The 115,343-nt window shown below is 58.9% G+C and carries 93 protein-coding genes, 5 pseudogenes and 1 riboswitch (1 of these 99 running past the window's edge); of the genes and pseudogenes, 40 read left to right on the top strand and 58 right to left on the bottom strand.

The features are described 5' to 3' along the window. Positions 1-15: 15 nt before the first annotated feature. The 3 genes from ACCO56_RS08025 to ACCO56_RS08015 form a co-directional block, all read right to left on the bottom strand. Complete coding sequence (locus ACCO56_RS08025; protein WP_433639369.1) at positions 16-2,343, bottom strand: molybdopterin guanine dinucleotide-containing S/N-oxide reductase; 2,328 nt, start codon at positions 2,341-2,343, stop codon at positions 16-18. Between the two features lie 74 nt (positions 2,344-2,417). Next, positions 2,418-3,392 carry a quinone oxidoreductase family protein gene (locus tag ACCO56_RS08020; RefSeq protein WP_433639367.1) on the bottom strand — a complete coding sequence of 325 codons (975 nt, stop codon included), beginning with the start codon at positions 3,390-3,392 and terminating at the stop codon, positions 2,418-2,420. A 45-nt stretch (positions 3,393-3,437) separates the two neighbouring features. Continuing rightward, positions 3,438-4,139, bottom strand: a complete 702-nt coding sequence (locus ACCO56_RS08015) for a GntR family transcriptional regulator (RefSeq protein WP_433639365.1) — start codon at positions 4,137-4,139, stop codon at positions 3,438-3,440. Between the two features lie 196 nt (positions 4,140-4,335). Between ACCO56_RS08015 and metC the strand changes: the two genes are divergently transcribed. The 8 genes from metC (at position 4,336) to ACCO56_RS07975 (ending at position 12,477) form a co-directional block, all read left to right on the top strand. After that, positions 4,336-5,481, top strand: coding sequence for a cystathionine beta-lyase (gene metC / locus ACCO56_RS08010; RefSeq protein WP_433639363.1), 1,146 nt, complete (start codon positions 4,336-4,338; stop codon positions 5,479-5,481). Between the two features lie 83 nt (positions 5,482-5,564). Then, positions 5,565-6,563, top strand: coding sequence for a TAXI family TRAP transporter solute-binding subunit (locus tag ACCO56_RS08005; RefSeq protein ID WP_433639360.1), 999 nt, complete (start codon positions 5,565-5,567; stop codon positions 6,561-6,563). Positions 6,564-6,621: 58 nt separating this feature from the next. Further along, positions 6,622-8,535, top strand: coding sequence for a TRAP transporter permease (locus tag ACCO56_RS08000; protein ID WP_433639357.1), 1,914 nt, complete (start codon positions 6,622-6,624; stop codon positions 8,533-8,535). 14 nt (positions 8,536-8,549) lie between these two features. Further along, positions 8,550-9,263 (top strand): aspartate/glutamate racemase family protein, encoded by a 714-nt coding sequence (locus ACCO56_RS07995; RefSeq protein ID WP_433639355.1) that lies wholly within the window; start codon positions 8,550-8,552, stop codon positions 9,261-9,263. A gap of 8 nt (positions 9,264-9,271) precedes the next feature. After that, positions 9,272-10,399, top strand: a complete 1,128-nt coding sequence (locus ACCO56_RS07990; RefSeq protein WP_433639354.1) for an NAD(P)/FAD-dependent oxidoreductase — start codon at positions 9,272-9,274, stop codon at positions 10,397-10,399. Beyond that, the gene (locus ACCO56_RS07985; RefSeq protein ID WP_433639351.1) at positions 10,383-10,685 is read left to right on the top strand and encodes a (2Fe-2S)-binding protein; all 303 of its coding nucleotides are present in this window, start codon (positions 10,383-10,385) and stop codon (positions 10,683-10,685) included. Before ACCO56_RS07990 ends, ACCO56_RS07985 begins: the two co-directional genes overlap by 17 nt. Continuing rightward, positions 10,682-12,085: an NAD(P)/FAD-dependent oxidoreductase gene (locus ACCO56_RS07980; protein ID WP_433639350.1), complete on the top strand. Its 1,404-nt coding sequence runs from the start codon at positions 10,682-10,684 to the stop codon at positions 12,083-12,085. The genes ACCO56_RS07985 and ACCO56_RS07980 overlap by 4 nt, the downstream gene beginning before the upstream one ends. Next, a complete protein-coding gene (locus ACCO56_RS07975; protein ID WP_433639348.1) occupies positions 12,082-12,477 on the top strand; it encodes a carboxymuconolactone decarboxylase family protein in 396 nt (131 codons plus the stop codon). Before ACCO56_RS07980 ends, ACCO56_RS07975 begins: the two co-directional genes overlap by 4 nt. Positions 12,478-12,762: 285 nt before the next feature. Here ACCO56_RS07975 and ACCO56_RS07970 read toward each other — a convergent pair whose 3' ends face one another. The 4 genes from ACCO56_RS07970 to ACCO56_RS07955 all read right to left on the bottom strand — a co-directional run bounded on the left by ACCO56_RS07970 (position 12,763) and on the right by ACCO56_RS07955 (position 18,978). Next, complete coding sequence (locus ACCO56_RS07970; RefSeq protein ID WP_433639346.1) at positions 12,763-14,265, bottom strand: hypothetical protein; 1,503 nt, start codon at positions 14,263-14,265, stop codon at positions 12,763-12,765. A 555-nt stretch (positions 14,266-14,820) separates the two neighbouring features. After that, positions 14,821-15,798: an ATP-binding protein gene (locus tag ACCO56_RS07965; RefSeq protein ID WP_433639343.1), complete on the bottom strand. Its 978-nt coding sequence runs from the start codon at positions 15,796-15,798 to the stop codon at positions 14,821-14,823. Between the two features lie 9 nt (positions 15,799-15,807). Further along, positions 15,808-18,174 (bottom strand): hypothetical protein, encoded by a 2,367-nt coding sequence (locus ACCO56_RS07960; protein WP_433639342.1) that lies wholly within the window; start codon positions 18,172-18,174, stop codon positions 15,808-15,810. Between the two features lie 12 nt (positions 18,175-18,186). Beyond that, positions 18,187-18,978, bottom strand: coding sequence for a hypothetical protein (locus ACCO56_RS07955; protein ID WP_433639340.1), 792 nt, complete (start codon positions 18,976-18,978; stop codon positions 18,187-18,189). Positions 18,979-20,752: 1,774 nt separating this feature from the next. Here ACCO56_RS07955 and tnpB point away from each other — a divergent pair. Then, complete coding sequence (gene tnpB / locus ACCO56_RS07950) at positions 20,753-21,109, top strand: IS66 family insertion sequence element accessory protein TnpB (RefSeq protein ID WP_433639338.1); 357 nt, start codon at positions 20,753-20,755, stop codon at positions 21,107-21,109. Between the two features lie 68 nt (positions 21,110-21,177). After that, positions 21,178-22,708: pseudogene (gene tnpC, locus ACCO56_RS07945) on the top strand (IS66 family transposase). A gap of 26 nt (positions 22,709-22,734) precedes the next feature. Here tnpC and ACCO56_RS07940 read toward each other — a convergent pair. The 8 genes from ACCO56_RS07940 to ACCO56_RS07905 all read right to left on the bottom strand — a co-directional run bounded on the left by ACCO56_RS07940 (position 22,735) and on the right by ACCO56_RS07905 (position 31,643). Beyond that, the gene (locus ACCO56_RS07940) at positions 22,735-23,025 is read right to left on the bottom strand and encodes a gamma carbonic anhydrase family protein (protein WP_433639824.1); all 291 of its coding nucleotides are present in this window, start codon (positions 23,023-23,025) and stop codon (positions 22,735-22,737) included. A 452-nt stretch (positions 23,026-23,477) separates the two neighbouring features. After that, on the bottom strand, positions 23,478-24,635 hold the full coding sequence (locus tag ACCO56_RS07935) for an alpha/beta hydrolase family protein (RefSeq protein ID WP_433639337.1): 1,158 nt from the start codon (positions 24,633-24,635) through the stop codon (positions 23,478-23,480). A gap of 64 nt (positions 24,636-24,699) precedes the next feature. After that, positions 24,700-25,680 (bottom strand): cyclase family protein, encoded by a 981-nt coding sequence (locus ACCO56_RS07930; protein ID WP_433639335.1) that lies wholly within the window; start codon positions 25,678-25,680, stop codon positions 24,700-24,702. Positions 25,681-25,790: 110 nt separating this feature from the next. Further along, on the bottom strand, positions 25,791-27,557 hold the full coding sequence (locus ACCO56_RS07925; protein ID WP_433639334.1) for a CocE/NonD family hydrolase: 1,767 nt from the start codon (positions 27,555-27,557) through the stop codon (positions 25,791-25,793). A gap of 38 nt (positions 27,558-27,595) precedes the next feature. Beyond that, the gene (locus ACCO56_RS07920) at positions 27,596-28,900 is read right to left on the bottom strand and encodes a TRAP transporter large permease (protein ID WP_433639331.1); all 1,305 of its coding nucleotides are present in this window, start codon (positions 28,898-28,900) and stop codon (positions 27,596-27,598) included. A gap of 2 nt (positions 28,901-28,902) precedes the next feature. Beyond that, on the bottom strand, positions 28,903-29,418 hold the full coding sequence (locus tag ACCO56_RS07915) for a TRAP transporter small permease (RefSeq protein WP_433639330.1): 516 nt from the start codon (positions 29,416-29,418) through the stop codon (positions 28,903-28,905). 74 nt (positions 29,419-29,492) lie between these two features. After that, positions 29,493-30,686: a TRAP transporter substrate-binding protein gene (locus ACCO56_RS07910; protein WP_433639327.1), complete on the bottom strand. Its 1,194-nt coding sequence runs from the start codon at positions 30,684-30,686 to the stop codon at positions 29,493-29,495. Between the two features lie 84 nt (positions 30,687-30,770). Beyond that, positions 30,771-31,643: a 3-keto-5-aminohexanoate cleavage protein gene (locus tag ACCO56_RS07905; RefSeq protein WP_433639326.1), complete on the bottom strand. Its 873-nt coding sequence runs from the start codon at positions 31,641-31,643 to the stop codon at positions 30,771-30,773. A gap of 268 nt (positions 31,644-31,911) precedes the next feature. Between ACCO56_RS07905 and ACCO56_RS07900 the strand changes: the two genes are divergently transcribed. Further along, positions 31,912-32,646, top strand: a complete 735-nt coding sequence (locus ACCO56_RS07900; RefSeq protein WP_433639323.1) for a TetR family transcriptional regulator — start codon at positions 31,912-31,914, stop codon at positions 32,644-32,646. A gap of 288 nt (positions 32,647-32,934) precedes the next feature. Beyond that, positions 32,935-33,678, top strand: a complete 744-nt coding sequence (locus ACCO56_RS07895) for a transposase (RefSeq protein WP_433639321.1) — start codon at positions 32,935-32,937, stop codon at positions 33,676-33,678. A 533-nt stretch (positions 33,679-34,211) separates the two neighbouring features. On the opposite strand, the gene ACCO56_RS07890 is transcribed toward ACCO56_RS07895, so the two are convergent. From ACCO56_RS07890 to ACCO56_RS07865, 6 genes are all read right to left on the bottom strand, one after another. After that, the gene (locus tag ACCO56_RS07890; protein ID WP_433639320.1) at positions 34,212-35,189 is read right to left on the bottom strand and encodes a LysR substrate-binding domain-containing protein; all 978 of its coding nucleotides are present in this window, start codon (positions 35,187-35,189) and stop codon (positions 34,212-34,214) included. Between the two features lie 175 nt (positions 35,190-35,364). After that, positions 35,365-36,486, bottom strand: coding sequence for a mandelate racemase/muconate lactonizing enzyme family protein (locus ACCO56_RS07885; RefSeq protein ID WP_433639317.1), 1,122 nt, complete (start codon positions 36,484-36,486; stop codon positions 35,365-35,367). A gap of 48 nt (positions 36,487-36,534) precedes the next feature. Then, positions 36,535-37,620 carry an ABC transporter ATP-binding protein gene (locus ACCO56_RS07880; RefSeq protein ID WP_433639314.1) on the bottom strand — a complete coding sequence of 362 codons (1,086 nt, stop codon included), beginning with the start codon at positions 37,618-37,620 and terminating at the stop codon, positions 36,535-36,537. A 17-nt stretch (positions 37,621-37,637) separates the two neighbouring features. Next, a complete protein-coding gene (locus ACCO56_RS07875) occupies positions 37,638-39,365 on the bottom strand; it encodes an ABC transporter permease (protein WP_433639312.1) in 1,728 nt (575 codons plus the stop codon). A gap of 38 nt (positions 39,366-39,403) precedes the next feature. Next, complete coding sequence (locus ACCO56_RS07870; RefSeq protein ID WP_433639310.1) at positions 39,404-40,444, bottom strand: ABC transporter substrate-binding protein; 1,041 nt, start codon at positions 40,442-40,444, stop codon at positions 39,404-39,406. 678 nt (positions 40,445-41,122) lie between these two features. Then, complete coding sequence (locus tag ACCO56_RS07865) at positions 41,123-41,713, bottom strand: helix-turn-helix domain-containing protein (protein ID WP_433639308.1); 591 nt, start codon at positions 41,711-41,713, stop codon at positions 41,123-41,125. Positions 41,714-41,801: 88 nt separating this feature from the next. Then, positions 41,802-41,889, top strand: a riboswitch (glycine riboswitch). A gap of 134 nt (positions 41,890-42,023) precedes the next feature. Between ACCO56_RS07865 and ACCO56_RS07860 the strand changes: the two genes are divergently transcribed. The 4 genes and pseudogenes from ACCO56_RS07860 to ACCO56_RS07845 form a co-directional block, all read left to right on the top strand. Beyond that, entirely contained in the window at positions 42,024-43,286 is a 1,263-nt protein-coding gene (locus ACCO56_RS07860) for a D-amino acid dehydrogenase (protein ID WP_433639307.1), read from the top strand. A gap of 102 nt (positions 43,287-43,388) precedes the next feature. Continuing rightward, on the top strand, positions 43,389-44,591 hold the full coding sequence (locus ACCO56_RS07855; RefSeq protein ID WP_433639305.1) for a glycine C-acetyltransferase: 1,203 nt from the start codon (positions 43,389-43,391) through the stop codon (positions 44,589-44,591). Positions 44,592-44,611: 20 nt separating this feature from the next. Next, the gene (gene tdh, locus ACCO56_RS07850) at positions 44,612-45,640 is read left to right on the top strand and encodes an L-threonine 3-dehydrogenase (RefSeq protein ID WP_433639304.1); all 1,029 of its coding nucleotides are present in this window, start codon (positions 44,612-44,614) and stop codon (positions 45,638-45,640) included. 136 nt (positions 45,641-45,776) lie between these two features. Then, positions 45,777-45,962, top strand: a pseudogene (locus ACCO56_RS07845) (L-serine ammonia-lyase, iron-sulfur-dependent, subunit alpha); the annotation flags it as partial. A 12-nt stretch (positions 45,963-45,974) separates the two neighbouring features. Here ACCO56_RS07845 and ACCO56_RS07840 read toward each other — a convergent pair. Further along, a complete protein-coding gene (locus tag ACCO56_RS07840; RefSeq protein ID WP_433639302.1) occupies positions 45,975-46,928 on the bottom strand; it encodes an IS630 family transposase in 954 nt (317 codons plus the stop codon). A gap of 155 nt (positions 46,929-47,083) precedes the next feature. Here ACCO56_RS07840 and ACCO56_RS07835 point away from each other — a divergent pair, with 155 nt between their 5' ends. Continuing rightward, positions 47,084-47,584 (top strand): hypothetical protein, encoded by a 501-nt coding sequence (locus tag ACCO56_RS07835; protein ID WP_433639299.1) that lies wholly within the window; start codon positions 47,084-47,086, stop codon positions 47,582-47,584. A 197-nt stretch (positions 47,585-47,781) separates the two neighbouring features. Here the strand turns inward: ACCO56_RS07835 and ACCO56_RS07830 are convergent, their stop codons facing one another. The 5 genes and pseudogenes from ACCO56_RS07830 to acnA form a co-directional block, all read right to left on the bottom strand. Further along, positions 47,782-51,156 (bottom strand): indolepyruvate ferredoxin oxidoreductase family protein, encoded by a 3,375-nt coding sequence (locus ACCO56_RS07830; protein ID WP_433639297.1) that lies wholly within the window; start codon positions 51,154-51,156, stop codon positions 47,782-47,784. Beyond that, a complete protein-coding gene (locus ACCO56_RS07825) occupies positions 51,153-51,677 on the bottom strand; it encodes a GntR family transcriptional regulator (RefSeq protein ID WP_433639823.1) in 525 nt (174 codons plus the stop codon). The genes ACCO56_RS07830 and ACCO56_RS07825 overlap by 4 nt, the downstream gene beginning before the upstream one ends. 3 nt (positions 51,678-51,680) lie before the next feature. Then, a pseudogene (locus tag ACCO56_RS07820) lies at positions 51,681-51,884 on the bottom strand (GntR family transcriptional regulator); the annotation flags it as partial. 7 nt (positions 51,885-51,891) lie between these two features. Beyond that, positions 51,892-52,839 carry an isocitrate lyase/PEP mutase family protein gene (locus ACCO56_RS07815; RefSeq protein WP_433639295.1) on the bottom strand — a complete coding sequence of 316 codons (948 nt, stop codon included), beginning with the start codon at positions 52,837-52,839 and terminating at the stop codon, positions 51,892-51,894. Between the two features lie 2 nt (positions 52,840-52,841). Beyond that, complete coding sequence (acnA, locus tag ACCO56_RS07810; protein WP_433639293.1) at positions 52,842-55,529, bottom strand: aconitate hydratase AcnA; 2,688 nt, start codon at positions 55,527-55,529, stop codon at positions 52,842-52,844. 264 nt (positions 55,530-55,793) lie between these two features. On the opposite strand from acnA, the gene ACCO56_RS07805 reads away from it, so the two are divergent. The 9 genes from ACCO56_RS07805 to ACCO56_RS07765 all read left to right on the top strand — a co-directional run bounded on the left by ACCO56_RS07805 (position 55,794) and on the right by ACCO56_RS07765 (position 66,397). Beyond that, complete coding sequence (locus ACCO56_RS07805) at positions 55,794-57,371, top strand: ABC transporter substrate-binding protein (protein WP_433639290.1); 1,578 nt, start codon at positions 55,794-55,796, stop codon at positions 57,369-57,371. Between the two features lie 7 nt (positions 57,372-57,378). Beyond that, positions 57,379-58,386 carry an ABC transporter permease gene (locus ACCO56_RS07800; RefSeq protein WP_433639288.1) on the top strand — a complete coding sequence of 336 codons (1,008 nt, stop codon included), beginning with the start codon at positions 57,379-57,381 and terminating at the stop codon, positions 58,384-58,386. Positions 58,387-58,389: 3 nt separating this feature from the next. Next, entirely contained in the window at positions 58,390-59,238 is an 849-nt protein-coding gene (locus ACCO56_RS07795; protein ID WP_433639286.1) for an ABC transporter permease, read from the top strand. Further along, a complete protein-coding gene (locus ACCO56_RS07790) occupies positions 59,231-60,232 on the top strand; it encodes an ABC transporter ATP-binding protein (protein WP_433639283.1) in 1,002 nt (333 codons plus the stop codon). Before ACCO56_RS07795 ends, ACCO56_RS07790 begins: the two co-directional genes overlap by 8 nt. Positions 60,233-60,263: 31 nt before the next feature. Then, a complete protein-coding gene (locus ACCO56_RS07785; RefSeq protein ID WP_433639281.1) occupies positions 60,264-61,178 on the top strand; it encodes an oligopeptide/dipeptide ABC transporter ATP-binding protein in 915 nt (304 codons plus the stop codon). Between the two features lie 40 nt (positions 61,179-61,218). Continuing rightward, on the top strand, positions 61,219-62,070 hold the full coding sequence (locus ACCO56_RS07780; RefSeq protein ID WP_433639278.1) for an alpha/beta fold hydrolase: 852 nt from the start codon (positions 61,219-61,221) through the stop codon (positions 62,068-62,070). 14 nt (positions 62,071-62,084) lie between these two features. Next, the gene (locus tag ACCO56_RS07775; RefSeq protein ID WP_433639276.1) at positions 62,085-64,181 is read left to right on the top strand and encodes a hydantoinase/oxoprolinase family protein; all 2,097 of its coding nucleotides are present in this window, start codon (positions 62,085-62,087) and stop codon (positions 64,179-64,181) included. Continuing rightward, the gene (locus tag ACCO56_RS07770; protein ID WP_433639273.1) at positions 64,174-65,886 is read left to right on the top strand and encodes a hydantoinase B/oxoprolinase family protein; all 1,713 of its coding nucleotides are present in this window, start codon (positions 64,174-64,176) and stop codon (positions 65,884-65,886) included. The genes ACCO56_RS07775 and ACCO56_RS07770 overlap by 8 nt, the downstream gene beginning before the upstream one ends. 283 nt (positions 65,887-66,169) lie before the next feature. After that, the gene (locus tag ACCO56_RS07765) at positions 66,170-66,397 is read left to right on the top strand and encodes an aldehyde dehydrogenase family protein (protein WP_433639821.1); all 228 of its coding nucleotides are present in this window, start codon (positions 66,170-66,172) and stop codon (positions 66,395-66,397) included. A 521-nt stretch (positions 66,398-66,918) separates the two neighbouring features. Here ACCO56_RS07765 and ACCO56_RS07760 read toward each other — a convergent pair. From ACCO56_RS07760 to ACCO56_RS07715, 10 genes are read right to left on the bottom strand one after another with little or no spacing between them, the layout of a single operon-like run. Then, positions 66,919-68,184 (bottom strand): TRAP transporter large permease, encoded by a 1,266-nt coding sequence (locus ACCO56_RS07760; RefSeq protein ID WP_433639271.1) that lies wholly within the window; start codon positions 68,182-68,184, stop codon positions 66,919-66,921. Further along, entirely contained in the window at positions 68,181-68,663 is a 483-nt protein-coding gene (locus tag ACCO56_RS07755) for a TRAP transporter small permease (protein ID WP_433639268.1), read from the bottom strand. The genes ACCO56_RS07760 and ACCO56_RS07755 overlap by 4 nt, the downstream gene beginning before the upstream one ends. A gap of 49 nt (positions 68,664-68,712) precedes the next feature. Further along, complete coding sequence (gene dctP, locus ACCO56_RS07750) at positions 68,713-69,663, bottom strand: TRAP transporter substrate-binding protein DctP (protein ID WP_433639265.1); 951 nt, start codon at positions 69,661-69,663, stop codon at positions 68,713-68,715. A 59-nt stretch (positions 69,664-69,722) separates the two neighbouring features. Continuing rightward, a complete protein-coding gene (locus ACCO56_RS07745) occupies positions 69,723-70,589 on the bottom strand; it encodes an HpcH/HpaI aldolase/citrate lyase family protein (RefSeq protein WP_433639263.1) in 867 nt (288 codons plus the stop codon). Further along, positions 70,586-71,965: an MmgE/PrpD family protein gene (locus ACCO56_RS07740; protein ID WP_433639261.1), complete on the bottom strand. Its 1,380-nt coding sequence runs from the start codon at positions 71,963-71,965 to the stop codon at positions 70,586-70,588. Before ACCO56_RS07740 ends, ACCO56_RS07745 begins: the two co-directional genes overlap by 4 nt. Next, positions 71,958-73,175 carry a CaiB/BaiF CoA transferase family protein gene (locus ACCO56_RS07735; RefSeq protein ID WP_433639819.1) on the bottom strand — a complete coding sequence of 406 codons (1,218 nt, stop codon included), beginning with the start codon at positions 73,173-73,175 and terminating at the stop codon, positions 71,958-71,960. Before ACCO56_RS07735 ends, ACCO56_RS07740 begins: the two co-directional genes overlap by 8 nt. Positions 73,176-73,180: 5 nt before the next feature. After that, positions 73,181-73,687 carry a MaoC family dehydratase gene (locus tag ACCO56_RS07730; protein ID WP_433639258.1) on the bottom strand — a complete coding sequence of 169 codons (507 nt, stop codon included), beginning with the start codon at positions 73,685-73,687 and terminating at the stop codon, positions 73,181-73,183. Then, on the bottom strand, positions 73,687-74,847 hold the full coding sequence (locus ACCO56_RS07725; RefSeq protein ID WP_433639256.1) for an acyl-CoA dehydrogenase family protein: 1,161 nt from the start codon (positions 74,845-74,847) through the stop codon (positions 73,687-73,689). Before ACCO56_RS07725 ends, ACCO56_RS07730 begins: the two co-directional genes overlap by 1 nt. Further along, entirely contained in the window at positions 74,844-75,326 is a 483-nt protein-coding gene (locus tag ACCO56_RS07720) for a MaoC family dehydratase (RefSeq protein ID WP_433639255.1), read from the bottom strand. Before ACCO56_RS07720 ends, ACCO56_RS07725 begins: the two co-directional genes overlap by 4 nt. After that, entirely contained in the window at positions 75,323-76,705 is a 1,383-nt protein-coding gene (locus tag ACCO56_RS07715) for an MmgE/PrpD family protein (RefSeq protein ID WP_433639254.1), read from the bottom strand. Before ACCO56_RS07715 ends, ACCO56_RS07720 begins: the two co-directional genes overlap by 4 nt. Before the next feature lie 143 nt (positions 76,706-76,848). On the opposite strand from ACCO56_RS07715, the gene ACCO56_RS07710 reads away from it, so the two are divergent. Further along, positions 76,849-77,760: a LysR family transcriptional regulator gene (locus ACCO56_RS07710; RefSeq protein ID WP_433639253.1), complete on the top strand. Its 912-nt coding sequence runs from the start codon at positions 76,849-76,851 to the stop codon at positions 77,758-77,760. A 95-nt stretch (positions 77,761-77,855) separates the two neighbouring features. Here ACCO56_RS07710 and ACCO56_RS07705 read toward each other — a convergent pair. From ACCO56_RS07705 to ACCO56_RS07675, 7 genes and pseudogenes are all read right to left on the bottom strand, one after another. After that, a pseudogene (locus ACCO56_RS07705) lies at positions 77,856-78,161 on the bottom strand (Tn3 family transposase); the annotation flags it as partial. 413 nt (positions 78,162-78,574) lie between these two features. Beyond that, positions 78,575-79,870, bottom strand: coding sequence for a TRAP transporter large permease (locus tag ACCO56_RS07700; protein WP_433639252.1), 1,296 nt, complete (start codon positions 79,868-79,870; stop codon positions 78,575-78,577). Continuing rightward, on the bottom strand, positions 79,870-80,343 hold the full coding sequence (locus ACCO56_RS07695) for a TRAP transporter small permease subunit (protein WP_433639251.1): 474 nt from the start codon (positions 80,341-80,343) through the stop codon (positions 79,870-79,872). The genes ACCO56_RS07700 and ACCO56_RS07695 overlap by 1 nt, the downstream gene beginning before the upstream one ends. A gap of 65 nt (positions 80,344-80,408) precedes the next feature. Next, positions 80,409-81,557, bottom strand: coding sequence for a TRAP transporter substrate-binding protein DctP (dctP, locus tag ACCO56_RS07690; RefSeq protein WP_433639249.1), 1,149 nt, complete (start codon positions 81,555-81,557; stop codon positions 80,409-80,411). Positions 81,558-81,579: 22 nt separating this feature from the next. Beyond that, entirely contained in the window at positions 81,580-82,812 is a 1,233-nt protein-coding gene (locus tag ACCO56_RS07685) for an LVIVD repeat-containing protein (RefSeq protein ID WP_433639248.1), read from the bottom strand. Positions 82,813-83,424: 612 nt separating this feature from the next. Beyond that, complete coding sequence (locus tag ACCO56_RS07680) at positions 83,425-83,718, bottom strand: antibiotic biosynthesis monooxygenase family protein (protein ID WP_433639247.1); 294 nt, start codon at positions 83,716-83,718, stop codon at positions 83,425-83,427. Positions 83,719-83,893: 175 nt separating this feature from the next. Further along, positions 83,894-84,496 (bottom strand): helix-turn-helix domain-containing protein, encoded by a 603-nt coding sequence (locus ACCO56_RS07675; protein WP_433639245.1) that lies wholly within the window; start codon positions 84,494-84,496, stop codon positions 83,894-83,896. Positions 84,497-85,028: 532 nt separating this feature from the next. Between ACCO56_RS07675 and ACCO56_RS07670 the strand changes: the two genes are divergently transcribed. From ACCO56_RS07670 to ACCO56_RS07660, 3 genes are read left to right on the top strand one after another with little or no spacing between them, the layout of a single operon-like run. Continuing rightward, positions 85,029-85,991 (top strand): zinc-binding dehydrogenase, encoded by a 963-nt coding sequence (locus ACCO56_RS07670; protein ID WP_433639243.1) that lies wholly within the window; start codon positions 85,029-85,031, stop codon positions 85,989-85,991. Positions 85,992-86,050: 59 nt separating this feature from the next. Further along, the gene (locus tag ACCO56_RS07665) at positions 86,051-86,986 is read left to right on the top strand and encodes an NAD(P)-dependent oxidoreductase (RefSeq protein ID WP_433639240.1); all 936 of its coding nucleotides are present in this window, start codon (positions 86,051-86,053) and stop codon (positions 86,984-86,986) included. A gap of 54 nt (positions 86,987-87,040) precedes the next feature. Beyond that, positions 87,041-88,033, top strand: a complete 993-nt coding sequence (locus tag ACCO56_RS07660) for a Gfo/Idh/MocA family protein (RefSeq protein ID WP_433639238.1) — start codon at positions 87,041-87,043, stop codon at positions 88,031-88,033. Between the two features lie 119 nt (positions 88,034-88,152). Here ACCO56_RS07660 and ACCO56_RS07655 read toward each other — a convergent pair whose 3' ends face one another. Then, positions 88,153-88,662 carry an Lrp/AsnC family transcriptional regulator gene (locus ACCO56_RS07655; protein ID WP_433639236.1) on the bottom strand — a complete coding sequence of 170 codons (510 nt, stop codon included), beginning with the start codon at positions 88,660-88,662 and terminating at the stop codon, positions 88,153-88,155. Between the two features lie 125 nt (positions 88,663-88,787). Between ACCO56_RS07655 and ACCO56_RS07650 the strand changes: the two genes are divergently transcribed. From ACCO56_RS07650 to ACCO56_RS07635, 4 genes are all read left to right on the top strand, one after another. Further along, positions 88,788-92,273 carry an indolepyruvate ferredoxin oxidoreductase family protein gene (locus ACCO56_RS07650; RefSeq protein ID WP_433639233.1) on the top strand — a complete coding sequence of 1,162 codons (3,486 nt, stop codon included), beginning with the start codon at positions 88,788-88,790 and terminating at the stop codon, positions 92,271-92,273. Positions 92,274-92,343: 70 nt separating this feature from the next. Then, positions 92,344-94,137 carry an acyl-CoA dehydrogenase gene (locus ACCO56_RS07645; protein WP_433639231.1) on the top strand — a complete coding sequence of 598 codons (1,794 nt, stop codon included), beginning with the start codon at positions 92,344-92,346 and terminating at the stop codon, positions 94,135-94,137. 166 nt (positions 94,138-94,303) lie between these two features. Further along, on the top strand, positions 94,304-95,251 hold the full coding sequence (locus tag ACCO56_RS07640) for a polysaccharide deacetylase family protein (protein WP_433639229.1): 948 nt from the start codon (positions 94,304-94,306) through the stop codon (positions 95,249-95,251). After that, positions 95,251-96,261 carry an asparaginase gene (locus ACCO56_RS07635; protein ID WP_433639226.1) on the top strand — a complete coding sequence of 337 codons (1,011 nt, stop codon included), beginning with the start codon at positions 95,251-95,253 and terminating at the stop codon, positions 96,259-96,261. The genes ACCO56_RS07640 and ACCO56_RS07635 overlap by 1 nt, the downstream gene beginning before the upstream one ends. A gap of 1,150 nt (positions 96,262-97,411) precedes the next feature. On the opposite strand, the gene ACCO56_RS07630 is transcribed toward ACCO56_RS07635, so the two are convergent. From ACCO56_RS07630 to ACCO56_RS07590, 9 genes are all read right to left on the bottom strand, one after another. After that, on the bottom strand, positions 97,412-98,386 hold the full coding sequence (locus tag ACCO56_RS07630) for a bile acid:sodium symporter family protein (RefSeq protein ID WP_433639223.1): 975 nt from the start codon (positions 98,384-98,386) through the stop codon (positions 97,412-97,414). A 296-nt stretch (positions 98,387-98,682) separates the two neighbouring features. Further along, positions 98,683-99,417, bottom strand: a complete 735-nt coding sequence (locus tag ACCO56_RS07625) for an isochorismatase family protein (protein WP_433639221.1) — start codon at positions 99,415-99,417, stop codon at positions 98,683-98,685. Positions 99,418-99,455: 38 nt separating this feature from the next. Continuing rightward, positions 99,456-101,084, bottom strand: coding sequence for a long-chain-fatty-acid--CoA ligase (locus tag ACCO56_RS07620; RefSeq protein WP_433639219.1), 1,629 nt, complete (start codon positions 101,082-101,084; stop codon positions 99,456-99,458). A 35-nt stretch (positions 101,085-101,119) separates the two neighbouring features. Beyond that, positions 101,120-102,124 carry a hypothetical protein gene (locus ACCO56_RS07615; RefSeq protein WP_433639217.1) on the bottom strand — a complete coding sequence of 335 codons (1,005 nt, stop codon included), beginning with the start codon at positions 102,122-102,124 and terminating at the stop codon, positions 101,120-101,122. 23 nt (positions 102,125-102,147) lie between these two features. Then, a complete protein-coding gene (locus ACCO56_RS07610) occupies positions 102,148-102,588 on the bottom strand; it encodes a GlcG/HbpS family heme-binding protein (RefSeq protein WP_433639215.1) in 441 nt (146 codons plus the stop codon). A gap of 17 nt (positions 102,589-102,605) precedes the next feature. Beyond that, positions 102,606-103,565 (bottom strand): alpha/beta hydrolase, encoded by a 960-nt coding sequence (locus ACCO56_RS07605; protein WP_433639213.1) that lies wholly within the window; start codon positions 103,563-103,565, stop codon positions 102,606-102,608. Positions 103,566-103,654: 89 nt separating this feature from the next. Beyond that, complete coding sequence (locus ACCO56_RS07600) at positions 103,655-104,521, bottom strand: ABC transporter permease (RefSeq protein ID WP_433639210.1); 867 nt, start codon at positions 104,519-104,521, stop codon at positions 103,655-103,657. Then, positions 104,518-105,339 (bottom strand): ABC transporter ATP-binding protein, encoded by an 822-nt coding sequence (locus ACCO56_RS07595; RefSeq protein ID WP_433639817.1) that lies wholly within the window; start codon positions 105,337-105,339, stop codon positions 104,518-104,520. Before ACCO56_RS07595 ends, ACCO56_RS07600 begins: the two co-directional genes overlap by 4 nt. Then, positions 105,336-106,364, bottom strand: a complete 1,029-nt coding sequence (locus ACCO56_RS07590) for an ABC transporter substrate-binding protein (protein WP_433639207.1) — start codon at positions 106,362-106,364, stop codon at positions 105,336-105,338. The genes ACCO56_RS07595 and ACCO56_RS07590 overlap by 4 nt, the downstream gene beginning before the upstream one ends. 157 nt (positions 106,365-106,521) lie before the next feature. Between ACCO56_RS07590 and ACCO56_RS07585 the strand changes: the two genes are divergently transcribed. The 5 genes and pseudogenes from ACCO56_RS07585 to ACCO56_RS07565 all read left to right on the top strand — a co-directional run bounded on the left by ACCO56_RS07585 (position 106,522) and on the right by ACCO56_RS07565 (position 109,514). Beyond that, a complete protein-coding gene (locus ACCO56_RS07585) occupies positions 106,522-107,259 on the top strand; it encodes a FadR/GntR family transcriptional regulator (protein ID WP_433639205.1) in 738 nt (245 codons plus the stop codon). Between the two features lie 99 nt (positions 107,260-107,358). Beyond that, positions 107,359-107,667 (top strand): annotated as a pseudogene (locus tag ACCO56_RS07580) (integrase catalytic domain-containing protein); the annotation flags it as partial. A 661-nt stretch (positions 107,668-108,328) separates the two neighbouring features. Continuing rightward, a complete protein-coding gene (locus tag ACCO56_RS07575; protein ID WP_433639202.1) occupies positions 108,329-108,658 on the top strand; it encodes a hypothetical protein in 330 nt (109 codons plus the stop codon). Further along, entirely contained in the window at positions 108,655-108,834 is a 180-nt protein-coding gene (locus tag ACCO56_RS07570; protein WP_433639200.1) for a hypothetical protein, read from the top strand. The genes ACCO56_RS07575 and ACCO56_RS07570 overlap by 4 nt, the downstream gene beginning before the upstream one ends. A 152-nt stretch (positions 108,835-108,986) precedes the next feature. Further along, positions 108,987-109,514, top strand: a complete 528-nt coding sequence (locus ACCO56_RS07565; protein ID WP_433639198.1) for a hypothetical protein — start codon at positions 108,987-108,989, stop codon at positions 109,512-109,514. A gap of 684 nt (positions 109,515-110,198) precedes the next feature. Here the strand turns inward: ACCO56_RS07565 and ACCO56_RS07560 are convergent. Continuing rightward, entirely contained in the window at positions 110,199-110,396 is a 198-nt protein-coding gene (locus ACCO56_RS07560) for a M48 family metalloprotease (protein WP_433639814.1), read from the bottom strand. Between the two features lie 251 nt (positions 110,397-110,647). Between ACCO56_RS07560 and ACCO56_RS07555 the strand changes: the two genes are divergently transcribed. After that, positions 110,648-110,812: a hypothetical protein gene (locus ACCO56_RS07555; RefSeq protein WP_433639197.1), complete on the top strand. Its 165-nt coding sequence runs from the start codon at positions 110,648-110,650 to the stop codon at positions 110,810-110,812. Between the two features lie 45 nt (positions 110,813-110,857). Here ACCO56_RS07555 and ACCO56_RS07550 read toward each other — a convergent pair whose 3' ends face one another. The 3 genes from ACCO56_RS07550 to ACCO56_RS07540 form a co-directional block, all read right to left on the bottom strand. Further along, entirely contained in the window at positions 110,858-111,472 is a 615-nt protein-coding gene (locus ACCO56_RS07550; protein ID WP_433639813.1) for an autotransporter domain-containing protein, read from the bottom strand. A 273-nt stretch (positions 111,473-111,745) separates the two neighbouring features. After that, positions 111,746-112,300, bottom strand: a complete 555-nt coding sequence (locus ACCO56_RS07545) for an autotransporter outer membrane beta-barrel domain-containing protein (RefSeq protein ID WP_433639811.1) — start codon at positions 112,298-112,300, stop codon at positions 111,746-111,748. Positions 112,301-112,423: 123 nt separating this feature from the next. Further along, on the bottom strand, positions 112,424-115,343 hold the 3' portion of the coding sequence (locus ACCO56_RS07540; RefSeq protein ID WP_433639194.1) for a TrlF family AAA-like ATPase. Its footprint extends 143 nt past the window's final position; only the last 2,920 of its 3,063 coding nucleotides appear in the window; its start codon lies off the right edge, out of view — the gene reads right to left on this strand; its stop codon occupies positions 112,424-112,426.

Genomic DNA, 115,343 nt, shown 5'->3' with positions numbered 1-115,343 from the left:
TTCCGGATGCTTCTGTCATTTCGTCGGGCGCCCGGCGAAGGCCGGCGCCTCGAAGGCTGTCACCTGCGGAAGCGGCCCTTCGAAGGGTTCGACTTCAACCAGGCAAGACTGGGCACTGGGGCCCTGGGCAAGCCGGGAGGTGCCCCGGTCACGCGTCAGCACGTTAGGATTGCCGTGCTTGTCGAGTGGTGCCTCGTCAGACGGGTCGGCCGGGTCGTACCACGCCCCGGTCGACAGCTGCACGACGCTCGGCCGCACGGAATCCGACAACACGGCGGCCGCAAGGCAGGCGCCACGGTCATTGTAGACGCGCACGATGTCGTGCTCGCGAATTCTGCGTGCGGCAGCGTCGGCCGGATTCAGGCGAATGACCTCGCGCCCCTTGATCTTCTGACCACGCGAATGGCTGGCGCTGTCGTATTGGCTGTGTAGCCGGGCCGCCGGCTGGTTCGAGATCAGATGCAGGCCGAAGGTCGCGGCACGCTCGGCGCCGAGCCACTCGTCCGGTTCGATCCAGGAAGGATGTCCTGGGCAGTCGTCATAGCCGAAGCTGTCGATGGTGCCCGAAAAGATCTCGATCCGCCCCGAAGGTGTCTTGAGGCTCGCCGCCACCGGATCCGCGCGGAAGTCGGCCAGAAGCGCCGGATGGGTTTCCAACTCCGGCAGCAGGCAGAAACCGTCCTTCCAGAAGGTTTCGAAGTCGGGCAGCGTATGCCCCGCTTCGGCAACGCGCTGGCGGGCCAGCGAATAGAGATGGCGCAGCCACCCCTCCTCGTCGCGGTCGTCGGTAAAGTCCTGCGCGACACCCAGCCTTTCGGCGATGCCGGTAAAGACGGCAAAGTCGTCACGCGCCTCCCCGGCCGGTTGAGCAATCCGGTGCGAAGCCGCGATGAAGCGGTCGCGGGACGATGCGCCGATGTCGTTGCGCTCGAGCGTGGTGGTAACCGGCAGGACGATGTCGGCGTGCCGCGCCAGCGGGTTCCACCAGGATTCGTGCACGATGACCGTTTCAGGCCGCTGCCAAGCAGCGCGCAGCCGGTTCAAGTCCTGATGGTGGTGAAAGGGATTGCCGCCGGCCCAGTAAACCAGTCGGATGTCGGGATAGGTGCGACGTTCGCCATTGAAATCGTAGGTGCCGCCCGGATCGAGCAGCATGTCGGCGATGCGGGCGACCGGAATGTAGTCGGCGACCGCATTCGTTCCCTGCGGCAGGGACGGCCAGGAAATCTCCGGCACCGCATGGCCGATGCCGTTGACAGAGGCATAACCGAAACCGAAGCCACCGCCCGGCAGGCCGATCTGGCCGAGCATGGCCGCGAGCGTGACCGCCATCCAGTAGGGCTGCTCGCCATGTTCGGCGCGCTGCAGCGACCACGACATCATGATCATGGTGCGGTTGGCTGCCATGCGGCGCGCCAAGGTGCGGATTTCATCGGCGGCGATGTCGGTGACGTGAGCCGCCCACGCGGCATCCTTCACGATCCCATCGGTCAGCCCGAGGACATAGGCTTCGAAGCGCTCGAACCCGGCCGTGTAGCGATCGAGGAATGCCCGGTCGGCGAGGCGCTCGGCAATCAGCGTGTGGGCGAGGCCGAGCATCAGGGCAACGTCCGTGTTCGGCCGGATCGCCAGCCAGTGCGGCGCGGTCTCGGCCTCGGTGTCGTCGCGGATAGGGCTGATCGTCACAAGCTCGGCGCCGGCCCGACTGGCTGCCGAAAGGGACTCCACCAGTATGTGGCGCGAGATGCCCCCCGACGAAACCTGGGCGTTCTTGCGCGGCACGCCACCGAACATGACGATCAGTTTCGCGTGCGCGGCAACCTGCTTCCAGGAACTGTGCTGGGAGACCAATCCGCGCTTGTCGCCGATGACATGCGGCAAGATCGTGTCGGCTGCGGCATAGCTGTAGTTCTGGACCGAGCGGACATAGCCGCCGATACAGTTGAGGAAACGGTGGATCTGGCTCTGGGCATGATGGAAGCGCCCGGCGCTCGCCCAGCCGTAGGAGCCGCCGTAGATCGCGCCATTGCCGTGGCTGGCGCGCACGCGCTCGAGTTCGGAGGCAGCCAGCGACAGTGCCTCGTCCCAGCTGATCTCCACGAACGGCTCCGCGCCACGCGCGGCACCGCCGGCAGCATGCCCCTTCTCCAGGAAGGACCGGCGCACCGCCGGGTGAAGGATGCGGCTCGGATTGGCGAGGGCATCGATCATCGAGTTACCGAAGGGAGACGGATCGGGATCCTCGCCGATCGGCAACAGCGCCGCGGCCCTGCCTTCCTCGAAGCGCGCGCGATACGTCCCCCAATGGGTGACCACGGTGTGTCTTTCTGGATCTGGCAACATGTCGTTCTGGCTCGGGATGAACAGGATTGACGGTGCAGGCGCTGGGGCCGCCGCACTCCGACGGCCTGCAGCTGTCAGGGCAGCAGCACGATCTGGCCTGTCGTGCGCCGCGCCTCCAGCTCCTGGTGGGCGGCGGCGGCCTGGGCCAGCGGAAAGGTGTGGTTGATGTCGGCGCGAACGATGCCCTTGCGCATCGCCGCGAACAGGTTGTTCGCCGCCTCCAGGAGGTCCGCCCGTTCGGCGATGTAGGGGAAGACCTGCGGACGCGACAGCGCGATACACTTAGGCGCAAGCACGGCGATGTTGACCGGCGGCACGGCGCCCGAGGCGTTGCCGAAGCTGACGAGATGGCCGTATTTGGCCACCGCGGCGAGCGAGGTCTCGAAGGTGTCCTTGCCGACACCGTCATAGACGTAGCGGCAACCGCGGCCCGACGTGATCTCGGCGACCCGCGCGACAACATCTTCGTCGGCGGTGACGATGACGTGGTCGGCGCCGGCCCTGCGAACCTCGTCGACCTTGGGCTTCGAACCGACCGTGCCGATGACCGTGCAGCCGATCGCCTTGGCCCAGGCGGTCAGGAGCAGGCCGACGCCGCCGGCCGCGGCATGGACCAGCACGGTGTCGCCGGCAGCCGCCTGTGTCGTCTTATGCAGCAGACGCTCGGCCGTCATGCCCTTCAGCATCAGTGCCGCGGCCGAGCTGTCGTCGATGTCGTCCGGAAGCGGCACCATGCGTTCAGCCGGAACAACGCGCCGTTCGCTATAGGCGCCCGGCACAGTCATGACATAGGCGACGCGTTGGCCGACCGCGAGATCCGTAACACCAGGTCCGATCGCTTCGACAATGCCTGCGGCCTCCATGCCGGGCGAGCCCGGCAGAGTCATCATCTGGTAGGCGCCCTTACGGACATAGACGTCGATGAAATTCAGGCCGATCGCCGTGTGGCGAAGTAGCACCTCGCCTGCGGCCGGAGCGGCCAGCTCGACATCGCGCCATTCCAGCACTTCGGGGCCGCCGGCTACGGTTTGTACGATTGCTTTTGACAATTTCTTTCCTCGCTGTTCGTTTCTCGTCGCCGCGCCGCGTCAGGATCAGACGACCGGATTCGGCTGGTGCCGGGCGAGCGCGGCTGTCGCCGTCGGGGGCGGCCAGGTGCCGATCAGGCGCCAGGCGAAGCCCAGATGTTCCTTCAGCAGGAAGGCCAGCCGGTCGCCATCGCGTCGTTTCAGTGCCGCGACAAGCTCGCCATGCTCGCCGGCTGCCGCCCGCCAATCCTGCGCCCGCATCACCGCCAGATAGCGGATGCGGTAGAGCCGGATGTTCAGGTGCCCGTGCATCTCGATGAGAATTGGGTTTCGCGACCCCGCGATGATCGAGAGGTGGAAGGCCTGGTTGGCTGCGAAATAGCCGGCACGATCCTCGACGGCGAATGCTTGGCCGAGCACCTCGTGGTAGTGCTGCACGCGCATGATGTCGGCCTCGGTCGCCATGCGGCAGGCGAGCCGCCCGCCGAGCGATTCGAGCTCGGTGTAGACCGTCAGCATGTCGGCTATTTCAGCGTCGGTCGAGCGGACGACGACCGCACCCTTGTTGGGCGTCAGGTCGACCAGCCGCTCCATAGCCAGGATCTTCAGGGCATCACGCATCGGCGTGCGCGAGACATTGAGGTTTTCGGCGATCTGGCGCTCGCGGATGCGCTCTCCCGGTTTCAGGCGGTCATGGATGATCAAGTCGCGGATGTAGTCGGCCACCTGCTGCGGCAGGGGCTTAATCGACGGGACGACTTCATTCATTCGAGACTCCCACATTGCGGCAGGCCGATATCACGCTGCTTCCCTCAGGCACGCCGCAGCGAAATTTCACATTGATTTGGCATACCATGTTGACGGATGGCATGCAATACGACACGATACCACTCCGCATCTTAGCGGTGCCGGAAATCGAGGGAGGAAAGAGATGCAAAGCGGTAGCCGGCATCAGGAAACACTCTTGAGCCACCTCGGGCGCGATCCCGCTCGCCACCAGGGCGCAGTCAACATACCGCTTCACCGCACGTCCACCATCATCTTCGACAGCGTCTCCGAAATCGACGCGGCCAAGAAGGCCCGCTTTGACAAGGGGCAGGTTTTCTACGGGCGCTTCGGAACGCCGGACGTCTTCGCCTTCGAAGCGGCGATCTCGGAACTCGAAGGCGGATATGGCACGGTGGCCGTGCCGTCCGGACTGGCGGCCTGCGTGCTGCCTATGGTCGCTTTTCTCAAGCCGGGCGACCACTTGCTGGTCACCGATGCGGTCTATGAGCCGGCGCGCACCAGCATTTCCGCCTTCATCGCCCGCAGCGGCGTCGAGGTCACGTTCTACGATCCGCGCATCGGTGACGGCATCGAGGCGCTGTTCAGGCCGAACACCAAGATGGTCTACCTGGAGACGCCAGGCTCGCTGACCTTCGAACTGCAGGACCTGCCGGCAATCTGCGCTGTCGCGAGGGCGCATGGCGCGCTGACGGTCTGCGACAACACCTGGGCGACGGCGATCTTCCATCGGCCTCTCGCGCTCGGCGCCGACATCGTCGTGCAGGCGGCGACGAAGTACATCGTCGGGCATTCCGATGCGATGCTCGGCCTGGTTACCTGCGAGGAGGCGCATTATCGTGCGCTCCGGGAAGCCGCCAACTGGCTCGGCTATCGCGTCTCGCCCGACGACGTGTTCCTTGCCGCGCGCGGCCTTCGCACGCTGGCCGTACGGCTGCGCCAGCATTTCGAAACCGGCCTGGTGCTCGCTACCTGGCTGGAGACACTTCCCCAGGTGCGGCGCGTCATCCATCCGGCGCTGCCTTCCCATCCCGACCATGCGATCTGGAAGCGCGACTTCACCGGCGCCTCCGGCCTGTTCGCCGTCATTCTCGACACGGACTCAATGGAAAAAGCGACCGCCTTCATCGAGGACCTTGAGCTCTTCGGGCTCGGATTTTCCTGGGGCGGCTTCGAAAGCCTGGTTCTGCATGGCGACCCGGCTCATGCCCGGACTGCTACCGAATGGACAGAAGAAGGAATTCTGGTTCGCTTGCACGCCGGATTGGAGAATGTCGGCGACTTGAGAGCGGACCTCGCCCGGGCGATTTTGAGGGTGGCCTGAAGCAGGATGGTGTCGAGTCCCGAACTCGGCGGATGGCCACCCTGCCCTCCCTCCAACGAAGCGACCAACAACAGGGGTACATCATGAATAAGACTGCGCAATCAATGGGACGGAGGCTCGCTGCAGCGCTGCTCGGTGTGGGACTGCTGTTCGGCACGTCGGCCCATGCCGACGAAAACCTGGAATGGGCCTCGGGCTCGCCGGGCGGCAGCTGGTTCACCATCGTCACCGGCCTTTCCAACATCGTCCAGGAGAAGAACCCGGACATTAAGATCCGCGTCGTGCCGGGCGGCGGCCGTGACAATCCGACCTTCATCGACAAGGGCATCAGCCAGCTCGGCATGGGCATCGACTTCCTCGCGGCAGCGGCGAGCAAGGGCGAGGATCCGTATGCCGGCAAGAAGCACGAGACGCTGCGCTCTCTCGGCGGCACGTGGGCCCCGGCCGAATTCCACGTCATCGTTCCGGCCGACGACAAGCGTACGCTCGACCAGATCCTGGCCGACCCCAAGATCCGCATCGGAACCTCGCCGAAGGCCACTTCGGAAGAGTTGACGCTGATGCGCGCGCTGGAGTTTTACCAGAACACGCCGGACAAGATTTCCGCCGCCGGCGGCACGGTGATCAACGGCACCTACAATCAGCTCATCTCCGCTTTCCAGGACGATCAGATCGATGTCCTCTGGGGTGCCGGCAGCGTGCCGACCGGCATTGCACTCGAGGTCGAGACCGGCCGCCGCGACGCGCGCCTCGTCAATTTCCCCGAACCGCTGATGGCACATTTCGCCGAGAAGTTCGGATACGGCAAGGGAACCATCCCGGCCGGCTCCTATGCCAAGCTCCAGCCGACCGGCGAACCGACCACCGTCACCACGATGGAAGCGCTGATCCTGGTCTCGTCGACGGTGTCCGAGGACACCGCCTACCGCATCACCAAGACGCTGATCGAGAACCGGGACCGTTTCCCGAACATCTACAAAGTGCTGGCCAAGTATGACCCGGCAACGGCCTGGCAGAACCAGCCCGTTGCCCTGCATCCGGGTGCCGAGAAAGCCTACAAGGAACTCGGCTTCATGAAATGACGCGAGCGGGTGCCGGCCTTCATCGGCACCCTCCACCTTGGACCGGGGAACAACAACAATGAGATCCATCAAGGGGCCAATAGGGGTAGGAATCGCCATCTGGCTCGCCTGCACCGGCGCCATTCATTTCTACTTCACCGGCTTCGGCTTTCCGGAGCCCCTGAAACTGGCGAGCCTCCATCTCATGCTCGCCGTTCCTCCGGTATTCCTGCTGTACCCGGCGCGAACGACGTCCCCGCAGGGGCGGCCGACGGCCCTCGACTGGGTGCTCGCACTCGCCGCCTTCCTGCCCAGCCTGTACATCTACCTGAATACAGACAGGGTCTACGGCCGCAGCCCCTTCATCGACGAGCTCTCCACGCTTGAGCTCGTGCTCGGTACGCTGATGGTCGTCCTGGTTCTGGAAGCTGTGCGGCGCGCCCTTTCGGTGGTCCTGTCGATCCTCGCGGGACTGGTCATCGGCTATATGTTCGTCTGCGAGATGCTGCCCGGCGTCTGGTACTACCGCGACCTGCCGTATGCCCAGGTAGTCGACGTCCTCTACCTGATGAACGGCAGCGGCCTGTACGGCCAGCTCACGGGCATCTCAGCAACCATCGTCGCCGCATTCCTCGTCTTCGGCGCCTTCCTGCAGGGCAGCGGCATGGGCCGGCTGTTCATGAATCTCGGAACGTTCCTCGCCGGCCGCTACACCGGCGGCCCGGCAAAGGTGGTCGTGGTCGAATCCGGCCTGTTCGGCATGACCAGCGGATCGTCGGTCGCCAACGTCGTGGTCACTGGTTCGGTCACCATCCCCGAGATGAAGCGCATGGGTTTCCCTGCCGCGATGGCGGGTGGCATCGAGGCCGCCGCCAGCGTCGGCGGGCTGATCATGCCGCCGATCATGGGCGCTGCCGCCTTCGTCATGGCCGAGATGATCTCGGTCCCCTATCTGAACATCGTGTCAGCCGCGGCAATCGGTGCCGTCCTCTACTACCTCGGCGTTTTCGTTGCCGTACACTTCCAGGCCAAGCGTCTCGGCATCGCCTCCTTGCCCAAGGAAGAGATCGCAACCTTCCGGCAGGTCGTCCGCGACATTCATTTCGCGATACCGCTCATCGTGCTGATCACGCTTATGACGATGCGCTACTCGCCCTATTTCTCGGCTTTCTGGGCGACCATCGCCGTCTTCATCACTGCCTGGCTGCGCAAACACTCCCGCATGGGGCTGCGGGCCGTCTTCGACGCGCTTGTCGACGCCGGGCAGACGATCTGCGTCATCGCGGTGGCGGTTACCGCCGCGGGCATCATCACCGCGGGCCTCACCAACACCGGCCTGCTGCTCGCCTTCACCGGCATCATCAAGGGACTTGCCGGCGACTCGTTGCTGCTCCTGGTCCTGCTGGTGGCCGTAAGCTGCCTGTTCCTCGGCATGGGCGTTCCCACCACGCCCGCCTACATCATCACGGCGGCCATCGGCGCACCGTTGATCGCCGAGCATGGCGTGGCATCGCTGCTCAGCATCCACCTGTTCATCCTCTATTTCGCGGTGCTTGCGGACGCCACGCCACCGGTAGCGGCAGCCTCCTACGCGGCGGCGGCGATTGCCAGGGCCAATCCGCTCTCTACCGGGTTCCAGGCCTTCCGCATGGCCGTGGGCGGGTTCATCGTCGGCATCGCCTTCATCTACGAGCCCGCGCTCACGCTCGACGGCACGCTATCGGAAATCGTCTCGACCACGCTCGCCATCGCCTCGGGCATCGTGCTGATCACGATCGGATATATCGGCTACACCGACGGCAAGCTGGCGTTCTGGATCCGCTTCCTGCTCGTCATCGCAGGTGCCGGCTGCGCCCTGCTCCACATCGTGCCGGAGTGGTATCGGGCGATCGTCGGGATCGCGCTCATCGCCGCCATCATCTTCGCGAGCCGCTGGTACTTCGGTGTCAGCGGCAGCCGCATGGGCGCGATCGCGCCCAACGCAAACAGTTGAGCCTGGAGAACATCATGCAGCGCAAGAAGACCTATTACGGCGTGTCCGTCGGCATCCTGATGGTGAAGAGCCATTTCCGCCGCTATCTGGGCGATGTCGGCAATGCCGAGACCTGGTCGTTCCCCGTCCAGTACCGCATCGTCGAGGATGCCGTGCCGGCGCGGATGACGGACCTGCACAACTCCTCCTTGCTCGAGCCGTTCAAGCGGGCGGCCGACGAACTGATCGCGGCCGGCGTGGACGGCATCACCACGACCTGCGGCTTCCTGTCGATCTATCAGCGCGAGCTGGCCGATCACTGCAGCGTGCCGGTGGCGACGTCGAGCCTGTTGCAGGTGCCGATGGTCGAGCGGATGCTGCCCACCGGCAAGCGTGTCGGCATCCTCACCTACAATGGCGAGGTGCTGAACGGGCCCTATCTCGATGCCGTCGGCATTGCCCAGGACACCCCCGTCGGCGGCATGCCGCAGGACTCCAACTTCGTGCGCTGGATCAAGGAAGGCGATAACAGCGTGACCTATGACACGCTGCGCAGCGAGGTCGTCGCGACGGCCGAGCGGCTGATCCGGGCCAATCCGGACATCGGCGCGATCGTCTCCGAATGCACCAACCTCGCCCCGTTCACCTATGACATCCAGCAGCGGCTGGGCGTCCCGGTCTACGACACGGTGTCGATGGTCAACCTGTTCCATGCAGGCCTGCGCCCGCGCCGCTACGACAACGACTGAAAAGCGGTATGATCGTGACGGCGGCACCTTCGGCTGAATTCGCGGTGATTGGCGGCGGCATTGTCGGTGCCGCCATCGCCTATGGCCTTGCCAAAGCCGGCGAAAACGTCGCGCTTTTCGACGAGGGGGACGTCGCGTTTCGCGCCGCGCGCGGCAATTTCGGCAACGTCTGGGTCCAGGGCAAGGGCGGCTCGTCGCCGGCCTATGCCGACCTGACCCGGCAGGCGGCGAACGACTGGGCGGCCTTTGCGGGTGAACTCGAGGCGGAGACGGGCGTTGCGCTCCACTTCCGGAGACCCGGTGCCTTCTACATCTGTTTCACCCCGGAGGAGCTGCAAAAGCGGGCCGCCATGATGGCCAGCATCGATAGCCGCGCCAAGGTGGCAGGCAGCTTCGAGGTCCTGGATCGGGACGAAGTCGCGCGACGGCTGCCGGCGATCGGTCCGGATGTCGCCGGCGCAACCTACTGCCCGGCCGACGGCACAGCCAATCCGCTCCATCTGCTGCGAGCACTTATCGCCGCGGCCTGCCGGCTCGGCTGTACATATGTCCCGAAGGGCCGGGTTCGGAAGGTCGAAGCCGACGGATCGGGATTCACGCTCCAGACCGACAAGGGTATCGCAGGCTGCGGCAGCGTGGTGCTGGCTGCCGGGCTCGGCAATGTCGATCTCGCTCCGCAGCTTGGGCTGAGCGCACCGGTACGTCCGGTGCGCGGCCAGATCCTGGTCACCGAGAAGGTCGAGCCGTTCCTTCACTACGGCACCAACTTCATTCGCCAGACCATCGAGGGTGGCTGCCTTTTCGGCGAGTCCTCGGAGGAGGTCGGACTGGACGATGGCACGACTCTGCCTGTGCTGCGCGAGACCGCCCGGCGCGCGGTGACGGCGTTCCCGTTGCTGCGCAACGTTCGCGTCGTGCGCAGCTGGGGTGCCCTGCGCATCATGACGCCGGATGGGGTTCCGGTCTACCAGCAGTCGCCCACGCATTCGCGCGCCTTCGTCGTTTCGGTCCACAGCGGCGTTACGCTGGCGCCGTTCCATGCCGGCGAATTGGCAAGCCTGTTGCGTTCCGGCGCATTCGACACCGGGCGTTTTTCCTCCTTCTCCCCGGAGCGTTTCAATGTTCAGGCCGCTTGAAACCCCAAGGGATGCGCTCACGCGCATCACCGTCGACGGTCACGCGGTAGAAGCGATCGCGGGCGCCAATCTCGCCGCTGTGCTGCTTGAGGCCGGTTTCGCCCCGTTCCGCACGACACCCGTCAGCGGCGCACCGCGTCTGCCCTACTGCATGATGGGCGTCTGCTTCGATTGCTTGGCCGTGGTCGACGGTGTGCCCAACCGCCAGACCTGCCTGGAGCAAGTGCGCCCGGGAATGGTGGTTGAACGTCAATCAGGGCCTGCAAAGACGAGCTGCCCTCGATGAGCAATGCACCGGTCGACGTCGCCATCGTCGGGGCCGGCCCGGCGGGCATGGCCGCGGCGGCCGCCGCGCGGGAACTCGGCCTTTCGGTCGCGCTGTTCGACGAGCAGCCGACGCCAGGTGGCCAGATCTATCGCAACGTCATGGCGATAGGGGACGGCTTGCGTGCGGAAATCTTGGGCAAGGAATACCTTGCCGGCCGCCCCCTGGCGCAGCGCTTCCTCTCGAGCGGCGCTGCCTATTTCCCCTCCAGCACCGTCTGGCGCCTGGCCGAGGACGGCATATCCTGGACCTCGCCGGCCGGCGGTGGCGAGTGCGCCGCGCGCCGCGTTCTCATCGCCACGGGCGCGATGGAGCGGCCCTTTCCCGTTCGAGGCTGGACCCTGCCCGGCGTCATGACTGCCGGCGCGGCCCAGATCCTGTTGAAGTCGACCGGCACGGTGGCCGACGACGCAGTCTTCGTGGGTGCCGGCCCCCTGCTCTACCTGATCGTCTGCCAGTACCTGCAGGCGGGCGTGCGCGTGCGCGCCGTGCTCGACACAGCCGATCCGTCCAATCGCTGGCAGGCGCTACGCCATCTGCCTGTGGCATTGACCGCGCCCGGATATTTGGCCAAGGGCCTGAAGCTGCTGGCGCAGATAAGGCGCTCCGGCGTTCCCCATCATCGCGGCGTGCGCAATGTCGCCTTCGCGGGCGATGGCAAGCTCTCGGCGGTTACATGGGCGGATCGCGACGGCACCCACCAGCTCGAATGCGCCCACGCCTTTGTCCATCAGGGCATCATTCCCAACGTCAACATGACGATGGCCGCAGGCGGCAAGCACCGATGGGACACCGGGCAGTTGTGCTGGCGGCCGGAGCTCGACGACCACGGCCGCACCAGCAAGGACTGGCTCATAGTCGCCGGCGACGGCGGCGGCATTGCCGGCGCACGCTCGGCTGCCTTGTCGGGCGAGATCGCAGCCCTGGCGGCAGCTGTCGACCTCGGCAGGATCGACGGCGCCGAACATGCCCGCAGAAGCCTGCCGCTGCTCGCAACTCGCCGGCGCGATCAAGCTGTCCGGCCATTCCTGGAAAGGCTCTATCGGCCCACGGATGCGCTCAGGATTCCCCAGTGCGACGAGGTGGTGGTCTGCCGCTGCGAGGAAGTGCGCAAGCGGGACGTCTGGGCTGCCGTCGCGGAAGACTGCGCCGGACCAAACCAGTTGAAAAGCTTTACGCGCGCCGGAATGGGTCCCTGCCAGGGGCGGATGTGCGGTCATACGGTCGTCGAGACGATGGCCGCGCAACGCGCCGTGAGCCCCACCGAGATCGGCTACTACCGAATCCGGATGCCGGTGAAACCTGTTACCGTCGGCGAAATCGCCGGCCTTGGCCGAAACGAAGGAGGAATTACCCAATGAGCAAGCCGAAAGCGGTCGAATATGCCGACGCCGCACCGGAGGTAAAGGCGGTGTTCGACGACATCATGACGTCACGCGGCCTGACCGACGTGAACAATTTCTGGAAATATCTCGCCAATGATCCGAAGTCGCTGAAGCGCACTTGGGAAAGCGTCAAGGAGGTCATGGCCCCCGGCGCCCTCGACGCCAAGACCAAGGAGATGGTGTACCTCGCCGTCTCCGTGACCAACAATTGCGGCTATTGCATTGCCAGCCACAGCGCCGCGGCGGCGAAGGCCGGCATGACGGCCGAGGAGTTCGGCGAACTGATGGCCGTGGTCGGCATGGCCAACGAAACCAACCGCCTTGTCAACGGTTACCGCGTGCCGATCGACCCGGCATTCGAAAAATAGGTCGCAATCCCGTCCGAGCCGAATCAAGGACATCGCTGACGTCGACTTCTCGACCGGCTCGGTCGGCCTAAAGGGGGCGCGATCACGGCATTCGCCCGATCATGCAGACTATCTCGCGGTCAAGTCTCGAGCCGAGGCCGGCAACGAGATCGGGTCGGTTCCTTTCGGTGCCTGCGGCTTGTTGCTACCAAGGCCCCGGAAGCTAGCACAAGCCTCAGGCTGCACAGCGACGCATCGTCAAACGAGCTATTTTCCAAGTGTCGCCGCAAAATAGCAGCGATTCTTTTAAGTGCTTGATATTTCTATATCTGCCAACAAAATGTGATTCGGCGCTCCAAGCACAGGCGATTCTGTAGAACTCAACAGAGACGCCAGTGCTGCTCGCCTCCATATATACGTACCGTGCTTTCCTGAGCCTTCCAGAGAAAGCCCCCAAAGACTTAACCTTTTGTGCAGTTGAAGAGGCCGCAATTCAAGCGACGCCTTACCACCCATCATCCAACGGGCCTCAGCAGGAAGCACGTAATTCTCCGTGAAGGCCTGTACGTCGGCTCGGCGAGGTGCAATAGGCAAGAATCCCATCTTGATTAACTCCGAGACCACAAAGTCGGTACTTCCAATCAGAACGGCGGCCTCCTGTTGGGTGAGATGTGCTTCGGCATCAGCGCCAACAGACCAGGCCGCAAAGGCGGGAGCTAAGTCCGCGATTGCTCCAATATGCTCTATGCCCAAACTGGACATCAGGGACTTACCTGACCGCATTCTCCAAATCGACAACCGCCCCTCAAGAATCGCCGATAGGATCGCAGGCCAAGGATTGCCAAGGTGATATCCAATTTGATTCACCGCATTAGTAATTCGTACCAAATGGATAGGTGCAGAAGCCTGCTCGACTTTTTCGCCAACGCGTTCACGCAACGCTTCAAACGAACCGGGACAAAAGTGAATGCCACGCCCTGCGATCGATTTAGCTAGACCTGTTTCCATTTCTAAAAGGCCAATGTCTAACAATCCCTGCAATGCAATAATAGGAATTCCAGACGCTCTTTCGATTGTCGCTGATGAGCAAAGTTGGCGACGTAATGCGACAATCGAAGCGATCTCGTGTCGTTTCAGTAGCGCGGGTGATTTTTGTGTACCATGGGCGCGCAAAACAGTTAAACGCGGATCGCGCGACAATCTCTGGACAACATGGCGGGACATTCCGAATTCCTTGGCTGCCTGATCGCACGTCAAGAAATCTGCGTCAAATCGAGTTTCAACTCGACGAACCAAGTTTGCGCGTTCGGCAGACCTCTGCATATTATCGTATAGGACCGCGCGAAATTCGGTCTTAATGTTACTCGTGAGGCTCGGACCATACGGAACATTCAGTAATGAGCCGAGCTCCTTCTTGATCCCGAAAAATCCTGCTCGAGCGTCTGAGGTCGACCGCGCACTGTCTGCAAGGCGATGCAAGCCTTCCGGCCAATCCAGCACTGCACGTCCAGCCTGTGCAAGCAGATTGGGTGTGATGACTGCGTAATCCAGTTTGGCCCGATTTGGTTTTGCATCAGGTGACCGTCCATTTGCCGCCACGGCTGCTGCTAACACGATGCAAAACTCAAAAACATCACCCCGAGAACATTCCGAGAAAGGCAACACCAGCTTCGGCGTCGACGTTTGAGCCGAGGCGATTAGACTCGTAACAAAATCCAGCGCTTCTTCATCTTCCACCTCCACAAGAGGCTGCGGGAAGTCCCTGAGGTCGACAATCGGACGAATGAAGTTGTTTCGGTCTCTTTGCACGCACCTTCCACAAAACTGAATCCCATAGGAGCGAAAGTAGTCCAACGGCCGCCTGCATTCAGGACAGGAAGATAGCAGGGCCTCTTTGGTATGAGGGTCAAATGACAGCGGGCGAATAGCCCAGATAGCGCGTCCGTACACTGCTGTTCTGAGCGCTCTCGGCGATACCCTGCGATGCTTTGACATATAGTGCGTGCGTCGCAGTGGTATCCCAAAAAAGTCGATCCAGCCCTTCCTTCCTTCGATAGGCTTATAAAGCCTAATTGAAACGTCGTGGGCTCCAGCCGGGAGGCCAAGAAGAGTAGCAAGCTCAAGCTCTCGACCAACCGAATTGAATGCAGTATCCGCAGCCCACAGTAGGCCAATTATATCCATCACTTCGGCAGGTGAGGCGTGAAAGTTCTGCCCTAGTGCTCGAAATACCAGATCCCTTAGGCTCTCCCCCTCGAACGGAACCGTTGGTATTGGTAGAGACGGTGTCCCTGGCAGATCACGTCCGGAATTTCTAACACGAGTCCAACTGGGGCGGTTGGCCAACATGGCCATTTTGAGCTCCTATCTCTGACGCCTGAAGGGATTGCGGGAAGTAATCCCCATAGGAATTGCCCAGTCTTCTGTGGCTTCATCCAGGTGGTTCCACGTGACGCAAGGCGCTCCTTCTTCCACTGCCACCTTGCACGCGGCTAGCACCAAATTTGACGCCATCCCTAAGCGTCCACCCGCAACCTCATTTATGTTTCCGGGGATCGCACCCGAAACAAGATCGCTAGCTTTAGAGAATAAACCGTGCTGCTGAAGCTTGATTCCTAGCCGCCCGCAATACTCAATGAATATGTTTCTGGATTTTGGGTTGTCGAAAGTCAACCTGCCGAAATCCAGCTCACTGATACAACGCGCTGCTAGTTGCGGATCATTGAACAAGTGATGCCTAGCTTCGCGAACTCCAACAAACATCATGGGAACAAGCCCATTTAGGAGCATCGTTTTTAGTGTATCGGTCGTAGCTGTGCTTTCAAGGAGATTGCTTCTCTCGGCCTTGCCATCGACCCTGGCGGTCTTGTGTGCTAGATGTTGAATTTCATCAATGAATACTATCTCAGTTCCAAAATGCTGCATGTAACCGTAGGCGCGCTGAAGAAGGCTTTGCGCAGTACCGTATGAGGCCCGAGGGTCACCAAAGGCTGTAAGGATGTCGGTTGCTAATGATTTTGGTGTTGCGTTAGTCGAGAGGGTTACATGGAGCGCTAAGCGTTGTTGCTTGGCAACGATCCTTCTGTCCATGCTGCCAGGAAAAAGGCCACGTTCAATTGCGTCGTCAACCACTCGGCTTTCGATGTACATCTTGACGCATGTGGACTTACCCGATTGGGGATCTGCAAATAATGCTCCGAACCGCTGTGGTTCGTGGGGACACGACCTCTTTACATGGCGCAGGTCGTCATACAAAGCATACGCATCGTCGAGGCGCGGATGCTTGATACGCATATTAAGGAATTCCTCTAGAATTCTTCCATACGTGATTGTTTGGCTCATAGTGCACCTTCAGTCGAGATCCGCTTCCAGCGCGGCGAGGAGTGCAACAGGGTCGGGTACCATGTACGCGTCGCGGTCTCTGATGGTAGCTTGGCGTGCAGTTTCGGTAGGTTTCGGTTGCCGGGAATCCAGCGCCCGCGCAGAACGCCTAAGAGCGTTGCTTTCCTTGCTCTTTCTGGTCGCCTTTCGGCCGCCGCGCCGTGGTCCTTTCGGAGGAAGCCTTTCGTCGGAGCGAGCGCTCGCGGGAATCGCCACGGGGATTTCGGGCGAATTCATGCCGGCAGACGAAGGCTCCGCCACCGTCTCCACCACTGTGTCTCCTGGCACCAGTTGGTGCCGACCACCCGTGAGATGCCTCGCCAGCTGTTTGGCCTCGCGATAGGGCTTGGTGGGTATGGAAGCAGCAATAGAGGACCGGAAACTTTCGCGGGCAGCCCACTTCTCCGAGTCGGAATGGAATGCAAGGTTTTCCTTGGCTGCGAATTCCCTCAGAGTCTCAGCTTCCTCCCAAGAAACATCCGTATAGAATTCGTCAATATTGGGCAGTTTAACGTTCTGTCTGGTACGCGGATTCCAAACATGTACAAAACCGCAACTCGGCAGATCGATGGTCACAAGAACGCGGACACCACGTCGAGGATGTCTAAAGTTCTGCTTGACCCCGCCTTCACTAAAACGGATCAAGTCATCCAATAGTCTCGATGTAACAGCTTGATCATGGAATCTGTGCCCCCGAACCTCAATCCCAGAGGCTGACAGTGTGCAAACTCGCGCAGCTCCGATAAGCTTGTCCAGCCCAGTGATGTCATCAACCGTCGGCCGATCGAAACGTGCCAATGAAAGCTTCCAAGCCCTTGCTGGGGCCATCCCGATGCCTTCATGAACCTCGACGTGATAAATTGTTACGATCATACGCCAGAGACGGTCTTCGAGTTCCTCAATGGTAAAGGACGCTTCTTGCCGGGGATTGAGTTCAAGTTTAGCTCGTTCAGTTGGGGTAAATTGAATTCCCCCAGGCATCCGGTGCCAGACCTCTTCGTTCAACGTATCGAAGAATCTCTCAATGTATGCCTTGAACTCCGGCGTCTTGACTGGAGACCAGATCACATGGATCCCGGCTCCTTCGCAGGCGACTTGAAAGGAAACTCCTGAAAATTCCCAAGCGTTGTCTACGATTATGTAAGACGGTTTGCCCCAGCAGTCTGTGGCCCCCTTATGGTTCCCGAACTCGTCGACAAGGAACTTCTTTGGGCGAACCACCCACCTCAAGCACTGCATCACAGTGTGCAGGCAAGGTGGATATGCAGTAAGAACCGCGGCCAATATCGCCCGTGAGTAGACATCGATTGCGAGTGTTAGCCAAGGCCGCAACACCAACACCTCGCTGCCATTTTTGTCTAATAGTCTAGCCCAGGTGTCGACCATGGTATGGTCGAACATGACGTACTCCAGGGCCCTACTCGCAGAGATACACTTACCAACACCCTGGAATCTTCTTTTCGCGGATTTGTCGCCGAAGCGACGGCACCAATTTTCCCGATCACCTGCGCCATTTATCCAAAGGCGCAGTGTCTCCTTAGTCGGCCTCTGAAACGGGGCTTCGCCTAGCTCACACCGCCGACGAAGTTCAACGTCGAATCTCGCATTGAATGATGAAATCGCGTCCTTAATTCTCGGCCTTTCTGGAGACCAAAAGCAGGCGATCATTTCCTCCTTGAGCCGGAGGACTTCTATATGCCAGAAGGGTAGACCGTTATGCTTCCCGTAGGTAAGAAATGCTGTGAGAGGCCTATCTCCCACCTTTCCGTAACTCAGCAATGCTCTCTGCAGGGCAGAAAATGACGGCCGCCAGAGAAATCCATGCGCGCACGCCTCTTGATAATACTTGTCAATTATACGTTCCAGATAGACCTTTCCGTGCCCCGCGTCTGCTTTTTCTTCTTCATCGTGCCTAATCGCGTAGAAGCGAAGCGTGCGAGCTTTCATGAGCCGTTCGCCAGCAGCACGGCGACGCTCCTTTTCTCTCGCGGAAATGCCTTTGTCGTCAGGGCCGAGCATCGACAAAGGATCGATATCGCCCGGAATGATGTCGCCATCCCGGTCTATTTGGGCCCGGGAAACCCGTATAGCTCTCCCATCGCACCGCATCTCCTGAAACTCGTCTGGCGGGATGGTCTTTTTCTTCTCAGTCGTGTCATTCAAGAGCACAAACGAGCCATCACGCTTCCTTTTTTTGAACTCCCAAAGCTCATAGCGGTTTTCATTGGGGAATAGATACAGTTGACCTGTAGCGACATCGATATTGACGGCCGCACTCCTCCGCCTACAAAAGGAAGTTCCTTTCGATTTCGTATTATTGTGATGACCGCGCATCATCACAGTGTGCGCCTACCGGACCCGCCGAACAGCAGATGCATATTGCACAGGTCGACTCAGATCGATTGAGATCATTCGACGAATATGCAATGCGTGTGCCTTTGCTTCCCCCAATCGACCGCCGCCGAGGGAATCCACTAATTCGCCAAATGATGTCTCGCCGCGTTGTGCTTCTATTCTTTCCACAGCCCGGTCGATGTCGGCCACACAAACGGCAGTTAGATTATCGAGGGAAATGTCCTTGATCGGGCGGAGATTGATGCATTCAAGATCTCGCGAACGAAATATAGTAATAAATTCGGCATCAACTCTCCGATACACCGCCCGCGCCAGCTGAAGCTTCTGGTCATAAAGCTCGTCAAACACACGGCTGTCGTTGTCATCCTTAACTTCGACGAAAACGCGCCGAATTCCACGCTTCGAGGGTAGACGGGCATGCCAGTTGATCACGGCAAGGCCGAATGGGGTGGTTCGAAGCGCGTCGGCGAAGTCCTGTTCGACAGTCAACATAAGATCTGGAAAGTAGATCAATGGGCGCGTTTGGCCTCTCACTATCATTTCCAGGCGATGGGGCTGGGACACAAGAGAGATGATCGGCGTCCCGACTTCAGCTAACTGAAGTGTTGGAAGCTCGCATTTCATCGATTCCCAAGGCATTGCCCTGAAGCCACCTTTTACGGAAATAAATGTGCCGGTCGGCCGCCTGGATCGGCCATTGATTATGCGACGCAGCGGTCCACCATCTGACGAGGAGATAATTCGCGCAACAACACCTGAGTGATACTTAGACGAAGAAGCTGTCACGATTTTTCCCTTGCGTTCCTTAAGCCATAGCAAAGAACCAAGCAGACTCTGACAACGAGGAGCGAAAGCTCAGCGACCGATACGTAAGGTCCGATCGGCTTTTAAACGCGACATTTGGGAAAATGCTGCCAGCAAAAATGGCAACGCACTAAATGGCATTGTCTGGCTTCGAATCGGTATAGGTGATAGAATGTTTTGACCATTTGGCTTGCCCTTTTCAGATCGCAACGACGAAGGGTTCGGTCATCTGGCGGGGCCGCCTGCACCACCAGGCGGCCCCTCACTTGGAATCACTATGACATGATTCGTATTCCTTGTGAATAGAGGGTGTCATTTAGAACAAGGAACTAAATGATATGGAATCCGATATGAACGCGGATACGGTTCCCTTCACTGATGTGCTTCAGCATATTGAAACGCAAATTACTGCGAGAGAGAGTGCACTACGCCGTCTACAACAAGAACTGGAAGCACTTAGGGTTGCTCGGGACACTCTCAAGAGCAATATTCACCCGGCAAATTACCTCCCAAAGGACGTAGGCCCTCGCGGACGGGCGAAGCCAGTTCGTCAAAAGCGGTCCCGGGAGACAGTCGATGTCGTAAAGAGTTTCGTGCGCGAAGCGCTCCGGGCCGAAAATCGGCCCTTAACACGCAAGCAAATAGTAGCAATGATGGAAGGGGCTGGGATCGTGCTTAACTCCTCCAAGCCAGAAGCTCGGGTGGGGAGAATCATGTGGGATGCCAAGGACGAATTCCATAGCACACCAGATGGGTATTGGTTCGCCGACGTCCCTCTCCCCTGAGAAAACTTCACTAAGATTTTGGAACCGCTAAATTGCAGATAATCACTGCGATAAAACAATGCAAAAGGCGAATAGGGATAGAAGATTGTGCATTAAGCCTCGGTACCGCGCTTTTGCACCCTCGAGCAGCGGGACATTTATAAGTCGGTTCCGCGTGCCCAAAAGGTTCTTCCGATCAGCAAGAAGTTGCTGCCTAACCGCACTTTCGGCGGTTCCGCCCTGATAGTCCATGATGCCCCTACCCCAGAACCTGCTCTGACTTTAGCCGCAGCAGCTGGTCGTGCAACCGCGGCAAGTCAGTTCTTTGGTAGTGCAGACCCGTAGGGGCACCTCGGCAGGATGGAATCGTGGCCGCAGCAGGAGTGCTGTGCCTCCGCGCGAATGATCTTACCCTCCTCGCGTTCAGTCGATATTAGTCGTGTATATTCGGCATGGGGGAGACATGAGGAAAAGTAAGCGGTGTTTCCGGGCCACCTTTCGGGAGTGATCGCAATCTGTGAGGTTGCCGATCCTGTAGCGGGATCGGAGATAGGCTTATGTCTGGACTTGACCTTACGCTTGACCCGGAGCGGCAGCCCCGGCGTTTCGAGGTGATCAACGGTGCTGGCGGCCGGCGTCACTGGTCGATGGATGATATGGCGCGGATCGTCGCGGAGACGCTGGAACCGAACGCAATCATTTCGAAGTCGCCCGGCGTTATGGTCTCAGGCCGCAGCAGGTGTTCGCCTGGCGGCGCGAAGCGCGCAAACAGGCCGCTTCAGTGCAGCAGGAATCCCCGGGCTTCGTGCCGGCGGTGGTGACAGCGCCGCCTCCGGAACCCGCGCCGAAGCGTCCAGCTCAGCCGCGGAAGCGGAAGGCGGCCCGAGATGCTGGCGTGATCGAGCTTGAGATCGACGGCATCGCCATGCGGGTTGGCGCGGCGCCGACGCCAAGACGGTTGCGGCGGTCATCCGTGCGCTGAAGGCAACGTCGTGATCGGGCCGACAGGCGCCGTCAAGGTCATGGTGGCGACGAAGCCTGTGGACTTCCGCAAGGGTGCGGAGGGGCTGGCTGCGTTGGTGCGCGAGACGATGGGCGCCGATCCGTTCAGCGGCGCAGTCTATGTCTTCCGCGCGAAACGAACGGATCGGATCAAGCTGATCTTCTGGGACGGCAGCGGCGTCTGCCTCTATGCGAAGTGGCTGGAGGATGGCGAGTTCCGTTGGCCGAAAGTGCAGGATGGCGTAATGCGGCTGACGGCCGCCCAGTTGTCGGCGCTGCTTGAAGGGCTTGACTGGCGGCGGGTCCATGAAGCCCGCCGGACGCGAGCTCCGGCGCAGGCGGGTTGATCCGCGACCAAGTGAATCAGCCTCGATTCCGCTGTCGCCGGAACTGGCGAATATGGTCTGATCCGATCATGGCGATGACGGTGGACCAGCTTCCCGACGATCCGGATGTGCTGAAGGCGATGGTCCTGGCGCGCGATATCGAGAATGCTCGCCTGACCCAGATCATCAAGGAACTGCAGCGTCACCGCTTCGGCCGCCGGGCCGAAAGCCTGCCCGAAGATCAACTGCTGCTTGGCCTCGAGGAGGCCGAGCAGATCGAGGCGGCTGGCGAGGAAGAGGCTGAATGTGCCGATCCGGCCATGCGCAGGGGACACGCCGAAAAGCGGCGGGCGAACCGGGGCGCGCTGCCGCCGCACCTGCCGCGCATCGAGATGGTCGTCGACATCGGGGACCAGGCCTGCCCTTGTTGCCGCAACGGACTTCACCGGATTGGTGAAGATGTCAGCGAACGGCTCGACATTGTGCCGGCGCAGTTGCGTGTGATCGTCGTGCGCCGGCCCAAATATGCCTGTCGCGCCTGCGAGGACGTGGTGGTGCAGGCTCCGGCGCCTGCCCGGCTGATCGAAGGCGGTCTACCGACCGAGGCGACGGTCGCCCAGGTTCTGGTCTCCAAATATGCCGATCACCTGCCGCTCTATCGCCAGGCGCAGATCTACGCCCGACCGGGCATCCATCTCGATCGCTCCACGCTCGCTGACTGGGTCGGCCGTGCCGCTTGGCATCTGCGTCTGGTGCATGAGCGGATGCTGAGGAAGCTGACGGGCGTCGCCAAAACTGTTCGCTGACGAGACCACCGCTCCGGTGCTTGATCCCGGCCACGGCAAGACCAAGACCGGGCAGCTCTGGGCCTACGCCCGTGATGACCGACCATGGGGCGGGAGCGACCCGCCGGGCGTCGCCTATGTCTATGCGCCGGACCGGAAGGCTGAGCGGCCGATCGCCCGTCTGGCGGGCTTTGCCGGAATCCTGCAGGTCGACGGCTATGGCGGCTATCGGGTACTCGCCGAGAAGAACGGCGTCAGGCTCGCCTTCTGCTGGGCACACGTGCGCAGGCGCTTCTATGAACTCGCCGCGGCCGGTCCTGCGCCGATCGCCAGCGAGGCGCTCCGGCGCATCGCGGAACTCTACCGCATCGAGGACGACATCCGCGGCCAGATCGCGGAGGCGCGCCGTGCCGTGCGCGACGAGCACAGTCGGCCGGTCCTGGCAGAGCTTGAGCCGTGGCTGCGCGAGAAACTCGGCCTGATCAGCCAGAAGACCAAGCTTGCCGAGGCCATCCGCTACACGCTCTCCCGATGGGAAGGCCTCTTGCGCTTCCTCGACGACCGCATCGAGATCGACAGCAATACCGTTGAGCGCTCGATCCGCCCGATTGCTCTCAACCGCAAGAACGCACTCTTCGCAGGCTCTGACGGCGGTGCAGAACATTGGGCCGTCGTCGCTTCGCTGATCGAAACCTGCAAGCTCAACCAAGTCGAGCCGCTAGGCTACCTAACCGACGTGCTCGCCAGGATCGTCAACGGCCACCCAAACAGCCAGATCGACGAACTCCTCCCGTGGGCCTACAGCCAGGCTGCCGCACTCAAGGCCGTGGCCTGAGGACGACGCTTACGAAGTACCTGACTTCAGATTTTGCTCAATTTCCTACAGTATCTGGCGCTGTTAGTCGTATATCGAGCCGCAAGCTCCACGAGATCTGCCCTGGTATCCGGAGTCCGATCGCGGACAACGCGAGCCGGAGCTCCGACCACGAGTGAATTGTCCGGGATCTGGGTACACTCCGTGACCAACGCTCCTGCCCCGATAATGCAGTTGGACCCCACGACAGCGCGATTCAGCACAACTGCCCCCATCCCGATTAGAGTGCAGTCGCCGATTGTGCAGCCATGCAGTACCGCCCTATGTCCGACGGTCACGTGTCGACCGACACGTAGTTCCAATCCGGGATCGGTATGCAGAACCGCATGATCCTGGATATTGGAGCCTTCTCCGACCTCGATAAGATCATTGTCGCCTCGGAGCACTGCCCCGAACCAGACACTGGCGCCGGCACGGAGCACGATTTTGCCGATAAGTACGGCGTCCGGCGCCACGAACCCTGCATCGGCCGAGACCTCCGGGCGAACTCCGTCGAGAGCATACAACGTCACGATAACATTCCTTAAGTTTTTTCTTGCCGGATGGAAGCTACCCGCCAGTACTGCCGATTGGTTGGATGCATCGCAGGCCTGCCAAGCAACGCCCTTCTTAATATCGCCCGCGCCGGACAGCGGCGAACGCGACAGGGGAAAAAGGGCATTCTTTAGGTTGCAGCCTTGTCGAACTGAGCATCAAGCCCGGGTCAAGGCTACGTCTCGCCGGACTCGGATCAATCGGGCCTGCCCACGAGACGCGATGCAAACCAGTCCGAAACGTAGTCTGCTGCGATCGCCCTGTTGTCGATTTGGCAGTGTTCGGCTCCGCCTTCTTTCTTGGTGAAAATCTTGAGCGTCTTGTCTTCCATCTTCGCGCGGTCATAGGTCTCCTGCGCTTGGCTCACCGGGACCTGACGGTCGTTTTCGCCGTGAATCACCAGTAGCGGGCAATCAATGCGTTCAACCACCCCCGCAAGGGTCATCTTCTGAATAACTCCCAAAAGCTCTGCCTGGGTGCCAGTGCCGAAAGTCCACATTGCGTGTTTCAGCGGATTGGTCACGGAGGGATGCGAATCGTCGGGATTTGCCAGTCGTTTAGCCCACAACGTAGGCCAGTCGAACAGCGCCCCCCAACAGGCCACAGCCCTGATGCGAGGTTCGAAGGCGGCGGCTCGGGGTGCGAAGTAACCACCGAGGCTGATCCCTTGCAGGCCAATGCGATCGGTCGCCAGATCCGGGCGTTTCTTGATCCAGTCGACAATCTTGCTGACATAGGTTTCAGAGTCGTGCCGGGCCTTGAGGCCATGTAGCCTGATTGCTCCTCCTGCCCCTGGTTGGTCCATGATCAATATGGACAGACCCCGCCGCCGGTACTCCTGGAACATGGGAAACTGGGTCTCTTTGATGGAATCAAAGCCCTGAATGTGAATAACGATTGGCGCAGGTTTCCCCTGCACGTCTTCGGCTTTGACCAGAAGGCCCGGCATCATCCCATCTTCAAAGGGGATTTCGATGAATTCCACACCGTCCTTCGCATGCTCGCGCGCCTTTCGGTAATTTGCGATGGCACGGCGATAGGCTGCCATCTGGCGCGGATCGTCGTGCGACATGATGCGCTCGGCCCGAATGAAGAACATGGCAGCCCGGTGGAACTTACGCGATGCTGTAAGCCCGTGGCCATCGGCCAGATCGCGCTCTGCGTAGCGTTCGAGATTTTCTCCCATTGCCACCATCGCGTCGTGCCAGGCGACGCTCGCCTCTACAGGATCGCTATCCTGGAAGGGTGCCGCTGCTTCGAATGCTTCTGCGGGCTGGGTGATAGTGCCGACCTCCTCGATCAAGGTGACCGCGGTCAGATTCCAAGCATAGTTCTTATCAAAGTACTCATACATACTGCGTCCTCCTCGGATCTTCGATTATCCAGCCTGGTAATCGTGCGGATACCGGCGTATTAGTTTAAAGGATGGCAAGCGGATTGATTGGAGAGCCGACAGCACCCGTTACAGGCAACGCGGGGGCGACGAAGAGGAAGTCATATGCTCCAGTTTTCGCACACTCTTCTCCCAGCACGTCGAGCTTGAAGATCTCTCCCATTGTCAAACCCATGATTGGTATGCAGATCCAGTGCCATGGCTGGCTTATGCCTTCGACCGATTCATTGGGTCGGACCTCGCACCCCCACGTATCCATAGCCACAGCCGCGACCTGCTTGTCCTGGAGCCAATAGAGGGTCTCAAACGCCATGCCAGGTGCATCACCTCCGTTGTAGCCGTCCCAAGAGCCGGCGGCGAACTTCTCCTCCATTTGTCCAGTGCGGATGAGAAGGAAATCGCCGGTGCCGACTTTCACGCCCTGCGCCTCGCAACAGGAATCCAGCAGTTCCGTCGTGATCGCGAAACCTTCCGGCAACCAATCGAGACCGAGATATCGGGGCAGATCGAGAAGCACGCCCCGGCCTACGAATTTCTCTTTGGTTTGTTCGATACCGTTCCTTGCTGCCCCAAAGGACGAAACCTCGCGGCAGTCGTAGCCATTCCACATGTGGTTGTCGAAGAAGATATGGGCGAGACCGTCCCAATGCGTGGCGCATTGCGACGGGATGATCACGATGTCATCCGCCGACCGCATCCCGCGCTTATCCAGGACACCAGAATAGGCGTCGGTCCCCGTGCGAAGCATAGTATGGATGGGATTGAAGCGCCCGACAGGAGGGAACTTCGATCGCCCTGCCTGCGGACCATTATTGTCGAAATTCAACCCGAGGGAGATGACCTTTCCTTGCCGGACCAGCGTTGCGGCGCGGATGATATCCTCTGCGCTGGTATAGTTCAGCGTGCCGAGTTGGTCATCTTCGCCCCACTTGCCCCAGTTTTTCAGGTCCTCCGCAGCCTTATCGATATCTCTTCGATCAATGCGTGGCCGATCTGTTGAGTGCATTGGCTTGCTCCTTTGGAGTACGAATGAGTTTAGCTATCCAGGCCGACGACGTCAGGCTGGTTGGTGAATGATGCATATGCCCGGAACGGTTCTGCCGCCGTCGTTTCCCATCAAGTGGCGGGAATGACCGGCAAGAGCAGGTAGGCGGGATGGTCCCTGCCGAAATGCAGTGTGTTGGTCGTTTCGAAAACCTCAGGAGGCCGGTCCGCCGGAACGCTGTGATAGAACGGGCCGACGCCGCGCATGGGGTACGGCGCGTCGGGTATCGCAGCATCGTCGGGATGTTCGAAATCCCTTCCCCTGATCATGAGAGCGAGCGAATAGCCGACCGGGATCACAATTGAGGTTGGGATGATTTCCACCTCCAACTCGACCGGCTCCTGCGGCGTGAGAGGCCATGCTTCGTCATGGCTGTGCCAAGGCCGCCAAGGCGTTGACAACTCCGCATCGAGCTTGCGATGCGAAGCCCGCAGCCAGCCGAGCCCAATCGGAACGCGGGGATCGTTCGAGCCAACAAATGTCACTTCTCTCCCATCCGAATCGAAGAGCCTCAGCACGAGGAACAAATCGGCATCCGTGGTCGCGGAGGACACTGAGAACCGCGCCGCAATCGGGCCTGTGATCTCCATTTCTTTCTTCAAGGGACCCGTCGAGAAAAGGAGCCCCTCTCCGGTTGTATCGTAGTCGAGGGTGGCTTCTGTCTCGGTCGGTTCGACGCCAAGCGACATTGTATCGGGGTCAAGGTGAAACTTCGTCCACTCGGTCCGTGCTAGTGGCCATTCGGTTTCCGCCCGTTTGATAAATTTCTCGCCAGGGTAACGTACGTTCAGCTCAACCGGTGGCTGCTGGTCCCAACCGGTGTCCTCGCCCTTGAGGAAGTGGCCGAAGAACCGCTTCTGAAGCGCCTCTCCCTCCTGCTTATAGAACGGCGTAAAATGGCTGTCGCCGTGCACTTCAAGCCACTTTTGCTTACTTCCAGCCTGTTCCCAGCCGACGAGATTTCCGCGGGTGTGGAGCCCCATTCCGCCCCAGTTCGCAGCTGACAGCAGGGGGATGTTCACCTCAGGATAAGTAGCCGAGCGTTCAATGTAGAAGTCGTCGAGGAACTCGTGCTCGATTGCAGCACGGGCCATATCCTTGCGGTTCTTCGCAAGAATATCCTCTGGCAACGTTTCGTCTCCCGCGACGTTCAGCCCCGTCACTTTACTTTTGCCGCCGCGGTCACCGTAGCCGTGCTGGACGGTGACGACCTGCCGCTTCGCCCAACCAATCATGAAGTTGCACATAATGCCGCCGTGTCGGAACGCGTCCCGGTACTGGTCGCCGCAGCCCTCCCAGACGCAGAGGGCTGCGAGGTGCGGCGGTTGCAGCCCAGCGACCAACCACTGGCTCACCGCGAAATAGGAAATGCCGTTGAGGCCGACCTTCCCGTTTGACCAAGCCTGCACCCCTGCCCATTCGATGCAGTTGTAAAAGTCGCGAATCTCCCGCTTAGAATAAGGGTCAAGGTAACCCGGCGATCGTCCCGCACCACGCGAATCGACCCGGACAACGGCATAGCCTTCGGGCACCCACTTCTCCGGGTCCACCACCTCCCAGGATTGGTAAACGTTCGACGATCCTTCAAGCACGTTCGGCGCGCCCTTGATGATCCTCGTCCAGGCGCTCTTGTAGGCCTCCTGTACGGCCAAACCCTTGCCGTAGGGGCCGTGCGACATGATCACCGGGTACCGCCCCCCGGCGATCGGACGGTAGACGTCCGCACGCAGGACATTCCCGTCATCCATCTCGATCGGAACGTCCCAGTCGATGTGCATTCCGTCGCGCACCTCGCTTGCATACTGTCCGATTGGTTTTTCATCGGCGTCCAAGGTCATTTGGGGACCTCCTCTCAAGTTGATGTACACCCAGGCGGTCAGCCGAATGCCATGTTTGGCAGCCAGAGCACGATTTCCGGAAAGGCTGTCAGGATTGCGACAACAAGCAGAGACGCGATAAAGAACGGCGTCACGCCGAGGAATATCCGCCCGACCGAAACTTCCGGCGCATTGCGGGCCATGATGTAGACATTGAGCCCAACAGGTGGCGTGATCGCCGCAAGCTCGGACATCACGATAATGTAGATACCGAACCAGATCGGATTGATTCCGGTGGCGACTGCGGCTGGAACTACAAAAGGGATCGTCAAAAGCAGCATAGCCCATATATCGAGGAGCATCCCGAGGACGATGTACATAATGGTCAGCACAACAATCAGCTCATAGGGTGAGAGATCGAATGCGACGATCCACTGCACGAGGTCAGATGTCAGATCGGTCAATACGAGGAACCGACTGATCACATGACCGCCGAGCAGGACGAGGAAGATCATCAGGCTGGTTCCGACACTCGACTTCAAGCAATCTACAAAGACGCCGAAGTTAAGTCGTCCCATCAGGCCAGCGAAAATCAGGACGCCGACGATGCCGAAGGCACCGGCTTCAGTCGGATCAAAAACTCCGCCGTAGATGCCGCCAGTGATGATCATGAAGATGCCAAATACCGGCAGGACCTTGGTCAACGCCGTGAACTTTTCATGCCAAGTGAACTTCTCACCGACAGGACCAAGCTTGGGATTGATGAGGCACAGGATCAGGACTGCTGCGGAGTAAGCGCCTGTCATCATGAGTCCAGGCACGATACCCGCGATGAAGAGTGCGCCGATTGAGGTTTCGGTCCAGAGACCGTAGGCGATCAGGAAGATGCTCGGAGGGATCAAGATACCGAGTGTGCCGGCTGCAGCGATGCATCCAGCGGCAAGCCCTCCGTTGTAATTGAACTTGCGCATTTCCGGCATGCACATCGGTCCGAGGGTCGCAACCGCAGTGGCACTGCCGCCCGAAACAGAGCCGAAGCCTGCTGCTGCGATGACTGAGGCGATCGCTAGCCCGCCGGGAAGACGCCCGACCCATCTGTAGACACATCCATAAAGATCACTCGCCAAACCGGTCCGATAAACCAGCTGTCCCATGAGGACGTATAGCGGGATCGAGGTCAGAGCGAACTTCGTGCCCTGATCCATCACGTTAAGAAGCAACTGGGTCTCGGCGTAGTGCAATCCCTCGAGAACTATGAGCCCCACTGCCCCGACAAGTAAGAGCACGGCACCGATAGGAATGCCCAGAAAAATCAAGAAAAGTACGACACCGAACGCTATGAGACCGATCGTTTGCGGCTCCATAATCAATGCCCTCCCGCGAGATTGTCGTCGAGCGTGAGCCGACGCCCGCGTACGATCTCGACCGCCAGTGCGAGAACCTGTAGCGCCGTCATTGCCGCGGCAATCGCGACAAGCGAATACCAGAGCCAAACTGGCATTGAGAGGTCATTGGTTTTCATGCCGAGGCGACTAGCGAACTGCGCTTCCTCGATCGCCTTGTGCGCAATCATCGCGAACGGGACGATCAGTGCCACCGCATAGATCAAGCTCACAATGCGCCTGTATCGAGGGCCCATTCCATCCCAGAGAAGGGTCATTCTGATGTGGACCCCAGCCCTGATGGACCAAGCCAGGCCGCATATGAAGAACAAGAGAAGGAGGTATTCAGCGGCTTCGAGCGACCAGATGAACGGGCTGTTGAAGACGTAACGCATGACCACGTCAACGGTGATCAGCATGGCCAGCAACGGCAACACCACGAAGGCACTGAACAGGCTCGCGAAGCGCGGGATGTCACCCATGAATTTCAGTAGAGACATTCGAGACCCCGAAATTTTGAATAGTGCCCATGCCAGCGAGATGAACGCGCGCCATGGGCGGGTTCGCCGGCAGCTTAATTGCTCGCGACAGGAGAAACGCCAATTGCAGGACTCTCGATTGTCTCCTGCAGTAATTCGTTCAGCGTCAATTCAGAATACTTCCTGGACAGCTCACGCATTTTCGCGACCAGTTCTCGCATTGGCAGCCCGTCTTTCTCGCCCTGCTCGATATAGGCTTCAACGACCGGTTCGAACTTGGCCTGCCACCGCGTCCATTCCTCGGAATCGATCTCGTGATAGTTGACTCCTTCGTCAATGAACTGCTCGCGAGCCTCTTCAGATGCGCCAATGAACCGCAATTGCGTGAACACTTGTGCCATCTGCTGATTCCAGTCATAAACAACCTTCTGCAGATCCGGCGGCAGCGCTTCGTAGGTGCGCGGATTCATGCAGTACTCCAAGGGGGCAACATTTATCGGAGTGTAGGTGAAATCGGACGCCACTTCGTTGACCCGAAACGTGTGCGCCGCCGCAATCGAGGTCGTAACTACATCAATCAGACCACGCTGCAGTGCCGAGTATAAATCGCCCGATCCCATCGAAACAGGCGTTGCACCCAACGCTTCGTAGATTTCCTGCTGCAATCCGCTGCCTGTCCGCACCTTGAGGCCCGCCAGATCTTCAAGCTTCGTGATCGGCTTTTTCGAAAAGATGCTGAAAGGTGCCGACCCGGCGATGTAGCCGATATAGACCCCGTATCGCTCGAATTCCGGACGGAAGTACTCTTCGGCCAACTGGCTGGCGACGGCGGCCATGACGGCCTCATTGGGGAATATGCCCGGAAGTGCAAGTGCTTGTGTTAGCGGGAAGCTTGAGGCATTCAGGTTCGAAAAGCACGCGGCCATGTCCGTGATTCCGGATCGGTTTGCTTCGAGTCCCTCCTTCACTCCATGAACAGTTCCGCCCCAGCGATCTTGCACAATGATCTTGCCGCCGGACATCGCCTCAAGAACTCGGTAGGCCTGCTTGCCAAAAACGGCAGACTCGGACAAATCGGGAATGTGACTGGTCGCACGGATCGTGATAGGCTCGCCGTCGTAGGTAATCGTGTGATCGCCGTAGTTATCGAGTGTCCCGTCCAGCCAGGCTTTCGCGACAGACAGGCGCTCTTTTAGGTCGCCAGAGCCGGACGATTCCTGCGCATTGCCGATGCTCGCGGCGCCCATCAGCGCAATTACAGCTGTCGTTCCGAATATCTTAGCCAGCATTGTTTCCTCCCTTGCGGCTCGGACTGAATGTCTTGTCTCGACTTGCGGCAGCGCTTTCGTGCCTACCGTTTCACTGCTATCCCGTTACCCTCCGAGGCCGAGAATGGTCCGGGCCTCTTTTGGTGAAGCAAGTTCGCCACCGAGGTCGTTGACAATGCGTTTCGCCTTCTCGACTAAGGCAGCGTTGCTCGGGGCGAGTGTGTCCCGGTCCAGCTTGACCCCGTCCTCGAGCCCTATCCTGACGTGCCCCCCCAAGATGAAGGCCTGAGCGAGCATGGGGTACATCATCCTGCCAACGCCGAATGCCGCCCACTGGGCTCGGTCGGGCAGAAGCGATCTTGCGTAGGCCATCGTCTGAGTGGTGCAGCTGAAGCCGTATCGAATGCCGGTAACGATCTGGAACAATGGCGGGGCGTCGAGTACACCCTGCTCCAACAGAGCGTGCGCCAGATGGATGTCGCCGCTGTCGAACACCTCCAGCTCCGGCTTCGACCCGGCTTCACGCATCGCCTCGGCCATCACTTTTAGGCTTTCCGGCGGATTGATAACGGCTGAGTTTCCTGACCACATCGTGTTAAGGTCCAGCGTGCAGATGTCCGGCTTCAATGCCACGATATGTTCGACGCGGCGCATCGGGTGAGTCAGCGTCGAGCCCGGAGCGGCGACTTTGGGATCATCCTTGGAAGGCGTGAAACGGCCGCCGGGGCCTGTCGTCAGGTTGATGAGAATCTGACTCCCTGCATCCCTGATGCGATCGACTACTTCGCTGTAGTGCTCAAGCTCCATGCTCGGTGCACCATCCGGGTAACGAACATGGATATGTGCGATCGCTGCGCCAGCCTTTTCCGAGCTGATGCATGCTTCCGCAATTTCTTCTGGCGTACACGGCAGCCTGGGATGCTGCGCAAGTGTGGTCTGGTTACCCGTCACGGCGACGGTAAGGATTGTCTTGGTCATGCTTCCTCCATGTGTCGCAGGCGAGCTGCAGCCTGCGGAAGCTTCCACGGCAACGAGGCCACCAAAGCTGAAGCCAACCATATAAACAATCGTTTATTTACGTCAACCGAACAATGCACATATGTACAAATTATTAGATAAATCTCATCAATACCTTGTTTTTGTTACTATTTTTGTCTTACACCGCATCAGGTCGGGACAACTTGACCCTAGTGAACAAACGTTTACAATGAAGGTGGGTCGGACTGCAGCCTGAGGGAGGGTTTCGATGAACGGCGAATCGACCACCGCAACTGAAGTCGATACCTTGATGACCAGTCTTCAGGAGGGCTTGAAACAACTGACTCCGCGTGACCGCATCCTCACAGCATCCGAAATACTTTTTGCAAATCAAGGCTTTGATGCCGTCAGCATCCGCACAATCACATCGGTGGCGCAAGTCAATGTCGCTTCTTTGCATTATCACTTCGGCTCGAAAGAAGGTTTGCTGGAAGCCATCTTCACTGCGAAGGCCCGGCCAATTGCCGAAGCCAGGATGCAAATGCTGCGCGTTTGCAAAGAGGAGGAGGGGCGGCCTTCGCTACTAATTCAAATCCTGGAGGCATTCCTGCGTCCTGCGCTGAATTCTGGACAAGATGAGAAGTACGGTGGCATCGCGTTTGCACGGCTAAGAGCCCGGCTCGCTGTGGAGCCTCAAGATTTCTCCAGGCGCGTGCTCAGCGCGGCGTTCGACGACTCCAGCAGAGCTTTCGTCGATGCCCTCACGAGAGCTGTTCCACACATCCCTCGAAGGGAATTGGAATGGCGGTTTCACTTTCTCCTGGGCACGATGGTTTACAGTATGTTGGACAACGGCCGGATTCAGAGCATTACCGAAGGAGCCTGCGATCCTCGCGATGGCGAAGAGACCCTTCGACACCTGATTCCGTTTCTCGTCGCAGGATTCAATGCTCCATTGCCAGCTGAACCTCCTCTCGGCCGGAGGTCATTCCCGTCAACTTGAAGCCTGACGCGGAGCGACCGGCTCGTGTGGGAAACACATCCGGCGGAATTTCAAAACCGCTCACCAGAGGTACCAAGGAAATGGAGGAGAGCCTGCGTATGTTTTGTTCGACTGGACGGCGCCAGGCATGAGCTTGACCCGGGACGGAGAGCGAATGCTCGCCAAGGCTGAGTAGTCCGCCCTGAAAAACCTGCGGAGACCTTGCGTTTGAGGGATTCCCATTGGGTTTGAAGTATTGGAACATGCGGGAAAGATCTTCTGCTCCCGTCATTTTTCGGTGTTTTTGCAATGCGCCCACCCCGTGTTTCATCCAGCAAGAACGATTTGTTCCGTGAGCGCCTTACGGCGATCATCAACATGAAACATCCGCTGGTCCGGCTGTCGGAGCTGATGCCGTGGGATGATTCTGACGCGGCCTTCGGGCGCTTCTACCGGCCAGTGGGACGTCCGGCCAAGCCGACCCGACTGATGGTGGGATTGCACTACCTCAAGCATGTCTGCGACCTGTCGGACGAGGAGGTGGTCGGGCGCTGGGTAGAAACGCGTATTGGCAATTCTTCTGTGGCTTCGAATTCTTCCAGCACGAAGGCGCCGATTGATGCGAGCACGCTGACGCGCTGGCGCGAGCGGGTCGGGCCTGAGGGGCTGGAGGCGCTGCTGAAGGCGAGCGTCGAGGTGGCGCTCGAGACAGGAACGGCAAAGTCCGGTTCGCCGGAACGAGTCAACGTCGACACCACGGTGCGGCCGAAGGCGATCGCTCATCCGACCGACAGCCTGCTTTATCTGCAAGCGCTGCAGATCCTGGTCCGCCAGGCGAAGCGGCACGGCATAGTGCTCAGGCAAAGCCGCACGCGGCTTGCCAAGGCGGCGGCAGTGCGGGCCGGGCGCTATGCCCACGCCCGTCAGTTCCGCCGCATGCGCCGCGAACTCAAGCGCCTGCGCACCTACCTCCGTCGGGTGTTCCGCGACGTCGGCGCAAGATGGCCGGGGATGCCGAGCTGGAGGCCAGGTTCGCCCGGCTGCTCGGGCTAATCGAGCGGTTGCTGGCCCAAATGCCGAAGGACAGGAACAAACTCTACTCCCTGCACGCGCCCGAGGTGGTGTGTATCTCCGAAGGCAGAGGTCACATATTCGGCAGAGCCCTCTTCCGAAGGTGGAGGTCTCGCGTTCGAATCGCGAGCTGTTATGGAAACGAACCCGCCGGTGGTCCGGCTCTCGTAGAAGATAGAGCGCGCAACTTTCATCTTCCATCGCCGGCCCACGACTGTACAGCGTGGCAGCGTCGAGCTGCTTGCGGCCCCCCATACTAGCCGGATTTCGATCGAGATGGCGTTCTCGAAACTCTAGGCTCTCCTAGGAAAGGCGGCCGCGAGAGCCGCCCATGAACTCTGGTTCGTCGCCGCCGACTGTCTCACATTGTTCACCGCACAGGCATGGCGGCATTATTTCGAGATGGTGAATATGGCCTGGAAAAGGTTTAATTCGCTTTGGACAATGGTCGATCTGAAGACCGTTGCCTCGCCACGCATAATTCGATCAACAATTGATGATTAGGACAAAACTGGTTATTCTAAGTCGGTTTGAGAGAACTCGGTAAACTTATCATGCAGATAGTCACAGACATAGCGTTCGCGTTTTGACAGTGTCCTATTGTATTTATAGACGATGATGTATTCATACTGGATGTCGAAATCGACCGGGCGAAGATCCACTTCACTTCTTAACGTCTTCGCGACGAAGGGATCGAGGATCGCGATCCCTACGCCCAAAGACACGAGCCGGGCAGCTACAAACGTGGATCGGGCCTCGGCCACCAAACGAGGCTCCACATTCTGGTCGGCAAAGATCCTGTCAATCTTGGCCCTATGCAGTAGATGGCTCGGAAGTGCAACGTAGTTCTCGTTGTGGAAATCTGCTGCCGTCACGATCTGCTTCTTTGAGAGACGATGGCCCTTGGGCAAAAGAACCAATGGGCGGATAGGTGGTAGTCGCTCAACCGACAGTCCGTCGATGCTGACGGGCAGTTCGACGATTCCGAGGCCCGCCATATCCTGCTTTACTTCGCTGATAACCTCGGGAGTCGTCAGCGTGTTGATGGCAATCGGATGATTTCCGAACCGGCGCAAAATGCGTTGGACAAGTTCGGGAAGAACGTTGATTGAAATTGTGGAAATCGCTGCAATGGAGAGATCTGCCGTCTCTTTGTGCCGAATTTGAAGCGCAGCCTGCATTATGCTGTCGAGGCCTACAAAGGCGCGGTTCACCTCTTCGAAGAGTTGTCGCGCTTCCTGGGTAGGCTTCAATCCCGTGCCGTCTCTTTCAAAGAGCAGCAGGCCGGTCTCCTTGCCAAAATCCTTCAACAGGCGGCTGACCGCGGGCTGCGTCACATTCATAGCCTTCGCGGTTTTCGTGACGCTTCCCGTGATTAACACGGTTCGAAAAGCTTCCACTTGACGGAAGTTCATCACCGAGTTCGCTTTGCCCTTGCGGTCTCCCCGGTATCCCGGGACGTCGTTTGTCGACATCATGAAAACCTTGAGCATCTCAGGCAAGGGTCACGACGCTAAACGTAGCGTCGTGACCCTTGCCGTCGAGAACGCACTAGCCGCGCCCTTCAACCGCTGAATGAATTCGGAACGTGCCGACGACCGCCTTGCGACAAATCTTCGGGCGCTGGAACCGCCACCAAGGAAGCAAGGTGTCTCTCGGAGACAGCATCTAGGCGACCAGTCGATCGACTTCTGTACACAGGTTCCTAAGCTCGCTTTCATCGATCTCGATCCCCAAGCCAGGCCGATCCGAGACGCTGTAGTGATCGCCTTCGATCAACGGGCCATCCTTCACAAACTGACTTCGAGTGGGCGGGTTGTTATTTTCGTAGGATTCCAGGATGACGAAATTGGTCAGAACGGACGCAAGCGTGACCGAGGCTGCGATAGCCACAGGGCCGTGCGGGTTATGCGGCACCACTCCAAGGGAGTAGGTTTCCGCCGCGTGGCCGATCTTCACCGCTTCAGACAATCCACCTACACGGATGATTGACGGTTGGACCAGTCCTACGGCTTGCTTCTCGATTACCTCGGCAAACTGCCTTCTTGAATGAAACCTTTCGCCGAACGCAATCCGGGAGCGGGTAGAGGTCGACAAACGGGAGTATGCGCCGGCGCTCTGAAACTCTGTCGGTTCTTCCACGAACAAAAGATTGCAATCAGAAACGCCAGCGCAAAACTGTGCCGCGGAGGCCCAATCCAGCCGTCGCCAGAGATCGACCATCAGCCCAATCGATGGCCCTACTGCCTCGCGTACCGCCTTCACTTCCTGGATAGCCCGGGGCACATCATGCTGCATGATCTGATATTGGAATTGGTCGGGCGTACCGAAGGGATACCATTTCAAGGCCGTCGCGCCTCGATCGATAGCCGCTCTTGCCTTGCTGATGAGGTCGTCGGTGGACTTGTATCCCGCCCACCATTGATTGAGATAAACGTTGACTCGCTCCCGAACGGCGCCGCCAAGGAGCTTGTTCACTGGGAGATTGTAAGCCTTGCCGGCTATGTCCCAGAGCGCTTGATCAATAGCCGACAGCGCGGCACGGCTGCTGGCGCCATCGCTCCAATAGACTTTGTCCTTCAGACTGGACCAGTGTTTCTCGATCGTCGTGGGATCTTTCCCGCAAAGCGCGCGGAAACCCTCCTTTACCCCGGCAATCACTGATGGCCAGCGATGATCAAGTGTCGCTTCCCCGAAACCAGTGATGCCGCGATCCGTTCCAATCGCGATGAACACGTAATGCTTGTATGCATGAGGATGAACATAGGTCCTGAGTTCCGTGATTTTCACGACTTGCCTCTATGGCTGAAAGTTGCATCGGTTGCGGTTGGGCCGCTACTAATCTGTGATCGGGACGATCTGGGCGAACGGGACAAAGAGGCTTGTCGCCGTTCCGACCGGGATCGCCAGCTTTGGGTGGGTCGAGACGTGGACCGATGTTTCGGTCTCACCCAATCTCGCGGTGTAATCCCACGATTCCCCCTGATACGAGCGGTCCGTGACTTTGCATGGGATGACGAGCCCGTCGGTTCGTTTGTTCGCCTGGGCGGCGAGAAATTCGAAGTCCTGAGGTCGAATGGACACCGTTCCGATGCCATTGCTCAGTTTCAACTGCTTCGCTGAGTCCGCCGATTGCGCAATCCCAGCGACTATGAGGCGATCGCCGTCGACTTCCACTCCCAAAAAATTGGTGCGGCCGATAAAGCTGGCGACGAATCGCGTCTTGGGGGCCCGATAGAGACTCACGGGATCGTCGATCTGCTCGATCTTGCCCTTGCTCATGACGACAATGCGATCCGATGTCGTCATCGCTTCCGACTGATCGTGAGTGACGTAGATCGTCGTCATCTCGAACAGCCTGTGGAGCCGTTTGATCTCGGTCCTCATCTCCTCGCGCAGATTGGCGTCGAGATTGGAGAGCGGCTCATCTAGCAATAGGACGTCAGGCTTGACGACAATCGCGCGAGCGAGGGCGACTCGTTGCTGTTGCCCGCCGCTAAGTTCAGATGGATAGCGCTCGGCTAGGGCGTCTAGCTTGACAAGCTGTAGGACTTCTGCGACGCGCGTTCCAGCTTCCCCTCGTGAGACCCCCCTTAACTTTAGACCGAAAGCCACATTCTGGGCGACTGTCATGTTGGGCCACACGGCGTAGCTCTGGAAGATCATCGACATGTTGCGCCTTTCCGGCGGCAAACTCGTTTTGCTGGAAGAGACGATCTGGCTGTTGAGCCGGATGTGCCCGTCCGTTGGCTTGATGAAGCCAGCGATCATCCTCAGAGTGGTCGTTTTTCCACATCCCGATGGACCTAGAAGGGAAATAAACTCGCCCTTCTGGACATCGAGGTTCACGTCATCAACCGCAACATAGTTGCCGAATACGCAGGACAGATGTTGCAGCGAAAGTTTTGAGCCGGCTTGCGACATTGTATCACTCATGTTCTTCACTGTTTGCGGAGCATTACGTCTCGGCCGATCAGCAGCCGGGAGATGAGATAGATGCAGACACTGGCCACAAGAGTGATCAAGCCAATCGCGGAAAGAATTTCGAAGTTTGCTCCCTGCGAGTAATCAAGGATCAAGATCGAAACGACCTTGGTGTTCGGCGTGATGAGAAACAGCGCCGAGCTGAGCTCTCGTATCGCTGGAATGAACACCAGCATCCATGATCCTGCGATGCTGCCCTTCAGGAGGGGCATGACCACGCTTCTGAGTGCCCTGATCCGACTGCCGCCGAGAATACGAACCGCATCCTCCATTTCCGGATTGAGCGATTTCATTCCAGCTGTGCTGTTCACGTAAGCTATCGGCAGGAAGCGAGTAGTGAACGCGATGATGATGATGGCACCAGTGCCGTACAAGTAGAACGGAGCATTGGCATATGCAGAATAGAACCCTATAGCGATGACGATCCCCGGAATGACGAAGGGCGCCATGCAAAGCATGCCAAGAGTCCCAGCGAACGGAAGCAATCTGCGCGCGACGACATAGGCGACGGCGAGAGACAGAATGACTGCGAGAGTCGCGGCAGCGGACGAGTACAGAGCGGTATTCGCGATTGCGTTGACCGTGGCATCATTCTCAAACAGCGCGTAGCGAAAATTCTCCAGTGTAAGGTTATCAAAGCTGAGCTTTCGGCCCCAGGCCGTTGTGAACGCCGCCTGTGTGAGCGCCACCAGCGGCAAGCCGAGCGCTAACGCCGAGACTGCCAAGCTGTACCCGAGAAAGACCCACTTGTATTTTCCGAGCGCGATCAACCGCCGCTCGGTTGTCTTGCCAGATATGGTTACGTAGCCTTTCCGTCCAAAGTACAGTCGCTGCAGGAGGAACAGCAGGCACGTGATGCCGATGAGGGGTAGCGCGTACGCGGCGGCTCCGTATGGATTGACGGGATACTGGAAGTAACTCCACAGTTCGAGCGTCATCACGTTTATGCGCGCCGGGAGAGCCAGAATCGCCGGCGTCCCGAACAGCGTGAACGTCTCCAAGAAGGTGACGATCATGCCGCCGATGATCGCCGGCGCAACCAATGGCATGGTTATCCGGAGCGTCGTCCTTACGGGACCGGCCCCAAGAATGTTTGCTGCGTCTTCCATTTCCGACGAGAGACGGTCAAAGCCGTCTGACGCGAAGACGAAGACGAAAGCGTATGAATAGAGTGCCGTAACGAAGACAAGTCCGCTGAAGGAGTAAACGTTGATCAACGCTCCCTCGAAGCCTGTGAGGTATCGCCACGCTATATTCAGCCAGCCCGAATTGGGACCGGCTATGAGTATCCATGCGACGGCGCCGAGATAAGACGGAAGGATGAAGGAACCCAAAACGAGAACCCTGACGAAGCCTTTGAGCGGCATGTCAGTGCGTGAGACCGCCCAAGCGGTTGGCACTGCAAGGATCGCCGTGAGGATCGAGACTCCAGCCGCATAAAGTGCGGTTGTCCACACCGCCGAGAGTTTAACGGGACTGGTGAACGCGCTGACGTAGTTCTGAAGCGTGAACGTTCGGTCCGCGATCGACCTGAAGCTGTCGACCAGAAGGGACAGAACGGGATTCACTGTGAGGAAGGCCAGTGCCAGTGCGATCACGATCCAGACGAGGATCGTGAGGTCCAACTGGCGGTAAGCTACCACCAGCTGACCTGGGAGAGATTCGAAGAAGGAAGTTCTCGTCATCTTATAATTCTTGGTGGGATGTCGGGCGATCTCGGGACTCACATGCCTCCCATTGTTTCCTTCCATTTCTGCCTGAGCGGGAGGAGTTTTTCCGCCAGTTGCTCTGCGGTCGGAATGATCAACTTGACGTCGCCTGTACCGGAAATCCCGTCCGGCTCCTTCAGGTCGCCCCGCACTGAGGTAGCGAACCTTGCCCAATTGATTTCAGCGACTTCCTCGCTCAGCAGGAAGTTCACGAACAGCTTTGAGACATTCGGGCTCTTTGAAGTCTTGAGTACTGCCGTGGGACTGATTGCTGCGACGAAACCATCCGCAGGATAGATGACCTTGAGGGGATTGCCCTTGGAGGCTTGAACGGTGACGACGTCGGGCGCCGCGGCGGCCGCGATTTTTCGCTCGCCTGCGTTCAAGGTCGTCAGTGGATCACTGATCGACTGGCCAACGAGGGGATTCAGCTTGCTGAGTTTCTCAAAGAAGTCCCATCCGTACTTTCCCTCCATCGCAACTGTCCATATTCCCATGGAGCCGCTGAAGTTGGGACTACCCACACCGATCTGGTCCTGCCATTTGCTGTCGAGGATGTCGGTCCAGTTCTTGGGCTCGTCGGCTGTTGACACGAGGTCCTTGTTGATCGCCATGCCGATGAGAACGACGTTCGTCGTCGTGTAGAAGTTGTCCGGGTCGACGTTCTTTAATGCTGGCTTCAGATATTCGGCATTCGCTGGCCGATAATTAAGAAGTGCATCTCGCTCTTTGAGGATTTCGAACTGTGTAATGTCTGTCGACGAATAGACATCAGATTGCGGGCTCTGCGCGTCGAGTTCCTGGAGTACCCGCTGGAAGACAACCTGGGCACCCACGCTAACCGAATTCACCTTGAGACCAGGGTATTTGGCAATGAAGCCGTTGACTATCTTGGTAGCCGTCTCCTCGTTAGTAGTTCCATTATACCATGTTATGGGCCCTTCGGTCTTCGCAGCTGCGTAAAGCTCCGTATCCGATGATTCAGCAGTCGCCTGACTCGCGCCAAAAAGACTGAGCGCAACAAGGCCCACCGATAGCAGCTGAAGCTGTTTCATTGTCTACTCCCATTGTTTTGCGTTCTCTCGGATTTCATCCGACGTGCCGGACCTTATGAGTCCAACTCGGCGAAGGCCAATGATCGGGGTGACTAACTTTATAAGTAAATGTTATGATTGGTGTCCGTACAGCACAATCCTGAAGGCGTGTCTGCTGCCTAGAGGTCTCGTCCATGGAATCGCCGGTACGCGATGCCATATATGTATTCGCCGAGTTTTCCGTCGAGACGGCGTCCACGGTACGAGTTAGAAGCCGGGTCCATCATCGATCATTTCCAAACGGCCCGACGCGAGCGTGAAACGCTGTTCGGCCGGGTGTGAAACCCGATCGGCCTCAAGGCATTCGTACTCGCCTTGCGCAAACGCTAGCGACTTGTGCGGTAGGCACCTTACGGCAATTCTGCCCGTCACGTGGACATGGGGAACTGCAGGATCCTTACGGTGCCCCGGTCGGCATTTCTTCTATAATGAGATAGTAGGGAGGAGGGTGAAGCCGACGTCTACTGCCTCGTCAAGCTCAAACAATCCGCCAGAACGTCGGGCTTGTTATGGAATACAAAGGGAGGATGGCCCTTCGTGTTAGCCCAGACTCTCAAGCTTAAATCTTGTCGACAAATCTGGACGGATCGCGCCAGTACCGTTCCTGGTGAAGATCAAATACTGTCAATCGGCCCCCGATCACTTGTACAGTACTACCAGAAAACCGCGGGCGCGTTTGTCGGATACGTTGGTGATGCGATGGGGAACGTCTGCAGGATACCGCGCCGTCTCGCCTTCCTTCAGCGGTATGACGTTCGCTCCGGAAGCGACCTCAAATCCTTCGGTCAGGGCGGTCAAATGTTCAAACGTGCCTGCTGAATGCGGCTCGCTGTCCAGGCTACCCAAAGGATCGATCTCTACGTCATACCATTCAGTGCGCCCAGCCAACCGCGGAGTGCTGAGGATCCTCAATCGGCATCTTCCGTCAGCACTGCGGATCTCAGGCGTATGCGGCCGCGACGTGACTTCAATTTGGCCTACACTGGCTGCGGCGCTCCCACTGCCCACCAACGCTCCGAAGTCGATCTGGAGAGCTTGCGTCAGACTCCAGACGACCGCGAAGGTGGGATTTGCTTCGCCACGTTCGATCTGGGAGAGCATGGATTTCGAGACGCCGGCTTGCGCCGCCAACTGCTCGAGCGTCAACCGGCGGAGCTTACGTTCCTTCTGGATTGCCGGTCCGATCTTCGGAGCTCGCTGTGCCATGTTCGCCTTCTTCCAGACGGTCACTTGGGGGAAGGTCCCTTCTTTTCCAGCTTACGGGAATTTTCCATCTTTTCAAACTTTCCCATTGCCTGCCCGCATTTTACGCATCATAGTCCGCGGTGCGGGAGAGAGGCGAATAACGCCTCGCCGAAGGAGCAACCGCCCCGGAAACTCTCAGGCAAACGGACCGCAAGCGCGTCAAGAAGCTCTGGAAAGCGAAGCCAACAGGCTTCCGCCGACGGTGTAAGTGGGATCTGCCAATAAGGGCGCTCCACGAAGCTCTCAGGCCAATGACAGAGGGGGCTGGGGGGCCCGCGTGAGCGGGTGATTTCTCATGCCTTCAATCGGAGATCGTGTTGCCGTCATCGGGGGCGGCGTCACGGGCGTCACCACTGCATATAAGCTCGCCAAGGCAGGTTATCGCGTCAGCCTGTTCGACAAGCATCCCTATCCGGCGATGGAGACGAGCTTCGCCAATGGAGGACAACTGTCGGCATCCAACGCAGAAGTATGGAATAGCTGGTCCACCATAGGCAAGGGGCTCCGATGGATGTTAACGCCAGGAGCGCCGCTCCTTGTCAACCCCTACCCCTCCTGGCACAAGCTCAGTTGGATGGCCGAGTTTATCGCGGCTATACCGACCTACGAGCGCAGCACCGAGGCTACGGCTCGTCTAGCCATCGCCGCACGCGGTGTTTTGCAGGCGATGGCCGCCGAGGAGAACATCGCCTTCGACTGCGAGACACGCGGCATCCTCCACGTTTACCAGACGCGGGCAGAGTTCGAGCACGCCGCGCGAGTGACCGAGATCCTGCGTCGAGCAGGACTAGGGCGGCGCGAGGTCTCACCCGCCGAGATTCGCGACATAGAGCCGGCCCTTAAAGGCGACTTCTACGGGGGCTTTTTCACCGAGAGTGACTTTACCGGCGACATTCATAAGTTCACCAATGGCCTGGCCGCCTCATGCTGGCGTCTTGGCGTGGAGAACAGACTGGGGTGCGAGATCGAGTGGATTTATGCGGATAAAGGCGACATCAGAATCCGCTTCCGACATCTTGCTGACACCGAGGAGTTCGAGCCGCTCGAGCAGGCGTCATTCGACAAGGTTGTCGTTTGCGCCGGTGTCTGCTCGCGACGCCTTGCACGGGAATTGGGAGACCGGATCAACGTCTATCCGGTTAAGGGCTATTCCATCACTGTTCAACTGACCGAGCGCATCGATCAGGAGGCCGCGCCTTGGGTCAGCCTGCTCGATGATGACGCAAAGATCGTCACCAGCCGTCTCGGCGTCGATCGCTTCCGGGTCGCCGGCACGGCCGAGTTCAACGGTTTCAATCGTGACATTCGCAGTGCTCGCATCGAACCGCTGGTCGCATGGTGCCGCAGTCATTTCCCAGACATGAGTACCCGTCAGTACATGTCCTGGTCGGGGCTTCGCCCCATGATGCCGGACATGATGCCTCGCGTGATCGCCGGCAGGCGTCCCGGTGTCTTTTACAACACCGGTCATGGTCACCTCGGATGGACTTTGTCAGCGGTGACTGCAGAAATGGTCACTTCCCTGATCTCCAGAACCGACGCCGCGCAGAACGCGTGAGAGGCCGCGACAAAGCTCGGGTCTAACTGCCGACTAAGGTTCTGCTTGACAAGAAATCCGTTATATCGGAAAATTTCAATATATTGGATAGTGGAGGTTTGGATGGGATCGGATCTAGAGGATCGCATTCGGCGGGTTCTCTCTGAGATTGAGGCGGAGGGCCTCCATAAGCGTGAGCGAGTCCTCAGCAGCCGGCAGTCGGGTAGGATTCGAATCACGCGCGACGGTACTGATCGCGAGATCATCAACCTTTGCGCCAACAACTATCTCGGGCTTGCCGATCATCCCGAGGTGATCGCGGCGGCGAAGCGAGGACTCGACGAGTTCGGCTTCGGGATGGCGTCAGTACGGTTCATCTGCGGCACTCAGACCCTGCACAAGGAGCTCGAACGAACCATTGCCCGCTACCTAGGCAAGGACGACGCCATCCTCTTCCCGGCCTGCTTCGACGCCAACGGTGGTGTGTTCGAGCCGCTTCTCGAGGCCGAGGACGCCATCATATCCGATTCCCTCAATCACGCCTCCATCATCGATGGCGTCCGACTCTGCAAGGCCAAGCGTTACCGCTTCGCCAACGGCGACATGAATGAATTGGAAGACCGGCTGAAGGAGGCCGATCGCGATGGCGTCCGCTCAAAGCTGATCGCAACCGACGGCGTGTTCTCGATGGATGGACACGTCGCCAACCTCCGCGCGATCTGCGATCTGGCGGAACGGCACGGCGCGCTGGTTCTGGTCGACGACTGTCACGCGACCGGTCATCTGGGAGCGGCCGGCCGGGGAACTCCCGCTCTGACTGGAGTGGGCGAGCGCGTTCACGTCGTGACGGGGACGCTGGGCAAGAGCCTCGGCGGTGCGATGGGCGGATTCATTGCCGCGTCTCAACCCATTGTCGATCTGCTCCGCCAGCGGGCACGTCCCTATCTCTTTTCCAACAGCCTTGCCCCGGCGGTGGCCTCGGGATCGATCAAGGCCATCGAGATCGCCGAGAAGGCCGACGACAGGCGGCAGCGGCTTTCTCTCCATGCCGCACGCTTCCGGGCCGGGTTGGAGAAGGCCGGATTCGAACTGCTCTTGGGCGAGACGCCCATAATTCCGGTGATGCTGCATGACGCGCGGCTGGCGCAGGATATGGCCGCCGCTCTCGATGAGCGCGGAATCTATGTCGCCGGCTTCTTCTACCCTGTCGTGCCGAAAGGAAAGGCGCGGATCAGGACACAAATGTCAGCCGCGCTGACCGAGCAGGACGTGGAATTCGCCATCGACGCCTTCGCCGATGCCGGCAAAGCGCTTGGCCTGGTTTGATGGTCCACAAAGGGGTTCTCATGAAAGCACTTGTCAAGGCAGCAGCCGAGCCGGGTCTCTGGCTCGACGAGCGGGTGATTCCGCAGATCGATCCAGATGACGTTCTCATCAGGATTAACAAGACTGGCATCTGTGGGACCGACATCCATATCTACGCCTGGGATGAATGGGCGCAGCGCACTATTCCGGTTCCGATGGTCGTCGGCCACGAATATGCCGGCGAGATCGTGGAAGTCGGCGCGAACGTCAGGAAGCTGGCGATCGGGCAGCGCGTCTCCGGCGAGGGCCATGTCGTAGGCACGAGCAGCCGCGCTGCACGCGGCGGGCGGTTCCACCTGGACTCCGAGACCAAAGGTATTGGCGTCAACATCCCCGGGGCTTTCGCCGAATACTTGCGCCTGCCAGCCTTCAATGTCGTGCCGCTTCCTGATGCGATTGATGATGAGATTGGGGCCATTCTGGATCCCCTCGGCAATGCCGTCCATACGGCCTTGTCTTTCGATCTCGTGGGCGAGGACGTGCTCATCACCGGAGCCGGTCCCATCGGCATCATGAGCGCGGCCGTCGCGCGTCATGTCGGGGCGCGGCACGTCGTGATCACTGACATGAATCCGCACCGCCTAGCCTTGGCGGCGGATGTCGCTGATGTCGTCCCCGTCAACGTGAGCAGGGAGGACCTGCGCTCGGTCCAGGAGCGCCTCGGCATGAAGGAAGGCTTCGACGTGGGACTTGAGATGAGCGGCGCGTCGGCGGCGTTTGACCAGATGGTCGAGCACCTTGTGATGGGTGGCAAGATCGCCATGCTCGGCATTCCCGCGCGACCGACTCCAGTGGATTGGACGAAGGTCGTCTTCAAGATGCTCACCGTGAAGGGCATCTATGGCCGGGAGATGTTCGAGACGTGGCACAAAATGCTGGCCATGCTGGAGAGCGGCCTTGACGTCCGCAAAGTCATCACGCACCGACTGCCGGTCGCCGACTTCAAGTCCGGCTTTGAAACCATGAAGATCGGCAACTGCGGGAAAATCGTCCTCGACTGGAGAGTGTGACCATCCCTTATGCGGTCGTCCCAAAGGGCCGCCCTTTGCTGAAAGCGCAGCGAGACTCGGGGCAGCTAACGATGTTTCTGTCCGTCTTCAACGTCTTTACGATTGGCATCGGCCCCTCGAGCCCCACACCATCACCTCGATCTCGGGCGCCGAGGTCGGCCGCCAGGGTGCGGCTGGCTCGGCGTCCGCCATGGTCGCTGCCGGCCTCTACGCCGTCGTGGACGGCATCTCGACCCAGCTTGAGAACGCCGCCGAGGTCGAGACAAGGCGGCAAGCCGGCCTCGACATGTCCGATCGCTACAAGGAAACGAGACTAAACTAAAGCGTGTCGCACTTAATCAACCTCATATCCTGCTGCTTTGAAGAAGTTGCGGCATTGTGTGGGATCGAAGAGATGGCAGATGTCGCCAAGCGCGTCGCACAGGGCGTCGAAAGATCTGGCCGCCTTCTTGCGAAGCAGCGCCTTGAGCTTTGAGAAGGCCATCTCGATCGGGTTGAGATCGGGCGAGTATGGCGGCAGGAACAGCATCCAGGCGCCGCGTTGGCGGACCAGTTCGGCCGCCCGTTCGCTCTTGTGGAACCCGACATTGTCGAGGATGACGACATCGCCAGGCTGAAGTTCGGGAGCCAGTTGGGTCTTGATCCAGGTCTCGAAGCGCCGGGCGTTCATCGGGGCATTGACAATCCGTGGGGCGGTCAGGCCATGGCAGCGCAGGCCGGCGATGAAGGTCTGCGTCTTCCAATTGCCGAAGGGAGCATGCGTCTTGTAGCGCGCGCCTTTCGGTGACCAGCCGGTGCGCTTGGTCAGTTTGGTGGTGGTCGACGTTTCGTCGATGAAGACCAGGCGCGGCAAGGCCTTGTTGAAGAAGCGCTTGCGCCGCCTCACCCACAGATCGCGCGCCTCACGGATGTCAGGGCGCTTATGCTCGCTGGCCTGCAGAGTTTTTTTGTGGCTGAGCCCGAGACGATGCAGCAGGCGCGCGACATTGGAGCGGTGCACGCTCACCCCGCGCGCCGCCAACTCCACGCACAGCTCATCCAGCGTCAGTTCCCCCGCCTCCGCTATGCGCCGACGCACGAAGGCGGCATGCGGCGCGAGCTTGCCCCCGCCCGACGCATGACCCTGGCGGCGCGGCTCCAGGGAGCCCGTTTCCCGCCGCAGCTTCATCAACTCGTTCACGAAACGAGGCGACACACGGAAATGCCGAGCCGCCTCCCGGTGCCCATGGCCCTCGTCGACAAACCCAGCAACACGCACACGCAACGCCATCGGTAACGGCCTGCCCATTACGGTTCTCCTTCAAACCGCAATGAATCACGCTGCAACCTCAATGGGACTCCTCTCTTCCTCCTGAGCTGGTCTACCGACCGGCTGCGCAGGAAAGCTAGCGACGCGGCGCCTCCGGCTGAGGCGCCGCTCAATCCGCCGGCCTGCGCACCGGCATGACCGTTACGAAAGCTCAGGCTCTCGTGCGCGGCCTCGTCGTTCAGGATGCCGATCCGGTTGCTGATGCCGAGGCGCTGGAGCACCTGGCGCTCTGGATCCTGCAGCGTTTCGCACCGATCGTTGCCGCCGATCCGCCGGACGGAATCGTCATCGACTCGACTGGCGCCGATCATCTTCATGGCGGCGAGGAGACCATGCTGGACGCGCTTATCGGCCGGCTCGCGATGTCCGGCGTCACCGCATACGCTGCCGTTGCCGACAGCTGGGGCGCAGCGCATGCGTTTGCACGCTATGCAGCATGGCCGACCTACGTCGCGCCGCATCGACATGGTGCAACCGTCCTTGAGGCCCTCCCACTGGAGACGCTCAGGCTCCCGGCGCCCATATCGTCTGACCTGCGTCTTCTCGGCTTCGAACGGGTAGGCGATCTCCTAGCGCAGCCTCGCGCACCGCTCACGGCCATGGCCAGGTTCGAAAGCTCGTCGAGGCAAAGCTGATCGTTGGGTCGACATCTGAGCGTCAATGCCATGCGGGCGCGGGTGCCGAAAGCCTCACAGAAGGTGGCGCAGATTGCAGACTCGCAACTTACCGCAATGCCCGAGACATCAACGTGGTGGAAGCCTGGTTCGCCACGTTGGCCGGCCACAACTAGGACAAAGGGCGGCTACGATGTGCCTTGCTCCTTCGCTCAACTTCACTTGGACTGTATATTCTTCAAGATCGCAGTTCTCTTCGCTCGGGCGGCTAGCGCGCAGCGTTCGCGAACTGAACCGTAGCCACGCACTTCCTCCGGCCAGCTCAAAAGTTCTAGTGCCGTGTTGGAGGACACGGTGCCCCAGATTGCCAGCACCGTTTCCACATCAGCCTCGTATTCGGCCAGCAGGCTCCTCGCCAACACCGCCTCGGCCGAGCTGCGGAAAGGGTCTAGAAAGGTACCACGCAGCCCCCGCAGCGCTGAAGCAATCCGGAACAGGGGCATCGCCCATTCCCCCAGACGCACCTTTGGTGGCCGTGAGCCACTGCCCGGCCGCGCGAAGGGGCCGCCGCCTACATGGAAACTGATGCGCAGATTGCCCTCAAAGGTTTCGTCTATCCGCCTCCGGAAATCTGCGCTTGCATAAATGCGCGCGATTTCCCATTCGTCCTTGTGCGCAAGAAGCTTATAGTAATAGGTAGCCACTGCCCGGGCAAGCGGTTGGCCGTCACCTGCGTCGGCCGTTGCGACGCGCCCTACCACCGTCTCGTAGCGCGCCGCCAATTTCTTGCCACTATAACGCACCAGTCGCGCGCTGCGATCTGCCACGATCTCCGAAAGACTTTGGGCGCGTGCGCTACGCAACAGACCCAACCGCTCCGGTGCTACGACAAGCAGCCGGCCGAGCGCGAAAGCCCGCTTGTTGGCCTCGATCGCTACCCCATTGAGCTCGATAGCCCGCGTTAGCGCAGCCCGTGACACCGGCAGGCCACCGGACTGCCAAGCCGCGCCGAGAGACATCTGATTGGCAAAAATTGCGTCACCGAGATGCTCCTCTGCGAGCGGCGTCAAGCCCGCGAAGAGCGTCTTGATACCTGCCTTGGCGGCGATGCGTTGGGTAAGCGCGGAGGGATCGACGGACCAGTCCGGGTTGCGCGAGAATTCCGAGGTGGGCATCACACTGTGATCGACCACCGCCACTACTCCTTCGGAGCTCAGCGCGTTCAGGACCTCAGCGGAGGCCGTTACGATCAGATCAGTGCCGATCAACGTGCGCGCTTCTCCGACGTCGATCCGCGACGGCCCCAGATGTTGCGCCTGGTTTGCAATCTTTACATGAGAGAGCACGGCACCGTATTTCTGCGCCAGCCCGGTGATGTCGAGGTTAGACGCAACCAGACCGTCGGCATGCGCGGCGACGGCCAGAATCTGGCCAATGGTGACGACCCCGGTTCCGCCCACGCCGGCCAAAAGCACGGAGAAACCCCCTTCCGGGGAAGGAATGTTTGGCTCGGGAAGTTCGAAGCCGGCCAGCGGATCGGCAGAGACGAGCCGACGCTTGCGCGGCGTCGCACCCTCAAGCGACACAAGACTAGGGCAAAAGCCTTCAAGGCACGAAAAATCCTTATTGCAGCTCGACTGGTTGATGCGCCGCTTTCGCCCGAGCGGCGTCTCGAGTGGCTCGATCGCCATACAGCCAGAAACGGCGGAGCAATCCCCGCAGCCCTCGCATATTTCTGGGTCAATGTGCACCCGCCTGTCGGGGTCAGGCCATTTGCCGCGCTTGCGCAGCCGTCGGCGCTCGGTCGCACAGGGCTGGTCGTAGATGAGGACCGAAACTCCCGGATGTCCGCGCAATTCCTCCTGCACCCGCTCAAGCTCGAAACGTGGATGGACGGTTACGCCGGGTAGACGACCTTCCTCCGTGTGGGCGGCCGGCTCATCGGCTACGATGGCAATGCGTTCGACACCTTCTGCCCGTAGTTGCGAGACCGCGCGTGAGACGCTGAGTTCACCGTCGACTGGCTGCCCGCCGGTCATTGATACGAAGCCGTTGAAGAGCAGCTTGTAAGTAATCGGAACCCCGGCGGCCACGGCCGCCCGGATCGCCAGGTAGCCAGAATGGAAGTAAGTTCCATCCCCCATATTGGCGAAAACGTGGGGTTCATCAGTGAAGGGGTGTTGACCAATCCACATCGCTCCCTCACCGCCCATGTGCGAGACTGCATTGGTCGATGTGGGATCCTGAAGCATCGCGATGGAATGGCAGCCGATACCCGCCATGGCTCGACTGCCGGATATCACCTTAGTCGACCGTCCATGCGGGCAGCCAGCGCAGAAAGTGGGCATTCGTGGCGGGGCGGCGTGGATGAGGGCACGTGGTGCATCAGGCAGGGGCAGACCGAATATCTGCGCGATAGTGCGCGCGACGAGAGCAGGTGAAAGCTCTCCCACCGCCGGGAAGGCCGGTTGGCCGGCGAAACGCCCCGTGCCGTGCCGCTTTCCTGTAACGAACGGCGGCGTCTCCATGCCGTAAAGGATGGCGCGGAGCTGGTCCTCAAGGAAAGCGCGCTTTTCCTCCACGACGATTACATGCGAGAGTCCGTCAGCGAAACGGCGCACCATCCCAACCTCAAGCGGCCAAGGCACCCCGACCTTGAGCAGGCGGACCCCGCGCCCGGAAAGCATTCCTTCGCGCATGCCGAGTCGCTGCAGCGCTTTTTCTAAGTCAACCCACGCCTTGCCAGCCGCCACAATGCCGATCTCTGCCTTACCTGCAGGCTCTACCAGCCGGTTTAGCTCGTTGCAGGCCACAAAGGACTCCACCAATCCCAAACGGTGCTCGAACAGGCTCCGCTCCTGCTCTAGAAAAGGTATGAAGGCCGACATGGCGGGACGCTCACCTTGCGGAACCTCGATGCGCGGGCGGTCGAGGCCGACTTCGATCGAGCCCCCGCCCTCGACCACGTCAGTGACCAGTTTCATGCCGGCGAGCGTGCCTGCGTAGCGCGACAGTGCAATGCCATACAGGCCGAAATCGAGCACCTCCTGCACAGTGGCTGGCGCCAGCAGGGGCACGCCCAATGCTGGGAAGTTCATCTCCGAGTAGCAGGCGAGAGTAGAGGACTTGGCGCCTGGGTCGTCGCCAACGAGGAGTAGCATACCGCCAAATTTCGAAGTGCCTGCGAGGTTGGCATGCTTCAAAACATCCATAGAGCGGTCAAGGCCCGGCGTTTTTCCGTACCACATCGAGAAAACACCGTCGACACGCGCGCCCGGATAGACGCCCACATACTGACTGCCCCAGCTCGCAGTCGCCGCCAGATCCTCGTTGACGCCGGGCTGAAAGTGAATGTCGTGGGCTCGCAAAACCGATGCGGCCTGAGTCAGTTCCATGTCGTAGCGCCCGATGGGTGAGCCGCGATAGCCCGAGATGAAGCCGCCCGTATTCAGCCCCACTGCTCGATCACGCAGACGCTGCTGTATCGGCAGGCGCACCAAGGCCTGCAAACCCGTCATGTAGACGCAGCCCCGCGTCTGCGTCAGGCGGTCGTCAAGCGACATTTGAAGCCTGCTGGAGAGGGGGGCGTTCATCTCATGCTTCCCGCGATTGCCTTGCCGCGGAGCCCTCTGCGGCGCGCAGGTCCCTCGGGTTTACTATCGATCTGTTCCAGGTACCAGGCGGTGGACTGGGTCAGATGCCGGCGCATTTTCAGCGATGCCACTTCGCTGTCGCGCTCGGCTATGGCGCGCGCGATCTGACGATGCTCCTCGACGGCGAGCGCGGCCCGGCTGGGCAGACCCGGATGCTCCATCTGGAACAGGCGGTTTACGAAGAAAATCTTGTTGTCGAGCAGTCGCGCGATAAAGCCGTTGCCGCTGGCTTCGGCTATCGCGCGATGGAAGTTTGTATCGGTCGCCGCCCTGCCGAAGCTGTCAACAAATTCCCCTGTGCCGGATAGCTGCATCTCCTGCTTGCGCAGTATGTCCATGAGGTAACGAAGGCCACCCTCGTCTATGCGTTGGGCGGCCTCGCTCGCGGTCTGTGTCTCGAGTGCCAGCCGCGCCGCAGCGCATTCCAAAAACTCGCGTCGCCCAATGCGCACGACGCTCATCCCGGCGTTCGTAACAAGCGTGGCTATGCCCCGCTCCTCCAGCCGACGAAGCGCCTCACGGATCTGACTGCGGCCTGCCTGGAAGCGTAGCGCCAGTTCGGCCTCCTTCAGCTTCGATCCCGGCGGGTAGGTCCCCGTGAGGATTTGGTGGATTATGGCCTCACTCAGGTCCGGCGCGGGCCTATCAATCGGCTGCGTGGAGATCATGGCGACGTCAGATCCTCTCCGGAACAGCGTGCTGGAGCGTTCCCTGGGCGCCTGGCGCAGCCACCGGTGCCGCCACGGCATAGTTCGTCTCGAGCGCGTCAAGGTGGGCCACGCCGGTCAACGCGTTCAAACCCTCGAAGCTAGCCAGCAAATCGGGTCGGTCGACGTGGCCTTCTCCGTTGAGGACGTCTCGCACGAAGATATCCATTGCCTGGTTCATCCCGTTAACCGCAGCTGCCGTCAGCAGGCGCGGGTAAACCACGACGCGAACCCCCAAATCCCGCAGGCGGGCGGGGCTGATCAGGGGCGTGGTGCTACGGGCGCGCAGACCGAGGCCCATATTCACCACCAGTGGCTTGACAGTCTCGCGGGCCACCGTAGCGATGTCGTCCTCGCTGAGCAGGGCGTCAGCGAAGAGGAGATCAGCGCCCGCTTCCGCGAAGAGGTTGAGCCGGGTGATGGCCTCGGCGACGCCGTGTGTGGCGGCAGTGTCCGTACGTCCCATCAGGACGAAATGGGGATCGCTCTTCGCCTCGACGGCCGCGCGTATCTTGTCCACCGCCTCCTCGCGGTCAATCACGCTCTTGCCCTTCATGTGGCCACATCGCTTTGGCCAGGTCTGATCCTCAATGAGGACGCCGGCAGCACCGATCCGCTCGAACGCCTTGACCGTGAAATGTGCATTGATGGCATTTCCGTAGCCGGTATCACCATCAGCTAGCATCGGAAGGTCAGGTTCGCAGGCGCACAGGTCGCGCGCGGCATCCACGTTCTCGCGCATGCCCATGAGGCCTCGGTCGGCCCAGCCGAGCCGTGCCTCTGAAATGCCGGATCCGCCAATTGTCGCCGCCGCAAATCCGGCACGCTTGACCAGCCGGGTGCTGTAGCCATCATGTACGCCGGGCAGCACGAGGATATCTTGTCGTGCGAGAACGTCCCGGAACTTCTTACCCATACTCATTCGATTGTCTCCTTGACATCAAAGCCGGCGCGCGACTTTGTGAAATTCGCCAGGACGTGAGGCATCACCCCTCCAGCGGCCAGCCATTCTGCTTCACGCTCCGTGTCAATGCGCAACCGCGCCTGAAGCCTCTCCGTCCGTCCGTCTGGCCAGGTCACTTCGACTGTTACGGCACGTCCCGGAGAGATGTCGGCCCAAAGACCCGGGATGCTGACAGTCTCGGCGCCGGTCAGTGCCAGTCGGCGCATCGCGCCTTCCTTTATCTGCAGCGGTACGATGCCCATCCCGACGAGATTGGACCGATGGATACGCTCGAATCCTTCGGCGAGCACGGCCTCCACGCCGAGCAGATGCGGACCCTTCGCCGCCCAGTCCCTGGATGAACCGGCGCCATAACCTTGTCCGGCGAAGACCACCACCGGCCTGCCTTCTCGGCGGTAGCGCTCGGCAGCGTCGTATATCCACATTCGCTCGCCGGTGGGCTGGAAGAGAGTCCAGCCGCCCCGAGCCTGCGGCAGCATCAGATTTCTGATCCGGGGATTGTTGAATGTCCCTCGCGCCATGACATCAGGATTGCATCTTCGCTGCATGTAGTTACCAAGTTCACTCGGCTCGACGCCGTTTGCGCGTAGGTAAACCGCCGCGTTGCTATCAGCTGGTATCTGCCCGGCTGGCGAAATGTGGTCCGTCGTCACAAAGTCGCCGAAGAGCGCCAGGATCGCCGCCTGCCTCACGTCACGACGTTCGCAGAGCGGCACAGCCGTCTGGAGGAAGGGCGGTTTGCGGATGAGCTGGCTGTTTTCGTCCCATAGGAAGACCGGCAAATCCGAGGAAGGAACATCACGCCACAGAGCGTCGCCACTTTCGACGGTTGCGTAGCGGCTAGCGAAGTTCTCCGGCATCAACGTTTGCGGCAAGAGTGCGGCTATCTCCTCGGGGCTTGGCCAGATCTCGTCGAGAAGCACTGGCCGTCCTTCCGGATCGGTACCGACAGGCTCGCTTTCAAGGTCGATCAGCATGGTGCCGGCCAAAGCGTAAGCAACCACCAGCGGTGGGGAGGCCAGATAGGAATTGGCCACCTGCGGGTGGACTCGCCCGGTGAAGTTGCGGTTTCCCGAAAGGATCGCCGTCAGTGGTATGCCGGCCTGTGCGGCGGCCGCCGCTTTGGGAATCAGCGGACCGGAGGCGCCGCCGCAGGTCATGCAGCCGAAACCGGCAATGGTGAAGCCGAGGCGTTCCAGCGGCGCCATTAGGCCAGTGCGCCCGAGATAGTCCGCTACCACGCGCGAACCCGGAGAAAGCGACGTCTTGACGAAAGGGCGGACACTCAGCCCGCGCTCGACGGCCTTTTTCGCAAGAAGGCCTGCAGCCAGCATGACGTCGGGATTGGACGTGTTGGTGCAGGACGTAATTGCCGCGATAGCGATGTCGCCTGCACGCATTGCATCGGGAGCGCTCATGTCGTTGGCCTCGACAGTGGCTTCGATCGCCGCGCGCGCCGTACGGGCCACTTTGCCAAGCCCGATGCTGTGGTGCGGCAGGTCTGGGCCCGCGACGGTGGGGCCGATTTCCGACAGGTCGACGTCGAGGATCGTTGTGAAGTCCAACTCTTCGTCACCGAGCCACAAACCCTGGTGGCGCGTGTAGGCCTCGACCAACGGCACCAGATGCTGCCGGTTGGTTGCCGCAAGATAGTCCAGCGTGGCCCGATCCACGGGGAAGAAGCCACAGCTTGCACCGTACTCGGGGCACATGTTGGCAATCGTGGCGCGTGTCGCGACGGGCAGTGATGGGAGGGCGGGGCCGAAGAACTCGACAAATTTCTGCGTGACACCCAGCTCGCGCAGCTTGCCGGTGAGGACCAGCACGAGGTCGGTCGCGGTCACACCGGGCTGGAGCGTGCCGCTTAACCGCACACCGACCACCTCCGGAAGCTGGATGCTCACCGGCTCGCCCAGCAAAGCCGCCATCGCTTCGATGCCCCCGACTCCCCAGCCGAGCACGCCCAACCCGTTGATCATGGTGGTGTGACTGTCGCCGCCAACCAGCGTGTCCGGAAAAGCATCCATCATGCCATCCGTGCCCGGCTCCGCCCAGACTACGCGCGCCAGATATTCCAGGTTAATCTGATGACAAATACCTTGCCCCGGCGGGATGACGCGCAGGTTATCGAAGGCCCGCTGGGCCCACTTTGCCACCGTATAGCGCTCGCCGTTCATGCGGTACTCTTCGGCAATATTCAGCGCCGCCGAATCGGGCGATCCGGCATGTGTGGTGACGACGGAATGATCCATGACGAGGTCGACCGGGCGTACCGGATTCACCAGTTCCGGCGGACGGCCGGCGGCCACCATCCGATCGCGCATGGCGGCAAGGTCGCACAGTACCGGAATGCCTGAACTGTCTGGCATCATCACGCGCGCCGGATAAAAGGCGACCTCGGCAGTCCTGCTTTCACCCCAGCGAGAGAATGCATCGAGCGTTACCTGCGTGACTATTCCTTCGCCTTCGTGCCTCAGGTTGTTTTCGAGAAGCACTTTCAGCGATCGTGGCAAGCGAGAGATATTTTTCAGTCCGTTTCGCTCTGCCTGAGGAAGGCTGCACATTCGGTAACGCTTGCCATGGACCTCAAGTGTCGAACGTGCCGAATAGGTGTCCTGCGCCACGCGACGTCCCTCCCCCATTAAAATCTCCGGCAAAACAGCCCGTCGCCGGCAAACTCTCTTCCTTGATCGAGGCCGGACGCCCCGAACCCGAGGTAGTGCACAACACGCATTACACGGATTGGGGCATCTGAGCCTCTAGGCCCAAGCGTGGGTGCATTTTAGGCTCTCCCTCTTTGGATAGTCAACAATATCGATGATATTTTTCTAAAACGGCGTTGACACGGGCAAGAATGTCGACAAAATCGCCCGACAGCGAGACGACGCGCAAAAGGGGGAACGGGAATGGACAGGCGCTTTTTTCTGAAAATGGCAGGTGTTGGTCTGGGGTTGGCCGGGGGAGAGCTGTCTGCAAGCCGGGTCATGGCTCAGGTGTCTGGCTCCACACTGGTCTGGGGCTCCAGCATGTCTCCGTCCCTCGATCCGCACGCGCAACTCGACAACCCATCGATGTTCACGCAGGTCAACGTCTATGACAGCCTGTATATTTATGAGGGGAAGGATATCGCCCCCAAACCCTGGCTGGTCCGTACGGTCAGCCAATCGAGCGACGGAATTTTATACGACTTTACTCTGCGCAGTGGCGTGAAGTTTCATGACGGCGTTCCTTTGACCGCTGCCGATGCAGTCTACAGCCTGAAGCGCGCAATCAATCTCGGGCGCCAACTGAAGCCGGTTTATGAGGCCATCTATGACCCGAACGAGGTGGAGCAGACCGGCGAACTATCGTTTCGCGTCAAGCTGAAGAAGCCCTACGGCGCCTTCCTGGATTCGCTCACATTGCTTGCCATCGTGAACAGCAAGCTTGTCGAAGCGAATGCGGGCAGCGACATGGGGGCCACCTGGTTGAGCGGACACGACGCGGGCAGCGGTGCATACGCGGTGGTCGAGGGGAGCTATCGAGCGCAGGAGTCGCTCGATCTGGTTCGGTTTGCCGACCATTTCGATCCGGGTAAGATCGAGCGCATACTTCTCCGTCCCATCAAAGATGACAGCACCCGCCTGCTCGCCTTGCTCAAAGGGGACATCGACGCGACCACCCCTTACCTGCGTCCCGAGCAGATTGATCGGCTTCTGAAGAGTGACGATGTTGAAATCGTCAAGAGCGCACCGCAACGCATTTTCATGATCAACATGAACAATGCCCGGCCGCCATTCGACAATCGCAACTTCCGCAAGGCGCTTGCCTGCCTCTTCCCATACGATCTGTATGTGACGCGGCTGCTCAAGGGGCAGGTCCTAGCAAACCGCGGACCGATTCCGGAAACCTTGCTGGGCGACGGTTGGGAGCCGACGAACGCCTATTCCTATGACTTGGACAAGGCCAAGGAGCATCTTGCAGCGGCAAGAAGCGAAGGTGCGGACGTCGACCGTCCGTTGGAGTTTTTGTCGGCAATCGGGTTTGACGAGACGTTGACCGTCGGGCAGCTCATGCAGTCGGAGATGAGAAAGGTCGGCCTCGACGTCGTCGTCGGAAAGTCGGCTTATGCAGACTTCGTGAAACGTGTTCAGAATGTCGAGACCACACCGGATTTCTGGTCCATTTGGGTGCCCAGCTACTACTACGATCCCAATGCCTATCTTGCCCCCTACACCGAAGCGACGCATGGCACGACGCGGGGCGCCGCATGGTACAGCGATAAACAAACGGAGGAAATGATCCAAAAGGCGAGCCAGACAACCAATGCCGAGGCCCGCCAGAAGCTGTACCGCGATATCACCGAACGGCTCCTCGACCAGTCGCCGTCCATTTGGATCTATAATGGCGGGTATGTTCGCGGGGTTCGATCACGCGTTGAGGGCTTCCAACCCGATGCGATCGGCGACGGCGTTCGCGTAAGCAAGCTTACGATCTCGGGTTGATCGTTTCATGCCGCGATTCTTCCTTTCCAGGATCGGCCAACTCGTCCTCGTGCTGGTTGGCCTGACGATTCTCCTCTTTATCTTGACGCGTCTCTTGCCGACAGATCCCGCCGTCCTCTTGGCGGGGGATCAGGCAACTGCAGCACAAGTGGCGATGCTTCGTGAGCAACTGGGCCTGAATGATCCGATTCTTCAGCAATATCTGCGATTCATTACAGATCTGCTGAGTGGCGATTTCGGCGTCAGCGTTGTGACCGGGCAATCCGTTGCCGGGGAGATCGCATACCGCTTTCCTGCGACATTGGAACTTTCAGTGGCGGCGCTGCTTCTGTCCATCCTGGTCGGGGTTCCCTCGGGCATTCTCGCTGCCGGTAGCCGCGATGGTGTGCTCGATTACGTTATTCGCTTCTTCTCCATCGCCGGACTCGCTGTTGCGTCGTTCTGGCTCGCGGTTCTTCTGCAACTCGTTTTCTCGATGGGCCTTGACTGGCTTCCTTTGCGCGGCCGATCCACGGTTGGCTATCCTGTGGCACCGCATGTGACCGGGCTCTTTGTCATCGACTACACGCTCGCCGGCGACCTTGAGGGGTTGAAGCAGACGTTCAAGCACCTGGCGTTGCCTGCGATCACCCTGGCCTTCCCGGCTGCTGCAACCATCATGCGCTTCATGCGATCCTCGATGATAGAGACTCTGAATGCCAGCTATGTCTCATGGGAACGCGCCGTCGGCTACCGGGAGCGCAGAATCCTCTGGAGGTATGCCGCACGCAACGCGCTTTCGGCAACCGTGACGCAGTTGGGCCTTCTCTTTGGCCTCCTGCTCTCCGGCTCCGTTATCGTCGAGGCGATCTTCGGATGGCCGGGCATCGGAGACTATCTCTACAACTCAATTATCGCAGGAGATTTCGCGCCGGTCGTCGTGACAACTCTCCTGATTGCGATCTGTTATTCGGTTATCAATCTGTTGGTCGATGCTCTGAATTACGTGCTTGACCCGCGACTGTCGGGGGTCTGAGCAATGGCGATTATTCGACACATCCTGCGAGATCCTGGAGGACTGTTCGGACTGATCATCCTGTTCATTCTCCTTTTCGCGGCCATCTTCGGCGGGTTCCTGGTGCCTCATCCAGAAGCGGCCTATGAAACTGTGATCTGGGACGCATCGCTTCCTCCTTCTCTCGATCACTGGTTCGGAACGGATGCGCTCGGTCGCGATGTTTTTTCACGCGTCGTGCTCGGAGCAGGGTTGATCCTGAAGATCTGCATCGTGACTACGGCTGGCGCAGCACTGATCGGCGTGCCTCTTGGCTTGATAGCGGGCTACTCGAACAGCGTCATACGCAGCACGATCCTCCGGGTGACGGACGTGTTTCTCGCTTTGCCGCAGTTGGTCCTGGCTCTGGCGTTCGCCGCTGTGCTCGCGCCTTCGATCGAGACCGCGATGATTGCTTTGACGCTGAGCTATTGGCCTATGTTCACCCGGGTGGTGTACGGCGAGACCCGACGCATCCGTACTCTGCCGTTTATCGATGCGCTCGAGGCATTCGGCGCGTCGAGGTTTCGGATCATCTGGTTCCATGTGCTGCCCAACGTAGCGCCCGTGATCATTGTTCGCGCCACGATCGGGTTTGGCGTTTCGATCTTGGCAGCATCGGCGCTTGGGTTCATGGGCCTGGGCGCTACGCCGCCCCAACCGGAATGGGGATTAATGGTTTCCGAGTCGCGCGGAGACCTGCCGTTCGGCTGGTGGCAAGCCACGTTCCCCGGCCTTGCTATCTTCTTTACGGTCATAGCATTCAATTTTGTTGGAGACGCGGCTCGGGACGCGATCGATCCCACGTTGCGGAGGGGCGACCGTCGTGGCTAGCCTGCTCCAGCTTGATGACCTGTCCGTCGGAGTCCAGGTCAACGGCCAATCGATTAAGCTGATCGACCACGTCTGCTTCTCAGTGGCACCCGGGCAGATACTCGGTCTGGTTGGTGAATCGGGCTGTGGCAAGTCGACTGTCGTCAAATCGATACTCAATATCCTTGGACGTGGGTTGCGATTTGAGGGAGGGGCTATCCAGCTTGAGGGGAAGGACCTGACAACCATGTCCGAAGCCGAGCTGTCGCGCGATGTGCGTGGCGGCCGGATTGGCTTTGTTCCCCAAGACCCGATGTTGGCGCTGAACCCGACATTCAGGGTCGGCACACAGTTGCTGGAGATTTGGAAGCGCCACGGTCCGGCCCACCTGAGACGCGACACCAAGACAGGGCGGCAAAGCATCATTGATCTCTTTCGCGACGTGCAACTGCCGGAACCCGAAGAAGCGTATCGGAAGTACCCCCATGAGTTCTCCGGCGGACAACGGCAGCGAATCCTGATCGCTGCGGCGCTACTGTGCGGCCCGAAACTGATTATCGCGGACGAGGCCACGACTGCCCTTGATGTAACGATCCAGCACCAGATCCTTGGCTTGCTCAAGAAACTCGCAAAAGAAAGGAAGGTTGGAATTCTCCTGGTGACCCACGACTTGGGCGTTGTAAACGCGATCTGCGACAGTGCAGTGGTCATGTATGCTGGCCAAGTCGTTGAGTCCGGCAATGTTGACTCACTGCTAGGTTCGCCCGCGCACCCTTACACGCAGGCTCTCTTCGAGCGTCATCCGGATCGCGAGGCGCAGCTGTCGGGCATTCCCGGCCTCGTCGCTCAACCTGGAAGCTTCCCGACTGGTTGCCGGTTCCGTCCTAGATGCTCCAAGGCACAGGACGGCTGTGCAACTCGCTCGCAACACTTCCAGCCGATTGCTGCGGACCACTCGGTCAATTGCATCCTTTATGATGTTGATGAGGAGCATAGCCATGCATTCGCCGGCTGAGATCCTAGTCGCTCGCGGGCTTACGACCAGAGTGGGCGAAAAGCGCCCGATCAACGCCGTAGATGGCGTTCATCTCACCCTCTTTGAGGGCGAGTGCTTCGGCCTAGTAGGTGAATCGGGATCAGGGAAGACGACTTTGATACGGACGCTTCTCGGGAAGCAACCTGAAAGCGAGGGTACCATCCAGCTCACAGGCCGCGACGTTTCCAGGCAGTCGCCTCGAGTCGCCAGAAATCAGCGCCCGGAGATACAGCTCCTCCACCAGGATCAAACTGCCGCCTTCGATCCCTGGTGGCGCATCGGTGCAACCCTGCACGAGACACTGCGGATTTCCGGCATGAAGAGCGCAAAGGAGCGTCAGATGCGGATTGAGGAGATGCTGGCAGCGGTTGATCTCCATCCGGCCGCCCTCCGTCGCTTTCCGCACGAGCTCTCTGGGGGGCAAATTCGGCGTGCCGGCCTCGCCCGGGTCTTGTCGTTGCGCCCTCGCATTGTGCTTCTCGACGAGCCGACAGCCGGCTTGGACCTGTCGGTGCAGGCAAATGTGCTCAAGCTGTGTCGAGACTTGCAGCAAAGATTTGGCCTGACGTTCCTTATCGTTTCGCATGATCTGAGCGTGGTGCGCCGCATTTGCGATCGCACCGCGATTATGTATCTGGGGCGCATAGTCGAGCAGGGGCCGACGACCCAGCTGTTCGAAAGTCCCCGTCATCCCTATACCCAGATCCTGCTGAATTCCCGGCCAAGTCTCAAGCATAAGTTAAAGGACATGCCTGAAACAGGCGAGCCTCCGTCACATGGCAAGCTTCCATCAGGCTGCCGCTATTCGCCGCGATGCGCTTTTGCCGCCGATCAGTGCCGCACGACCGAGCCTGCATCGGAGACCCTTGGCTGGGCCAGCGTCGCCTGCCATCGATGGCGCGAACTCGCGGGGACCGCCGCCTGAGCGCGGCAGTTTCGCAATCACCGAGAATGGAGAGCTGGTTTTGCCATACGCACAGGTTGGAGAAAGTCGCATCTACTATGAGGTGCGCGGAGACGGACCGGCGGTGATTTGCCCCGGAGGATGGAGCATTCTGACCGGCGCGGGGCACGATCGGTTACCCCCTCAGCTAAGGGAGGGGTTCACTACGATCGTTTACGACCATCGCGGGTTGGGGCGCTCGACAGACGACAGTTCGTCCATCTCGACGGTCACACTTGCCGACGATGCGTCGGCGGTTATCCGTCATGCTGGCTTCGGGAGAGTCCATGTTTTTGGACATGGCGGCCTGGGGGCCTGCCTGTCCCAGCATCTCGCCGCCCGACACAAGGACCTCGTCAAGGGCATAGTGTTAGTCGCCGGTTGGGCCGGTCCTGACACCTACAAGCAAGCACAGTTCGCGATGGCCCAGTTCGCCTTCGAACATGGCGGGTTCGAGGCATACCAGAGATATGGGGCGCTACTGATACACACGCCGGAATACTTCAATGACCATTCCGACGAGATCCTGTCGGCTAAAGGCTCATGGGGTGAGTTCAAGTCAGCGGATTTATCAGCCTTGCGCCGCATCCAGCGCGCCACCAACGAACATGATGCGCGTGACATACTACCACGGATCGAAGCACCCTGCCTCGTCGTGCATGGCGAGCTCGACGTTGTCGATCCGCCGCGACTTGGCGAGGAACTGGCGCGTCTCATACCCTTCGCCCGCCTTGAGATCATTCCGGGCACCCCACATGCCATGCGCACTAGTCCGGAAGGGTACAAGAAACTTGGTTCGTTGGTCAGCACATTTTTCCGCCAACTGGAATATTGGCAGGCTCAAGCTGTCAGCTGGCAGGGCGCGCCTGAGTGAATCGGGAGAAGAAAATGACGCAAGTTGACAAAGCCGAATTCGCCCTCGCCGTTGATGTTGGCGGGACTTTTGTAGATCTGACGCTTTGCGACCTTTCGACCGGTGCCCGCTGGGTGAAGAAGGTTCTCAGCGATGTCGGCCCGCAAAAGGCCTTTGTAAACGGGGTCAAGATGATCTGTGCGGACGCCCGTATTCCACATTCACGGATCAGCCGCGTGGTCCACGGGCTAACGCTCGCTACCAACACAATCCTAGAGCAGAGTAATCCGCGGGCTGCCGTTGTTACGACGGAGGGTTTCGCTGATGTGCTAGAAATAGGGCGCCACGACGCCCCACGCGACGCGACCGGTCATCATTGGTTGAAGATACGTCGGCCAATCACGCGCGACCGGGTAGTTGAAGTCAGGGAGCGCACCAGCTGGCAGGGCGAACACGTTGTGGCTCTTGAAGAAGAGGCCCTTGTCGCGACGGTGAACAAGCTACGGGCTCTTGCTCCGACTTCGGTTGCCGTCTGCCTGCTAAACAGCTTCATCAATCCAGAGCACGAGGTGCAAGTGGCCGCTGCCATTCGGGAACAACTGCCCGGCGTCCATGTCACATCCTCTCACGATGTTCTGCCGCAATCAGGTGAATACGAACGCAGCATGGCGGCGGCGTTGAACTGCTACACGATGCCGGTAGTAGCCGAGTACCTGAGCGCGCTTGAAAATGAGCTTCGCGCCATCGGTGTTGTGGCCCCGCTTTACATCATGGCGTCGGACGGTGGCGTGTTGAGTGCGAGTTCCGCTCGACGCCTGCCGATTCACACGGCCCTTTCCGGGCCTGCCGGCGGTGCCGCGGGAGCTGCGAAGTTTGCTGCAGAACTGCGGGAGCCGGGCATCTTTACCTTAGATGTCGGGGGGACCAGCACCGATGTTGCCTGCGCGCAGGAGGGGGCTGTCGACGTGACTGTCAATGGGTACATTGGCGACTTCCCCTTGGCAATTCCGGTTTTGGATGTTCATACGGTTGGTGCCGGCGGCGGATCGTTGGCGCGTGTGCGCGACGGTCGGTTTACGGTTGGACCCGAAAGCGCGGGTTCGCGTCCTGGGCCCGTCTGCTACGGGAAAGGGGGCGTTGAGCCTACCGTGACCGACGCTTTGCTTGTGATGGGGCTATTGCCTGAAGAATTGGCCGGCGGCTCACTTAAGCTTGATCGCCGGGCGGCCGAACGGGCTATTGAAGTTTACGTCGCGGACCCGCTCGGGATCGACCCAATCAGCGCCGCAGCCGGGATCATTCGCTTGGCCAACGCGAACATGGCGGCAGCAATACGTCACATCTCAACCGAACGAGGCCGCGACCCGCGCGAATATGCGCTTATGCCGTTCGGAGGTGCCGGCGGACTACATGCTGTCGATGTCGCCCAGCAGATCGGAATTCCCAAGGTCGTTGTGCCGCCGGCGCCTGGTGTATTCACAACAGAAGGTCTGCTTGCGGCAGACCTGAGCCGACATTTCGTCCACTCGTTCGCTGCTCCCGTGAGGCTTGATGGCATTTCCGTTGAAACGCTCAACGACATCTATGCGCAATTTGAACAAGAGGGGCTCGCGTGGCTCGAAGGAGGCGCAAAGACAGTTGATCACAACCAACGGCGATATCTGGATCTGCGATACAGTAACCAAGGATACGAACTCATCATCGAGGTTCAGCAAGGCCGCATCGATTCGTCGGCAATAGAGCGTGTCAGCCAAGATTTCCATAGTACCTACGAAATACGCTACGGCTATTCTCTCAGGGACGTTCCCATCGAGGTGGTACGTGTTCGGTCATCGGCTTTCGGGATCCTGCCGCATGCGGCTAGGCCGAATGCGAAGGCCAGGATGGCTGGCTCCAAAACTCAGCGCATGGTCTTCTTTGACAGCGCAGGATGGATGGAAACTGCCGTCATCCAACGCGAAGCACTGAGCCCGGGTGACGTCGTCAGCGGACCTGCAATCGTGCAGGAATATGACAGCACCACCGTCTTGCCGCCGTTTACCACCACCACAGTCGCGCAAAATGGCGCGTTAATAATAACATTTGTGCCCGTCATCTCAGATGCCGATGCGAAGGATCTTGCATATGCTTGATAAGATAAGACCCCAGTCCGATGCGGTCACCCGCGAAGTCATCCTCAGTGGCATCAAGGCAGCTGTCGCCGAGATGGATGTCCTGATCGGCCGCGCTGCTATGTCCCCCGTGATCAAGGACAAGAAAGACTATTTCATGGGCCTTTTCGATTCGAGAGGCCGGATGATACACGTATTGACCTCCTATTCTGGGCCTGGTCTTGTTCAGCCCATTCTCGATCGCTTTCCTGTTGAGGAGATCGAACCTGGAGACACATTCTTCTACAATGATCCGTTCTCGACCAAGGGCGCCGTCGGTCACCTGCCGGACATTGTCATCACGATGCCGTTCTTTTCCGGCGGGGAGGATCTGCTGGGATTCTCTGTCACATTCGGCCATTTGGCAGACGTCGGTGGCCTGACTTATGGCTCGAGTGCCATGGAAGCGAAAGACACGTTCCATGAGGGAATGGCATTCACGCCGATGCGTGTCGGCCGCAATGGCAATGTTGATCCGACCTTCATGGAGACCTTGCTGCGCAACACGCGAAGCCCCGATCTCGTCCAGGGCGATTGGCGTGCCCTGCGTGCGGGATGCCAACTCGGCGTCGCTCGGGCTGAAGCGCTGATCCGCAAGTGGGGCGATGTGGCCTTCAAGGACACCGTTGAGTGGTCGCTATCCCGCTCGGAAGCTCGGATAAAACGCATCATCCACGATGTTCTCGCGGATGGCAGCTATTCCGCGGTCAACTACGCGGACGGCATGTCGACGAGCCTGCCGAAATTGAAGGTTGGCGCGACGTTGAAGAAGATCGGTGATCAGATGATACTGGATCTGACCGATTCGGACGACCAGGTGCCGGCTCCACTCAACTATATCGCTAGCTTGAATGGCGTTCGCTTGTTGGTCCAGATGCAGCTCAAAGTGCTCGATCCGGAAATCGGAAACGACGAAGGGGGCATGCAGTCGATCACCGAGCTTGTCCTACGTGAGGGCAGCGTGGTGGCGCCAACGTTTCCGGCGGCTCTCTCCAACCGCGCCATGCCGCGAAGCGCGCTGATCAATGACATCTCCGACATTCTCGCTGAGATGAGCGCGGGCAAGATGTCAGCCTCGAGCCCCGTGCATATCGTATGCAGATTCGCGTTCGAAGATGGAAAGACGTTGGGGGAAACGCTCGGACCCGGGCAAGGTGCGCGTCCGTTCGGCGACGGCCCGGATGTAATATACGGCGCCGCTCAGCGCAACTATCCCGTCGAGCAACTCGAACCTGTCTATCCCGTCCAAATCGAACGATATGAGATTCGGACTGATTCTGGGGGCGTGGGAAAGTTCCGCGGCGGTTGCGGCGCGAAGCGCGCGCTGAGGATGATGTGCGATGGCGACTTCTCGCCGCGGTTGAGCAATACTCTCATTCCCTGCCCAGGCACAAATGGGGGCGGTCCGGGGGGGCTCGGGCGTGTGACGTTGTATAGAGAAGGAGGGGCCCCTCAGACATATCCTGGCGTGTATGGCGGCATACCATTCAAAGCCGGTGATCTCATCGTCCTAGAATCTAGCGGTGGCGGCGGATGGGGAAACCCCTTGGAGCGACCGGTCGAGCTAGTCCTCCGCGATGTATCCGAAAGGTTCGTGTCGGCTGACGCCGCTTGGGAAAGCTATGGCGTTCGGATTGAGGACGGCAAGGTCACAGAGCTGCACCCCGCTCGCATTGCAAGTGCGTGATCGCCACGGCGTTCCGGTTCCATGCTACGGAGCGTCAGATGATAAAGAACTAGGTACGCGCTGTGGTACTTAGTTCCAATATCTATCCGATGAAGAGTAAGACCGTATGTCCGCTGCTGCTGGTGAGGTGACTCGCCCTAAACTGCGCGTCCGAGATGCTCGGGGTGAGCTGAGCCGATCCTCATCACAGGAGGGCGAGCCGTCGCACACGCAGGTAAAGACATGATCGAAAAGCGCCAGTTCTACATCGACGGAAAATGGATCGAATCGAGCGGCGGCGGCGCTGGAAGTCTTCGATCCTCCGACCGAGGAGGCATGCGCCACGATCGTTCACGGAACCACGGCCGACACCGACAAGGCCGTCGCCGCCGCTAAGGCGGCATTTGCGCCGTGGAGCGCGACCGAACCATCCGAGCGCCTAGCCCTGGTGAAGCGCATTCTCGAGGTCTACCAGGGAGCGCATGGCGCAGAACCGCGAACTGACGCTGGACGAGCTGTGCATCGAACTTGAAGGGGCGCGGGGTGATGGTCCATCGCTCCAGCGTCGGGCGTCTGTTGCACCGTCTTGGGCTCAGCCACAGAAAACGCTTCAGGCCAGAGAGCAGCAGCGCCCGACATCCGTGAGGCGCGCGAACTGTGGACGGGCAAGCGAAAGCGCTTCTGCGCCAACGCCTTGAGCCAGCACCGCGCAATGCTTGCGAGGCCGAAGCCACGGAGACCCCAGCTTTGCTCACTACATCAACAATTATTGCCCGACCGTGCAGCCAATTTTCGAATTCATCTGCCATTTTGTGGGGCCGAGTGGCCTCATATTAGGAGTAATGCTGCCACGTGCAACTTCGATGCAAGTTCCAGAAGAACGCTACGCTTTCGAGATGGTCGAGTCCTCCCGACTATACCGAACTCTCCGGTCGAATTGGGGCGGTTCACGAGAGCCGGGAGGCAGGCCGAGAAATTTCTTTGTTGAATTCCTCCGTCTTTCTTGCCTTCCGTCATCTCGATGCTGCGTGATTCAGCTTGGATCAAGGATATTCAGGAGACCAACGCCAGACTAAACCATGGAACGAACGTGATGCAAACGAGCGCTATTAGACGGACCAAGTAGAATGGCAATACTCCTTGAACGACTTGTTCCACTGGAAGTCGGGATATCCCACTAACCACAAAGAGATTAAGGCCGACCGGCGGAGTTAAGGTCGCAATCTCGACGTTCGCAGTCATAATCACGGCAAGATGGATAGGATCCACGCCGAAATGTGGAGCCATCTGGAACAATGTCGGCGCAGTCAGCACGATCAGCGATACACCATCAACGAACATGCCCAGCAGGATAAGAACAAGATTGACCGCGATCAGGAACATCCACGGCTGCATGTTTATCGCTTGCGCAAGTTCGGTAAGCTGATCGGCAAAACCGATGCGAGTCAGCACGAAGGCCAGGAGCGAGCCTCCAATGACGATCAGATAGATCATGCCGGATGCTAAAGCGGTGGACTTGCAGGCCTCCCAAACCTCACGGAGATCTGCGGTTCGATAAATGAAAAGGCATAGGCAAGCTGCGTAAGCGGCTGCCACCGCGGATACTTCGGTGGGCGTGAATACGCCGCCATAGATAGTGCCGATGATAAGTGCTGGGAAGATGACTGCGGGAAACGCCGGGGCGAATGACTTGCGAAACAACCGCCAGTCAGGACTGGGAAGTTTGGTGCCGTAGCCACGTCGGCGGGCAATGAGTGTCGCGGCTACCCCAAGTAGGACCGCTTCCAGGATGCCAGGCAAGATACCTGCGATGAAGAGACGGTCAATAGGCAGACCGATCATCGAACCGATAAGGATGAAGGTCAGAGATGGCGGTATCATCAAGCCCAATGTCCCCCCTACCGCGACTATGCCGGCGGCGAACCGCTTGGGATAGCCATCGTCCGACAGGATTGAGACCGAGGACTTGCCGATAGCCGCGGCCGAGGCTACAGAACTGCCCGATACGGCGGCGAAGAAAACGCATCCTAGCATAACCGTCAGGGCGAGCCCGCCTCGCATTGCTCGGATGATAGAACCGATCAGCTCGACGAGTATCTCGGCGATGCGTCCTTTCATCATTAGCTCACCGGCGAGGATGAAGAAGGGCACCGCGACCAGAGCGTAACTGTCCACCGTCCTGAACGCATTCTGGGACACGATTGCCACCGGCAGCCCATCCAGCCACAACATGATCGCTGCCGTCAGGCCCATGGCAATTCCGACGTGCGCGCCGATCGCAAGAAGTAGAAGTAGCAGAACTACAGCGAAACCGATCACAGCAGTTGTTCCTCTTCCTCAACCGGCGAGAAGGGGTCCTTGGGCCGCCTCATCAGGCCAACGAGACGATTGAAGTAGAAGATTGCCAGAAGCGCAGCGCCAATAGGTATAAACTGGGCGATGATCCACATCGGCAGCTCCAGGCTGCTTTCGCTGCGCATCATGGTGCGCATTAGATGGGAGGTCTGGCCCCAGCCCGACCACGCCAACACGCAGGAGAAGACGAGCCCCGCAAGCACGGCCACCGCCCAGGCTGCAATCTGGATGCGGCGGGGCAACAGGCTCACGAAATACTCTGCACGGATGTGGCGACCTTGTGCCCCTGCAGCGGCCAATGACAGAAAGGCCGTGACGATGACGGCGAACCGCACCACCTCCTCCGCCCAAAAATAGCTTGTCGAAAAGAAAGCGCGTGACAACGACTCGAAAAGCATCGTCCCGAGCGAGACCAAGAGGGCAAGCGTGGCGAAGGTGAGCAAACCTCCCGAGAGGGAAATGCGCAATTTTTCGAAGCCACCGGCGATCGGATTACTTGGCATATTCTGCAGCCTCGTACTGGTAGGCCTTCCAGGTGTCAGGATGCTTCTCTGCGAAGGCGTCGATCACCGGCTGCGCTGCCGCACGAAATTCATCGAATTGAGGCCCTTCGATGAGGTGGTACCCCTTTCCGGCGTCAATCATCTCCTGGAGATCGGCGTTGTCCTTCTTTACGGCGTCAGCCCATTGCGCCGACGCAACGTCAAGTGCGGCGGAAGTGATGGCTTCACGGTTCTTGTCGCTCAGCCCCTCGAGCCACTTTGCATCCACGACTATGGAATAGGTGGCCAGGAACATGCCCGGGACCAGCGCCGCCTCGGACGCAGTATCGGCGAGGATTGTCTTCCATCCCGCCGGAGAGGTCAGAACACCGTCGATCACGCCCTGGGACATGGACGTCACCATTTCCGATGCGGGCAGGCTGATTGGGTTGGCACCCATCTGTGCGACCATGTCCCGCGCGGTCGTACCGCCACCCGACCGAATACGCTTGCCTGCAAGATCCGACAGCTGCGTAACCGGAGTGTCCTTCATCACAATAATCGCATCGGTCGCGCGCAGCAAACCCAGGATGGCGATCCCGCGGTCCTCTACCTGCGCGGAAACAAGCCTGGCCATGTCCGCGCTGAATTCCGGGTTGCTCATCAGATCGTCGGACAATGTGAACGGCAGCCCAAGCAGGCCCAGCCGCGAATCCAGTGCATCGAGGTTGCCGCTGATCGGCCAGACCATTTGCACCGCACCCGTACCGATCGCAGCAACGGCATCCTTGTCGCTGTAGAGCTGCCCCGCGGGATAGAATTTGACTTCGATCTCGCCACCAGAGCGGTCCTTCACCATCTCGGCGAACTCGTTGACGTATTCGCTCTTCCAATGGCTCGCCGGCACCTCCGACGTGATGACCAGATCCTCCGCCATCACGGGGGTCGTGAGGCCAAGCATGGCCAGTCCGAAAAATGCATGTTTCATGGCTACTTCCTCCTCCTTGGCCCTTTCGGCCGCTACGTGCGTTCAGCCATCTCCATGCGCAATCGCCCTTGCATGATCTTGATGACCGCTTCGTCGACCAGTTGCCCTTCCACCAGCAATGCGCCGATGCCCTCCGCCACGGACGCCTGGTAGGCGGCAATGATGCGCCTAGCTTCGTCCAGTTCCGCTGGCGTGGGCATGAACGCCGCATGGAGTGTTTCGAGCTGTGCGGGATGGACCGCCCATTTGCCGGCATAGCCGAGCGCCGCACCGGCCCGCGCGTCCCTTTCGAGCCCCTCCAGGTCCTTGGCGTAGGGCCAGACGTGGTCGATCGGATCGACCCCGGCGGCATGGGCGGCCAATGCGACCTGCGCGCGGGCGAGGTCCGTCCCCGTCGAGCCGAACCGCATTCCGGTTTGGGCAATGTAGTCGCCGATCCCAAAGAGAAGGGCGACGTTGCACGGGCTGGCAGCCGCGATGGCCTTGGCCTGCAGCACCGCATCCGGCGTTTCGATCATCGGTTGCAGACTCACCTCTGCCAGCCCGTGCTGACGCAGTTGATGCGCCACTCGGTCAATGCAGACCACGTCGCTCGGAGACCGAACCTTCGGGATGACGATCGAGCTGATCGGCAGACCGCATAAGGCGCGCATGTCGTCCAGCCACCAGTCCGTGTGCAGTCCGTTGATGCGCACCGCGACTTCGCCGACCCGGACCGCGGCATCCGCAAGCGTACCCGCCAGGACGGACCGCGCTTCGGCCTTCCGGTCCGCCGGCACCGCATCTTCGAGGTCGAGGATGACGCTGTCGGCGCCCGAGGCAAGCGCCTTGACGACGACGGTGGGTTTGGCGGCCGGCGTGACGAGCTGGCTGCGCCGCAGAACCGTATCGCGTCTCACGCCGACCTCCGGGCCAACGCCATGACTTGCGCCACGTCATCCGCTTCCGCGATGTCGGCGACCGACTCTGCCAGGGCCGTTGCCTGATCGACCCCCAGGGCCGGTCCCGCGAGCCCCATGAACTTGGCCAGCACACCGTCCCAGCCCAGCGGTCGTCCGGGCTCGCCCATGGGCTCCGCTATCTCGATCGTCTCCGAGCGATCGCCCAGCCGGCCGCTCAAGATCGTATGGCCGGCCTTGAGGCCGTCATCGCATACGGCGGAGATCCTCCGGGCTAGTTTCTCGACCTCCGCGTCTCCCAGTAGCGCGTAGCTGCCCCAGTCGCTACGCCCCGTCGACAGCGCGGCGGCAACCTGGAAATAGACGCTGAATTGCCCATCCACGATGTTCTGCGGGGCACGCTTGGCAGGCACGTCCTCACCGACCAGACGATATGAGGTCGGGTCGAGGCGGACCTCGTACCTACCCTGCTGCACGGGAGCGAGCCGCTTTCGCATCTCGATCGCCGCTTCGATCGCGCTGTGGTTCAGACGACAGTTCGGGAAGGGCTTGATCGCGGTTTTTGCCGCGGCCCAGTAGGTGCCCAGCTTGGCGGTCAGTTTCGTTGCATCCGGCTCGGGCGAATAGCCCTGCAGGACACCGGCCCGTCCTTCCAGCGCCTGCGCCGCACCGGTCACGCCGGCCTTTGCCAGACGGGTCACCATCAGGGCATCGTGCGCTGCGAAGCCGGAATGCAGGCGCTTGTTCCACGCCCCATTTTCCATGTACTGCATCGAACCCGAGGCGCGGCTTCCCGCGAGGCCGAAGGCGGCGTCGATCGTCTTCCCGTCCAGAGTCAGCAGTCGACTCGCGGCCGCCACCGCACCGAACAGACCGCCGATCGGCGTTGGATGGAACCCCCGGGCGTAGGTCGCCTCGCCCAATGAACCGCCGACGCGGCAGGCGATTTCGTAGCCGATCGCGATGGCCTCCATCAGCGCACGCCCGGTGGCATGCGTCTCCTCGGCCACGGCCAGTGCTGCGGGGATGACCGTCACGCCGGGATGCAGCTTCCCGAAGAAGTTGGTGTCGTCGAAATCCATCGAATGCGCGTAGGTGCCGTTCAGCAGCACAGCAAGGCCAGCCGGGCGGGTCTTGGTCTCGCCGACCACGGTGATCTTCCCTTGCGCATCTCCAGCGAATTCGAGCAGCCCTCTTCGCACCGCTTCGGTGCTGTCGGCATGGACGGCGGCGAAGGCCGTATTGCCCAGGAAGTCGAGCAGACACTGGCGCATCAGTGCGGAGACGGTTTCGGGAATGTAACGGCCAAGAGTCCCGGCGGAGAATTCGGCCAGAGCCGCGCTGGCAGAACGGGCGGTGCGTCCAGCGTCAGCCATCGTCCCTCTCCGCCGGCTTTCCGACGATCCCCCGGCCGGCTAGGTCCGCGATCCGGTCGTCGGAGAAGCCCATCTCCCTGAGAATCCTGTCGGTGTGCTCGCCCACCAGCGGCGGCCCCAATCGGTTAATCGAAGGCGCATCCGATAGGCGCGGCGGGAAATCGAACACTTTGACCGGCCCGATGGCGCTTTCGACCTCAAGTATCATCTGACGATCCTGGAAGCGCTGATGATCCAACGCATCCTCCAAGGTGTTCAGCGCCCCTGCCGGGATCCCATATTTATGAAACTGCTCAAGCCAGTAAGCGCGATCCTGTTTGGCGAAAGCGGCACCGACTCGTTCGTCGAGTGCCGCCCGGTTTTCCAGTCGCTGGTTGTTCCCGCTAAAGCGCGGGTCGTCGAACAGCGCAATGTCGTCGATCGCCTCGCAGAACTTGCGCCACATGACTGTATGGCCGCCCCCCGCAGCGACGATGACCTGCTTGCCGTCACCTGCCATGTAGGGGCCATAGGGCGCCATCGTGTGGTGATGTAGCCCGACCCGTTGCGGTGCCTTGCCACCGTACCAGAGCATGTAGGGGAAATAGCCCGTCCAAGTCATGATCGCGTCGAAGAGCGCAACTTGGACCTCTTGCCCGCGCCCAGTCCGCTCGCGGTGAAACAATGCCTCGAGGATGCCGACCGTCGCATACATCGCACCAGAAATGTCGCAGACGGACAAGGAAATCTTGGCGGGTTCGGCCGGCGTGCCGTTCGTCGATATCAGGCCGGTCTCGCCCTGGATGATCAGATCCAGTGCAGCGCGGTCGGAATAGACGCCCTCTTGTCCAAAGCCAGAGACGCGGCAGAAGATCACCTTCTGATTGCGTTCCTTGAACGCCTCATATCCCAGTCCCCAGCTTTCAAGGGTGCCCGGAACGAAATTCTCGATGATGACATCGGCCTTCTCGACCAAGTTCATCAGGATTTCGCGTCCGGCCGCTTCCTTGAGGTTCAGGGCGAGGCTTTCCTTACCGGGGTTGACCCAGGCGTGTCCGGAACACATGCCATGCACGATATCGTCCCAGAACCGAATCAGATCGCCCGTGCCAGGTCGTTCGACCTTGACGATGCGCGCGCCCATCTGCGACAGGAGACGGGTGCAAAACGGCCCTGCCACGCCCTGCGTGAGGTCGAGAACCATGATGCCGTTCAGGCCGGTGGGAGCCATCCCGTTCACGCTGTCTTCCTTCCAAAACTTGCGTCGTGGTCCGACCAGTGACTGGCGCGTTTTACCAGCACGATACGCTCGCCCGTCGCGATTTCGGTGTTATCCTGATTGCGACCAACAAAGCGGTAGCGCATCAGCCCGGCATCCTCGCGGTTTGAATCCCGCAGCTCCAGCACTTCGGAACGTGCATAGAGCGTGTCGCCCTGAAACACCGGTGCGTGCAGCCGAATCTTGTCGATGCCCACATCCATGAAGGCGTTTTCGCTCATGTCCTCGGTGGTCAGGCCGATCACGATGTTCAGCGTGCAGGGGCCGGCGACGATCCGTTCCTTGAAACGCCCGTCCATCGCCGAGGTCGATAGCAGCAGATCGAAATGCGCCGATGCGGTATTCATCGACATGTGAGTCAAGGCATAGTTATCCCAGTTGGTGACGGTCCGCCCTCGGGCATGGTCATAGACTTGCCCGACTTCGTAGTTTTCGAAGTAGTTGCCGCGTCCGGTGATCGCCATCAGCCCCGCCCCTCGATCAGACGACGCGCGATGACTTCTCGCTGGATCTCGGACGTGCCTTCGCCGATGGTCAGCAGCCCGGAGTCCCGCCAGTAGCGGTTCACGGCGGTCTCGTCGGCGAAACCCATGCCACCGTGGATTTGGACGGCTTCGTGACACACGTTCTGTGCCATGTCGGCGGCGAAGAGCTTGACCATTCCGGCTTCGAGATCAGCACGTTCGCCTCGGTCGAGTTTGCGTGCGACCATGTAGCCGAGTTGCCGGGCGGCCTCGATGCCGGTGGCCATGTCAGCCAGCTTGAACCGGATCGCCTGGAAGGTATCGATTGTCTTGCCGAACTGGACGCGAGTGCTGGCGTATTCGCGGGCCTTGTCGTAGGCCGCCTGTGCCAGACCGATACAGCGAAACGCAAACTGCATTCGGGCGAATTCGTAGGTTGCCATCAGCTGCTTGAACGCCATCCCTTCGACGCCGCCCACGAGGTTCGCCGCGGGGACCTTAAGCCCGTCAAAGAAGAGCTGGTAGGAGTGCATCCCGCGATATCCGACGGTGTTCAGCTTCTGCGCAGTGAACTCCGGGCTGGGGAACGTGCCCCGTGGCTTTTCGATAAGGAGTAGCGAAATGCCGGAATGTTTGTTCTCTGTCGAGGTCCGCACAAAACACGAGATGATATCTGCGCGACGGGCGTGGGTGCACCAGAGTTTGGTGCCGTTGACCAAGTAGTCGTCGCCGTCTCTGACGGCCATCGTCTTGATGTTGGCAGCGTCCGACCCGGCTTCGGGTTCAGTCCCCGAGTGCGCCGCCTGCAACGTGCCGGAGATAAGTCCCGGCAGAAACCGTTTCTTCTGGTCCGGAGTACCGTTGCGCGAAATGATCTCGATCAGGCCCCAGTTGCGCGCCGGCAGCGCCCCGACCGAGAACCAGCCGCGCGACAGTTCTTCCGTCACTACGGCAACGGCGAGGTTGCCCATCTCCAGCCCGCCCAGTTCCTCCTTGGCCATGAGGCCGAAGATGCCCATGTCGCACATCTTCTTCAGCACGTCGTCGGGGATCTCTTCATCGGCAAGGTGTAGACCCTGGGCAATCGGCTCGATCTCTTTGTCCGCGAACAATCGTGCGGAGTCACGCATCTGGCGGATGTCGTCGGGGAGTTCGCTCATGCCTTCATTCCTTCCTCTGTGCGGCATTTCGACAGGTTCCGGCGCTTGAAATTGACGACTTCATCGCCCCGCTGATTGGTGCCGATGGTGTGCCATTCGGTGATACCCCATCCGGGACGGCTTTCGGTCCGGCGCTGCGACAGCACGGTCGAACGGGAATAGACCGTATCGCCCGCATAGACCGGTGCTCCGAACGAGACCTCGTCGACGCCCAGAAAGGGTCCGCCCGCCTCGGAAAGGTCCTCGACTGAGAGTCCGAGCACAGTAGCGAAGACGAACATCGGTGGAATCAGGATGTCCTTGTATCCGAGCGCCTCGGCGTATGGACGGTTGAAGAAAATCGGGTTCATTTGCATGAACATGTTGCCGAACGTGCTGGCGTCGGACGCATTGAAAGTGCGGCCCCAGTGGTGCTCGAACACCTGCCCTATTTCGAAATCCTCGTAGAGGAGGCCGCGCTCGTTTCGGATCATTTTCATTCTGCCGCTACTCCCTGCAATCGATGCTTCGTGACGGCGACCATTGAGGAGACATCAGCTACAGTTCCGATATCCAGCGCCAAGCGTTCCAGTTTTTCCATCTGGCCGGCCGGCAATTCACGGGCCACGTTACTGCGGAACTTTTCGAGAATCTCGGCTTCGGTCAGCCGCAGACCAGGCGTACCGCGGCTTTGAGCCTTGCGCAGGACATGACGCGTTCCGTCGACCATCTCGATCCGGACCTCGCCGGGGAAATGGGCGGGAAAATCGCTCTTGTCATCGAAGGTGCAGGTCACCTTCGACGCGATGTCTAGCACCGCGGGATTGGCGAGATCGCCATCATAGAATCCGGCCACATCCACCTTGCCTTTAACCAGCGCCAGGCCGATCACGTAAGGCACGCTAAACAGTGCGTCGTACTCTGACTGGGGCGCGCGCTTTTTGTCTGCGGGCTGATAGACCAGGTGATGCAGGCGCTGCGAAAGCGGCGCATCAATCCGTGCGACGGCCTGCACATCAAAACCCGGCGTTTCGCGCAATTCGATTGCCGCATCGGCGAAGGCGTGGATGAAATGGCAGCAGGGATAGGGCTTGATCGCCAGCCCCATCAGCTCCCAGTTCCGGCCCAGTCCGGCTAGCAGAATCTCTCGATCCGGCTGCCTTCCGAGATGAGCGTTGAAGAAACCATGTGGGCCTTCAAATACCAGTCGCGGTCCCTTGAACCCTGCTCTCCCCATTGCAGCGGCTGAAAGTCCGGAATGTGCAGCCCAGCCGGGATGAAGGCGCTTCATCCAAGAGCCGTCCAGTTCCAGAATTCCTCCTGCCAGCGAGCCGCAGAGTCCAAGGGCGTTCGACAGTTCGTCGTGCTTCATGCCGTAAAGTCGGGCGGCGGCGCAGGCGGCGGCGAACGGGCCGCACAGGGATGTCGGATGCAGATGGCGGTCGTGAAATTCGCCGTTGGCGGCCAGTGCCAGCCGGCACCCGCCTTCCAGCGCCACGATATAGGCTTCGAGCACGGCTGCGCCGGAGGCCTTCGTCGCCTCGCCCGCCGCGAGCGCACTTGCGAAAGCGGCTGCACTGGCATGGTAGATCGCGGCGATGTGCGTGTCGTCGTAGTCCAGACCGTGCGCCAAAACACCGTTCACCAGCGCCGCCGAAGGCGCCGGTAGTGATTGGCCGGTTCCGATGGCATGCGCCTCGGCGCCCGAGCCGAGCCTAGCTGCTGCGCGGCTGATTGCCGTCGCGAATTCGAAACCGGAAGATGCAACCGCGACACCCATCGTATCCAGGAAATGAAGCCGCGCAAGCGTTACGACTTCATCCGGGATTGACAGGTCAGACAGGGCAAAGGCTGCGATTTCTTCTGAAATGCTCACCACGACGGCATCCCCTTTTTCGTGTGGGAGCCGAATTCCGGCGCCTCGCCGGCGCCGCATGCAGTTTCCTCCCGCCCACACGCTGGCATCCACGCATTGACGATTCAAACGCATAATTCTAATGAACTTATATGCGAGGGTAATAAATGTTCCGACTTCCAATGAACCTGTCGATATTGGAGGCGATCGTCGCAGTGGCCGAGACCGGCAGTTTTAGCCAAGCGGCCGAGAAACTGGGTGTTTCGCAATCCGCCATTTCCGCGCGAATCCGCTCAGCCGAAGAGGTTCTTGGCGTTGAGTTGTTCACACGCACGACCCGCCGGGTTGTGATCACCTCACATGGTGAACGGCTGCGGTCGCGCGCGGAGAACGCTCTTGCCGATCTCAATGCCGTATTCGACGAGTTCCGGGACGAGGAGAAACTGATCCGTGGCCGGGTCCGAGTGGGTGCCACGCCGACAGTCTCGGCGATCATGCTGCCCGAAATCGTGCGCGGTTTCCGGGACGCCTATCCGGGAATCGAAGTTGTTATTCGCGACGACTTCTTTGGGCAGGCGTTGGAAAGAGTCGCGACCGGAGACGTCGATTTCGCTCTAACTCCATCCGTCGATCCATCAAGGGTACCAAATGTGCACCTTGAGCAACTGTGCATTGAAGAAATGGTCGTGCTGACGCCGCGAAACCATCCGCTTTCGCGGATGCACAAACCCGCGTTGAGCGACATCGCGGATTATGCGATCGTATCAATGCCTGCACAGTCGGCGATTCACGCCCAAATGAGCCAGGTATTCGCGGCCGAGGGGCTAACCTACGCCCCGACCATGGAGACCATGCACGCGCTGTCTTCCGTCGCAATCGTTAGGGCCGGCCTTGCTATCGCCATCGTTCCGGAAGGACTCCTTAAGCTTCTGGATCAACGCGATTTCGCCGTCCTGCATGTTCCACACCTTCCTCTTGGCAGAGGCATTTCGATCGCGACGGCCAAGGATCGCAACCTGCCTCCCGTGGTCAGGGCGTTCATCGAGGTCATCAAGCATCGTGTTGGTCTGCTATCCTGAAGGTCGCTAGGTTGTGGTTACGATTTAAGGGATTGGGGGATTCGATTCCCAAGGGTTCTGAAACAAGTGTGAGGTCCAAAGCGGTGGATCTTTTTTGCCGTATTGATCGGTGCACCGACGTGGCTCGTCGGCGCCGGGTAGGCATCGCCTTTCTCGAATGTGTGAATTTCCGGGTCCTTGAGGTTGCGCAGTCGCGGTGCGAAGCACTTGCCGAGCAGGGCGAATAGCCCGAATACGTGATCGCTCGCCCCGCCAGTGTCAGTGAAATGCAACTGGATTTCCAGGTTCGTATCCTGGTAAAATGGGCCATTGAGCACGTAGGCCGCTTCGCTTTCGGTTGTATTGCCGCTCCTTGCAGACGTCTTCACCACCGTCTTCACGCTATCGTAGATGCCGCGCATGCAAGCCCCGTCAGAAGGCGAAGGCCCGATCATGGGGGTCGAACACCCTCTCTTGCGTCTCGCACGGGTAGGCACACACGAACGTCATGTGGCTGTGGCAGAGCCGAACATACGACGGAACGGAACAGGGCGATCGTCACAGATTATCGGCAACCAAAGCTTGACCAACTCTGGCTGAAGCGAAGAAGCGGTTGCCAGCGCCTGCTCCCAAGCTCCTCCAAGGCTTCCAACTCCGCAGCAAGGGCACCCAATAGACAACGATCGTCGGAAAGATCGGGCGTAGGCAGTCTTCAGAAATTCAACCGTGTTACATTTCGGGCAGGAAAATGCCGAATCGTCTTCTCCCGAAATGCAGAGCTTTCCTCGCCCGTTGCAACGCCATCCAACTGTTTCATAGTCGCAATTAGCCCTGCTCACATTCGACTCGGCAACCACGTCACGATCCCCGGAAAGGCAATGAAGGTGGCGATTACCAGGAGGGTTATCACGACGAATGGCGTCACCCCTGCAAATATTTCGCCAAGGCTGAGCTGGCCATCAACTTTTGCCAGGACAAATACATTCATCCCAACAGGAGGGGTGATCAGCGCTAGCTCGGTCATCAGAACCAGAATTATTCCAAACCAGATCGGGTCGTAGCCCAAAGATGTCACAACGGGAAATATGAACGGAAGCGTCAGCAATATCATCCCGAAGGAATCGAGCACACATCCAAGTAGAAGCAAGACCCCGAGCACCGCCAAAAGAACCACAAGATCCGGCAGATCGGATGTATCGATTATACCGATAACGCTGGATGTAACCTGCGTTGCTGCCAGGAACCTCGCCAACACAGAAGCAGAGATAAGGACAGCAAAAATCATTCCGGAGAGCTGCACGGTCTGCTTTGCAGCTTCCCACAGATGGTTGAGCGATAGGCGACGCATTGCAGTCGCCACTGCAATTGTCGACAAAACGCCTACAGCTGCGGCTTCGCCTGGTGTGAACCAGCCGACATACAGCCCACCGATCACCACTCCAAAGATGACGAAAATGGGCGTTATCTTGAGAAGTGACTGGACCTTCTCCCTGAGCGGGAACGCATCGCCCGCACGTCCAAGTTCGGGACTCAGCGTGCAGCGGGCCATAATATAGAGCGAGAACGCCAGCGTCAGGATTAGACCGGGAACGATGCCCGCAATGAACAGCTTGCCGATCGACGTCTCCGTCCAAAGACCATAAAGGATAAGCAGAACACTCGGCGGTATCATGATGGCGATCGTCGCTGCAGAAGCTAACCCACCTGAGGCCATCTTGATGTCGTAGTTGTATCGCCGCATCTCAGGCAGCACGATCTTCGACATCGTCCCTACTGCCGCCGAGCTCACCCCCGTGACCGCTCCGAACATCGTGCACGAGACTACGGATGCCACCAACAGACCGCCCGGCAGCCGGCCAAACCATTTGTACATCGCGTCATAGAGATCTTCTCCAATCCGCGCGTAACTGACGATCAGCCCCATGTAAATAAAGAGCGGGATGGAGGCGAACAGAAACTCGCCAGCCGTGTTGAAGGCCGTCGTATAAAACTGCGCTATGGCTTGGCTGAAGCCAAACAGCAAAGTCATCCCTGAGAATGCTACGATGGAAATCGCCCACGCGATCGGAACACCCAGCGCAATTAACAGAAGCAGGAAAGCGAAGCTCGTATATCCTAAGAGATGGGCCATCAACGTTCCCCGCGAAAATCGGCAGCAACTTTTGGAAATGCGGTGATCACTACTAGGCCGGCGGCTGCGCATCCCAGTGCAACAAGCGCTGCGAACGGCCACAGCGGCAGCCCAATCGTCGGTGTTTCGGAACTGACAGCCATCATTTGCCAGATCCTGGATGCCGCCCCCCAGCCTATTGAACCAAGAAAAATCAGTGCGCCAACTGCCCCGACCGTGTCTGCCAAGCCGCGCATCAGCGGACCAGCCTTGTTATATATAATATCCATCCTTACATGCGCGTCCTTGTATAAAGAATCCGGCAGAGAGAAAAAGAAGTAAAGAGTGAGGGCAACCGTCAGCAAATCTTGCACGGCACTAAACCCTGCACCCAGGACGTTGCGATAGAGAACATCAATTCCGACCAACAGGCACATGAATGCTATCGACAGCGAAGCCGCTATGGTGAATAATCTTGAAATACCACATATCATCGTACCACCTCTTCTTACAGGTCAGCGGGCGCTTTCATGGCCCACTGACATCGGCACGAATAGCTTCAGTAGCCTGGCATCATCCCTGGTACAGGTTGATCAAGGACCTGCAGGAACCGCTCATCGGGGGTCATTGCTGCGTAGCGCGCTGACAGGTCCCTTATCTCTGCGATCATCTCACTGGCCGGTTGTCCTGCATTCTCCTGCACGGCAATCCAATCAGTGATAAGTTTGTCGTAGCGGCCAGCAAGTTCCTTTGCATCCGCTGGCGAGAGTTCGAAAAATTCAATGCCCTCGTTCCGCATGTGCGTTCTCGCCTTCTCGGCTTCCGCATCGTAGTAGAGCTGCGACTCTACCTGCGTCCATACCTGCAGCCAGTGGTACAGATAGTCTCGCACTGGCTTCGGAAGACTGTTCCACCGCTCCGGATTTATGCAATGTTCGTTAGGATTGGTCCAAAGATCGACTTCCGTCTGGTACTTCGCTATCTCGTTCAGCCGGAACGTGTAGAATCCTGCGTCATGCATCGGAACGACATCCAGCACCCCGGTCTGGAAGCCCGGGTATATCTCGCTTGCCTTAAGCGTCGTTGGTTCCAGACCTAAGGCAGCGACGGAAGCGACGGAGACACTACCTGCCGCCCAAGCGCGCTTTCCCTGCATGTCTGCGAGGGTTTTCAACGGCTCCTTTGTCGATAGCTGCTGAGGGGGCGTCAGCCCCAATCTGGCCAGATACACGCCGCGGCGCTCATATGCGGCGCGCAAATATTTCGCATATATCTCATTGAATACAAGCGAACCGACACTTGAACTCTCGAAGAGAGTTGGAAGTTGGATGCCGAAATGCAGGTCAAAGCCACCTGGGTTAAACTGGGTGTAACATGTGCCCATATCCGCCAAACCAGAGCTGATGGCCTCGAACGCCCCCGTTTGGGTATCATTCAGCGAACTTGACCAGAATGGCTGGATCTGCACCTTCCCACCGGTATCCTCGTCCAGGCGCTTCCACATTGCGCGGTAAAGCTCCTGATTTGTTCCGGAACTTCCAAGGAAAGTTGAATACGACAGCACTATTGGTGGACCATCGTATGCAAATTCGGTCGAGATTTTCAGCTCTCCCGACAAATACCGCTCTACTGCTGTCTGCGCAGAAGCCATGCTGACCGAGAAGCCGATGAACAATGCGGCTACTCTTAAGACTTTCAATGATCTCATGTGTTCACCTCCGGATTATTTGTTATGCGCCCTTATCTAGCCCCAGCACGAAGACGCCATGGTTTTTGTCACTGACAAAGATATTTCCGCGATTGTCGACGAGAACATCTTCCGACTGCGTAACCAGTCCTGTTTTAGGCAGCGGGCCCTTTCGCTCCTTGGGGTCCGCAGGAATAAAGCACGCAATCTCTACTGGCTTCCTCTCGTTCGAAATGTCGTAAACCCGCAAGCCGGCATTGAAGTAGGTCAGGAAAACAAGGTCCTCGTCGTTATGCAGCACGTCTTGATTTTGCCATTGATGCTGGTTGTGCGGACCAAATCGACCGGGGCGGTCGTAGAACGTGGAAATGCCTAGCTCCTTCGGAGGAATGGGCTGGGGAAAGAGAGAGACCAACCGGGGAGCACGTTCGTCGGAAACATCTACGATCCCGGCGTAGCCCAGGGGCTCGTTACCCATCTCCTCAATGGCTTCTGAATTGACGACGACAAGCGGGCGGCGGGAGAGAGGCCGCGAGGTGTGGACGGAAATGAAAGCTTGAAAAGGAGGTGAGAAAGGAAGATCGCTTACAAGCTTGGGTGCAGTGACATCAGAGATATCCAGAATGACAAAGCCGCCGGCGCTGTAAGGCAAGTACGCACGGTCTCCCATGACATACGCACCGCCATGAAGAAATGTGCCAAACGGGACGCCTCCTTCACCACCCGCCAACCACTGACCTGTACGCCACCAACGTGAGACCTCTCTGGGGTTAGCGGGGTCGCTTATGTCGACTATTTGGTAAATGTGGCCGTCATACCCCTGCGGCAACGCGGTGGCGTGGACATATCGCCCGCCATCGTAGTAGTTCCGGTGCGTTCCGAGGCCACCCGTTCTATAGTGCCCTAGTTGCTGGGGGGACTCAGGATCGCTCAAGTCCCAGATTAGAAATCCCTCCGAGAACGGTTTAGTCGTATCGCCACCCCATTCCTCCGGAATTTTTTCCATGGAGGTGATCATCTTGCCTTCGGCGATTTGGACCTGCAAAGTAAACGTATTGGGCGGCCCCTCGATGAATCTCACAAAGCGGGGATTTGTCGGATCCGTAATGTCAACGACTGACAGCCCACTGTGCCAGAAATGAGCCGTATACAGGTAGTATTTATCGCCCGAGCGATGGATGGCCATTTTGAAGGCAGGCCGACCATCTAGTTCGATGTATGAGATACGCTGCATACCGTGCGAATACGCATTATCAATATATTGAAAATCTCTCATCACCCCATCCGCATCTGGCTCTAGTTGCACGCAGCGCGCACTCGCGCCGCAAGTGCCTTTTGCTCGCTAAGTATCGTTCGACAGCAGGCGCCGATAAAGCTCCATTCGAGCGCCCCCTCATGCACCTTGAGGACGAAGGCTATCTTGTGCACCTCGCTTTTTCAATAGGAAAGTCACTTTCCGATTATGAAAAGCTGATGAATATTATTCCGGGTCTCCTTGTCCCAAAGAACGCGCTAGAGAGTGATCAAGGAAGCTTTCTCCTGGATTCCCACGCCCGATCTTGGCGAAGCCGGTAGAGCGGTTCACCAAGCGGTCAAGCGAGCCAAGCGGGTGAGCAGCGCCAGGTTCGTTCGCGGCAAATGCCAGCCACACCAGGCGCACTGATGTCGATCGTGCGAGACTGAAGGCGCTTCCTGCCGAGCGCACCACCCGCTCGAAGAGCTCACGGCGGCTCGCACGAGACGCGATTCGCGCAGCGTTCAAGGCCTTGTCGGCCGCCGCTTGCGCGGCGCCTCTAGAACCATCCTGCGGTCGCTGTTGTCGTGGCACGCACCTCACGACCTGGGCGCGGTCCGGACAATGAGGAGACAGCTTTCCGCCTCCTCGGCTTCAGCTTGCCACGATTTCCGTGTGCACCACCGCTGGCGGCTCGAGGAAAAAGGGCTTAGCAAGCGCGTGCCACTCTTCAAATGCACGAGAATTCCGGAAGAGCATCGTGTGATGCTCGATTGTTTCCCAATCCACGATCAGTCGGTAACTTCCCTCGACTTCGACAACTCGCTCAAGATGCATTCTCAGACATCCTTCTGCGCCCATGATGATCGGGCGAGCGGCTGCGACAGCTTCTTCGAACCTGCCGGTGTTTTCCGGGGCGACCAGAATAGTTGCGACTTCGCGTATCACTGACAGCTCATCTGCTTGAAAACCGTAGCCATTGTTCGATCAGATACGATCTCTCGTACGGCGAGCGGGACCCTTTGCAGAGGCAGCGATCCCTCCGGAGGATCTTGCAGGCACTCGTAGCGTGGTCGGGCAGTTGCAGGAAGCAACGCAGCAACGGGAGCATTCATAACGCTCCTCAGAACGTTGGGGGTGTGTTGATGATGATCAGTTGCGCTACCGACGAGCCGCTGTTCTTGTATCCGTGCGGAACTTCGGAGCGGTAAAAGCAGGAATCGCCCTCGTCGAGCCGGTAGATCTCGTCTCCCAGATAGAGATCTATCGATCCCGATAGCAGGTACATGAACTCCTCACCATCATGCTTCACGGTGCCGTCAGTCTCACCGCCCACATCGATGGTGTGTAGATATCCTTGCAAAAGATTACCTGGCCCGTATGGAACCAACCGTTCCAACGTTATCCCGCGCCCGTTGCGAACGAGAGCAAGCTCCACTTTTGCCCGCTGCCCCTTGCGGGATACGATATCGCTATCAGGTGCGCTGGGAGAGAAGAGCTCGCCCAATGTCAGTCCAAGCGCATTGCAGATGCGGTGAAGAACGATCAAAGATGGCTGAATTTTCCCGTTCTCAAGCTTGGAAAGCAGACTTTCCGAGCAGTCTGCGGCATCCGCAACGTCCTTTATCCTCATTCCGCGCGCCAGCCTGGCGTGTTTTAGACGCACCCCAAAATTGAGGACCGCCTTATCACTATCCTGCACGCCGGCTTCGTCACTCTTTTTCATATGCCACCTCATTGCTGCGCTTGGCTAAAATATCTCTCAACACGTCGCGTCTGCAGCAAATGCTGCAGAACTGCCAGACCCTAAAATTTTGAGCCGTACGCAATGCGGCGGATCGGCCTACAGCATGCGCGAGCGCATGAAGTGGCTCGTTTCCACCGCATCGCTGCACAATGTTGCTCCCTTTTCGGCACCTTCGACGCATGACGTTGCTCACGAGCTAGTCTCGCCCGCCGAGGCCAAGCGGAATTGCGGGAGTTGACGCATATGCATGTCAGTTTCCTATTTATGGCAGCAAAGGCGTAATCGTCATGTTATTTGATGTGCTCTGATCCGTCCAGCCTTAAATACGTTTGGCCGAAACGACATGGCCCAGGCAGAGGCCAACGGCCGGTTTACACACGAGCTGGCTCAAATCATGTCACTTTCGTGTTGATCAATAGACTTTTCATCGATAGCATTGGCAGCCTCACATGAACCACAGCGGAACGCTGCAGTTCGTCGACATGTGTAGAAACGAACGAAGAGAGGCCCAATGTCCATCTACGATGCTAGGCAGGCTATGCTCGCTGTGTTGGCGGACCCGTTGCAACCGGGGGAATTGGCGCTGCGAGAGGTCCCATTGCCCAGCAGGCGGGACGATCAGGCTCTGATTCGCGTCCATGCGATCTCGCTGAATGCCGGCGAAACACGCACCGCCCTCATCGCGGACCGGTCATATATTCCAGGCTGGGACTTCGCCGGAGTTATCGAAGAGCCTGCTGCGGATGGCTCTTCCCAGCCGAGAGGTACAAGAGTGTTTGGTATCGTACCTGCCGGGGCTTGGGCTCAGTATGTGGCGGTTAGCGCCAGTATGATGGCGGCGCTTAGCGACAGCGTCAGCTTCTCGCAAGCGGCGGCACTGCCGATTGCAGCGATTACGCCTCTACGCGCACAGCGACTTGCCGGGGATATAACAAACAAGGACGTGCTCATCACTGGGGCAGCGGGCGGCGTTGGTCGTTACGCATGCCAACTCGCCGCCCATGCAGGCGCGCGCGTCCATGCGATCAGTAGGCGGCCGCGTCTCGAGGAGCTATTGCGCAAGGATCATGTAGACCTGGTGCGACTGTTTCCCACGATGGATGACGCCGTCCAAGCGGGAGACTACGACTATATTCTTGAGTCGGTGGGCGGGCCCAGCCTGGGGCGTGCGCTTGGTTCGCTGAAGCGCGGCGGCGTCTGCGTGTCGTGCGGCAATTCCTCTGATCAGAAGACAACGTTCGAGCCGCGCGATTTTTATCTGAAGGCAGACACCCGCTTGCATGGCCTCTACCTGGGAAGCGTGTTTGTCGACTGCGATGCATCTTCCGACCTGGCCGAGATCCAGAATCTCGTTGCATCAGGAAAGCTCTCTGTGCCGATTGGCGACGAGCGTTCGTGGAATGATATACAACAGGCTGCGCTTGATCTAAAGGGCCAGTCGATTGACGGCAAGATCATCTTGCATGTGCATTAAATTGCCCTGCTGAGCTCGTCATTTTCCGAAGCCTGAACCTTCATAATCCATTCTTCGGCATGTCTGGCGACCTAGCATCCAGCGAAATGTGGAAAGCATCGATCGTGATTAAGCGAACGCAGATCGGACTCCTCGGGCTCGGAATCATGGGGATGGCCTTTGCTAAAAACCTGATACAGAACGGTTTTCAGGTTCATGGTTTCGATCCCCTGGAGAGTGCACGGCAATCGTTGACCACGCTCGGAGGGTTGCCGCATGAAAGTGCACGCTCCGTTTTCGCGGCTGCAGATCTGGTGCTAACGGCGCTACCGAACGTGTCTGCGCTAGAAGCTGCTGTGGCGGATTGTCTGCCTGCGCTGAGCCCCGCCCACGTGGTTGCCGAGATGAGTACTTTGCCGGTCTCTGCAAAGGAGGCTGCAAGGGATCAGCTCGCGACGCGAGATGCAATATTGCTCGATTGTCCAGTCTCTGGAACCGGTTCGCAAGCAGAAAGCGCCGATGTGGTCGTGTATGCGTCTGGCCCTGCTGAAGCAGCAGCCCGGCTTGAGCCTGCCTTCCACGCAATCTCGAAGAAGATCCACCACGTGGGGCAGTTCGGCAATGGGATGAAGTTGAAGCTAATCGCAAATTTGCTTGTCGCAATACACAACCTTGCTACTGCCGAAGCGCTTAACATGGCTGAGCGATCTGGGCTCGATCTCAACATGGTTTACGCTGCAATCGCATCAGGTGGTGCCGCCACTTCGCGCGTATTCGATCTGCGTGCACCGCTAATGATCGCCAATCAGTACGAACCGCCGACCATGAAAATTGAGAATTTCATGAAGGATGTGTCGCTAATAATGGACCACGCCTTAGCACTCCATTGCCCGGTTCCATTGTTGAGCGCCGCATTACCTTATTACACTGCAGCAATTTCTCAAGATAGACATCAGCAGGATACAGCAGCACTATATCCAGTATTGAAAGGCATGTCCGACATACAGACAGTTTGATACAAGCTGCATCAAATCACAAAATATTATCCCGCGACAACGGAGCTACGCGCTATGCTGAATGCAGCTATCATTGGCCTTGGCTGGTGGGGAAAGAACATTGCACTTCGTCTGAAAAACTCGGACAGAATAAAAGTTACCCATGTCGCTGATCTGGCCCCAGACCGCCACATGTCTTTCATAAGGGAGCATGGATTTACTGCCGCGCGGACCTTTGAGGAGGTTCTGAAGGATCCTTCAGTCGACCTTGTGATACTCTGCACTCCAAACTGGGACCATGCCAGCCAGATTGCGGCTGCCGCAAATGCCGGAAAACACGTCTTCTGCGAAAAGCCGCTAGTCCTCAGTCGCAAAGACGCGGAAGCGAGCGTCAGCATCTGCAGGAGAAATGGCGTCATGCTCGGTATTGGACATGAACGACGGTTTGAGGGACCGATGGTCGAAATCGAGCGAATGGTGAAGGAGGGCGCATTTGGCACGGTGATGCATGCGGAGGCGAACTTCAGCCACGATAAGCTTGCGAACGTGCCACCGACGGATTGGCGACGGAGCGCCATGGAAAGCCCGGCGGCGGGCATGACGGCCATGGGCGTTCATTTGACAGACGCCTTCTTGAACTTATTTGGGCCCGTCGAAAAGGTGCTGGCAATGACGGCCTCGCGCGTCCTCCCCGGCGATAACGGGGACGTGGTCTCCGCTATGCTCCGTCATCGCGCAGGCATGACATCTTACATCAATGCTGTACTGGCTACGCCGTTGTATTTGCGGCTTACGGTATTTGGAACCAAAGCGTGGGCGGAATGCCGCAACGAAACCCATCCAGACACTCCCGGACCCTCGACACTCACGGTTGGTTTGGCTGGCGGAGCGATCGAGACCACAACCTTCGAGTGGGTGGACACCGTCAAGTTGAACTTGCATCATTTCGCCGACTACATCGCCGGAACGTCAGCCTATTGCTTTTCGGATGAGCAGATCATCGGCAATATTGCCGTGCTGGAGGCGGTTGTAAAATCGGCCCAGGAGGGGGTGGAAGCATCCATCTAGCCTGCTCCAGCAAGATGTAGCTCCGCGCGATGAAGCGGATGCGGCAGTCCCGAGATCGTTGCTGTGGCTGCGTTGCGCGGCCGCGGCCGCCGGCAGGTATCCTGGCAGACGTCATAACTCTATCGCTGGATGATCGACGAATTGCTCGTGCGTGTGGACCGCGTCCTGAAGGGGATCGATGTCGTCGATTTCAATTGCTCAAGGACGATGCTGGATTGCGTCTCAACCACGCCTTCGATCGCCGTCAATTTATCTCGCATGAAGTCGCGAAATTCTTCGATGTCACCCACGCGCACCTGAACGAGATAATCGAAGGCACCTGTCAGGAGGTGACAGCCAACGATCTCCGGAATGGTTGCCACCTCTGCATCAAATTTGTCGAAGGCTGCCCGAGTTTGGCTGGCCAGTCTGATGTTAATAAAGACCGTAAGTGCAACACCCAGTCTCTTGGCGTTTAGCAGCGCCACGTAACAGTCAATATAGCCCTCCTCCTCAAGTCGCTTCACACGACGTGCGCACGGAGAGGGCGAAAGCCCTACCCGCTCGGCGAGATCGGTCATGCTGATACGCCCATCCTCCTGCAGAAGAGCAAGGATCTTGTAGTCGAACGCGTCGATATCTTCTGCCATAAAATGTCGTTCCGTCGTGCTTTCGCGCTATTATCCACCAAACTGCTCCGCTCTCAAGGCTAAAATCGCCGAGAACCGTCTCAAATTAGATGGTATTGCCGTAGGAATAGCAAGGGAAGGACCACATGGACTACGCTTCCGTAAGCCTCGATGACAAGTATTCCCTCACGGAGGGCCGCGTCTTTGTTACCGGCACGCAGGCTCTCGTTCGTCTGGCGCTAATGCAGCGCTGGCGGGACATGGCTACAGGCATCGACACAGGCTGTTTTGTCACCGGGTACCGCGGCTCACCGTTGGGAAGCGTCGATCAGTGCTTCTGGCAGGCGAGGAAAATCACCGAGGCGGCCGATATCCGCTTTCAGCCCGGCGTGAACGAAGATCTTGCAGCGACCTCCGTGCTCGGAACCCAGCAAATCAACCTCTATGAGCCTGCCAACAAACAGGGGGTCTTTTCCATGTGGTATGGAAAGGGTCCGGGTGTCGATCGATCAGGCGATGCTTTCCGTCACGGCAATCTTGCCGGCTCCGCGCCTCATGGCGGCGTGTTGATCCTGGCAGGTGACGACCACACATGCAAATCCTCGACCACTTCGCATCAAAGCGAATATGCCTTGATGGATGCTATGATTCCGACTCTGAATCCGGCCGGCATTCAAGACATTCTCGATTTTGGACAGTTTGGATGGGCGCTTTCCCGCTATGCCGGCACCTGGTCCGCAATGAAGCTCGTTGCGGACACCATGGACTCGTCAGCATCGGTCGAGGCTTCAGGTGGAAGGATGCAATTCGTTACGCCGTCGGACTTTGACATGCCCCCGGGCGGTCTTAACATTCGTTGGCCCGATACACCCCAGGAGATGGAACGTCGACTGCATAACTTGAAAATCCCGGCAGCACTGGCCTTCGCCAGAGCCAACGGAATTAATCGAACCACCCTTCTCAGCCACTGTCGGCATCTCGGGATTGTCACGACGGGTAAATCCTATCTCGATGTTCTCCAAGCATTGGAACTGCTCGGCATCAGCCAGAAGCGCGCAGCAGAACTTGGCCTTTCGATTTACAAGGTCGGCATGGTGTGGCCTCTCGAACCGGAGGGGATAATCACCTTTGCAACAGGTCTGCCGGAGCTGTTGGTCATCGAGGAGAAACGGCCACTTATCGAGAGTCAGATCAAGGATATCCTTTTCGGACTTCCGGCTGCCAAGCGACCTCGTGTCTTTGGTAAGAAGGACGATCAGGGACGTACTGTGCTACCCGTCCATGACGATCTCACTGCGTTGCAGATCGCCAAGGTCATCGCTCAGCGATTCTTGCCTTGGCTTCATGGAACGGAGCTCCTCGAGCAAGTTCGAGAGATTGCCGCTTTCGAGGCCGCAACTGCTTTGCCGGTTTCACCGGTTCAGCGAACACCATATTTCTGCTCAGGCTGTCCTCACAACTCGTCAACAAAAGTACCAAAGGGCAGCCGTGCTCTTGCCGGGATCGGATGTCACTATCTCGCCCTGAACATGGATCGCGACACCGCAACCTTTACTCACATGGGTGGGGAAGGAGCAAATTGGATCGGTCAAGCGCCATATGTACGGACCAAACACGTCTTCCAGAACCTGGGAGACGGCACCTATTTCCATTCTGGCCTACTCGCCATCCGGGCCGCGGTGGCAGCGAAGGTAAACATTACTTACAAGATTCTTTTCAATGACGCAGTCGCCATGACCGGAGGCCAAGCGCATGACGGTCAACTAACCCCGCAACGCATTAGCCACCAAGTGCGCGCCGAAGGTGTCGAACGAATTGCGATCGTGTCGGACGATATCGAGAAGTACGCTGAACAGCCGGCTTTCGCGTCTCACGTCTCGATTAATCACCGTAGTGACCTTGACGCCGTGCAGCGCGAACTCCGAGAATACCCAGGCGTATCCGTCTTAATTTATGATCAGGTTTGCGCTGCCGAAAAGCGCCGTCGGGGAAGACGAGCCGCCCCAAAGGGGACGAGCGAACGGCGCGTGCTCATCAATGAACTCGTCTGTGAAGGGTGCGGAGACTGTTCAAAGAAGTCGAACTGCCTTTCAGTTGTACCTGTCGAAACGGAATTCGGTCGTAAGCGCCGCGTCGACCAATCGTCATGCAACACCGACTTTTCTTGCGTGAATGGCTTCTGCCCGTCGTTTGTAACGGTCGAAGGCGCGGCACTTCGTAAACCGACAACCACCTATCTCGAAAGCCTTCTCGCCATCGATCTGCCCCAACCAAGCGCACCGAGCTTGGCAGAACCGTGGAACATTCTGATTACCGGTGTCGGTGGCACGGGGATCATCACGATCGGCGCGATCATAGCGATGGCTGCCCATATGGAGGGCAAAGGGTGTTCAACACTCGACATGACGGGCATGGCGCAGAAGGGTGGTCCGGTCACGTCCCATATTCGAGTCGCCTCGTCGCCCGAAGGCATCCATTCGTCACGAATCTCAACTGGCTCAGCCGATCTTCTGATCGGCGGCGATCTCGTTGTCACCACAAGCAAGGAGGCGCTCGGAGTCATCCGGAAGAATAAGACCCGTGTCATTTTGAATGAACAGCAGTCGATCACAGCCGGCTTCATCCGTAATCCAAAATTTTCTGTTCAGACGGACCGGCTCGTCGGCATTGTTCGAGATGACGCCGGAACTGAGAACGTGGAGCTTGTCCAGGCGTCACGGCTCGCGGAAAAGCTGCTGGGTGATGCCATCGGCGCCAATCTCTTTCTTGTCGGATATGCGTACCAGCGCGGGCTCGTTCCTGTCGCCGAAGGATCTATTCTCGCTGCTATCAAGTTGAACCGTGTCGCCATCGACATGAATACGACCGCCTTCCGCCTTGGCCGCTTGGCGGCGCAAAAACCACAAGTCCTTAACGACGTCATCGCTGGTGATATAGAGAGCCCATTGCATGGTTATCGCAAACCTTCAGCCTCACTAGCGGAAGCGATTACCCGGCGCGTGGAATTCCTGGCTGACTATCAGGACCGGCGGTACGCCACCCGCTATGAGAACTTCGTCGGAAAGGTACGGCGGCGCGAAATTGAGGTTACCGGCAGCGAAGGTGCTCTATCAGAAGCTGTAGCCCGGGGTCTCTTCAAGCTGATGGCCTATAAGGATGAGTATGAGGTTGCCCGCCTCTATTCCGGTAAGGCCTTTCGAGAGATGTTGTCCGAGACCTTTAGCGCCGTGGATCGACTTTCGATTCATCTTGCTCCGCCGATGCTTGCAAAGCGAGATCCAGCAACCGGCGAACCACGCAAGGTCGCTTTCGGCCCTTGGGCTTTAAAATTATTCTCGGTGCTGGCGAAGATGCGCCGGTTGCGAGGAACCGCGTTCGATCCGTTCGGCTACACTGAGGAACGTCGCTCCGAAAGGCAATTGATTGTCGATTACATCGAGTCAATTGACCGCCAATTGCGCAACCTCAAACCGGAAAGCATGCATCTCGCTGTGGAAATCGCGAAGATTCCTGAGGAAATCGCCGGCTTCGGGCACGTTAAAGCGGAGAACGTTCGCAAAGCGAAGGAGCTATGGCGACAGTTGGAAAACAAGTCGCAACCGGATTTTTCGCAAAGTGCCTCTGCTGGCTGATCGCATTCTACCCGTTGTTCATCCATTATTTTCGACATTGGGAAGCTGACCTGAGCAGCTATACAGGACCATGTACATCGCACCAGTTGGAGAAATCGCATTTGCAGTGAAGCATGTGGCTGGCTTCAAAGCCAGCATGGACGCTGGGGAGTTCGGCGATCTGACCGAGGATCTGCTGGACGCCATTCTGGCCGAAGCTGGGCGTTTTGCTTCTGAAGAAATCGCTCCCCTGCGTCGTGTTGGCGATCAGATTGGCGCTAAGCTTGTCGATGGCAAAGTCAGCACTCCCCCCGGGTGGCGCGAACTCTATCGCAGGTGGATCGCAGGAGGCTGGAATGGTCTGCAGGCGCCCGAGCAATACGGAGGGCAAGCCTTGCCGACTGTGCTCGGTGTTGCGGCACTCGAAATGTGGAACTCCGGCTCTATGGCTTTCGGTATTGGCCCAACCCTGACAATGGGCGCAATCGAAGCTATCGATGCACATGCTAGCGAAGAGTTGAAACAACTCTACCTGCCGAAGCTGACGGCGGGCGAATGGATGGGAACGATGAATCTGACGGAACCGCACGCTGGGTCAGATCTGGCAGCGGTAAAATGCCGTGCCGAGCCAGCGGGCGATGGAAGCTATCGCTTATTTGGGCAAAAGATTTTCATCACTTATGGCGAACACGATTTTTGCGACAACATTATCCATCTCGTGCTCGCCCGACTTCCCGACGCTCCACCCGGGAGCAGCGGCCTATCGCTCTTCCTTGTGCCGAAATTCACTGTCAATGTCGACGGCACGCTCGGGCCGCGCAATGACGTCTTCTGCTCAGGCCTGGAGCATAAACTGGGCATCCGTGGGTCGCCGACCTGCACGATGGTATTTGGAGACGGTTCATCCAATGGCGTTCCGGCAGGAGCCAGAGGATGGCTCATTGGAGAGCAACACCGAGGTCTCGCTTGCATGTTCACGATGATGAACAATGCTCGCTTGGCAGTGGGCATCCAAGGGGTTGCCGTTGCGGAGGCTGCGTTCCAAATGGCTCGCGCCTACGCCACGGAAAGACAGCAGGGAAAGGTGAGCGGCGGAGACACAGTGGTTGCGATCGTCCATCACCCTGATGTCCAACGCAACCTTCTGACGATCAAGGCGATGACGGCAGCAGCGCGAGCGATATGCTACTCCTGTGCTTTTGCAATAGACAAAGCCAGGATGTCGGACGGCACAGCGCGGCAATTTTGGAAAGATCACGCCGACTTACTGACTCCGATCGCGAAAGCTTTCTCGACAGATGTCGGCGTAGAGGCCACATCAATAGCGGTGCAGGTATTCGGCGGCATGGGATACATTGAGGAGACCGGCGTAGCGGCGCTCTATCGCGACGCACGTATCGCGCCGATCTATGAGGGTACCAACGGCATACAGGCTATAGACCTTGTCACACGGAAGCTATCGTTAGGCAGCGGGAAACACGTTGACCTGCTGCTCGACGATTTAAGCGAAACGGCAAGGCAGCTGAGCAACTCCGGTCGGCCAGCTGCCGAGGAATCGGCTGACGTCCTGAAGGCCGCGATTCGACACTTGCGCGCTGCAACCACTTTTCTCAGAACGGCAGCCCACGAGGGACGTAAGAGCGAGGCGTTGGCCGGAGCAGTGCCCTATCTTCGGCTGTTTGCGCTCACCCTTGGTGGTGTCTATCTCGCAAGGGCAGCGCTTTCAGGAGGATCTGAAGCACGAACTTCACTCTTCCACTTCTACCTTCATAACGTGCTCTCGGAGGCTGATGGCCTGCACCGGCAAATCTTGTTGGGTGGGAAAAGTGTCGGATCCGCGGCTCGCTATCTCGCAGCACCAGATGCCGTGACCGCAGTCAACTGAAAAAGCCGCGTGCAGTAGCGCATCAAGCCTTTGGTTTCTGGAATCAGGCACGGTGCCGGACTTGCTCTCACACGCACAGTCAACGTTCCGCCTATCAGGGTGCACCAACAGCGCGACTCTGCCTTCGATGTCGGGATTTAAAACTTCAATGATGAGGGAACGCAGAATGAACGTAAATTATGACAGTCAGCAACCAACTGGCCATTCCCCCGCTGGCACTTCGGCGCGCGAGCGCGTGGTCTATGAGCCGATCACCCGCCGCCGCCCGTTCACGCTGCCCGGCGGAGCGCGCGTCGCCGTCTGGACCATAGTCAATGTGGAGAACTGGTCACCCGAGATCGCCATGCCGCGCACCGTGTTGCCCCCGCCGATGGGCAAACCATTGCTGCCAGACATTCCAAACTGGTGCTGGCACGAGTACGGCATGCGCGTCGGCTTCTGGCGCTTTCTGGAGGCGCTGCAATCGCGAGGCCTACGCGCGACGCTCGCCCTCAACGGTTCCACCTGCACGCAGTATGCAGAAGCCTGCACCGCTGCCCGCGAAGCGGACTGGGAGTTCATGGGCCACGGCTACGTGCAGAAACCTATGCACCACGTCGACGACCAGGCTCTATCAATCCGTCAGACCATCGACGCAATCCGCGCATTCACCGGCAAGCCCCCGCGAGGCTGGGAAAGCCCCGGCCTTACCGAGACAGCTGAAACCATCGACCTGCTCGCCGAGGCCGGCATCGAATATGTCGCCGACTGGGTGCTCGACGACCAGCCCGTCCCGATTCGCACGCGCAGCAGACACATGGTTTCCGTGCCCTACACAGTGGAAATCAACGATGTTGTAATCTCGGCGATCCAGCAGCAGCCATCCGAGGAGATTCTCCGCCGCGGCCGCGACCAATTCGACCAGCTCTACAAGGAGGGCGAAACCATCCCGCGCGTGATGGCGATCTCCGTACACCCGTATCTCACCGGCGCGCCCCACCGCATCCGCTATCTGGAAGCGCTATACGACTACATCCTCGCCCATGACGGCGTACTAATGTGCACGGGCGAAGAGATACTCGACATCTACAACGCCCAGGCGGAACCCGCCCCGGCAACGGGCGGAGCTCCGTGATGGCTGCGTCGCTGCCGCATGTGCTCTTGGTCTCAACGGGGGGCACCATCACGATGACCGAGGGCGCGGGCGCGGGCATCGTGCCCACGCTTACCGGCGAGGATCTGGTGCGGGCGGTTCCCGACCTCGCCCGCATCGCGGATTTCGACGTTGTCTCCTATAGCACCAAGCCCGGCGCCTCGCTGACCCTGGACGATCTCGTCGCCATCGCCGAGCTGATAGATAGTCGGGTGGGCGAGGGTTTTGCTGGCGCCATTGTGGTGCAGGGAACGGACACGATCGAGGAAACGGCCTTCGTTCTAGATACACTCATTGTCAGCGAACGTCCCGTGGTCGTCACCGGCGCCATGCGTGGCGCCAGAGCGCCGGGGGCAGACGGGCCGGCGAACCTCTTGGCTGCGGGCATTGTTGCAGGCGCGGCGCAGTTCGCGGGGCTTGGAACGCTGGTCGTCCTGAACGACGAAGTCCATGCCGCCCGCTTCGTCCGTAAGGCACACACATCGCTGCCGTCGGCCTTCACCTCCCCCGGTTTCGCGCCGATCGGCCGCGTCATCGAGGGGCAGGCGCAATGCCTTGCAAGGCTTCGGCGCTTGCCTGCGCTTGCCCGTCCCGCATTCACCGCGGACGGCCCGGTCGCGCTCCTCCAGCCGTTCCTCGGCGACGATGGTCGGATACTGGAGGCCTTGCCCGGTCTCGGCTACCGCGGCGCCGTCATCGAGGCGATGGGCGCCGGCCATCTGCCTGAGACCTTCTGCGAAAAGATAAACCGCCTTGCGTCGGTCATGCCGGTCGTGCTCGCCACGCGCGTCGCTGCCGGCCCCACCTTCGAGCGGACTTATGCCTTTGCCGGCTCGGAGACGGACCTCATCGCGCGAGGCGTCATCCCGGCGGGTGATCTCGCGGGCAACAAGGCGGCCCTGCTGCTCAGGCTGCTGATCGCCTGCGGCGCCGAGGGCGAAGACCTCAGAATACGCTTTACGGCCCGAACCAAGATGTTTTCGGCAGCCTGACAATCGCAAAACGAAGAGGGGAAACTGTCACCAGGGCGACGTCCCGGAGATGGTGTAGCTGGGTAGCGCGGTGGTCATCGACGCTTTCCGGTAGGGGCTGGTTGTCGAAGCCAAGTCCTCACTGGAAGGGGCTCTGTTGCAAACGTTTCGTAAGCGCAGTCAGGCATGGAGTGGACCTTAACATTCGAATTTAGCTGCCCATCTTTTCCCATAGTTGCCTAAACGGGCTTCGCGTGCGGGCCAGACGGCCAGACGACTGTTCGGGTCGATGGAACAGCCCACGGCGAAACATGCTGTCCCACCGGCTTCGAGCGCCCAGAGATGCTTCGATCTTCCGTCCGCCACCGCGTCCAACTTAATACCGATTCGGCAATTGATGAATTAAGAGATGTCCGGCAGGGCAGTGAGGGACAGATCGCGACCGTCAGAAATCAACCCCTTACGATTTCGGGTACCTGCTCCAGCGCTTGCCCTCCAGGGGGTCGAGCACAGCGTTGGCCGCTTCGAGGACGTGGTCTGCAATCTTGTCGATCTCTGCGAGCAGCTCGAAGAGTCGCCCATAAGTGTCGTGTCGAGCCGATGGCTCATGGTTGGCGTTCCCTTCAAAAATTGGTGTTATGGCTAAATCGCGCCAAGGGGTCCCAACTACCTCCTGACGTCCCGACCACTAGACTTTGGTTCTCCTTGAAAACGTGTCCTCTAGCGATTGATGATCACCGTCTATCATCGCTCAAGGGCCGTGAAACTGCCGTTTCACAAAGCCTAAGTGCCGATGCTCCGATGCTCCTTTCTCGGCTGTTAACCATCCGCGCGAACCGCACGCACATTGGTCTGTTGTTGCGACGCTTGCCTTCCAGTCTTGTCGCGGCACGACCCCGGCGAGAACAAGAATGATAGTTTTTAGCGCCGCTCGCCTTCACAACCTCAACCATTTGCGCTGCCAGCGTCTTGTGGCGGGCTGCCAGCGAGGACCCGCACATGCACCTTCGACTGGATCGCCGAATGGGCTACTTCGGCGGGCGCCTGGCACGCGGCCACGCCAAGACCTCGAAACCGCTGTCGCCGACAGCCAATGGCCCGGAATGTCGCCCGCCAACAGCTAGTCCTTAGAGAGCAGCCGGCACCCTCGAAAAGCCGGTTTCTACGAGCTCTATTTCAGCACCGGCGTTCTACCGGCTGCTGATTTCCGTTGCGCGATCGCGACCGATAGAAATAGCTGAAACTGGTGATAGATCATCAACGGGAGTATGACCATACTTGTCGAATGTCCCGCGAACAGGATGTTCGCAATGGGCACACCGCTCGCCAAGCTCTTTTGTGCGCCGCAGAATAGGAAAGTCGTCTGATCTGCCGCCTCTAAGCCTGTGAACCGGCCTACTAATATGATTAAGAGCATTGCTGCCATAAGCAACCCAATACCCGTCGCAATCAGCAGCGTCAGCGTAATAGCATCGAGCCGGCCCCATATTCCTGCCACGACGCCTGCGCTGAATGCGGAATAAACGATAAGCAGGATAGAACCTCTGTCGACCACAAGTGTGAGACGTTTGTTCTTTTCGACCCATCGGCCAACTAGAGGCCGCGCCATCTGACCCGCAATGAACGGGAACAAAAGTTGCACGCAGATGGAAATCGCAGCGCTGCTGTCAAGATGAACCGTGCTGCCCGAAAGCAGCAGCGCTGCAAGCAGTGGGGTGATCACAACACCTGCCATGTTAGAAACCGATGCCGCGCAGATCGCCGCAGGCACATTCCCATTTGCCAATCCGGTCAGAGCAATCGACGACTGCACTGTGGATGGCAATATGGTCAGGAAGAGAATTCCCGTCACCAGCTCGCCCTTCAGCAGACCCTCCAGTGCGGTGGTCAAGCCTAATCCAAGTAACGGGAACAGTAAGTAGGTCGTCAGAAAGATGAGCGCTTGAAGCCGCCAATTGGAGATGCTTTCCCACACGGCTTTGGTTTCGAGTTTGGCGCCGTATATAAAGAAGAGTAGCGCCACGGCACCATAGCTTACGTAGGCAACCACTTTTGCAGAAAGCCCTGACACGGGCAGCGCAGTCGCCAGGAAAACCGTGGCAATCAGCAGAACCATGTAGTTATCAATCGGAAACTTCCTAAACATCGAACTGGTCTCGTGAACGCGGCGCCTGTGTCAATGCGGCGTCGTAACCGCATAGTGCGCCAACAGGGATAGAAGATGGTCCGTCATGAAGAGCGATGGGACCCGAAACGTTGCACATGTTCGAAGTCTTTCCTGGGGTGGAGGACAGATCCACGACCGAGCGTTGTGCTGGCGCTTCGTTGAAAATACGGACAACAGGGCGTCACTAGCCCGACCCCAGACTACGACGCTAGAAACTGTCTCGAAGGCGTCGTTCTTGCCGTACCCATCACCTCCTGGCGCAGGGGAGCCGAACCCTAGTCGGATGCGTAAACAGGCTTGTTGTAATGAGGAAAGTCTGATCTTTCAAAAAAGCTGAGAATATCCGAAGTGGGCAGGACATCGGCGTAACGGGACTGCATATCGCAAAGGCCGATCGCATGACTTGCCTGGAAGCGGTCAAAGCAGGCGTCGGAGGCTACGGTGACTCGGTAGTTATAGCTGAAGGCATCGACCACGCTGGCCCTCACGCAGCCCGACGTTGTGCCCCCGCCGACAATAACTGAGTCGCAATCGAGCAGGTTGAGATAGGAAACGAGATCCGTGCCGAAGAAGGCAGAGGGCTTTTGCTTTTGAACGATGATGTCGTTCGGTAGCGGAGCAATGTCAGCAACGATTTCATTGCCCTCTGCGAGGGTGAGAGGGGCAGCATTCCCGGATTGGCTCTTCTTGAACACCCAAGATCCGATATCCCAGCCGTCAGGACGAAAGCGGTTCGTCGTGTAGATCACGGGCACGTCACGTTTGCGGGCTGCATCGACCAGCTGCTTCATCTTGGGAATGGCTTCCCATGCATACTCGCCGCATGCGGTTCGGATTTGAGCTACCATTTCTAATATAGGCAACGGGCCGTCGCCGCAAAATGCGCGGTTGCTGTCGATGATCAACAGCGCCGGACGCTTGCCGAAACCAGCCCGTGCTGTCATGTCGAGGGCATTGAACACCTCGCGGTCTTTTTCGGTGAGAAACTTCCGCCAATCTGCATGGGTCAAAACGTAGGTCTCCTTTTGCAACACCATCCATGACGACGCTATGCGCCTTGGAAGGTGTATTCCTTGAACATGTCCCGTAAGGCAGTCTTCTGTATCTTGCCGGTGGCGGTATGCGGGATCGCCTCGACGAACGCGACATCATCGGGCAGCCACCATTTTGCGACCTTGCCTTCGATGAATGATAGGATTTCGTCGCGGCTCGGCTGCCTGCCTGGCTTGGGTACGATCACGAGCAGTGGACGCTCGACCCATTTGGGATGAGCCACGCCGATAACAGCGGCTTCAGCAACGTCCACATGCCCGACCGCCAAGTTTTCCAATATGATCGTGGAGATCCATTCCCCACCCGACTTGATGACATCCTTTGCGCGATCCACAACCTGCATGAAACCGTCGGGATCGATATGCGCAATATCGCCCGTATCGAACCAGCCGACCGCATCATAATGCTCCGCGCCCGCGCCACGATAATAGCCGGCAGCGACGGCGGGGCCCCGTACCTTGAGGCGGCCGAACGACTTGCCGTTCCAAGGCAGGGCCGCGCCCTCGTTGTCCGTGATCTTCATTTCCACCCCGAAAGGGGCGGCCCCCTGTTTCTCTTGGACGTCGAGACGTGCGTCTTCGCTCATCCCCTCGTGTTGCGGCTTTAGTGTACAGAGGGAACCTATGGGAGACAGTTCAGTCATCCCCCAGATTTGTATCACCTCGACGCCGTACTTGTTCTGGAATTTCTCGATGACAGTGCGCGGGCAGGCCGATCCGCCGACCATAATCCTCTGCAGGTGCGGCAGCTCGTGTTCCGTCGACTCAAGATACTGAAGAAGATTCAGCCACACTGTGGGTACTGCAGCCGAGAATGTCACTTTCTCGGTGTCAAGCAGTTCGAAAACGGAGGCACCGTCCAGCTTTGCCCCTGGCATGACGAGTTTAGCGCCCGCCATCGGCGCGGCCTGGCCTAAGCCCCAGGCATTCGCATGAAACAGTGGGACGAGCGGCATGACTACGTCACGCGCCGAGAGGCCCATCGCATCGGGCATGCACGCAATCCAAGCGTGCAAGACGTTAGAGCGGTGGGAATACAGCACACCCTTCGGGTCGCCGGTCGTGCCGGAAGTGTAGCACATCCCGCAAGCAGCATGCTCGTCCATGTCGCGCCAGGTATAGTCGCCGTCGCAATCCTCCAACCAGTCCTCATAGGCGACGACGTTCGGCAGATCGGTCCGAGGCAGGTTAGCCCCATCCGTTAGAACCACGATATCGCGCAGGCTTGAAACCTTTCCTGCAATCTGCTCGACGATCGGCATTAATAGGACGTCGACGAAAATCGCGCGGTCCTCGGCTTGGTTCATTATCCAGGCAAGCTGGTCCGGATGCAGTCGGGGATTGAGCGTGTGATAGATGCCCCCCATGCCCATTGCCCCGTACCAGACTTCGAGATGTCGGCTCGTATTCCAAGCCAGCGTCGCCAAGCGGTCGGCCGGCCTGTAACCGTGCCGCTCCAACTTTTGCGCTAGGCGCAGGGCCTTGCCGCGAATGTCCTTATAAGTGCTTCGCACGATCGGCCCCTCGACCGAGCGGCTGACAACTTCCCTGCCGCCGTGCTGCACTGCGGCATGGTCGAGTATCTTGTTACACAGCAACGGCCATTCTTGCATGAGACCGAGCATCAGTTTTCCTCCCTGAGTTTGTTTTCGTGCCAGGGTCAAACGCTCATGAGCGCCCGAATCTCGCCGAGCCTGCGGCCGACCGCCCGCCAGTTCCGGCCACCATCCTCGCTTCGATAGACTTGGCCGAGCGTGGCGGCCGCGTAGACGAGATTACGGTCGGTACGGTCCTGTGCGATGAAATAAAGCGAGCTTTCGACTGGCCCCGGAAGCGCCACCTCGATCCAACTGCGCCCCTCGTTGTCACTGCGGAACAGCCGCCCCCAGCTTCCGGGAGGGCCGTCACCATTGGTGACGAGCAAGGTACCGGGCTGGCCTTCGAGGGCCAGCACGGTTCGTACGTATTGACTGGGGGAGTCGAGCGACACTTGGGTGAAGGCGTCGCCGTCGTCGGTGCTGTAGTAGACGCCGTCTCCGGTCGCGGCATGCAGCGTTCTCATACCGTCGCGATAGGACAGCTCAAGCCCGTGCAGGTCCGAATTGGTCAATCCCCTTTCGAGCTTGTCCCAAGTCTTACCGCCGTCACGCGTGCGCCAGGCGCCGTCGATCTCGACACCCGCGAAGAAGATATTCGGATCGTCGCAGTCCATGACGATGGCGGTCACTCGGGTCCAGTGCCGGATAGGACTATCGTCGCCGTCGTTGCCGCTGTCCTGAAAACCACGGGTGACATACGGCTTCATCGGTACCGGCAGCTGCTGCCAGGACTTTCCGCCGTCTTCGGACTTGATCAAGCCCGCCGGCTGGGTACCGGCAATGATCAGATCTGCGTTCTTCCTGCAAAAGCACAGAGACGTGATCAGCCGAACGTTCTCGACGGGAAAGGGAATTCGCCGCCAAATGCGCTCTTGCTGGTCCATTTCGTAGAGCCCGGAATCGGTACCTGCGTAAATCCTGCCTGGCCGATCCTTATGGGCCGCCAGCGACCAGACCTGACTTCCGCTATACATACGAGACGTGGTCGGAAGGCGGCTGATTGTCTCACCACGGTCACTGCTCGCCCAGACCGACAATCCGTTTGTACCGATGAAAAATTCTGACATGTTTCGTTCTCCAAAATCTTGCGCTAGCTTTTCACTTGATCGCCGGTATCCGCGACAAGCCCGGCAGCCTCGATCGCCGCCACAGCACACCACTCATCGTTGTCCGCCACATCGCCACTTACGCCAACGGCGCCAAGCACCATTCCATCCGGGGCACGTATGACCACGCCGCCGGCGACCGGGATCATTCGTCCCTCCGACAGTTGGCATACGGACGAGAAGAAGGCGGGATTCTTTTCCGCTCGGCGGCCAAGCTCGCGGCTGCCGCAGCCCATGCCAAGCGCGCCCCAAGCCTTGGCCTCAGCTATCTTTGGTCGCAGAAACGTGGCGCCATCATCTCGTTTCAGCACGATGCAGTGACCTTCCGCGTTCAGCACTACCACGGCAAGTGGCTTGAACTGCTTCTTGTGGCCGATGTCGATGATCTTGCTGGCGATCGCTTCCGCCTGATAAAATTTGATCATGTGTCTGTCGTCCTGATTTATCCGAGAAACTGCGCGCGGGGCACGCGCAAGAATGCCTCGAGCAGATGATAGGTGATGCTGCGGTTCTTCTGCTGGAACGAGGCATGTGAAATGCCCGGCATTACGCTGAACTGTTTGTCCGGGTTCGGCAGCTTGATGAAGAACTCGACCAAGTCGCCCATTGTAGCGATGCCGTCAAACTCGCCGCGCAGAATTGCGGTGGGTACAGCGATCTGTTCCGGATCGACGACCGGCAGTTTGGTGCACATGTCGACATAGGTGCCGGTGGGCATGGAGTCATCATAGTGGAGGATCGCGTCGGCGAACGCATCGATCGCTGCTTGCTCGGCGCAGCCCGGATGGTCGCGATCGAAAACAGACTGTACGAACGCCCGGTCGATTGGACGGCGGTTCTGCTTTACGAACCGATCGATATTCTTCCTACGCTCGTTTAGGGTCGGGCTACCATGCCCGGTCCAGACCATCGCGTCGAGCACAAGCCGGGCGACTCTATCGGGATGTTGTTGAGCGAATAGAGCTCCGCGCAATGCTCCGGAGGATATGCCATATATTAGTAGCGGGCCAGTGTCGCGTTCCGCCATGATGTAATCGGTCGCGGCGACCAGGTCTTCCACGCCGTTGGCGATATCGAAGTTGATGTCGCGTGCTTTGCCCGACCGGCCGTAGCCTTCGAGATCGACGCACCACGTGTCGAAACCTCTCCCGGCGAACCAGTCCATGGCGGAATAGGTTGGCTCGGCGCCGAACACCTGCAGATCGAATGTAGGCAGCGCCGACATAGAGGAGCCGTGAACGAACAGGATAGTCCCATGGCTTGGTGGTTCGGTTTGCGCCCTCTTTTCCCACAGGAAAAGAGGCACGTCGCCTTTGCGGGTCCAGTGCGCGATTCCGGAGATCTCATTTAGCGTGGTTTGGTCTTCAGTTCTTTCGACAAGCGACATTGCAACAACTTTCATTTGCGGGCGCAGTCTCGCAGAGCCCGATGAGGAGGAAGACGGGGTTCAATTAGGTAGACGACCAGTAGGCAGACGGCCGAGGTCTACGATCAATTCTGATCGCGGCCGGCCAAGGACTCGCGCTGCCAGAAGACAACACGCCGCTGCACCCAATCTACCGAAGCGAACAGGGCCAGGCCAAGGAGACTCAGATAGATGATCAGCGAGAACACCCGCGGCATTGCCAATTGCGTGCTCGCTGTATGAATCAAATTGCCGAATCCCTTGCCACCGCCAAGGAACTCGCCGGCGATCGCTCCGGCCATTACGCCCACAGAGGCGATTTTCAATCCTGTGAAGAAATGCGGAAGGCCGGCTGGCAGCTTCATCTTGACCAGCGTCTGCCAACGACTTGCACCGATTGATTTGAGGAGCATGCGCTCGTTTTCGCCGGCCGCATGGAGGCCCGCTGCAGTTGCCACCACGATCGGGAACACTGCAATGAACGTAGCCAGAGCGACCTTCGAGGCGATGCCGAAGCCAAGCCAAGCGATGAAGAGGGGTGCCAGCGCGATTTTAGGCATGTTATCCAGGGCAACCAGGTGCGGCATAACTACCCGCTCGCCAAAATGCGTCTCGCCGACTACCAGGCCCAGAACGGAACCGATTAGGATTGCCAGGAAAAAGGAGACCAGCAATTCTTGCAACGTCGTCAGAAGCGCAAGCAGCATGTATTGTCCTGAAACCAGGTTGAGTCCAACGAAGAGCATGTCGGCGAACGTCTCGCGAGGTGTTGGGAGAAGGATCGGCGAAATAAGGCCTGTCCACGTGATTGCCTGCCAGATCAGCACCAAGATCAAGCTGAAACACAGCAGAGACACGGGTTGCGGAATCCGGTCGATGAACGGAACCGCTTCCTTCCATTCAGTGTCTAGAAAGGCGTTCGCGACCTGGGAGGAATTGTAACGCGCACTCATTGGGAAGCACCCGCATCGAGAAGGGAACGGACGCGCGTAACATACTCCCCAAACTTGGCCGTCGTGGTTAGGGCAAGTGTGCGCGGGCGCGGCAAGGCAATGGGAACTGCCTCAATCAGTCGGCCGGGCCGTGCTCCCATTACATAGACGGTGTCGGACAACAGCACGGCCTCCACGATCGAATGCGTTACCAGAAGCGCTGTCGCGCCGGTTTCGGTACAAATGCGCTGCAACTCCATGTTCATGGTGTCGCGCGCAAGCTCGTCCAAGGCGCTGAACGGCTCGTCGAGCAGCAGCATCGATGGCTTTGTTATGAGCATCCGGCAAATCGCGGCGCGCTGGGCCATGCCGCCGGAGAGCTGATTTGGATAGGCGTTGTCGAAGCCGGCCAAGCCGACTAGGCGGATCAATCTTTCGGCGGTATCGCGCATCGTGTGCGCTGCCGCCCGACCCTGCTTGATTTCGATAGGTAAAAGTACATTCTGGATCAGCGTCCGCCACGGGAACAGGGCGGGCTGTTGAAACATCATGCCGATCTGATTGCGCGGACCGCAGACCGGCGAGCCGTCGAGCATCATCGTTCCGGATGAAGGCGGCAGAAGACCAGCCATCATCTTGAGGAGAGTCGTCTTACCGCATCCAGAGGGGCCGATCAGGGACGAGAACGATCCTGCCGGAAGGACCAAGTCGAGCGGTTGGAGCGCAACCAAATTGGAACGCCGGTAAGTCTTGCCGACACCATGCAGCGAATAAATGATGCGGCGTGTCTCCGTTGTGGATATGTGGTCTATATTCAAAGCCGTGACGCTAGCTGTCATTTGTTCCACTCCGCGACGAAGGCGTTAGTGTAGGCCTTGTCGAGGTGGGGCAACGGACCGGTAAGAGCGCCGGACTCAATCTGAACATTCTGCCACGCTTCCCAACCGGCATGATCATAGTGGCCCCAACCCCTTTCGGGAGGGGACAGGCGGTCGGCCATGATTTCCAGGAGGGCGGCCGCTACCTGCATATCCTCGACTTCGAGCGGGTTCACCTCGCCAATGACATCAAGCACCCGTTGCCTGTTTTCCTTTTTCAGCCCGAACTCTGTACCCCGGATCAAAGCTCGCCCAAATGCAGCGATAACCTTGGGGTTGGCTTCGATGTATTTGGCGGTCGCCGCCCAGCCATTCACGAAGTAGGCCTGAAATTTCGGCGGAGTGATCTCAGAAATCTTCAAGCCTCGTGTCGTCAGCACGGCAAAATCGGCGATTGCGCCGCCATAAGCATCGATGTCCCCTCGCGTGAATCCCGCCACCGCGTTACCGGGATTGCCTACATCTACAAACTCGAAGTCGACCCCTTCCCTTAAGCCAGAATCGGCCGCGATCGATCGGATGAAGCCGATGACCGCACCCTCCGTCCCGTTCACGCCAATTTTTTTGTTGCGCAGGCTCGAGATATCGGTGATGCCCGAACCTGCCAAAACCGAAAGACCGAAGATGTTCTTGGGGATGTAGTTGTAAAAGGCGACGATATCAGCACCACGCTCGCGCGCTGCCAATTGCGGACCTGGCCCTGGCGAGCCGATCTCTGCCTTACCTGCGGCTAGCACTTGCAGCACTTCTGCGGACGACGACAGTGGCTCAACCCTGACTTCCAACTCCTCGTCGGCAAAGTAGCCTTCGGCAATGGCGATGTAGACCGGGAAATAGTTCATGGCCGAGCGTGTCGAGACGGCGAGCACTAGCTTCGTCCGCTCCTGAGCGTCAGCGCCGCTAGAAGAAAGTCCGAGGAACGCCGACGAGCAAACAATCGCCACGCCCAAGGCCCAGCTAAGCCGTCGCTTCATCGATTTTAGCATCTTAACCTCCCTGAAAATGCACGCTAACTGCCACCAACTGGATATACCAATACTACTTGGTTTACTTTTGGCCATCCATTAGCTACAGATGACATGGCAAGCCAAAGCGGGCCATGTCAATGCCTTGCATGGCGTTTATTTAGGAATCTGGCCGCCCATGTCACATAAAATCGATACATATAAACCAATGCATACCAATGTTGGAAAAAAAACGCGGAGGACAGGCTGGATTTTCGCACTCGATGAGTTACGCCGGCGGATAAAGTTCGGAGTGTACAGAGATCAGCAAAAACTTCCCCCCGAGCGCGATCTTTGCTTGGAGTTCCAGATAAGCAGGCTAACCCTGCGCAAGGCACTCAACGTATTAGACGGGGAGGGCTACATTTGGCGCAGGGTCGGCCAGGGAACGTTTGTGGGCTCCAAGCCACAGGAGCAAACAGCTCGGGCGGATATGCCGGTGAACTCCTCGCCGCAGGACATACTGCATGCGCGGCTGGTGATTGAGCCTGCTATCGCCGCCCACGCCGCAACGACTTCATCCCCCGCGCAGATCGAGGCCATGGAGCAATGTCTAGTCGAGCGTGAGAGTGCGTCGAGCCCTGAGCTGTACGAATATTGGGACCATCGCCTGCATAAGCTCATCGCGGAAGCGACGAACAATTTGGTTCTAATCGGGATCATGGATACGCTGGCCGAGCTGCGGCGATCTTCAATATGGAAGAAGTATCGAGCCTCAACCTACACGCATGAGCGCCGACACATATCTGCCCAGCAGCACCGCGAAATCGTCAACGCGATTTCCGCGCGCAGCCCCGCAGCCGCTTACCAAGCAATGCACAGCCACATTTCTACGATCCAGCCTAACGTTATGTCGATCTTGGATGCTTTGCCTTAAGTCTCGAGTGTTGCGACAGAGATTACAATGAAGCTCAGCCGATTAAGTTGGTGTTGTATCGATGTGATCTGATCCGGGCGAATGACTCGACTGCTGTGGCGAGTGAAGGCGAAGCTGCGCGAGGACCGTGCTGAGGCTGTCGGTCCGAGCGAAGCCTGAGCCATGGACTTCGTGCACGACCAACTCGCAACCGGCCGCAAGACACGGGTGCTGACGGTAGTCGAAACCTTCACGTGCTACGCGCCGGCACTGGCTGTCAGGTTCCGCTACCGCGGGGAGGACGTCGTCGCCACGCTGGAACGGGTCTGTGCGCGAACCGGCTGTCCGAAGATGATACGCGTCGATCAGGGCTCCGAGTTCATCTCGCGCGACCTTGACCTTTGTGGATTAGCGTCCCACGCGGCTCTCTCAAACGTAATCGCCACGTTCTTCGAGAAAGGACAGGGGTTCTTTTGAGTAGTCGCCCTTGGGCAGTCGATAGACGGTAAACAGCCTCGATCCTTTGGGAAACCGGTCGAGATGTCGCTGCACGAATGGAGCAAAGTAAGCGGCTGCTATCTCATTCGAAGTATCAGGCCCGCATTCCATTGTGGCCACGTATTCTCCGGCTGTGTCGTCAACCATGACCGAGATGCCGAAGCCCGAGCACTACGGGGCGGAAACAAGCGGATGGAAAGGGACAGTCATATACTGTCTCCAAGGCCTCTTCCAGGATCTCGCCCGCGAGTTGGACAAGCGCGGCCTTCTCCTTCATGCAGTCACCGAAGGACTCAACTTCAGGAACTCGGAAGCCTGATAGCCACGGCCTCAGGTTTGGGGAGATTAGCGCAGTAGGCCTTCGGTTGGTCTGAAGTCCCGCCCAGCCATCAGTTGCCGCTTTGACGGCGGCCTCGAACGGTTTTTGCCGATGCCTTTGCCGCTTTTAACGGCGCGCTAAAATTGTCGGGAGGATTGCCGCTATCCGCCTGTGAAACCGTCGGGCAGTCGCTGGGGCTTAGTCCCCTTCACTAAAATTGAACTCAATGCGCAGTATCCGATGTTGGTTATCTAAGGAGGCAACGGGGGCATCATGATATTCAAGCTGGTCTCTTTTTTTTCCGCCGTTCTGCTTTCCAGTGTTTCTGCGAAGGCTGACAGCATCCCTCGGTACGATCCACCTGCTTATTGCAAGAAGGTGTCGGATGTCAGCGGAGGGGCAGCCGTTATTTACAACGGGTGCCTTGAGATGGAGCAGGAAGCATACGATCATCTCAAGGTGGTCTGGTCGGGCATTTCCTCGAATACGCAGAATTACTGCGACGAGGTCGCCCGCGTCAGCGATGGATCCTACACCATCCTGAAGGGCTGTATCGAGATGGAAGCTGATGCGGCCGCATCGACACCGGAGTTCAAATTTTGAAGAAGCTGATCGCGATCATCATGATCGGCACGCCGATCATGATTACCATGCCGAACATGACCACCGCCGATGAGCCGACAATCGTCACCTGCAATTTTGAGAAGATGCCGCCGATGATCCTAACCTTCCGAGGCGGCATGGGTGCCGACGATAACACGCTGCAGGTTGGTCGTTGAGCGTGGGCTCCAGCCTGATGACTGCCGAGTATGGAGCCCAGGAGTTTGTCTTCTCCCTGCGGTTGCCAGCCAATGTGTCCGTGAGCGCTCCTGGCCAGGATACCCAGACGTTCTACGGTGAGTGCATCAGCACGCTACAGCAGTGACGGACCATGAGTAAACTTGCGGCCGCTATCGCTGGATTGCTGCTGTCCATCGGCGTCGCAAATACGGCCGATTGGAGCAGCTATTCGAATGCCCGTTTTGGCTATCAGATTGACGTTCCTCCGGCGTTCTCCAAAGTGTCGGAAGCCGACAATGCTGACGGCGGTGTTTCGAAAGCGAGAGATGGCCGGGGCACGCTACGGGTTTGGGGCGGACACATCACCGAAGCTGATTTCCAGAGTGAAGTGACCTGGCGGATCAGACAGGATCTGGCAAACGGTTGGGAGGTCACCTACCGCAAGATACATCCAGCCTGGGCAAGCTGGTCCGAGACGAAGGGCGATCAGGTCTTCTATCAGAGCGCCGTCGCAGCCTGCGACGGTGCGGCTGCGTATTTCCGACTTGAGTACGATCGAAGCCAGCTGAAAGCATTTGATCCCGTCGTCTCTCGACTGGTGAATCGCTGCGAAGCCGTACCTGCTGAGGCCGATAAACAATGCAGGACCGCTATGCTGGCGACATCGGCGACTTCGTGAAACTGGCCCTCCTTCGCCATCTCTCAGCAGGCCGAAAGCTTGGAATCGCTTGGTACCTTTACCCCGACGAAGGCCACAACGCCGACGGCAAGCACACGAGCTATCTGTAGTCCGCTGCCCGCTGGCGGCATCTAGATCCCGAACTCTTCGACGCTCTCGGCACTGTCGTTGCTAACAGCCGCAGCGTTCGTGCCCTCGAACAGACGGGAACGATTGATGGCAGCTTCTCAGGCGAGTTGCTGACGAACTCGAGCATGCCGTGGCAATCCAGAGCACCTTGGAGAACGGGGTGGTTCGGCCGCGTACTCACGGATCTCCGGGAGGCCGATATCGTTTTCGCCGACCTAGACAACGGCCTTGTTGACGACAGCCCAAATCGTAGGGGGAAGAAGGTCTTCGGCAAGCAGATGCCAATCTCAGAAGCGAAGGCGCTCGCGAACGGTCGGATCGCGGTGATCTATCATCACAATACTCGGCGAGATGGTGGCCACGATGCTGAAGTTGATCACTGGATCGGCCAGCTTGGAGAAGGGACAATTGCTGTCAGGGCGACTGCATATAGCTGCCGAACCTTTCGTCTTGAACGCGGACCAGATTGTTCGATATCGAGCTGCCTCGTTTTGCGAACGATGGGCCAAACATGGTGTTCGGCTGCACGGCTCCCAGTGAGCAGCTCCCGTCAAATCATTGATTGCAGCTCTTCGCCCTGTCGCGATTTTCCCATCCCTCTTTGATCGCTTGGATCCTGTCGACTTTGGCGGGGTGCGAACGGGAAGGCCGTTCGTCGAATATAACTGCCATCGTCAGAGCATCATCAAGCGACATCCCCGCGTTTTTCATCGCTGCCGCCGCGAAGCGGTCGGCTTCGAGTTCCTTGTCGATCGAATAACTGGATTTGTCGAACGCGCCATCCAGATCTCCACGTTAACGACCAAGCGGGGCACCCCGCCTCCGAACCGCGTGATTTCTGCGGTCAACGCCATCTATGATGCCGCCCGGGCGCACCTCGACGTCGTTCCTTTCCGGAGAGCCGCTAGCTTGCGTTTAGGCATTCCCTAATCGACAGCGAAGCCTTGGCGAACGATCTAGAGACCTTCGCAAAAGCTGCCGAAGGCAAGCCGAATGCCTACCCCATGGCGATCAAGAACGTCTGGGAACTCGCCGAGTCGGTCTACGAACATCTTGAGCGACCGGAGGAGGTGCGTCGATGCCAGTTGGCGTCGGTCGAGTTGACCATCGCAATGAAGAAGCATGTGCACCATCAAGAACTGAAAAATCCGGACGCATTCAAGGCGTAGGCCGCTTTTGGCGGTCTTTGCCACCTAATGCCGGATCGCCGGCAATCACCACGTCATTCTGAGCCCGAGACGGCCTTCCAACGCTTCCAGATCCGTACTGCTCGGGCCTGTCGTGTAGTCGACATTCGCGTAGATACCGGTCGAGACGTTGAAATCGGCCGTCAGTCCGACGCCAAGCTCCAGCGATGTCGCTTCCCGCTCCTGGGTGAGCGATACGGTGTTGTAGTTCACCGCATCCGTTCCGGAGAACACATGCCAGATATTCGCCTTGGCGAATGGACCCAGCTGGACGTCATTGACGAGATATTCGCCCACCAGACGCCCGCCCACCCTGCCGGTCACCGCGTCGATATTGTCGAAGCTGATGGTCGAGAACTCCTGGACGGAGCAGCCGAGATCCTGATGCTGCCAGATCAGCTGCGCCTGCGGCTCGATCTGCCATGCTTCCTTGAGGTTGAACGGAACACCACCCTCGATGGACGCCGCGAACTCCGTCCCATCGAAATCGTCCTCGAGCTCGCGCAGGGAGCGGGCCTCCGCGTCCAGCCATGAATACATCAAGACTGTGTCGAGATAGGCCGCGTTCGGCCAATGATGTGTCCAGTAGGCGCCGACGCTGTAGCTGCTCATTTTGAGATTGCCGACATCAAGGTCGGGGATTGCTCGGGCAAAGCCTTCGACGTCGCCGCTGCGCGTCCGTAGCTGGCAAACAGGCCAAAGACGTCGCGCTGGCCGTTTTCATGCTCGATCAGGTGTACCGGCAGGCCTGGAAACCCCAAAGACTGCCGTCGAATGTCGCATCCAAGGCACCTTCCCAAGACTGATCGTGGAGGATGCCGAAGGTGCGCAGCCATGCTGCCTCGAAGCCACCGTTGCGACGCGACCAGGCCTGCTCGCCCTACCTTTCGTGGAAGGTTCCCAAAGTGGCTCGCGTCAGGGCGCGTCCGACGTCCTGCACCACTGAGTGGGTGGGGACTTCCGGTTGATCGAGCGGCAATTGCCGTCGTCATCGGCATCGCCGCCGTTGTCGCCATCCGTGCTGCCGTCCCCATTGCCGTCCCCGTCTCCGTCGCCATCGACGTCGGGACTGTTATTGTCACCATCATCCCCGACCCCGTCCCTGTCGTCGTCGTCTTCCACATCGCCATCGCCGTCACCGTCAATGTCGGTGGCGTGAGAAACCAGGTACCAGTTGTTCTCTGTGCCGGGTGACGTTCCACCGCGCACCAAATGGTATTCATACGGTCCGGCGGCGACGACATTGCCCAGGACAAAGGCACCATTGCTGACGCCGTTGATGTCTTGGTCGACCAGAATGCCATCTGCGGTCGTTAGGTCACCGGGCCCGCCGACATTGGTCACGAAAATGCGGGTGAGGCCCGTCTCGTTCCCAGTCACGATCAGGCGGTCCGATGGCGCGCCGTCACTGGCGAGGACGGTATTCAGCAGCAGGGAGCCACTATTGCCGTGACATTCGGACTCTGGGATACCTTCCGCAATTTCTGTATGCGGTTGAGGCAGCTGTCCGCGGTGGCTAGACTAACGATCGAACTGTCAGCAGCAGCGCACGTGTGCAGGATATTGCATTGCCCGACATGTCGACGCCAACTCTCAATGGTACTTCTGCCCTCTATTGTCGAAGGCCACCTTCGTCCCCTCGAGCACATCAACTACCGCACGGTTGATGATGCCCTCTTCGATCGAACCCGAATTGTAGGAGATGCACGCACCGTTTTTTCTGTCGAAGGTGGCGTGGATTATTTGCTCGGCGTCACACACAACGGCAAGGTTGGGGTTGTGTGTGACCATGATGATCTGGCGTGATTTCTTTGCCTCGTTAAGCACCGGCACGAGCAAGCTCACCACGGTTTCGTTGTCGAGGTTCTCCTCGGGCTGGTCGAGCACAATGGGGTTGCGACCCTTGTCCACAAGTAAGTAAAAGATCAAAAGGAGGGCGCCACGCTGCCCCGGCGATAGTTGCTCGATCTGGGTATCCTGGAACAGCAACGTATATTTTGTTTCGAGATACTCAAGACCGAAAAGGTAGCTGTAGACGTCTGCCGGGCCCTTGTCCTTGCGCATGAGGGAGCGAATACCGGGAATGCGACCACCGGGCTCGGCGCTATCGGCTAGCAGAGCAGCGATGTCTTCGGCGAACCCGATTGCATCAGCTACGGTCTCAAACCGATACTTTTCGAACCGGCTCCGTATGGCGGAATAGCTCTCGTCCTCTCCGCGAAGCTCGCCCTTGCTCTGCTTGATTGCACCAAACAGATTTGTCGCTATAGCGTCCGGGGAGCCGAGAAGCTTGGCCTGGAATTGAAGCTTATATTCTTCGCGGATCAGTGCATTATCCTGTATGAGGCGCTGCAGTGGGGTAAACAGCGCCTCACGTGCGGCACGTTGCTCCTCAAGTACGCCGAAGATTTGGCTGGTGATCTGTCGTCTCGACTCGTGCCGTTGAGCCAGAAGAGCCGGTAAATCGTCAATCTGAGCGAGGCGAGCCTGCAGGCCCTTGAGGCTTTCCGGCTCGGTATCTGACCCCTCAATCGTCTCGAGCGCCATTTGCCAATCCTTCAGGGCCAGAACGAATGCCTGATATCTCTGTTGCGGTTCGTTCAGCTTCTGCGAGAGCCGCTCCTGCTCCTCAGCGAGCGCGGTCTGCGTTGAGGCCGCCTCTTCGGTCTTCTTCACAATCTCGTCGTCACTGGCCGCAAGCGCCTCCCGATGTACCTTCAGCAGAGTGCGGTTTACACTCAGAGTGACGAGGTCTTCAGATGTCAGGCCGACCAGAGCGAGGTCGTCGGCGATCTCCGCGATGAACGTCGTGAACTGCCTTTCCAATAAGGCTAAACGTTCGTCGATGCCGCGAAGAGACCTTTGCTTTCTTCCGATGAGCTGGCGATCCTCGCCGGCCTTCTTGCTTTCCACCGCAATCGTATGCAAGCTCGCAGCAATCTCCGCTAGCCTGTCGCTGGCCTGCCTTTGATCCGAGGAGAGCTGCTCATTTGGCGGCTCGACGGCTGCCGGCTTGATCGCATCGTGCTCTTCGATCTGCTTAGTCTTCAGCCTGATCTGCTCCTCGAGGTTCTTTCGAACATTCGGGTGAAGCTGATCTTCGATGCTGACAATCTGTTCGTTTAATGCGCGCAGTGACTTGCGGAGCTCATTCACCCGGGCCCGGAAAACGCTCTCCTGCTTTTCGACCAACTGGTCAAAGCTAAGGGCGTCAAGGCGGACATCCTTCGGAACGTGGGAAAAAATGACGTCTCGAAGCTCCTTCTCGAATTCGTCGGTCTTACCCGAAACGTGGTCATTGCAGAGGGCTTCGAAACGCCCCTGGGGTATGTAGCGAACGAGTTCGACGCGTTCGACCGATGGATCGTCGGCAAGCCCCATCACGCTCGGATCGCCTGCGAGCCATGAGAGCTCTCCAACGAATTGCCGAGCGGGCTCGCCAGCTTTGCCGCGGAAACGATCCCGCTTCAGAAAGGAGAAGTGCGCGCTCTGTTGAGAGTTGCCAAGCAGCGCAATGACGTCGGCCAGCGCGCTCTTCCCGCTTCCCTTGTTGCCGATGATCGCGATGAGATCGGGATTCAGGAGGATTTCCGTTCCGTGCAGCCACGTATCAGTAAGCGGGCTGCCGTTAGCTTTGCTGACACGAATTCTGTCGATGTAGAATGTCTTGTTCTGGCTGATCCGCTCCAGCTTCGGCGGCCGCTCTCCGAGAAAGGAGCGCTTGGCCGGCTCTTTGAGCGCCTGAAGCAATCCCTTCCAGGTTGGATCAGCCTTGATCCAAGTGCGCTTCCCGGATGGGAAGTCGCCGTACCCGCGCTTGTCGTTCGTGCCATCTCCACGGAAGCAATGGGCGTCACTGCCGGAAATAGCGAGCCGATGTACACCTTTCAGCGCAGCCTGAAAATTTCCGAGCCAGTTCTTGTTGCGATCGGTTTCGATCCCGCAGAAGGCGGCCCACTTATCTGGATCTCGCGTCTCGAATATCGGTGAAGATTCGAACAGGCCCAAGGCATAGGCGTAATGATCGGACCACTTCACCGAATCGAGCCCGTCATTGGTGGAAAAGGGCATAAAGCCGAGTGCCCTCCCCCCGGGAACAAGACGGATTGCCTCCTTGTAGGAGTCGACATTCACCTCGGCGATTTTGCAGCCGGCTGCCAATGCCTCTTCCTCATCCGAGGCGACCTTCGTCTTGTCAAATCCGTGTTTGATGAGCTTGTCGGCTCCTGCGTAGCGGGCATATTCGATCAGCGCATTTGGAGAGAGCGGCTGATTGATGAGCTCAAGCTTCAAGCGAGACAGAAAGTCCTTGAGATGCTGGTCGGGGGTCTCGTTTGAGAAGAGAACGTGCGCGTTGAGCCGGCCCTCCATTGGAGCTGCGAGGCGCAGCTCTATGCCTGGGAAAACCGCCTTCTCGAGGACAGGCGCTCCGCTTTGCGTCAGCCTTGTCTTCAACGCAAGCCAGCCGTCGAATGACCAATAGTCCATCAAACCGAACGCGATTGGCGGCGCC

The organism is Mesorhizobium sp. 1B3 (assembly GCF_050958605.1).
Lineage (GTDB): Bacteria > Pseudomonadota > Alphaproteobacteria > Rhizobiales > Rhizobiaceae.
Note: the sequence above shows the minus strand (reverse complement) of the source record. Positions and strands in the feature narration are given on the sequence as shown.

Bases quoted from the DNA above. Each gene is read 5' to 3' on its own strand.
- ACCO56_RS07720 (WP_433639255.1), bottom strand. From the start codon at position 75,326: ATGAAAATGATCCGAAACGAGCGCGGCCTCCTCTACGAGGATTTCGAA.
- ACCO56_RS07875 (WP_433639312.1), bottom strand. From the start codon at position 39,365: ATGACGAGAACTTCCTTCTTCGAATCTCTCCCAGGTCAGCTGGTGGTA.
- ACCO56_RS07775 (WP_433639276.1), top strand. From the start codon at position 62,085: ATGACGCAAGTTGACAAAGCCGAATTCGCCCTCGCCGTTGATGTTGGC.
- dctP (WP_433639249.1), bottom strand. From the start codon at position 81,557: ATGAGATCATTGAAAGTCTTAAGAGTAGCCGCATTGTTCATCGGCTTC.
- ACCO56_RS07670 (WP_433639243.1), top strand. From the start codon at position 85,029: ATGTCCATCTACGATGCTAGGCAGGCTATGCTCGCTGTGTTGGCGGAC.
- ACCO56_RS07995 (WP_433639355.1), top strand. From the start codon at position 8,550: ATGCAGCGCAAGAAGACCTATTACGGCGTGTCCGTCGGCATCCTGATG.
- ACCO56_RS07805 (WP_433639290.1), top strand. From the start codon at position 55,794: ATGGACAGGCGCTTTTTTCTGAAAATGGCAGGTGTTGGTCTGGGGTTG.
- ACCO56_RS07590 (WP_433639207.1), bottom strand. From the start codon at position 106,364: ATGCTAAAATCGATGAAGCGACGGCTTAGCTGGGCCTTGGGCGTGGCG.
- ACCO56_RS07855 (WP_433639305.1), top strand. From the start codon at position 43,389: ATGGGATCGGATCTAGAGGATCGCATTCGGCGGGTTCTCTCTGAGATT.
- ACCO56_RS07890 (WP_433639320.1), bottom strand. From the start codon at position 35,189: ATGCTCAAGGTTTTCATGATGTCGACAAACGACGTCCCGGGATACCGG.
- ACCO56_RS07815 (WP_433639295.1), bottom strand. From the start codon at position 52,839: ATGGGTAAGAAGTTCCGGGACGTTCTCGCACGACAAGATATCCTCGTG.
- ACCO56_RS07730 (WP_433639258.1), bottom strand. From the start codon at position 73,687: ATGGCGATCACCGGACGCGGCAACTACTTCGAAAACTACGAAGTCGGG.
- ACCO56_RS07860 (WP_433639307.1), top strand. From the start codon at position 42,024: ATGCCTTCAATCGGAGATCGTGTTGCCGTCATCGGGGGCGGCGTCACG.
- ACCO56_RS07795 (WP_433639286.1), top strand. From the start codon at position 58,390: ATGGCGATTATTCGACACATCCTGCGAGATCCTGGAGGACTGTTCGGA.
- ACCO56_RS07595 (WP_433639817.1), bottom strand. From the start codon at position 105,339: ATGACAGCTAGCGTCACGGCTTTGAATATAGACCACATATCCACAACG.
- ACCO56_RS07985 (WP_433639351.1), top strand. From the start codon at position 10,383: ATGTTCAGGCCGCTTGAAACCCCAAGGGATGCGCTCACGCGCATCACC.
- ACCO56_RS07990 (WP_433639354.1), top strand. From the start codon at position 9,272: ATGATCGTGACGGCGGCACCTTCGGCTGAATTCGCGGTGATTGGCGGC.
- ACCO56_RS07975 (WP_433639348.1), top strand. From the start codon at position 12,082: ATGAGCAAGCCGAAAGCGGTCGAATATGCCGACGCCGCACCGGAGGTA.
- ACCO56_RS07600 (WP_433639210.1), bottom strand. From the start codon at position 104,521: ATGAGTGCGCGTTACAATTCCTCCCAGGTCGCGAACGCCTTTCTAGAC.
- ACCO56_RS08005 (WP_433639360.1), top strand. From the start codon at position 5,565: ATGAATAAGACTGCGCAATCAATGGGACGGAGGCTCGCTGCAGCGCTG.
- ACCO56_RS07620 (WP_433639219.1), bottom strand. From the start codon at position 101,084: ATGCTCGGTCTCATGCAAGAATGGCCGTTGCTGTGTAACAAGATACTC.
- ACCO56_RS07880 (WP_433639314.1), bottom strand. From the start codon at position 37,620: ATGTCGCAAGCCGGCTCAAAACTTTCGCTGCAACATCTGTCCTGCGTA.
- ACCO56_RS07870 (WP_433639310.1), bottom strand. From the start codon at position 40,444: ATGAAACAGCTTCAGCTGCTATCGGTGGGCCTTGTTGCGCTCAGTCTT.
- ACCO56_RS07725 (WP_433639256.1), bottom strand. From the start codon at position 74,847: ATGAGCGAACTCCCCGACGACATCCGCCAGATGCGTGACTCCGCACGA.
- ACCO56_RS07965 (WP_433639343.1), bottom strand. From the start codon at position 15,798: ATGAGCCAAACAATCACGTATGGAAGAATTCTAGAGGAATTCCTTAAT.
- ACCO56_RS07660 (WP_433639238.1), top strand. From the start codon at position 87,041: ATGCTGAATGCAGCTATCATTGGCCTTGGCTGGTGGGGAAAGAACATT.
- ACCO56_RS07910 (WP_433639327.1), bottom strand. From the start codon at position 30,686: ATGCTGGCTAAGATATTCGGAACGACAGCTGTAATTGCGCTGATGGGC.
- dctP (WP_433639265.1), bottom strand. From the start codon at position 69,663: ATGCTTGGCCTCACGACCCCCGTGATGGCGGAGGATCTGGTCATCACG.
- ACCO56_RS07930 (WP_433639335.1), bottom strand. From the start codon at position 25,680: ATGCACTCAACAGATCGGCCACGCATTGATCGAAGAGATATCGATAAG.
- ACCO56_RS07710 (WP_433639253.1), top strand. From the start codon at position 76,849: ATGTTCCGACTTCCAATGAACCTGTCGATATTGGAGGCGATCGTCGCA.
- ACCO56_RS07935 (WP_433639337.1), bottom strand. From the start codon at position 24,635: ATGTATGAGTACTTTGATAAGAACTATGCTTGGAATCTGACCGCGGTC.
- ACCO56_RS07575 (WP_433639202.1), top strand. From the start codon at position 108,329: ATGATATTCAAGCTGGTCTCTTTTTTTTCCGCCGTTCTGCTTTCCAGT.
- ACCO56_RS07840 (WP_433639302.1), bottom strand. From the start codon at position 46,928: ATGGGCAGGCCGTTACCGATGGCGTTGCGTGTGCGTGTTGCTGGGTTT.
- ACCO56_RS07800 (WP_433639288.1), top strand. From the start codon at position 57,379: ATGCCGCGATTCTTCCTTTCCAGGATCGGCCAACTCGTCCTCGTGCTG.
- ACCO56_RS07980 (WP_433639350.1), top strand. From the start codon at position 10,682: ATGAGCAATGCACCGGTCGACGTCGCCATCGTCGGGGCCGGCCCGGCG.
- ACCO56_RS07585 (WP_433639205.1), top strand. From the start codon at position 106,522: ATGTCACATAAAATCGATACATATAAACCAATGCATACCAATGTTGGA.
- ACCO56_RS08000 (WP_433639357.1), top strand. From the start codon at position 6,622: ATGAGATCCATCAAGGGGCCAATAGGGGTAGGAATCGCCATCTGGCTC.
- ACCO56_RS07655 (WP_433639236.1), bottom strand. From the start codon at position 88,662: ATGGCAGAAGATATCGACGCGTTCGACTACAAGATCCTTGCTCTTCTG.
- ACCO56_RS07555 (WP_433639197.1), top strand. From the start codon at position 110,648: ATGGCGATCAAGAACGTCTGGGAACTCGCCGAGTCGGTCTACGAACAT.
- ACCO56_RS07645 (WP_433639231.1), top strand. From the start codon at position 92,344: ATGTACATCGCACCAGTTGGAGAAATCGCATTTGCAGTGAAGCATGTG.
- tdh (WP_433639304.1), top strand. From the start codon at position 44,612: ATGAAAGCACTTGTCAAGGCAGCAGCCGAGCCGGGTCTCTGGCTCGAC.
- ACCO56_RS07770 (WP_433639273.1), top strand. From the start codon at position 64,174: ATGCTTGATAAGATAAGACCCCAGTCCGATGCGGTCACCCGCGAAGTC.
- acnA (WP_433639293.1), bottom strand. From the start codon at position 55,529: ATGGGGGAGGGACGTCGCGTGGCGCAGGACACCTATTCGGCACGTTCG.
- ACCO56_RS07960 (WP_433639342.1), bottom strand. From the start codon at position 18,174: ATGATGCGCGGTCATCACAATAATACGAAATCGAAAGGAACTTCCTTT.
- ACCO56_RS07835 (WP_433639299.1), top strand. From the start codon at position 47,084: ATGACCGTTACGAAAGCTCAGGCTCTCGTGCGCGGCCTCGTCGTTCAG.
- ACCO56_RS07615 (WP_433639217.1), bottom strand. From the start codon at position 102,124: ATGTCAGAATTTTTCATCGGTACAAACGGATTGTCGGTCTGGGCGAGC.
- ACCO56_RS07905 (WP_433639326.1), bottom strand. From the start codon at position 31,643: ATGACCAAGACAATCCTTACCGTCGCCGTGACGGGTAACCAGACCACA.
- ACCO56_RS07830 (WP_433639297.1), bottom strand. From the start codon at position 51,156: ATGAACGCCCCCCTCTCCAGCAGGCTTCAAATGTCGCTTGACGACCGC.
- ACCO56_RS07685 (WP_433639248.1), bottom strand. From the start codon at position 82,812: ATGAGAGATTTTCAATATATTGATAATGCGTATTCGCACGGTATGCAG.
- ACCO56_RS07630 (WP_433639223.1), bottom strand. From the start codon at position 98,386: ATGTTTAGGAAGTTTCCGATTGATAACTACATGGTTCTGCTGATTGCC.
- ACCO56_RS07735 (WP_433639819.1), bottom strand. From the start codon at position 73,175: ATGGCTCCCACCGGCCTGAACGGCATCATGGTTCTCGACCTCACGCAG.
- ACCO56_RS08015 (WP_433639365.1), bottom strand. From the start codon at position 4,139: ATGAATGAAGTCGTCCCGTCGATTAAGCCCCTGCCGCAGCAGGTGGCC.
- ACCO56_RS07915 (WP_433639330.1), bottom strand. From the start codon at position 29,418: ATGTCTCTACTGAAATTCATGGGTGACATCCCGCGCTTCGCGAGCCTG.
- ACCO56_RS07565 (WP_433639198.1), top strand. From the start codon at position 108,987: ATGAGTAAACTTGCGGCCGCTATCGCTGGATTGCTGCTGTCCATCGGC.
- ACCO56_RS07635 (WP_433639226.1), top strand. From the start codon at position 95,251: ATGGCTGCGTCGCTGCCGCATGTGCTCTTGGTCTCAACGGGGGGCACC.
- ACCO56_RS07825 (WP_433639823.1), bottom strand. From the start codon at position 51,677: ATGAGCGTCGTGCGCATTGGGCGACGCGAGTTTTTGGAATGCGCTGCG.
- ACCO56_RS07640 (WP_433639229.1), top strand. From the start codon at position 94,304: ATGAACGTAAATTATGACAGTCAGCAACCAACTGGCCATTCCCCCGCT.
- ACCO56_RS07900 (WP_433639323.1), top strand. From the start codon at position 31,912: ATGAACGGCGAATCGACCACCGCAACTGAAGTCGATACCTTGATGACC.
- ACCO56_RS07700 (WP_433639252.1), bottom strand. From the start codon at position 79,870: ATGGCCCATCTCTTAGGATATACGAGCTTCGCTTTCCTGCTTCTGTTA.
- ACCO56_RS07665 (WP_433639240.1), top strand. From the start codon at position 86,051: ATGTCTGGCGACCTAGCATCCAGCGAAATGTGGAAAGCATCGATCGTG.
- ACCO56_RS07605 (WP_433639213.1), bottom strand. From the start codon at position 103,565: ATGAAAGTTGTTGCAATGTCGCTTGTCGAAAGAACTGAAGACCAAACC.
- ACCO56_RS07675 (WP_433639245.1), bottom strand. From the start codon at position 84,496: ATGAAAAAGAGTGACGAAGCCGGCGTGCAGGATAGTGATAAGGCGGTC.
- ACCO56_RS07740 (WP_433639261.1), bottom strand. From the start codon at position 71,965: ATGGCTGACGCTGGACGCACCGCCCGTTCTGCCAGCGCGGCTCTGGCC.
- ACCO56_RS07920 (WP_433639331.1), bottom strand. From the start codon at position 28,900: ATGGAGCCGCAAACGATCGGTCTCATAGCGTTCGGTGTCGTACTTTTC.
- ACCO56_RS07895 (WP_433639321.1), top strand. From the start codon at position 32,935: ATGCGCCCACCCCGTGTTTCATCCAGCAAGAACGATTTGTTCCGTGAG.
- ACCO56_RS07695 (WP_433639251.1), bottom strand. From the start codon at position 80,343: ATGATATGTGGTATTTCAAGATTATTCACCATAGCGGCTTCGCTGTCG.
- ACCO56_RS07650 (WP_433639233.1), top strand. From the start codon at position 88,788: ATGGACTACGCTTCCGTAAGCCTCGATGACAAGTATTCCCTCACGGAG.
- ACCO56_RS07925 (WP_433639334.1), bottom strand. From the start codon at position 27,557: ATGACCTTGGACGCCGATGAAAAACCAATCGGACAGTATGCAAGCGAG.
- ACCO56_RS07610 (WP_433639215.1), bottom strand. From the start codon at position 102,588: ATGATCAAATTTTATCAGGCGGAAGCGATCGCCAGCAAGATCATCGAC.
- ACCO56_RS08025 (WP_433639369.1), bottom strand. From the start codon at position 2,343: ATGTTGCCAGATCCAGAAAGACACACCGTGGTCACCCATTGGGGGACG.